This is a genomic window from Roseovarius aestuariivivens (genome assembly GCF_004761875.1).
Classification (GTDB): domain Bacteria; phylum Pseudomonadota; class Alphaproteobacteria; order Rhodobacterales; family Rhodobacteraceae; genus Roseovarius; species Roseovarius aestuariivivens.
The window spans coordinates 560149-670521 of sequence record NZ_SJEY01000001.1; the positions used below are offsets into that span (position 1 = coordinate 560149).

At 61.7% G+C, this 110373-nt stretch carries 110 protein-coding genes, 1 tRNA gene and 1 riboswitch (1 of these 112 only partly in view); of the genes, 68 read left to right on the forward strand and 43 right to left on the reverse strand.

Annotated elements, in window-relative coordinates; genetic code table 11:
• Window positions 1-411 carry the 5' portion of a DUF4174 domain-containing protein gene (locus tag EZV60_RS02715; protein ID WP_342588761.1) on the reverse strand. 168 nt of this gene lie to the left of the window's left edge, so the window shows 411 of its 579 coding nt (coding positions 1-411); its start codon is at window positions 409-411; the stop codon falls past the left edge of the window.
• 54 nt (window positions 412-465) lie between these two features.
• Between EZV60_RS02715 and EZV60_RS02720 the strand changes: the two genes are divergently transcribed.
• From EZV60_RS02720 to EZV60_RS02755, 8 genes are read left to right on the forward strand one after another with little or no spacing between them, the layout of a single operon-like run.
• A complete protein-coding gene (locus EZV60_RS02720) occupies window positions 466-1401 on the forward strand; it encodes a hypothetical protein (RefSeq protein WP_135501869.1) in 936 nt (311 codons plus the stop codon).
• Window positions 1373-3502, forward strand: a complete 2130-nt coding sequence (scpA, locus tag EZV60_RS02725) for a methylmalonyl-CoA mutase (protein WP_135501871.1) — start codon at window positions 1373-1375, stop codon at window positions 3500-3502. Before EZV60_RS02720 ends, scpA begins: the two co-directional genes overlap by 29 nt.
• Before the next feature lie 14 nt (window positions 3503-3516).
• Window positions 3517-4017 carry an MAPEG family protein gene (locus EZV60_RS02730; protein ID WP_135501873.1) on the forward strand — a complete coding sequence of 167 codons (501 nt, stop codon included), beginning with the start codon at window positions 3517-3519 and terminating at the stop codon, window positions 4015-4017.
• Window positions 4017-4637 carry a VOC family protein gene (locus EZV60_RS02735; RefSeq protein WP_135501875.1) on the forward strand — a complete coding sequence of 207 codons (621 nt, stop codon included), beginning with the start codon at window positions 4017-4019 and terminating at the stop codon, window positions 4635-4637. Before EZV60_RS02730 ends, EZV60_RS02735 begins: the two co-directional genes overlap by 1 nt.
• Entirely contained in the window at window positions 4634-5143 is a 510-nt protein-coding gene (locus EZV60_RS02740; protein WP_135501877.1) for a GNAT family N-acetyltransferase, read from the forward strand. Before EZV60_RS02735 ends, EZV60_RS02740 begins: the two co-directional genes overlap by 4 nt.
• A gap of 9 nt (window positions 5144-5152) precedes the next feature.
• Window positions 5153-5830 (forward strand): molecular chaperone DjiA, encoded by a 678-nt coding sequence (locus EZV60_RS02745; RefSeq protein ID WP_135501879.1) that lies wholly within the window; start codon window positions 5153-5155, stop codon window positions 5828-5830.
• A 3-nt stretch (window positions 5831-5833) separates the two neighbouring features.
• Window positions 5834-6865, forward strand: a complete 1032-nt coding sequence (locus tag EZV60_RS02750; protein WP_135501881.1) for an endonuclease/exonuclease/phosphatase family protein — start codon at window positions 5834-5836, stop codon at window positions 6863-6865.
• A gap of 37 nt (window positions 6866-6902) precedes the next feature.
• A complete protein-coding gene (locus EZV60_RS02755) occupies window positions 6903-7268 on the forward strand; it encodes a hypothetical protein (RefSeq protein ID WP_135501883.1) in 366 nt (121 codons plus the stop codon).
• Between the two features lie 6 nt (window positions 7269-7274).
• Here the strand turns inward: EZV60_RS02755 and EZV60_RS02760 are convergent, their stop codons facing one another.
• From EZV60_RS02760 to EZV60_RS02775, 4 genes are read right to left on the reverse strand one after another with little or no spacing between them, the layout of a single operon-like run.
• On the reverse strand, window positions 7275-8813 hold the full coding sequence (locus tag EZV60_RS02760; RefSeq protein WP_135501885.1) for a Ppx/GppA family phosphatase: 1539 nt from the start codon (window positions 8811-8813) through the stop codon (window positions 7275-7277).
• Window positions 8814-8868: 55 nt separating this feature from the next.
• The gene (locus EZV60_RS02765; protein WP_135501887.1) at window positions 8869-11043 is read right to left on the reverse strand and encodes an RNA degradosome polyphosphate kinase; all 2175 of its coding nucleotides are present in this window, start codon (window positions 11041-11043) and stop codon (window positions 8869-8871) included.
• Between the two features lie 58 nt (window positions 11044-11101).
• Window positions 11102-11767, reverse strand: coding sequence for an HdaA/DnaA family protein (locus tag EZV60_RS02770; protein ID WP_135501889.1), 666 nt, complete (start codon window positions 11765-11767; stop codon window positions 11102-11104).
• The gene (locus tag EZV60_RS02775) at window positions 11767-12840 is read right to left on the reverse strand and encodes an AI-2E family transporter (RefSeq protein WP_135501891.1); all 1074 of its coding nucleotides are present in this window, start codon (window positions 12838-12840) and stop codon (window positions 11767-11769) included. The genes EZV60_RS02770 and EZV60_RS02775 overlap by 1 nt, the downstream gene beginning before the upstream one ends.
• 130 nt (window positions 12841-12970) lie before the next feature.
• On the opposite strand from EZV60_RS02775, the gene proS reads away from it, so the two are divergent.
• The 6 genes from proS to EZV60_RS02805 all read left to right on the forward strand — a co-directional run bounded on the left by proS (window position 12971) and on the right by EZV60_RS02805 (window position 18709).
• On the forward strand, window positions 12971-14305 hold the full coding sequence (gene proS / locus EZV60_RS02780; RefSeq protein WP_135501893.1) for a proline--tRNA ligase: 1335 nt from the start codon (window positions 12971-12973) through the stop codon (window positions 14303-14305).
• Window positions 14306-14405: 100 nt separating this feature from the next.
• The gene (locus EZV60_RS02785) at window positions 14406-14912 is read left to right on the forward strand and encodes a DUF2937 family protein (RefSeq protein WP_135501895.1); all 507 of its coding nucleotides are present in this window, start codon (window positions 14406-14408) and stop codon (window positions 14910-14912) included.
• A gap of 88 nt (window positions 14913-15000) precedes the next feature.
• Entirely contained in the window at window positions 15001-16290 is a 1290-nt protein-coding gene (locus EZV60_RS02790) for a lipoprotein-releasing ABC transporter permease subunit (protein WP_135501897.1), read from the forward strand.
• Window positions 16283-16981 carry an ABC transporter ATP-binding protein gene (locus EZV60_RS02795; protein ID WP_135501899.1) on the forward strand — a complete coding sequence of 233 codons (699 nt, stop codon included), beginning with the start codon at window positions 16283-16285 and terminating at the stop codon, window positions 16979-16981. The genes EZV60_RS02790 and EZV60_RS02795 overlap by 8 nt, the downstream gene beginning before the upstream one ends.
• 28 nt (window positions 16982-17009) lie before the next feature.
• Window positions 17010-17990 carry an Ldh family oxidoreductase gene (locus EZV60_RS02800; RefSeq protein WP_135501901.1) on the forward strand — a complete coding sequence of 327 codons (981 nt, stop codon included), beginning with the start codon at window positions 17010-17012 and terminating at the stop codon, window positions 17988-17990.
• 74 nt (window positions 17991-18064) lie between these two features.
• Window positions 18065-18709, forward strand: coding sequence for a DUF3047 domain-containing protein (locus EZV60_RS02805; RefSeq protein ID WP_135501903.1), 645 nt, complete (start codon window positions 18065-18067; stop codon window positions 18707-18709).
• Between the two features lie 4 nt (window positions 18710-18713).
• On the opposite strand, the gene EZV60_RS02810 is transcribed toward EZV60_RS02805, so the two are convergent.
• Window positions 18714-19130: a DMT family transporter gene (locus tag EZV60_RS02810; RefSeq protein WP_245306193.1), complete on the reverse strand. Its 417-nt coding sequence runs from the start codon at window positions 19128-19130 to the stop codon at window positions 18714-18716.
• 154 nt (window positions 19131-19284) lie between these two features.
• Between EZV60_RS02810 and EZV60_RS02815 the strand changes: the two genes are divergently transcribed.
• The 7 genes from EZV60_RS02815 (at window position 19285) to EZV60_RS02845 (ending at window position 23227) form a co-directional block, all read left to right on the forward strand.
• Complete coding sequence (locus tag EZV60_RS02815; protein WP_135501907.1) at window positions 19285-19686, forward strand: c-type cytochrome; 402 nt, start codon at window positions 19285-19287, stop codon at window positions 19684-19686.
• A gap of 1 nt (window position 19687) precedes the next feature.
• Window positions 19688-20116, forward strand: a complete 429-nt coding sequence (locus EZV60_RS02820) for a c-type cytochrome (RefSeq protein WP_135501909.1) — start codon at window positions 19688-19690, stop codon at window positions 20114-20116.
• Between the two features lie 121 nt (window positions 20117-20237).
• Window positions 20238-20636 (forward strand): DUF4864 domain-containing protein, encoded by a 399-nt coding sequence (locus EZV60_RS02825; RefSeq protein ID WP_135501911.1) that lies wholly within the window; start codon window positions 20238-20240, stop codon window positions 20634-20636.
• A 118-nt stretch (window positions 20637-20754) separates the two neighbouring features.
• Window positions 20755-21162, forward strand: coding sequence for a universal stress protein (locus EZV60_RS02830; RefSeq protein WP_135501913.1), 408 nt, complete (start codon window positions 20755-20757; stop codon window positions 21160-21162).
• Window positions 21163-21255: 93 nt separating this feature from the next.
• Entirely contained in the window at window positions 21256-21495 is a 240-nt protein-coding gene (locus tag EZV60_RS02835; protein WP_135501915.1) for a TFIIB-type zinc ribbon-containing protein, read from the forward strand.
• A 198-nt stretch (window positions 21496-21693) separates the two neighbouring features.
• Window positions 21694-22458, forward strand: a complete 765-nt coding sequence (locus EZV60_RS02840) for a sulfotransferase-like domain-containing protein (RefSeq protein ID WP_135501917.1) — start codon at window positions 21694-21696, stop codon at window positions 22456-22458.
• An 85-nt stretch (window positions 22459-22543) separates the two neighbouring features.
• Entirely contained in the window at window positions 22544-23227 is a 684-nt protein-coding gene (locus tag EZV60_RS02845; protein WP_135501919.1) for a DUF6782 family putative metallopeptidase, read from the forward strand.
• A gap of 45 nt (window positions 23228-23272) precedes the next feature.
• On the opposite strand, the gene EZV60_RS02850 is transcribed toward EZV60_RS02845, so the two are convergent.
• Window positions 23273-23524: a hypothetical protein gene (locus tag EZV60_RS02850; RefSeq protein WP_135501921.1), complete on the reverse strand. Its 252-nt coding sequence runs from the start codon at window positions 23522-23524 to the stop codon at window positions 23273-23275.
• Window positions 23525-23816: 292 nt separating this feature from the next.
• On the opposite strand from EZV60_RS02850, the gene EZV60_RS02855 reads away from it, so the two are divergent.
• Window positions 23817-24134: an antibiotic biosynthesis monooxygenase family protein gene (locus EZV60_RS02855; protein ID WP_135501923.1), complete on the forward strand. Its 318-nt coding sequence runs from the start codon at window positions 23817-23819 to the stop codon at window positions 24132-24134.
• Between the two features lie 62 nt (window positions 24135-24196).
• Here the strand turns inward: EZV60_RS02855 and EZV60_RS02860 are convergent, their stop codons facing one another.
• Window positions 24197-25096 carry an abortive infection family protein gene (locus EZV60_RS02860; protein ID WP_210115048.1) on the reverse strand — a complete coding sequence of 300 codons (900 nt, stop codon included), beginning with the start codon at window positions 25094-25096 and terminating at the stop codon, window positions 24197-24199.
• Between the two features lie 8 nt (window positions 25097-25104).
• On the reverse strand, window positions 25105-27303 hold the full coding sequence (gene uvrB / locus EZV60_RS02865) for an excinuclease ABC subunit UvrB (RefSeq protein ID WP_135501926.1): 2199 nt from the start codon (window positions 27301-27303) through the stop codon (window positions 25105-25107).
• 211 nt (window positions 27304-27514) lie between these two features.
• Between uvrB and EZV60_RS02870 the strand changes: the two genes are divergently transcribed.
• The 9 genes from EZV60_RS02870 (at window position 27515) to queF (ending at window position 34098) form a co-directional block, all read left to right on the forward strand.
• On the forward strand, window positions 27515-27826 hold the full coding sequence (locus EZV60_RS02870; protein WP_135501928.1) for an ETC complex I subunit: 312 nt from the start codon (window positions 27515-27517) through the stop codon (window positions 27824-27826).
• Window positions 27827-27919: 93 nt separating this feature from the next.
• Window positions 27920-28843: a polyphosphate kinase 2 gene (gene ppk2, locus EZV60_RS02875; protein WP_135501930.1), complete on the forward strand. Its 924-nt coding sequence runs from the start codon at window positions 27920-27922 to the stop codon at window positions 28841-28843.
• Between the two features lie 50 nt (window positions 28844-28893).
• Window positions 28894-29526: a DUF1007 family protein gene (locus EZV60_RS02880; RefSeq protein ID WP_135501932.1), complete on the forward strand. Its 633-nt coding sequence runs from the start codon at window positions 28894-28896 to the stop codon at window positions 29524-29526.
• Complete coding sequence (locus tag EZV60_RS02885; protein ID WP_135501934.1) at window positions 29511-30386, forward strand: nickel/cobalt transporter; 876 nt, start codon at window positions 29511-29513, stop codon at window positions 30384-30386. Before EZV60_RS02880 ends, EZV60_RS02885 begins: the two co-directional genes overlap by 16 nt.
• Before the next feature lie 45 nt (window positions 30387-30431).
• A complete protein-coding gene (locus EZV60_RS02890) occupies window positions 30432-31778 on the forward strand; it encodes an MATE family efflux transporter (protein ID WP_135501936.1) in 1347 nt (448 codons plus the stop codon).
• A gap of 80 nt (window positions 31779-31858) precedes the next feature.
• Window positions 31859-32551 carry a 7-cyano-7-deazaguanine synthase QueC gene (gene queC / locus EZV60_RS02895; RefSeq protein ID WP_135501938.1) on the forward strand — a complete coding sequence of 231 codons (693 nt, stop codon included), beginning with the start codon at window positions 31859-31861 and terminating at the stop codon, window positions 32549-32551.
• A complete protein-coding gene (gene queD, locus EZV60_RS02900; protein ID WP_135501940.1) occupies window positions 32551-32907 on the forward strand; it encodes a 6-carboxytetrahydropterin synthase QueD in 357 nt (118 codons plus the stop codon). Before queC ends, queD begins: the two co-directional genes overlap by 1 nt.
• A complete protein-coding gene (gene queE, locus EZV60_RS02905; protein ID WP_210115049.1) occupies window positions 32904-33629 on the forward strand; it encodes a 7-carboxy-7-deazaguanine synthase QueE in 726 nt (241 codons plus the stop codon). The genes queD and queE overlap by 4 nt, the downstream gene beginning before the upstream one ends.
• Before the next feature lies 1 nt (window position 33630).
• Window positions 33631-34098 carry a preQ(1) synthase gene (gene queF, locus EZV60_RS02910; RefSeq protein WP_135501944.1) on the forward strand — a complete coding sequence of 156 codons (468 nt, stop codon included), beginning with the start codon at window positions 33631-33633 and terminating at the stop codon, window positions 34096-34098.
• A 134-nt stretch (window positions 34099-34232) separates the two neighbouring features.
• On the opposite strand, the gene EZV60_RS02915 is transcribed toward queF, so the two are convergent.
• From EZV60_RS02915 to EZV60_RS02945, 7 genes are all read right to left on the reverse strand, one after another.
• Window positions 34233-34508: a glucose-6-phosphate isomerase gene (locus EZV60_RS02915; RefSeq protein ID WP_135501945.1), complete on the reverse strand. Its 276-nt coding sequence runs from the start codon at window positions 34506-34508 to the stop codon at window positions 34233-34235.
• 214 nt (window positions 34509-34722) lie between these two features.
• On the reverse strand, window positions 34723-36672 hold the full coding sequence (gene acs / locus EZV60_RS02920) for an acetate--CoA ligase (RefSeq protein ID WP_135501947.1): 1950 nt from the start codon (window positions 36670-36672) through the stop codon (window positions 34723-34725).
• 93 nt (window positions 36673-36765) lie between these two features.
• The gene (locus EZV60_RS02925) at window positions 36766-37521 is read right to left on the reverse strand and encodes an ABC transporter ATP-binding protein (RefSeq protein WP_135501949.1); all 756 of its coding nucleotides are present in this window, start codon (window positions 37519-37521) and stop codon (window positions 36766-36768) included.
• Window positions 37522-37538: 17 nt separating this feature from the next.
• Window positions 37539-38294: an ABC transporter ATP-binding protein gene (locus tag EZV60_RS02930; RefSeq protein ID WP_135501951.1), complete on the reverse strand. Its 756-nt coding sequence runs from the start codon at window positions 38292-38294 to the stop codon at window positions 37539-37541.
• 12 nt (window positions 38295-38306) lie between these two features.
• Window positions 38307-39509 carry a branched-chain amino acid ABC transporter permease gene (locus EZV60_RS02935; RefSeq protein WP_135501953.1) on the reverse strand — a complete coding sequence of 401 codons (1203 nt, stop codon included), beginning with the start codon at window positions 39507-39509 and terminating at the stop codon, window positions 38307-38309.
• Window positions 39510-39512: 3 nt separating this feature from the next.
• Window positions 39513-40544 (reverse strand): branched-chain amino acid ABC transporter permease, encoded by a 1032-nt coding sequence (locus tag EZV60_RS02940; RefSeq protein ID WP_135501955.1) that lies wholly within the window; start codon window positions 40542-40544, stop codon window positions 39513-39515.
• A 99-nt stretch (window positions 40545-40643) separates the two neighbouring features.
• Entirely contained in the window at window positions 40644-41996 is a 1353-nt protein-coding gene (locus EZV60_RS02945) for a substrate-binding protein (RefSeq protein WP_135501957.1), read from the reverse strand.
• A gap of 233 nt (window positions 41997-42229) precedes the next feature.
• On the opposite strand from EZV60_RS02945, the gene EZV60_RS02950 reads away from it, so the two are divergent.
• From EZV60_RS02950 to EZV60_RS02980, 7 genes are all read left to right on the forward strand, one after another.
• On the forward strand, window positions 42230-43522 hold the full coding sequence (locus EZV60_RS02950; RefSeq protein ID WP_342588762.1) for a helix-turn-helix domain-containing protein: 1293 nt from the start codon (window positions 42230-42232) through the stop codon (window positions 43520-43522).
• Between the two features lie 81 nt (window positions 43523-43603).
• Window positions 43604-43972 (forward strand): response regulator transcription factor, encoded by a 369-nt coding sequence (locus EZV60_RS02955; protein WP_135501961.1) that lies wholly within the window; start codon window positions 43604-43606, stop codon window positions 43970-43972.
• Complete coding sequence (locus EZV60_RS02960) at window positions 43969-44268, forward strand: hypothetical protein (RefSeq protein WP_135501963.1); 300 nt, start codon at window positions 43969-43971, stop codon at window positions 44266-44268. The genes EZV60_RS02955 and EZV60_RS02960 overlap by 4 nt, the downstream gene beginning before the upstream one ends.
• Before the next feature lie 10 nt (window positions 44269-44278).
• On the forward strand, window positions 44279-46972 hold the full coding sequence (locus EZV60_RS02965) for a sensor histidine kinase (RefSeq protein ID WP_135501965.1): 2694 nt from the start codon (window positions 44279-44281) through the stop codon (window positions 46970-46972).
• Window positions 46973-47052: 80 nt separating this feature from the next.
• Window positions 47053-48216, forward strand: a complete 1164-nt coding sequence (locus EZV60_RS02970; RefSeq protein ID WP_135501967.1) for a FliM/FliN family flagellar motor switch protein — start codon at window positions 47053-47055, stop codon at window positions 48214-48216.
• 200 nt (window positions 48217-48416) lie between these two features.
• The gene (locus EZV60_RS02975; protein WP_135501968.1) at window positions 48417-48629 is read left to right on the forward strand and encodes a hypothetical protein; all 213 of its coding nucleotides are present in this window, start codon (window positions 48417-48419) and stop codon (window positions 48627-48629) included.
• Window positions 48630-48721: 92 nt separating this feature from the next.
• Complete coding sequence (locus EZV60_RS02980; RefSeq protein WP_135501970.1) at window positions 48722-50716, forward strand: enoyl-CoA hydratase/isomerase family protein; 1995 nt, start codon at window positions 48722-48724, stop codon at window positions 50714-50716.
• Between the two features lie 8 nt (window positions 50717-50724).
• Here EZV60_RS02980 and EZV60_RS02985 read toward each other — a convergent pair whose 3' ends face one another.
• A complete protein-coding gene (locus EZV60_RS02985) occupies window positions 50725-50940 on the reverse strand; it encodes a hypothetical protein (RefSeq protein WP_135501972.1) in 216 nt (71 codons plus the stop codon).
• Between the two features lie 130 nt (window positions 50941-51070).
• Here EZV60_RS02985 and EZV60_RS02990 point away from each other — a divergent pair, with 130 nt between their 5' ends.
• Window positions 51071-51340: a DUF2312 domain-containing protein gene (locus EZV60_RS02990; RefSeq protein WP_135501974.1), complete on the forward strand. Its 270-nt coding sequence runs from the start codon at window positions 51071-51073 to the stop codon at window positions 51338-51340.
• A gap of 5 nt (window positions 51341-51345) precedes the next feature.
• Here EZV60_RS02990 and EZV60_RS02995 read toward each other — a convergent pair whose 3' ends face one another.
• From EZV60_RS02995 to ectA, 5 genes are all read right to left on the reverse strand, one after another.
• Window positions 51346-52221, reverse strand: a complete 876-nt coding sequence (locus EZV60_RS02995) for a hypothetical protein (RefSeq protein ID WP_135501977.1) — start codon at window positions 52219-52221, stop codon at window positions 51346-51348.
• Between the two features lie 166 nt (window positions 52222-52387).
• Window positions 52388-53830 carry an aspartate kinase gene (locus EZV60_RS03000; RefSeq protein WP_135501979.1) on the reverse strand — a complete coding sequence of 481 codons (1443 nt, stop codon included), beginning with the start codon at window positions 53828-53830 and terminating at the stop codon, window positions 52388-52390.
• 30 nt (window positions 53831-53860) lie between these two features.
• A complete protein-coding gene (locus EZV60_RS03005; RefSeq protein WP_135501981.1) occupies window positions 53861-54250 on the reverse strand; it encodes an ectoine synthase in 390 nt (129 codons plus the stop codon).
• Window positions 54251-54253: 3 nt separating this feature from the next.
• Window positions 54254-55546 carry a diaminobutyrate--2-oxoglutarate transaminase gene (gene ectB / locus EZV60_RS03010; protein ID WP_135501984.1) on the reverse strand — a complete coding sequence of 431 codons (1293 nt, stop codon included), beginning with the start codon at window positions 55544-55546 and terminating at the stop codon, window positions 54254-54256.
• Window positions 55547-55590: 44 nt separating this feature from the next.
• The gene (gene ectA / locus EZV60_RS03015) at window positions 55591-56121 is read right to left on the reverse strand and encodes a diaminobutyrate acetyltransferase (protein WP_135501985.1); all 531 of its coding nucleotides are present in this window, start codon (window positions 56119-56121) and stop codon (window positions 55591-55593) included.
• Window positions 56122-56357: 236 nt separating this feature from the next.
• Here ectA and EZV60_RS03020 point away from each other — a divergent pair, with 236 nt between their 5' ends.
• The 3 genes from EZV60_RS03020 (at window position 56358) to EZV60_RS03030 (ending at window position 58395) form a co-directional block, all read left to right on the forward strand.
• Window positions 56358-56834: a MarR family winged helix-turn-helix transcriptional regulator gene (locus tag EZV60_RS03020; protein WP_135501988.1), complete on the forward strand. Its 477-nt coding sequence runs from the start codon at window positions 56358-56360 to the stop codon at window positions 56832-56834.
• Between the two features lie 57 nt (window positions 56835-56891).
• A tRNA-Thr gene (locus tag EZV60_RS03025) sits at window positions 56892-56967 on the forward strand.
• A 99-nt stretch (window positions 56968-57066) separates the two neighbouring features.
• Window positions 57067-58395, forward strand: a complete 1329-nt coding sequence (locus EZV60_RS03030; protein ID WP_135501990.1) for an NAD(P)/FAD-dependent oxidoreductase — start codon at window positions 57067-57069, stop codon at window positions 58393-58395.
• On the opposite strand, the gene EZV60_RS03035 is transcribed toward EZV60_RS03030, so the two are convergent.
• Entirely contained in the window at window positions 58375-59022 is a 648-nt protein-coding gene (locus EZV60_RS03035) for a dimethylsulfonioproprionate lyase family protein (protein WP_135501992.1), read from the reverse strand. The genes EZV60_RS03030 and EZV60_RS03035 overlap by 21 nt on opposite strands.
• A 153-nt stretch (window positions 59023-59175) precedes the next feature.
• On the opposite strand from EZV60_RS03035, the gene EZV60_RS03040 reads away from it, so the two are divergent.
• From EZV60_RS03040 to EZV60_RS03075, 8 genes are all read left to right on the forward strand, one after another.
• A complete protein-coding gene (locus EZV60_RS03040; protein WP_135501994.1) occupies window positions 59176-60618 on the forward strand; it encodes an aldehyde dehydrogenase family protein in 1443 nt (480 codons plus the stop codon).
• Window positions 60573-61838 carry a Coenzyme F420 hydrogenase/dehydrogenase, beta subunit C-terminal domain gene (locus EZV60_RS03045; protein ID WP_135501996.1) on the forward strand — a complete coding sequence of 422 codons (1266 nt, stop codon included), beginning with the start codon at window positions 60573-60575 and terminating at the stop codon, window positions 61836-61838. Before EZV60_RS03040 ends, EZV60_RS03045 begins: the two co-directional genes overlap by 46 nt.
• Window positions 61835-62680, forward strand: a complete 846-nt coding sequence (locus tag EZV60_RS03050; RefSeq protein ID WP_135501998.1) for an ADP-ribosylglycohydrolase family protein — start codon at window positions 61835-61837, stop codon at window positions 62678-62680. Before EZV60_RS03045 ends, EZV60_RS03050 begins: the two co-directional genes overlap by 4 nt.
• Before the next feature lie 25 nt (window positions 62681-62705).
• Window positions 62706-63092, forward strand: coding sequence for a carboxymuconolactone decarboxylase family protein (locus EZV60_RS03055; protein WP_135502000.1), 387 nt, complete (start codon window positions 62706-62708; stop codon window positions 63090-63092).
• Window positions 63093-63555: 463 nt separating this feature from the next.
• Entirely contained in the window at window positions 63556-64692 is a 1137-nt protein-coding gene (locus EZV60_RS03060; RefSeq protein ID WP_135502003.1) for a porin, read from the forward strand.
• 97 nt (window positions 64693-64789) lie between these two features.
• Window positions 64790-65623 (forward strand): sulfotransferase domain-containing protein, encoded by an 834-nt coding sequence (locus EZV60_RS03065; protein WP_135502005.1) that lies wholly within the window; start codon window positions 64790-64792, stop codon window positions 65621-65623.
• Window positions 65616-66482, forward strand: a complete 867-nt coding sequence (locus EZV60_RS03070; RefSeq protein ID WP_135502007.1) for a sulfotransferase domain-containing protein — start codon at window positions 65616-65618, stop codon at window positions 66480-66482. Before EZV60_RS03065 ends, EZV60_RS03070 begins: the two co-directional genes overlap by 8 nt.
• 76 nt (window positions 66483-66558) lie before the next feature.
• The gene (locus EZV60_RS03075; RefSeq protein ID WP_135502009.1) at window positions 66559-67014 is read left to right on the forward strand and encodes a hypothetical protein; all 456 of its coding nucleotides are present in this window, start codon (window positions 66559-66561) and stop codon (window positions 67012-67014) included.
• On the opposite strand, the gene EZV60_RS03080 is transcribed toward EZV60_RS03075, so the two are convergent.
• Window positions 67015-68334, reverse strand: coding sequence for an aspartate aminotransferase family protein (locus EZV60_RS03080; RefSeq protein ID WP_135502011.1), 1320 nt, complete (start codon window positions 68332-68334; stop codon window positions 67015-67017).
• A gap of 119 nt (window positions 68335-68453) precedes the next feature.
• Window positions 68454-69779, reverse strand: a complete 1326-nt coding sequence (gene gabT / locus EZV60_RS03085) for a 4-aminobutyrate--2-oxoglutarate transaminase (protein WP_425353552.1) — start codon at window positions 69777-69779, stop codon at window positions 68454-68456.
• Between the two features lie 321 nt (window positions 69780-70100).
• Here gabT and EZV60_RS03090 point away from each other — a divergent pair, with 321 nt between their 5' ends.
• The 8 genes from EZV60_RS03090 to EZV60_RS03125 all read left to right on the forward strand — a co-directional run bounded on the left by EZV60_RS03090 (window position 70101) and on the right by EZV60_RS03125 (window position 81443).
• Entirely contained in the window at window positions 70101-70670 is a 570-nt protein-coding gene (locus tag EZV60_RS03090) for a cupin domain-containing protein (protein WP_135502015.1), read from the forward strand.
• 150 nt (window positions 70671-70820) lie between these two features.
• Window positions 70821-71780 carry a TAXI family TRAP transporter solute-binding subunit gene (locus EZV60_RS03095; protein WP_135502017.1) on the forward strand — a complete coding sequence of 320 codons (960 nt, stop codon included), beginning with the start codon at window positions 70821-70823 and terminating at the stop codon, window positions 71778-71780.
• A gap of 136 nt (window positions 71781-71916) precedes the next feature.
• A complete protein-coding gene (locus EZV60_RS03100) occupies window positions 71917-74679 on the forward strand; it encodes a TRAP transporter permease (RefSeq protein WP_135502019.1) in 2763 nt (920 codons plus the stop codon).
• Window positions 74680-74693: 14 nt separating this feature from the next.
• Complete coding sequence (locus tag EZV60_RS03105; protein WP_135502021.1) at window positions 74694-75119, forward strand: universal stress protein; 426 nt, start codon at window positions 74694-74696, stop codon at window positions 75117-75119.
• 88 nt (window positions 75120-75207) lie between these two features.
• Window positions 75208-76176, forward strand: a complete 969-nt coding sequence (locus EZV60_RS03110) for a carbon-nitrogen hydrolase family protein (RefSeq protein ID WP_245306178.1) — start codon at window positions 75208-75210, stop codon at window positions 76174-76176.
• Between the two features lie 54 nt (window positions 76177-76230).
• Complete coding sequence (locus EZV60_RS03115) at window positions 76231-78981, forward strand: aminotransferase class I/II-fold pyridoxal phosphate-dependent enzyme (protein ID WP_245306179.1); 2751 nt, start codon at window positions 76231-76233, stop codon at window positions 78979-78981.
• Between the two features lie 14 nt (window positions 78982-78995).
• Window positions 78996-80447 carry a biotin carboxylase gene (locus EZV60_RS03120; RefSeq protein WP_135502023.1) on the forward strand — a complete coding sequence of 484 codons (1452 nt, stop codon included), beginning with the start codon at window positions 78996-78998 and terminating at the stop codon, window positions 80445-80447.
• A 6-nt stretch (window positions 80448-80453) separates the two neighbouring features.
• Window positions 80454-81443: a C45 family autoproteolytic acyltransferase/hydrolase gene (locus EZV60_RS03125; RefSeq protein ID WP_135502025.1), complete on the forward strand. Its 990-nt coding sequence runs from the start codon at window positions 80454-80456 to the stop codon at window positions 81441-81443.
• A 16-nt stretch (window positions 81444-81459) separates the two neighbouring features.
• On the opposite strand, the gene EZV60_RS03130 is transcribed toward EZV60_RS03125, so the two are convergent.
• Entirely contained in the window at window positions 81460-82263 is an 804-nt protein-coding gene (locus EZV60_RS03130) for a hypothetical protein (RefSeq protein ID WP_135502027.1), read from the reverse strand.
• Between the two features lie 226 nt (window positions 82264-82489).
• On the opposite strand from EZV60_RS03130, the gene dxr reads away from it, so the two are divergent.
• Window positions 82490-83662: a 1-deoxy-D-xylulose-5-phosphate reductoisomerase gene (gene dxr / locus EZV60_RS03135; RefSeq protein ID WP_135502029.1), complete on the forward strand. Its 1173-nt coding sequence runs from the start codon at window positions 82490-82492 to the stop codon at window positions 83660-83662.
• Between the two features lie 141 nt (window positions 83663-83803).
• Here the strand turns inward: dxr and EZV60_RS03140 are convergent, their stop codons facing one another.
• Window positions 83804-84946 (reverse strand): alpha-D-ribose 1-methylphosphonate 5-triphosphate diphosphatase, encoded by a 1143-nt coding sequence (locus tag EZV60_RS03140; RefSeq protein WP_135502031.1) that lies wholly within the window; start codon window positions 84944-84946, stop codon window positions 83804-83806.
• A gap of 50 nt (window positions 84947-84996) precedes the next feature.
• On the opposite strand from EZV60_RS03140, the gene EZV60_RS03145 reads away from it, so the two are divergent.
• Window positions 84997-85668 (forward strand): DUF1045 domain-containing protein, encoded by a 672-nt coding sequence (locus EZV60_RS03145; protein ID WP_135502032.1) that lies wholly within the window; start codon window positions 84997-84999, stop codon window positions 85666-85668.
• Here EZV60_RS03145 and fosX read toward each other — a convergent pair.
• The 12 genes from fosX to EZV60_RS03205 all read right to left on the reverse strand — a co-directional run bounded on the left by fosX (window position 85650) and on the right by EZV60_RS03205 (window position 94623).
• Window positions 85650-86075 (reverse strand): FosX/FosE/FosI family fosfomycin resistance hydrolase, encoded by a 426-nt coding sequence (gene fosX, locus EZV60_RS03150; RefSeq protein WP_135502035.1) that lies wholly within the window; start codon window positions 86073-86075, stop codon window positions 85650-85652. The genes EZV60_RS03145 and fosX overlap by 19 nt on opposite strands.
• 83 nt (window positions 86076-86158) lie before the next feature.
• Complete coding sequence (locus EZV60_RS03155) at window positions 86159-86899, reverse strand: ABC transporter permease (RefSeq protein ID WP_135502037.1); 741 nt, start codon at window positions 86897-86899, stop codon at window positions 86159-86161.
• Window positions 86896-87615 carry an ABC transporter ATP-binding protein gene (locus tag EZV60_RS03160; RefSeq protein ID WP_135502039.1) on the reverse strand — a complete coding sequence of 240 codons (720 nt, stop codon included), beginning with the start codon at window positions 87613-87615 and terminating at the stop codon, window positions 86896-86898. Before EZV60_RS03160 ends, EZV60_RS03155 begins: the two co-directional genes overlap by 4 nt.
• On the reverse strand, window positions 87612-88292 hold the full coding sequence (locus tag EZV60_RS03165; RefSeq protein WP_135502041.1) for a TenA family protein: 681 nt from the start codon (window positions 88290-88292) through the stop codon (window positions 87612-87614). Before EZV60_RS03165 ends, EZV60_RS03160 begins: the two co-directional genes overlap by 4 nt.
• Window positions 88289-89236, reverse strand: coding sequence for an ABC transporter substrate-binding protein (locus tag EZV60_RS03170; protein WP_135502043.1), 948 nt, complete (start codon window positions 89234-89236; stop codon window positions 88289-88291). The genes EZV60_RS03165 and EZV60_RS03170 overlap by 4 nt, the downstream gene beginning before the upstream one ends.
• Window positions 89233-90216 carry a HesA/MoeB/ThiF family protein gene (locus tag EZV60_RS03175; RefSeq protein WP_135502045.1) on the reverse strand — a complete coding sequence of 328 codons (984 nt, stop codon included), beginning with the start codon at window positions 90214-90216 and terminating at the stop codon, window positions 89233-89235. Before EZV60_RS03175 ends, EZV60_RS03170 begins: the two co-directional genes overlap by 4 nt.
• Window positions 90213-90809 (reverse strand): thiamine phosphate synthase, encoded by a 597-nt coding sequence (locus EZV60_RS03180; protein ID WP_135502047.1) that lies wholly within the window; start codon window positions 90807-90809, stop codon window positions 90213-90215. Before EZV60_RS03180 ends, EZV60_RS03175 begins: the two co-directional genes overlap by 4 nt.
• On the reverse strand, window positions 90806-91567 hold the full coding sequence (locus EZV60_RS03185) for a thiazole synthase (RefSeq protein ID WP_135502049.1): 762 nt from the start codon (window positions 91565-91567) through the stop codon (window positions 90806-90808). Before EZV60_RS03185 ends, EZV60_RS03180 begins: the two co-directional genes overlap by 4 nt.
• Window positions 91568-91570: 3 nt before the next feature.
• Complete coding sequence (thiS, locus tag EZV60_RS03190; protein WP_135502051.1) at window positions 91571-91768, reverse strand: sulfur carrier protein ThiS; 198 nt, start codon at window positions 91766-91768, stop codon at window positions 91571-91573.
• Window positions 91758-92738, reverse strand: a complete 981-nt coding sequence (locus EZV60_RS03195; protein ID WP_135502053.1) for an FAD-dependent oxidoreductase — start codon at window positions 92736-92738, stop codon at window positions 91758-91760. Before EZV60_RS03195 ends, thiS begins: the two co-directional genes overlap by 11 nt.
• Complete coding sequence (thiD, locus tag EZV60_RS03200; protein WP_135502055.1) at window positions 92731-93537, reverse strand: bifunctional hydroxymethylpyrimidine kinase/phosphomethylpyrimidine kinase; 807 nt, start codon at window positions 93535-93537, stop codon at window positions 92731-92733. Before thiD ends, EZV60_RS03195 begins: the two co-directional genes overlap by 8 nt.
• Window positions 93538-93595: 58 nt before the next feature.
• Window positions 93596-93699, reverse strand: a riboswitch (TPP riboswitch).
• A 30-nt stretch (window positions 93700-93729) separates the two neighbouring features.
• Window positions 93730-94623, reverse strand: coding sequence for an alpha/beta fold hydrolase (locus tag EZV60_RS03205; RefSeq protein ID WP_135502057.1), 894 nt, complete (start codon window positions 94621-94623; stop codon window positions 93730-93732).
• A 135-nt stretch (window positions 94624-94758) separates the two neighbouring features.
• Here EZV60_RS03205 and EZV60_RS03210 point away from each other — a divergent pair, with 135 nt between their 5' ends.
• Complete coding sequence (locus tag EZV60_RS03210) at window positions 94759-95763, forward strand: serine hydrolase domain-containing protein (RefSeq protein ID WP_425353550.1); 1005 nt, start codon at window positions 94759-94761, stop codon at window positions 95761-95763.
• Between the two features lie 36 nt (window positions 95764-95799).
• On the opposite strand, the gene EZV60_RS03215 is transcribed toward EZV60_RS03210, so the two are convergent.
• Together EZV60_RS03215 and EZV60_RS03220 are read right to left on the reverse strand one after the other, a co-directional pair.
• Entirely contained in the window at window positions 95800-98067 is a 2268-nt protein-coding gene (locus EZV60_RS03215; protein WP_245306180.1) for a TRAP transporter permease, read from the reverse strand.
• A 96-nt stretch (window positions 98068-98163) separates the two neighbouring features.
• Window positions 98164-99159, reverse strand: a complete 996-nt coding sequence (locus EZV60_RS03220) for a TAXI family TRAP transporter solute-binding subunit (RefSeq protein WP_135502059.1) — start codon at window positions 99157-99159, stop codon at window positions 98164-98166.
• A 242-nt stretch (window positions 99160-99401) separates the two neighbouring features.
• Here EZV60_RS03220 and EZV60_RS03225 point away from each other — a divergent pair, with 242 nt between their 5' ends.
• The 5 genes from EZV60_RS03225 to EZV60_RS03245 all read left to right on the forward strand — a co-directional run bounded on the left by EZV60_RS03225 (window position 99402) and on the right by EZV60_RS03245 (window position 103900).
• Window positions 99402-99707 carry a hypothetical protein gene (locus tag EZV60_RS03225; protein WP_135502061.1) on the forward strand — a complete coding sequence of 102 codons (306 nt, stop codon included), beginning with the start codon at window positions 99402-99404 and terminating at the stop codon, window positions 99705-99707.
• The gene (locus EZV60_RS03230) at window positions 99704-100165 is read left to right on the forward strand and encodes a c-type cytochrome (protein WP_135502063.1); all 462 of its coding nucleotides are present in this window, start codon (window positions 99704-99706) and stop codon (window positions 100163-100165) included. Before EZV60_RS03225 ends, EZV60_RS03230 begins: the two co-directional genes overlap by 4 nt.
• Before the next feature lie 152 nt (window positions 100166-100317).
• Window positions 100318-101829: an alginate export family protein gene (locus tag EZV60_RS03235; protein WP_245306181.1), complete on the forward strand. Its 1512-nt coding sequence runs from the start codon at window positions 100318-100320 to the stop codon at window positions 101827-101829.
• Complete coding sequence (locus EZV60_RS03240) at window positions 101810-103153, forward strand: serine hydrolase domain-containing protein (protein WP_135502065.1); 1344 nt, start codon at window positions 101810-101812, stop codon at window positions 103151-103153. The genes EZV60_RS03235 and EZV60_RS03240 overlap by 20 nt, the downstream gene beginning before the upstream one ends.
• 213 nt (window positions 103154-103366) lie before the next feature.
• Window positions 103367-103900 (forward strand): hypothetical protein, encoded by a 534-nt coding sequence (locus tag EZV60_RS03245; RefSeq protein ID WP_135502067.1) that lies wholly within the window; start codon window positions 103367-103369, stop codon window positions 103898-103900.
• A gap of 53 nt (window positions 103901-103953) precedes the next feature.
• On the opposite strand, the gene EZV60_RS19285 is transcribed toward EZV60_RS03245, so the two are convergent.
• On the reverse strand, window positions 103954-104808 hold the full coding sequence (locus tag EZV60_RS19285) for a VPLPA-CTERM sorting domain-containing protein (RefSeq protein WP_245306182.1): 855 nt from the start codon (window positions 104806-104808) through the stop codon (window positions 103954-103956).
• A 450-nt stretch (window positions 104809-105258) separates the two neighbouring features.
• On the opposite strand from EZV60_RS19285, the gene EZV60_RS03255 reads away from it, so the two are divergent.
• Entirely contained in the window at window positions 105259-107436 is a 2178-nt protein-coding gene (locus tag EZV60_RS03255) for an SLC26A/SulP transporter family protein (protein WP_167853447.1), read from the forward strand.
• Between the two features lie 208 nt (window positions 107437-107644).
• On the opposite strand, the gene EZV60_RS19540 is transcribed toward EZV60_RS03255, so the two are convergent.
• The gene (locus EZV60_RS19540; RefSeq protein ID WP_135502071.1) at window positions 107645-109054 is read right to left on the reverse strand and encodes a tail fiber protein; all 1410 of its coding nucleotides are present in this window, start codon (window positions 109052-109054) and stop codon (window positions 107645-107647) included.
• Between the two features lie 777 nt (window positions 109055-109831).
• Here EZV60_RS19540 and EZV60_RS03265 point away from each other — a divergent pair.
• A complete protein-coding gene (locus EZV60_RS03265; RefSeq protein ID WP_135502073.1) occupies window positions 109832-110362 on the forward strand; it encodes a putative pterin-binding protein in 531 nt (176 codons plus the stop codon).
• Window positions 110363-110373: the final 11 nt, after the last annotated feature.

A 110373-nucleotide genomic window follows, 5' to 3' on the forward strand; every position in this document is an offset into this window, starting at 1 on the left:
CGGGCCTGCCTTGTCTGGCGATGTGTCTGTCAGAACGACGACATCACGCTCGGCCAGGTCGTCCAGACGTTCTGCCAGGAAATCGATTTGTTGGACATATCGCGGATCTGCAGGGCTTTCAGCGAAGACGACAAGCGGTCTTTTTATCCACAAAAATTCACTCAAATCCGTTGCTTCACCAGGAATGATGATCTGCGGTTCGGAAAATCCGTCTTGCTCCGTACCGCTCTGCGCGCTGGCTGTGACTCCGGCAAGCATCAGAAAACAAATGAAAAACGCTCGTGTCATACGACCTCCTGTCGGGGCATATATAGGGCTGGTTTCGAGGATTTCGAAGCGTGTTCCGCCTTCGGGACACAAAATTTTTAACGTTAATGGCTCGGTGAGACACCGGCTGCCAAATTGGGACAAAGCAAAAGAGATATTCCGTCTGCACGGGCGGCTCGAGGAAAGGCAGCAGTTCCCATGGAAGTGATCTTGCACATCGGTGCGCATCGGATGGCCAGTACGACTTTCCAGCACTACATGAGCGAAAACCGCGCCGCGTTGCGCGCAGCCGGTATCGGCGTTCTGGGCCCGAAAGAGACGCGCGGGGGCCTCTTGACCGGGGTTCTTCCCGTGGACAGCCCGCGATCGCCCGAGGCGCAGTTACGTCGAGCGCGGGCGCGTGTCGCGATAAACCTGTCAAAGCTCGAGGGCAGCGGTGTGCGCCATCTCGTTATCAGCGATGAAAACGTGATCGGCGCGGCGCGCCGAAACCTGCGCCAAGGGTCGATCTACCCCGATATCGGTCAGCGGATGGCGCGCTTTGCCACTGTGTTTGAGGGCCGCGTAAGCCGGATTAGCCTATCGGTGCGAAGCCAGGACGCGTATCTTTCTTCCTGCTTTGCCTTCGCGGTGGCGCGGGGTCACCGTCTGCCCAAAACGTCAACGCTTGATAATCTGGTTGCCAATCCTCGCGGTTGGCGGGACGTAATCACCGACCTCGCTTGCGCCTTTCCAGACGTGGAGATCCAGGTGATGCCGCACGAGATTTTCGCGGGTCTGCCTGAGTGCCGCCTTCAGGCAATGACCGGCCAGACCTGCCTGCCAAAACGCTATGCAAGAGAATGGATGAACCGCGGTCCCAGCCTTGCACAGCTTCGCCACATCCTTCGAAATCGCGGAGGCGATCCGGACCGTCTGCCCGCCGGTGAAGGCCGCTGGCAGCCCTTTAGTCAAGCTCAGATGATGGTTCTGCGCGAGGCCTATGCCGACGATCTGTTCTGGCTTCGTGCAGGCGCGGACGGGCTTGCGACACTGATCGAGGAAACCGGGATGGCGCAGACGGGGAAAAACCCCGCGGCCCTCCAAACGCAAAGAGGACAAGACCATGGGATCGAAGACCGACGAATGGCGTAAGATCGCCGAAAGCGAATTGCGGGGGCGCCCGCTCGACGATCTTACCTGGAACACGCTGGAAGGCATTCCGGTCAAACCGCTTTACACCGATGAGGATCTCGAAGAGGTCAATCATCTCGGCTCCATCCCAGGGCAAGCACCGTTCACGCGTGGCGTTAAGGCGACCATGTATGCCGGCCGTCCCTGGACGATCCGGCAATATGCAGGCTTTTCGACTGCCGAAGAGTCCAACGCCTTCTACCGCCGCAACCTGGCCGCCGGACAGCAGGGGGTTTCCGTGGCCTTCGATCTGGCGACCCACCGGGGATACGACAGCGATCACCCGCGCGTCGTAGGCGATGTCGGCAAGGCGGGTGTGGCTATCGACAGTGTCGAGGACATGAAGATCCTCTTCGACGGTATCCCGCTTGATCAGGTCAGCGTCAGCATGACGATGAACGGTGCGGTAATCCCCGTGCTGGCGAGCTTCATCGTCGCGGGAGAAGAGCAGGGTGTCGACCGTGCGCAGCTGTCGGGCACGATCCAGAACGACATCCTCAAGGAATTCATGGTGCGCAACACATATATCTATCCGCCGCAGCCCTCGATGCGGATTGTGAGCGATATCATCGAATACACCGCCAACGAGATGCCGCGCTTCAACTCGATTTCGATTTCGGGCTACCACATGCAGGAGGCCGGCGCGAACCTTGTGCAGGAGTTGGCATATACGCTGGCGGACGGACGCGAATATGTGAAGGCCGCGATCGAGGCAGGCATGGACGTGGACCGCTTTGCCGGGCGGCTGTCTTTCTTCTTCGCAATCGGCATGAATTTCTTCATGGAGGCCGCCAAGTTGCGCGCGGCGCGTCTTCTGTGGCACCGCATCATGACGGAATTCGGTGCAAAGAACGATCGTTCAAAAATGCTGCGTACTCACTGTCAGACCAGCGGAGTCAGCTTGCAGGAACAAGACCCCTACAACAACGTCATCCGCACCGCCTACGAGGCAATGAGCGCGGTTCTGGGCGGCACGCAGTCCCTGCATACCAACGCACTGGACGAGGCGATGGCACTGCCCACCGATTTCAGCGCGCGCATCGCGCGCAACACGCAACTCATCCTGCAAGAGGAGACCGGTGTGACCAACGTGGTCGACCCGCTTGCGGGCTCCTATTACGTCGAGAAGCTGACTCACAACCTGGCCGAGAAGGCTTGGGAGCTTATGGAAGAGGTCGAGGAGATGGGCGGCATGACCAAGGCCGTGGCGAGCGGCATGCCCAAGCTTCGGATCGAGGAAAGCGCGGCCACACGGCAGGCGATGATCGATCGGGGCGACGAGGTGATCGTCGGCGTCAACAAGTACCGCCGCGACAAGGAAGACCCGATCGACCTTCTGGATATCGATAATTCCGCCGTAAGGGAAAGCCAGGTCGCGCGGCTGGAGAGGATCCGCGCCAGCCGCGACGAGACCGCCTGCCAGGCGACCTTGGACGAGCTTACCCGGCGCGCAAAAGAAGGAGGAAACCTGCTCGAAGCCGCGGTCGAAGCTGCACGCGCTCGGGCTTCTGTGGGAGAAATCAGCATGGCACTTGAAAAGGAATTTGGCCGCCACCGCGCCGAAGTGAAGACGCTGGCGGGGGTCTATGGCGCCGCCTACGAGGGCGACGAAGGTTTTGCCGCAATCCAAAAATCGGTCGAAGCTTTCGCCGAGGATGAGGGCCGCCGACCGCGGATGCTTGTCGTCAAGATGGGCCAGGATGGCCACGATCGTGGCGCCAAGGTGATCGCCACCGCTTTTGCCGATATAGGCTTTGACGTGGATGTGGGACCGCTTTTTCAAACACCGGACGAGGCCGCGCAGGACGCCATCGACAATGATGTTCATGTGGTGGGAATTTCCAGCCAGGCGGCGGGTCACAAGACGCTTGCACCACAGTTGATCGAAGCACTGAAGGCGAAGGATGCGGGCGATATCATTGTCATCTGCGGCGGTGTCATTCCGCAGCAGGACTACGACTTCCTCAAGAAGGCGGGGGTAAAGGCAATCTTCGGGCCGGGCACGAATATCCCTGAAGCTGCCCAGGATATTCTCCGCCTGATCCGTGAGGCGCGGGCGTAACGGAAGTGCGGGGCATGAGCACGCGCGGAAAGATCGGGATTGGCACAGCGCTGGGGCTAGTCTGGGCTATGGGCGTCTTGTCGGTCGGAGGTGCAGTCGTAACACTGCCGGTTTTTACCCTGATGCCCACGATAATGACTGCGTTCCTGGCGCCCGGATTGGTGATGCTGGCGATGGTGGGGCGGATTGCACAGCGGCGGTTCTTTGACGAGACGCTGATTGACGGTGGACCTGCCACCGGTGCTGCCGAAACTGACGGCAGAGTGCTGCAGAACACCGTCGAGCAACTTGTTCTGGCGCTCGCAATCTGGCCCGCAGCAGCGGTGCTCCTGGCCGGCAAAGGCCCGGGGCTCATTATGACGCTCGGGGTGGCCTTCGTGATCGCGCGCCTTGTTTTCTGGATCGGCTATCATCGGTCGCCACTGCTGCGTGCCTTTGGTTTTGCCGCAACGTTCTGCCCGACCGCACTTGTGGCGATCTGGGCGATCTGGAATGCAGCAACCGGATTTCAATAATGGCACTGCTCTTGCTCGATCATATCGCCGTAGCCGCCGATACTCTCGAAGAGGGACGCGCCCATGTCGAAGACGCGCTTGGCGTTACCTTGCAGGACGGTGGGCAGCATCCGCGCTTCGGCACGCATAATCTACTTCTGGGGTTGGACGATGGGATTTACCTTGAAGTGATCGCCAAGGACCCCTCCGGCCCTCCGCCTTCCGGCCCTCGCTGGTTCGATCTCGACCGGTTTTCCGGCGAGCCGCGACTGACCAATTGGATCTGTCGCGTCTCGGATCTCGACGCGGCGCTTGCACAGCTGCCCGAGGCCGGCCGGCCAGTGGACTTACAGCGGGGTGACCTTCGCTGGCGCATGGCGGTGCCAGAAGACGGAATCCTGCCTTTCGATAATCGCTTCCCGGCATTGATCTCTTGGACCGGCCCGGATCATCCGGCCAATCGCTTGAAGGCTTCCGGCTGCCGGTTACGCCGTCTTGTCGTCAGCCACCCCGACGCAGAGGTTCTTTCTGACCGGCTTCTACCGGCGATGGACGCACCGACCGTTGCCTTCGAGCCAGGCGAAACAGCCGGCCTGCGCGCGGAAATCGAAACGCCCGCTGGTCTGCGCGAGCTGAGATGACGGTCCGCGACGCGCGCCCTGCGGACGCCACCGACGTTGCCCGCATCGCAAACCACTACATCCGCAACACCTCCGTCACCTTCACCACATGTGAGAAAAGCAGGGACATCGCCCGGGACGAAATCGTGACCCGCCGGACCGAGGGAGGGGCTTTTCTGGTTGCAGAAACCGGCGGCCGGGTCACGGGCTTCGCGACCTATTTTCCGTTTCGCGCCGGCCCCGGCTACTCGTGGACGCGGGAGTTGACCATCCTGCTTGAACCTGGGGCAGAGGGTCGTGGCCTTGGCCGCGACCTGATCACGGCGCTTGCGGCGAAGGCCACTGCGGTAGGGGTTCATTCGCTGATTGCCGGGATCAGCGCCGAAAATCCCAGAGCCATCGATTTTCATGCCGCGATGGGTTTTTCCGAGGTTGGACGCATCCCAGAGGCAGGGCGCAAGTTCAATCGCTGGATCGACCTTGTGCTGATGCAGAAATTTCTGTCAGAGGTCTCGCCCACCAGTTAGGTTGACGCCATGTCGATCTGGACCCGCATTTCCGACGCGCTTTCGGCGCTCTCCAAGGGAGAGCCTCTGACCCGTGTTTTTGACGCATTGCGCACTCCGCCCGAGCGCAGCGTCGCGTTCACAATCGCCGTGATCGCGCTTGGCGCCAAGATGGCCAAGGCCGATGGGCTGGTCACGCGTGACGAGGTCACGGCCTTTCGCGAGGTCTTCCAGATCGCTCAGGGAGACGAGGCCGGAGCTGCACGCGTCTTCAACCTTGCGCGACAGGATGTGGCCGGCTTCGACGATTATGCGCGACGCATCAAAACGATGTTTCGAGGAGAACGCGGCACGCTTACCGACCTGATGGAGGGGCTCTTTCATATCGCGGTTGCGGATGGCGTCTATCATCCGAACGAGGACCAGTTTCTTTGGGAGGTGGCCGAGATCTTCGACATGCCCGAGCGTGAATTCCTGACGCTGCGCAGCCGGTTTGTGCCAGACGCGGATCCCGATCCCTATGCCGTGCTTGGTGTGTCACCGGAAATGAGTCTCGAGGAGATCCGCAAGGTCTGGAGGTCTCGTGTGCGCGAGATGCATCCCGACAAGATGATTGCCCGTGGCGTGCCGGCAGAAGCGATCAAACTTGCGGAAAAAAGGCTGACCGACATCAACGACGCGTGGGAGAAGATCAGCAAGAAAGGCTGAGAGATGCGTTTTGCGACCTATAATGTGGAATGGTTCAACGCGCTGTTCAACGACGCGGGCGCGGTACTTGATGATACCGAATTGTCCGGTCGGCACGGGATAACACGGACCGATCAGCTGGCGGCCCTCGGCATCGTTTTCACGGCGATGAATGCGGATTTGGTTCTCGTGGTTGAGGCTCCGGACACCAATCGCCGCCGTTCGACCGAAACTGCCCTAGAAGCGTTTGCGCGGCTGATGGGATTGCGCGCGCGAAAGGCGCTTTTGGGCTTTGCCAACGAGACGCAGCAGGAACTCGCGATCCTTTACGATCCCGATGTGCTGAGCTGCAAGCACGACCCGCAAGGCGAAGAGTCCGGGCGCAGGGGTGCGTCAGGCGCGCCGCGCTTCGACAGCGTATTCCGAATAGATCTGGATATCGATGCAACTGAAGACCTTGTCGAGTTTTCCAAGCCACCGCTGGAGGTGGCACTTGAAACGCGAGGAGGTACCGCGGTGCGACTGATCGGTGCACATCTTAAGTCGAAGGCGCCGCACGGTGCGCGCAATCGCGATCAGATGATGCGCATGGCCATCGCGAACCGACGCAAGCAACAGGCGCAGGCCGTATGGCTGCGTCGAAGGATCGAACAGCATCTCGACCGCGCCGAGCCTTTGATCCTGATGGGCGATCTGAATGATGGTCCGGGTCTGGACGAGTACGAAGACCTTTTCGGCCGTTCCTCGGTCGAGATCATCATGGGGACGGGACAGGGGGCGGAACGCGAACTTTATGATCCGCACGCGCGCCGTGCCCTGACCCGCCGCATCGGTGCGATGAACACCACCGCGCGGTTTTACATCAGTCAGGAGAAACGGTTTTTGCAGGCCTTGCTGGATTACGTGATGGTCTCGCCGGATTTGCGGGCAAAACAGCCGTCGTGGCGCATTTGGCATCCTTTCGATGATCCCGACTGCTGGCGGCACCCCGAACTGCGTGACGCGCTTGTCACCGCCTCTGATCATTTTCCGGTCACGATGGATATCGCCCTTTGACCTTATAAATTCGGGTGGCTTTGCCTATATTGAGATCATGAAACAATGCGTTTTGACCCTGGCCACATCGCTGTTATTGGCGGTTCCCGTTTCGGCGCAAGACACTGAAACGGAACCGGGCACGTCGCTGATGGAGCGTGGGGCGGAGCTTTTCTTCGAAGGGTTTCGACGGGAAATGGAACCGGCGCTTGACGACTTGCGGGCGCTTGCCGAAAACATGCAGCCTGCCCTGCGGCAATTCATTGATGAAATGGGACCGGCATTTGCCGATCTCCTGCAGAAAATCGACGACTTCAGCGCCTATCATCCTCCCGAGATGTTGCCAAACGGCGATATCATTATTCGCCGCAAGACACCCGAAGAGATGGACGTTGTGCCACCGGGCGAAGATATCGAAATCTGAGGTGGCTCAGGTCTTAATGACCGTTTCGGCTCCGAGCGAACTTGCCAGAGACTGAAACCGTTGTTCGGCGACTTCACCGAAAAGCGGTGTGGCTTCGGCGGAAAGTTTCAGCGTAAGTATCTTTTTGCGCGGCTGCCATTTCAACTGGCCCAGTTTCGCATCCTTTCGCAGCCAGAACATCGCCGCAAACCTCATGGCCTTGCCGAGCACCTCGGCTTCGTGGGCTTCTTTCTCGGTGATGAGTGCGCTTAGCGCGTCAAGGCGCGTGCCTTCCCGGCTGTTGGAGTAGCGATGCATGAGGGAAATGGCCAGAAACACCCGTTCGGAGTGCTTCAGACCGCCCAGATTTGCGCGTGTCGCATTGTCAAAACAATCCTCGGCCCGGTAATCGGGATGCGCCCGCCAACTCACATCGTGCAAAAGACACGCGGCTTTGATAATGCGCAATCGGTCTTTTGCAGCTGTGCGAAAGATTGGGTGGACGAATTCGAACACCATTCGCCCGTAGCCCGGTACGCGGGCATCCTTCGATTCTGCAAATCGGCAAGCCTCAATCAGGGGGTCGCGATCGCGGAGCATCTGCGGCATCTGCTCGTAAAGCAGCCCTTCACGTATCCCATAGCTTGAAACTGCGATGTCTCGTGGTTTGAACGTCTTCACCAGACGGCGGAGCACCTCGATCGCCTCTCCTACCAGCGCCATACGTGCCGAGGACACGCCCGACCGTTGACGCAGGTCTTCTGGATCTTCCTGTTCGATGAACTTGGCCGTATCGCGCACGGCTTGCGGCGTCATACGGTATTCGTGCAGCACGCGAAGCGGATAGCCGCGCCGCGTCATGTCTATTTTGGCAATCGCCCGCCAAGAGCCACCGACAAGGAACAGCCGGTTCTTCTGCTCGCCCAACTCTTCGTGCATGCGCTCAAGCGTACCACGGATGTGGGTTTTGCGGGCTTTCTTACCGCCCTTAATGTCCCGCAGCTTCAGCGGTCCAAGATCAGAGGTCAGCCGCTTTCCCACTTCGCCGCCATTGATCTCGGCCAATTCGAGTGATGAGCCGCCCATATCACATACAAGACCATAGGATCCCGGCCATCCCAAAAGCACGCCTTGTGCTGAAAGGCGCGCCTCTTCCTCTCCGTCGATCACCCACAGCTTTATACCGGTCTCGCGTTCGACCTCTTCCCGAAAGTCTGGGCCATCCTCCGCTTCGCGCACTGCGGCGGTGGCAACCGCTGACAACGGCCCAGTGCCCATCGTTTCGGCCAAGTGGCGAAAGCGCTTCATCGCTTCGAGCGCGCGCGCGCGGCCTTCGGGGTTTAAACGTCCGGTTTCGGACATCCCGGCGCCGAGACCGCACATAATTTTTTCGTTGTAGAAATAGGCCGGGCTACGGGCCGCGCCGTCGAACACGACAAGACGGACTGAGTTCGATCCGACATCCACAACGCCCACTCGGCTCAGTGCGCGGGCCGAAGGTTTGTCGAAAAGAGGCCGACCGAAAAGACCGCTGTCCACTTGATCTGCCTTGTTCTGGCCGTCCATGATCACCCCGGCGTGGCGTTACCGGCCCCGTGTATGCGCCATGCGCCGGTCGCGGTCAATCATCGGTGTGGGTCAGTTTCGGCACATCCGCAGCTCCGGCCGAACCACGGCCGGAAAGTGACGGGTTTTCCATGAAGAACCGGTGACAGCTGAAGGCAAATTCACCCTCCGACACCTCGATGCGACCGAAACTGCCATCGGGTGACATCACCCAGCTTTGAGCGACATCCGCCATGTTGGCCGCCATGATCTGGCTGACAATCTGTGCTTTGACCGTCGGGTTGGTAATCTCGACCAGCGATTCAACCCGGCGATTGAGATTGCGATCCATCCAGTCGGCTGAGCTGATATAGACGCGAGCCTTTTTCGAAGGCAAGCCCGACCCGTTGCCGAAGCACACGATGCGCGAATGCTCGAGAAAACGTCCTATGATCGATTTAACGCGAATATTTTCGCTAAGCCCGTTAATGCCGGGCCGCAGCCCGCAAATCCCCCGCACAACAAGACTGATCTGCACACCTGCCTGGCTTGCGGCGTAAAGGGCATCAATCACGTCGCCCTCGACCAGCGAATTCATCTTCGCCCAGATCATCGCCGGACGCCCCGCCTTGGCGTGCTCAATCTCGGCATGGATCATCTCAAGCAAACGCGGTTTAAGAGTGATCGGCGAGATTGCAAGATTTTCAAGCTTTTCGGGTTGCGCATAGCCGGACAGAAAATTGAAGACCTTCGTCGCATCGCGCCCGAGCGTTGCGTCGCAGGTGAAAAAACTGAGATCGGTGTAGATCTTGGCGGTGATGGGATGGTAATTTCCGGTGCCGTAGTGCGTGTAAGTCACGAGGTTGTCGCCCTCACGCCGGACCACGGTCGAGATTTTTGCGTGGGTCTTCAGATCCATGAATCCATAGACCACATGCGCGCCCGAACGCTCCAACCGCCGGGACTGCCGGATATTGGCCGCCTCGTCGAAGCGGGCCTTGAGTTCGACAAGCGCGGTCACCGACTTGCCCTCTTCGGCGGCTTCGCAGAGCGCGTCAACGATGGGGCTGTCCTTGGACGTGCGGTAGAGTGTCTGCTTTATTGCGACGACATTGGGATCACGAGCCGCTTGGCTAAGAAAGCGGATGACCATATCGAAGGTCTCATACGGGTGATGCAGTAGCATGTCCTTTTGCCGGATCGCAGCGAACATGTCGCCATCGTGATCCTGCACCCTTTCCGGCACGCGCGGGGTGAAGCTGGGCCACAAAAGGTCGGGTCGCTGGTCAAGCACCAGTTCCTTCAGATCGGCCAAACCTATCATGCCATCCACTTCAACCACCTCTTCGGGACGGACTTCAAGTTCGTCCATGATGGTCTGGCGCAGGGCCGCCGGCGCACCGGCGGACATCTTGAGACGCACGACCTCACCGCGCCTCCGGCGCTTCAGCGCGACCTCAAACTCGCGCACGAGATCTTCGGCTTCTTCCTCGACTTCCAGATCGCTGTCGCGGAGGACGCGGAAATTGCAGTGTGCTTTATAGGAATACCCGGGGAACAGATGATCCAGATGCAACAGCAGCAATTCTTCCAGCGGCAGCACGCGATGCTGCCCTTCCGGTGCGGGAAGCGGCACGAAGCGGTCGATCTGGTTTGGAATTGGCAAGAGCGCCTGCAAAGGGCGTTTGTCTTTCTTGCGCTCAAGTTGCAGCGCCAGAGAATAGCCGAGATTTGGAATGAAAGGAAAGGGATGGGCCGGATCGATCGCCAGCGGTGACAGAACCGGAAAGACTTTGTTCAGAAAGGCTTCGTTCAGATAAGTCTTATCTTCGGCAGAGAGCCCTTTGCGATCAAGGATTGCAATGTGCTCGTTTTCCATCAGCGCGCGCAACGTTTCAAGCGTGTCCTGCTGGTTTGTCAGCAGGCGGCGCGCCTCTTCGTCGATCAGAACAAGCTGTTCAGCAGGGGTGAGCCCGTCAATGCCGGGCGTAGTATTGCCCGATTGTGCCAGTTCCCGCAAACCGGCGACGCGCACGTTGTAGAATTCGTCGAGATTGGTGGCCGAGATGGACAGGAACCGCAGCCTTTCCAACAGCGGCACCCGCGGGTTCTTGGCCTCTTCCAGCACACGCCAGTTGAAGCCGAGCCAGCTCAGCTCTCGATTAAAGAACCGGCCTGGCCCGGCGATATCGAGTTCGGGTACGTCAATCGGCGCCGGCATCGGTGCCTTGAGGAAATCCGCGGTGTTCATATCTGCGTTGTCGCGCTGGTGCGTAAAGGAAAGATGACAGACTCTGCCGGTAAGGGGCCTAGTTGTCCAGCACTTCGGCCGCCATCGGCCGTGTGATCGCGCGGCTTTGTTCAAGTGATGCACGATCGAGTTTTTCAACCGCCGCGCGCGCTGCGTCAAAGGAACGCTCTATCCGGCGCACCAGATAGGATAGCACAGCCGGTGCCGGCGTGATCTGACGGTCGTCGAAGAGTTTCGCCAGAACGGCGGTCAGCAATGCGTCGTCCGGCGGTTCAAGCATCACGGTGGTTGTCGCCTGCATGCGGCTGGCCAGATCCGGCAGGACGAGAGACCAGTGCGTCGGAGCGGTCCGGGCGGTGAATAGGATCGGATTGCCTTCGGCGAGAGTGAGGTTGTGCAGATGAAAAAGCGCCCGCTCCGCATCGGCGTCGCCTGCGATGGATGTGCAATCCTCAACGGCGACCGGGGTCGCGGCAAGGGTTGAGATGTCGGCACTGGACAAGTCCGTCGCGGCCACGATGCGACCCTCGGCCATGTCCGCCCAGATATGCGACAGATGTGTCTTTCCTGACCCGGGCGGCCCGGCCAGAACGATCTTGCCGGAGGGCCAGTCGCGCCATGTGTCGATAAGCGCCACGGCGCGCTGATTGGCGGACGACACGAAGAAATCCTCGCGCCGCCGCGCGGTCCGGACCGGCAGCTCGAAACTTAGCTGTCGGGACATCACCCGTCTCCCTGATCCTCGCTCGAAAGCCCGCGATACAGTCGGCTGTCTAGATACCGGTCGATGGCGAAGCGGGCCAGAACCCCTATTGCCGCCGCAACGGGAACCGCGACCAGCATCCCGACAAAGCCGAAGAGCGCCCCAAAGACTGACAGGGCGAAGATCAGCCAGACTGGGTGCAGGCCCACCGAGCTTCCGACAAGTTTTGGGGTCAGGATATTGCCCTCCATAACTTGTCCAAGCACGAAAATGCCGGCGACAAGGCCGATTGATACCCAGTCACCCCAGAACTGAAACATCGCAAGTCCGATGGCCAAAGCCCCGCCCACCAGCGCGCCAACGTAAGGGATGAAGGTGATTAGCCCGGCAAAGGCCCCTACGACCAGACCGAATTGTAGGCCGACCAGCATCAGGGCAATCGCGTAGTAACTGCCAAGCACAAGACACACCGTTCCCATGCCGCGAATGAAACTTGCCAGTGTGTCGTCGATCCGGCGTGCCAACGTCCGGATCGTCGGCGCATGGTCACGCGGGAGCAGTTGGTCGATTTCGGCGATCATGCGATCCCAGTCGTAAAGAAGGTAAAAGGCCACAACAGGCACGATCACCAGCAGCACCACCACGTTGATCAGCGAGGCCGCAGAAGTCAGCACCGACTCCAGAAGTTGTCCACCCCGGTCGCGGATCGTCTCTCCAACCGAGATGAGCGACTTGCGCAATGTGGAATCCTCATCGATGAGCGATGGGAACCGTTCGGTCAGAAACGTCTGAAAGTCGTTGAAAAGCTTGGGTGCCGTATTCACAAGATTGACCGACTGTTCAATCAGGGTCGGGATCACCAAGAGGGCCATGATGACAAAGATCAGGAGGCCGACAAGCGTGATGACGGTCACGGCGATAGCCCGGGACAGACCCATCGCTTCGATCCGGTCGGCCACGGGATCAAGGAAATAGGCAATGGCTGCGCCAAGCACGAACGGCAGGATCTGATCGCCGAGAAACCATAAGACGACGATGAAGATCGCCGCCGCGATGCCCCAGTATTGCAGCTGTGTCTTTACCGGAAGTGCCATTTGACCTCACTCTTTGCGCTGCCCTAGTTTGCGCAGGCGCGCGGCGTTTGCAATGGCGCGGGTTTGGCTTGTCTCGTTCCGGCGAACACCATAAACGGGATCAACTCCGCGGCTCTGAAGAGGTTTTCGCATGCGCCTGTCCCGTTATTTCCTGCCCGTTCTGAAGGAAACGCCCAGCGAAGCACAGATCGCCAGCCATCGTCTGATGCTGCGGGCGGGCATGATCAAACAGTCCAGCGCAGGCATCTATTCCTGGTTGCCCTTGGGATTCAAGGTGTTGAGAAAGCTGGAAAACATCGTGCACGAAGAACAGGTGCGCGCGGGCCATATCCCGATGCTGATGCCTACGCTGCAATCCGCCGATCTCTGGCGCGAATCGGGGCGTTACGATGCCTACGGCCCTGAAATGCTGCGCATCCGTGACCGTCAGGATCGCGATCTGCTCTACGGCCCCACCAACGAAGAGTTGATCACCGACATCTTTCGTAGCCATGTCGGCAGCTATCGTGACCTGCCGCTGACGCTTTACCATATCCAGTGGAAATTCCGCGACGAGATCCGCCCACGTTTTGGCGTGATGCGGGGGCGCGAATTCCTGATGAAGGACGGCTATAACTTCGACCTGACGAAAGAGGACGCCCTGCACGCCTACAACCGTCACCTCGTGAGTTACCTGCGCACCTATGAACGCATGGGCCTGCAGGCAATTCCCATGCGCGCGGAAAGCGGACCCATCGGCGGCGACAACACGCATGAATTCCTTGTCTTGGCCGAGACCGGGGAGTCTGGTGTGTTTTATGACAGCGAAATCACGGATCTCCGCTTCGGCGATCGCGAGATCGACTACAACAGCGTTGAGCAATGCGCTGAAATACTGGAAGAATTCACATCCCGATATGCGCGCACCGACGACATGCACGACCAAGATGCGTTCGAGGCGCAGGTGCCCGAAGACCGCCGCCGCGAGGCGCGTGGTATCGAAGTGGGTCAGATCTTTTACTTCGGCACCAAATATTCCGAGCCCATGGGCGCCACCGTGCAGGGGCCCGATGGCAAAGCCGTGCCTGTCCATATGGGCAGCCATGGTATCGGTGTCAGCCGCCTCGTTGGCGCAATCATCGAAGCCAGCCATGACGAAAAGGGCATCATCTGGCCCGAGGGCGTGACCCCGTTCCATGCGGGAATCGTGAACCTCAAGCAGGGTGACAGTGAGGCCGATGGCGCCTGCGAGGCGATCTACGCATCGCTTCAAGCGCTTGGGCTTGAGCCGCTTTACGACGATCGTGACGAGCGCGCGGGCGGAAAATTCGCCACGATGGACCTGATCGGTCTGCCATGGCGCATCACCGTCGGGCCCAGAGGCCTCAAGAACGGGGTGGTCGAACTGACCAGCCGTCGCACTAGCCAGAGCGAAGAGCTTCCGCCCGAGCAGGCGGTGGAAAAGCTTGCGAAGATCTACCTATAGCAGGAAATCGCCGATCATATTTAAGGCGATTGCAGACAATTGTTTGGGATAAGTCCCGGATCAGCTATGCTGCTTGAAAAAGAAAACGAGGCAGGCAAGTATGATCCGTGTTCTGGCAGTGGTGGCCGGGCTTTTCGGAGCCGTCGGCCTTTCGCAATTTCCTGAGTATTCTCAACAATATATGCAGCGTCTTTCAGGTGCGGTAGAAGAACTTGACCGTATCGTGGCGCGGTTTGACGCGGACGCCGAAAGCGTCGGCCTGACCCGTAGTGCCGCTTTGGTAGATCTCGCGTCCGGAGGCCGAATGGGAGAGGCGCGCGCCTTGTCGATGCAGAGAGTTGTGGAACGCCATGCCCGTTTGCGTGAGGATCTTTTGGTGCTTGAAGGCACAACAACGGTCGGCAAGCTATTGAAGTATCGCCGTTTCAGCGATGACAAGATCGCGAAAAGAGCTCTGGATGATTTCAAGCCGGCCGTTCCGGTCACGACCGAGGGGTTCGGCTTTGGCGCTGCCGGATTTGGGCTGGGTTACAGCCTTGTCCTGTGCTTGGGCTTTGCAACTGCACGTTTGCTGCGTCGTCGTCCAAGCAAGGCTCAACCCGCGTGATTTCCATTTTCACCGCCACGTCCGGCTGATATTGACCTCGGGCGCAGCATGTTCGCGACCTGCGCCAGACAAGACATCGAGGTTTTTCGTGGCAACAACTCCGGCGCCTTTCGCCCCTTTCGAGTGGATGATTGCCTGGCGGTATCTTCGCGCCAAACGCGCCGAGGGTGGCGTCAGCGTCATGACCTGGATCAGCCTTATCGGCATTACGCTGGCCGTCTTTGCACTCATCGCGACGCTTGCTGTCCGCTCGGGCTTTCGGGCGGAATTCGTCGACACGATCCTTGGCGCCAACGCGCATGTAACCGTCTACAGCGCGGGCTCGGTCGACGCTGAAAGCGGCCGGATCAACCGCACAATCGAGAACTTCGACACGTGGGCCGAGCAACTGCGCAATGTCGATGGCGTCACGCGCGTTGCGCCGCTTGTCAAAGGTCAGGTGATGGCCAGTGCGCAGAACCGCAACGCGGGCGTGCAGGTCTTCGGTATGCGGGCGAAGGATCTGGCCGGATTGCCGCGCATCGCTGACCCTGAAACGGGTCTCGGGGATCTGGCACTATACGAGGACGGCGTTGCCATCGGCACGGGCGTCGCGCGAGAACTGGGCGTGTCAGTGGGCGACCGGATCAGGTTAATCTCGCCCAATGGCGTCAAAACCGCCTTCGGCACGTCCCCGCGCGTGAACGCCTATGAGGTCGTCTATGTCTTTTCCGCCGGGCGTTATGACATAGACCGCGTGCGAGTTTACCTGCCTTTTGCTGAGGCGCAGGCCTTCTTCAACAAGGAGGGTGTCGCCGACGAGCTGGAGGTCATGGTCGAAGACCCTGAGCGCGTGGACGACATGGCTGTCGAGTTGCTGCGTGCGGCGGGAGAACGCAGTCAGGTCTGGACCTGGCGTGATTCATCCGGCGGCTTTCTGCGCGCGCTCGAGGTCGAGGACAACGTCATGTTTGTGATTCTGTCGATCCTCGTTCTGATCGCGGCGATGAACATCACAAGCGGGCTGATCATGCTGGTCAAGAACAAGGGTCGGGATATCGGTATCCTGCGGACCATGGGTCTGACCGAAGCCTCGGTTCTGCGGGTCTTTTTCATCTGTGGCGCATTCACAGGTATTATCGGAACGGCATGTGGCGTGGTTCTGGGGTGTCTTTTCGCTCTCTATATCGATCCGATTTTCAGCTTCGTGAACTACGTCTCCGGCGGTGGTGTCTGGGACCCGTCGATCCGGGGTATTTACGCGCTGCCTGCGAAATTGCAGCTTTGGGACGTGTTATCGGCGGTGGCGCTGTCGCTTTCATTGAGCTTTATCGTCACGATCTTCCCAGCGCGCCGCGCCGCGCGCATGAACCCGGTCGAGGCGCTGCGCTATGAGTGAAACGATGTTGCGGCTGGCGGGCATTTCAAAGACCTACAACAAGGGCAAAAGCAGCGAAGTGCGCGTGCTTGACGGCGCCGACCTTATGCTAGACACCGGAGAACTCGTGGCGTTGGTCGCGCCGTCTGGCGCCGGAAAATCCACCCTTCTGCATATCGCGGGCCTTCTGGATACGCCCGATGCTGGCGCCGTCGAGATCGGCGGCGTCGACATGACCGGCCTTGGTGACAGACGGCGCACCGTCGTGCGGCGTCAGGAAGTCGGTTTCATCTACCAGTTCCACCATCTTCTGCCGGAGTTCACAGCGGAAGAAAATATCGTGCTGCCGCAGCTTGCCAACGGCATCGCCCGAGCAAAGGCGGAAGCGCGGGCGCGCGATCTGCTGGCCAGGGTTGGCGTCGACGGAAGGGCGGGGCACCGTCCCGGCGCGATGTCGGGCGGCGAACAACAGCGTGTGGCCTTTTGCCGGGCGTTGGCCAATGCACCTCGGCTACTTTTGGCCGATGAACCGACGGGCAACCTCGATCCGGCCACATCCGATCAGGTTTTCGACGCGCTTCTGGACCTTGTGCGCGGCACCGGTCTTGCTGCGCTCATTGCCACCCATAACCTCGATCTGGCGGCACGTATGGACCGGATCGTCAAACTGGACGGCGGGCACGTCGTTCGCGGAGAGCCCGGGGCGCGCTGAAGCACGCCCTACCAATCAAGGAAAGCCTATGGAAATCGCACTGGACGAGATCGAGACTGTGGCAAAGACCGCCCTGATGCGACATGGCGCGGCGGAGTGGGTCGCGATCGAGGTCGCCCGGGCGGTGCGCGAGGCCGAAGGATTGGGCAACCGGATTTGCGGGCTTTACTACCTGGAAAGCTATTGCCAGCAACTTCAGACCGGGCGGGTGCTCGGAGATGTGGAGCCGCAAGTTCGCCGGGAACGCGCCGGCGCCATCGTCGTTGACGCGCGTTTCGGTTTTGCACAGCCGGCCTTTGCCCGCGCTCTACCAGACGCGATCGAGGCGGCGCGCGAGACGGGCGTAGCGAGTCTGGCCGTCGCCCATGCCCATACCTGCACCAGTCTTGGGTTTTTCACCGCGCAGATTGCCCGCAACGGGCTGATCGCTCTCGGCATGACAAATGCCAGCCCCATTGTCGCCCCGCCGGGTGGCAAACACCGGGTGATTGGTACGAACCCGATATCCTTTGCCGTGCCGGACGGGCAGGGTGGACTCGCGATGCTGTTCGATCAGTCCACGACCACGGTGGCGCTTGGGCGGATCACCATGGCCAAGGCCGCCGGAAAGTCGATCCCCGAAGGCTGGGCGGTGGACGCCGAAGGTCAACCGACGACAGACCCCGAGACCGCGCTTAAGGGCTCGCTGGTCAGCATGGGTGGGCACAAGGGTTGGGGCTTTGGCTTGATGGCGGAACTTCTCGCCGCGGGCATGACAGGCAGCCGCGCAAGCATGGATATCGAACCGCTGAAGGCGCCCGAGGGCAAGCCGCACGATATCGGCGATTTTTATTTGCTGCTCGATCCAGACGTCTCGGGCGCATTCTTCGAGCGTTTGGCACAGCTGGAGACGGCCGTGTCCCGCGACGAAGGCGCGCGCATGCCGGGCTCGGCCCGTGTGCCTGCAGATCCTGTTGCGGTGGATCCCTCGGCCTGGGAACTTGCCCTGCGGTTGGCCGGGCAAGGCTGACCCGATCACATCAAGGTTAATTGCACAGTTGCCGTGGAAGGCTAGGTCGTTTTGGCAGACAAGAGGAGTTTGCTATGCGTCTTTTGCCCGCTACTATCTTGGCCTTGGTTCTTGGTGTCACATCGGCGTCGGCCAATCAGGTCAGCTTTGACGGAAGCTGGAAGAACCAGAAGTTCTCGCTTTTCTCAACCAACCGCTACGCCCAGCAGGGCGACACCTTGGGCGTTTCTTCGGATGGCACCGTCTCGTTGCTCTACAGTGCCGTGCCGCGATCGCTCTGGTCTTCGGGCACCGCGTCTTGGCGCTGGCAGGTCTCGCAAAGTGTGCCGGCCACCGATTTGACCCGCAAGGGCGGGGATGACAGAAATCTCGCGCTCTACTTCGTGTTCTTGCCAGAAGATCAGGCGCGCCAGCTACGCGGTTCTTCGGTCGCGAGGCTTCTCAATAATAAGGATGTTCGCGTCTTGGTTTATGTCTGGGGCGGGGGGCACGCGCGCGGTGCGATGTTGCCTAGTCCTTATCTTGGCGTGCGGGGCAAGACGGTGGTTCTGCGTCCCTCGGGCACCGGGCAGGCCGGCGAACGCGTGGAACTGTCGCGCGATTATGCCCGGGCATTTGGCGGCGAACCGACGGCCTTGGTCGGGCTGGCCATCTCTGGCGACAGCGATGACACCGACAGCTCCATCCGCGCTCAATTGGCCAATCTGCGCCTGAACTAACGCGTTATACCTTCTGTGTGAGAAAAACGCCCGCCGTCATCAGCGCAATGCCGGAAAGCCGAGTAAGAGACAGCTCTGCCGGGCGCGCGCCGAACAGGCCGAAATGATCGATCAGCGCGGCCGAGATCAGTTGCCCCAGCAGCACGAAGAAAACAGCGTTTCCCACCCCGAAATGAGGGGCGATAAAGGTGATTGACAATACATAGAAAGCGACCAGCGTACCGGCCAGAAGAAGATGCCGTGGTGTGCCGGATAGGCCCAGTCCCTGGCCAGGCGGGCGGTAGACCGCCAGTACCGCCAATGTGGTTGCCAAGGCCACCAGAAACAGGATTGCCGCGGCTGCGACTGGCGAACCCAGGCGGACCCCAAGCGCCGAATTGAGCGCGGCCAAAACAGGAATGCCGATCCCGGCCAGAAGCATCACGAGGGCGTACGTTGTCGAAGGCGGCATAGCATTATCTTTCCTTGATGTCGCAGGCGGACAGTGACACGCGCGCCGCGACTGATCCAGATCAATGTCTTTCTCGGACAGTCGAACGTAATCTAGCAGGGCGGGGGAGCAGAGGGAGCCGCGCATGAGGTCAGGGCCCGTGGTCGTTTTGTTGGCGCTTGCATTATCGGGCTGCAATGCGCCATCCGAGGTTTCTCGAGGCGCAGGAGCACGGCTTTACGCTGATGCCTGCGTCAGCTGCCACGGGCCCGGGGCCAGAGGAGACGGGCCTTTGGCGAAAGATCTGCCGATCCGGCCCGCGGACCTGACCCGGCTTGCCGCGGATAACGGAGGCATGTTTCCCTATGCGCGGGTCATGGAACAGATCCATGGCTACCCCGGTCAATTCCAAGTCATGCCGGAATTTGGAAGTTTGTTGGACGGGCCAGAGGTTGCATGGCGCGCTCCTGACGGCAGTAATCTGCGAACACCGCGCCCCTTGCTGGATGTGGCGCGCTATCTGGCCGCGATACAGGAAGGTTCTTGATATGAAATACCTCAAAGTTTTGGCGCTCGCGTTCACGGCAGGGCTCGTCGGCAATCTTGCGACAGCCGACAATATCCCCGAGCCGGGAGATTCCGAAGCAGGCAAGGCGCTTTATGCGCGCTACTGCGTGGCGTGCCATGGTGAACAGGCTGATGGAAATGGCGCGATGCGTCCCGTTCTGGTCATCGCGCCGGTCGATCTGCGCCGTTTGGCAGCAGATAACGGAGGCGACTTCCCGCTTAAACGCGTGGTTTGGCGCATCGACGGACGCGACCCTGTGCTGTCGCATGGCTCGATGATGCCGGTATACGGCGAGGTTTTCGCCGCCGGGCCGCCCGAAACCCTGCGTACAAGCGCGGGGCAGCCGCTAATGACGACAGAGCCGATGGCCGACCTTGTCGCTTTTCTGCGTGATATTCAGATCGAGTGATGCTCTGGGAACGTACCCCAAGATTTCTGAACGCGGCTGTGCGAAACACTCCGACCATTGTACCGTTTGATCCGGTCCACATTTGTCCTAGAATTTCTTCCACACAGCGGGGAATTTGACCATGAAAACCTGGATACTGACGATCGTCGCAGCTCTGATCCTGCTTTTGCCAGCCAGGGCCGATGAGGCGGCGCGACAGGTCATTTCGGACCAGATCGCCGCCTTTCTTGAAGATGATTTCGAAACCGCCTTCACCTATGCAAGTCCAAAGATAAAACAGATTTTCGGCGGTCCCGAGCGCTTTGGTGAGATGGTTCAGCACGGTTATCCGATGGTCTGGCGGCCTGCTGACGTGAAATTCCTGAATGCCGAACAGATCGGCGCCGGTCTACGTCAAGGTGTCTTGGTCCGTGACGCGGCTGGCGTTTTTTACGAACTGGATTATGAGATGATCGCGGGTCAGGATGGCTGGAAAATCGACGGTGTCCGGATCCGGCAACTGCCCGAAGGCAACGCATAACCAAATATCCTGAAGGAACCGAACGGAAACGCGCGGTCCATCTTGTGTGATCCAAATCAAGGCAGAACGCGCGGGCGCATCGCATCCTCTGGCTAAGACACCCCAGAGGAGGAAACCGATGTACAAAACTATCATGGTGCCCATTTCATTCGACAATGATCGTGATGCCGCCGGCGCGCTTGAAGTTGCGAAGCTGCTTGCGGGTGACGATGGCAAGATCCTGATAATCCACGTCATCGAACAGATCCCGGCCTACGTCATCTCCTATGTGCCGGCCGAATACATGGACGAAAGTCGCAAGGCGATCACGGCAGAGTTGAATGATATCGCAAGCAAGATTCCCAACGCCGAGGGCATTCTCGTCGACGGGCATTCCGGCAAAACCATTGTGGAATACGCGTCTTCGCACGAGGTGGATTGTATCGTCATCGCGAGCCACAGGCCGGGCATGCAGGATCTTTTCCTCGGCTCGACCGCGCAACAGGTGGTGCGTCACGCCCCCTGTGCAGTGCATGTCATTCGCTAGGTAAAAGCGCGTCGGTACAAACCGCGCAGCTTGTCCTGCGCGGTCTGCGTTACCACATGTCTGAAGTTGTTCTTGTCGAAAGGAGTTCAGAACATGAAATGCCCGGTGGATGGCGACACGCTTCAGATGACCGAACGCGCCGGCGTCGAGATCGATTATTGTCCGACCTGTCGCGGAGTTTGGCTCGACCGCGGTGAACTCGACAAGATCATTGAACGCTCGGCCCCGCAGGCCGAGACAGCACCGCAGGCGCGCGTCTATCCTGCTGGTGACAACGACGGTCGCCGCAAGAAAAAGCGCGGCGGATTTCTCGAAGACCTCTTCGACTTCTGACGCCTTGTATGGCTGATTTGATAAGTATCTCGCGCAGGTCCCCGGCTGAGATGAATGGTTGCGGTAGCTTCTCCCGCGTAATCAAGAACGCTTCGCTTACCTTCAGAGCCGGTTGCGCAGGCTTGGTCTAAAAATCAGCTGACGGGATGTAGTGCTTGGCAGGTCGACTGTGTAAAGTTGCCTGTAGGGAGGGCGCTTATGCACAAGATCCTTGCGCTTTGGGCGCATCCACGATCGATGTCCACAGCAACCGAGCGAGTGATGCGCGAACGCGGAGATTTGGCGTGTCTCCATGAGCCTTTCATGTACGACTATTACGTGGGGCATGGCCGCGACTTTCCCGGTTTTGAACCGGCCAAGGATCATCCGACGGACTACGCGGGTATCCGTGCCATGCTGCGGCAGGCCGCGGAAAAAGGGCCAGTCTTCTTCAAGGATATGGCGTTTTACGTGGTTCCGCGGATGCTGGACGATCCGGTGTTTATGGCCGAGATTACCCATACGTTTCTCGTACGCTCGCCCATGGCGTCGATCTTGAGCTACCACAAGCTCGATCCCGATTTCGGGTTGGAGGAAGTTGGCATCGAGGCGCAATGGAGGCTTTACGACGCGGCGCGGAATGCGGGCCTGTCGCCCGTTGTGATCGAGGCGGAAAGCGTGCGGGCGGACCCCAAGGGCACGATGCGCGCCTACTGGAACGCGGTCGGTCTGGATTATCGTGAGGCGGCCTTTGACTGGCAGGCCCCGCCGAAGGATTGGGAGCATGTCAGCGCCTGGCATGAAGAGGCCAGCACCTCTTCGGGCATTCGAACCGCGGATGCGGAAGAAATGCTGCGCAAGGAAATGGAGTTCGAAGCGCTTGTCGAGCGTGCACCGCATCTGCAGGCGTATCTTGATCATCACGCGCCGTTTTACGCAAAACTGTCCGAAGCGGCGCTTTGGCCGGGCGAAGAGGGGCGCTAGGCCAAGCATGTGGAAGATAATGCGACTGGCGGCTCTGATGCTTGTTTGTCCGGGTTTGGCAGTAGCCGAAGACATTTTGTGTCTGATGGCACCTTTCGAGGATCAATCCGTCCCGGCGGTCGCAAGTCTGGTTGTGCAGGCGCGGAAGGACGTCGCGGGCTTCCCCTCGCTCGAGTCGGCGCTCAACGACCCGGCGCTTGAAATCTGCCTTTCGGATAAGCTGATACTCGAACTGGGCTATATGCTAGTGTCACCGCGTCGCATCGTGATCAGCAGCCTGGCCGCGCCGGATCTGCGCAGGGCAATCGTCGTGCATGAGCTGCGTCATCTCGACCAAGTGCGAAGCGGCGCTTGCCCGCGTCCGGGTCTGTCCATGGAGGAAAACGCACGCGCCGTGATGGCGAACGAGGCGGACGCCAACGCCGTGTCCCTTCTAGTCGCCTGGGAAGGGCGCCAGGACGGCAAAGAGGCCCTGTGGGACGCGCTTAAAGCCTGGGACAGCACGAAAGATATCGTTGCCAGGTTCGAGGAGGCGATGACAGCAGGTGATGGCGCGGCGGGGGCCGCCGCTGCGGCCTTCGCGCAATGGTATGCCTCTGAAGCGCGTGTCGAACGCTACTATCTCAGCAGTTGCAGCGACTACCTAGACCGCGAAGACCAGGACCATCGCCTGCCCTCTTACGGAACGTTGAGCGACCGGTATTTCCGGCAACTTTGCATTCTGCCAGGCGGCGCGGCATATGACTGCAGCGATCCGTCGTCTCGCTAGCACCGCCCAACGGGCCGCTCTGGCGACCTGCCGGGCGGGCCACGTTCAGAATTTCGTCAGGGCCACGACCTTTTCGATCCCGTCTTCGCCTTCCGACACATAGTTAACCGTGACACGGTCACCGACGGTCAACGTCTCAGGAAAAAGCGCACCGTTGCGCAGGTCATAGACCGTCTTGTCGGTCAGGGTGACGGTCTGTTTGGTCAGATCAAGGGCGGCGATGGTGCCGGTCGTGAATTCACGGGCAAAGGAAGGGGTGGCTGCCACGAGCAGGGCGGCGGCGATCAGGGTGCGCATGTCTGTGCGATGTCCAAAAGAGAGGATGGCGCTCTAGGGGCGAAGCCGCCCTTGCCGCCGCCGGACGGAGCCTCGCGCCCGGATGGATCGTTGTATGCGCTTCTTGCGTGAGTCGCGCAAGATGGGCTTGTGAGCGGGCCTGCGATTTGCGGGAACTGTGATGCAAAAGATGCGAACACGCCGCACTGAAGCACGGCCTACGGTGGCGGCTGGCTTGGTGCCTTTGTGAATCGGGATAGAGTCACGTTTGGGCGTCGGTCTGTGTTAAGCTCAAGCGGAGGAGGAGACGCCCATGTTAAGGATCGAGGCCGGGGCCACGTGCCAGACCGTTATCACCACGTTCGAGTGTTCCCCAGGCACTTGCGCGGATCTGCTGGACGCGCTGGAGGCGGCCTATGCGGAGTTCATCTCGAAACAGAAAGGGTTCATCGCGGCGGGGCTGCATGTGAATGATGCGCAAACCCGGATCGCCAATTACTCGCAGTGGGAGCGTCGGGAGGATTTCCAGGCGATGCTGCGGTCAGACGAGATGCGGACGCGGAACCGGGAATTTGCGGCGCTGTGCTCGCGGTTCGAGCCGGTGATGTACGAGGTGGCGGGGGTGTTTTGAGTGTGGTGTTCGGCAGACACGGCACATGAACCGCAATGTACGTCGCAGTATAAGCCTAAGGACTATGCTTTGTTTGAATTCGGCAAACCTCGTTCCGGGTATTTTGCGGCCCAACTCTCAATAAGGAAGAGTGCTAAGGAGCTTGCGGCATTTACTGAAAGTCTTGCTATGCGAGCGTCCACGCGCTTGACCCCTCTTTCGCGACCATGAGCATCTCCAGCATGCGTCCGAAGCGCGCCTATACCGCTGACTGCATTACTGATACCTGATAGTATTTTTCTTACATCATCTGCGATGACGGGGTTCATTTCAGGTTTGTCCGGAGAAAGTCCGAGCGGATCGCGAACTGCCTTGTAAAGACTGGAAATTGCTAAATCCTTGGGAAGCGGAAGACTAAGCTCTACGAGGATGGATCTGCAAACGCTTTCAAGGAGTGATGATGCAGCTGTAATTGCGTCTTCGGGATCATCGTCAATGAAGGAACGTGCTCGTTCAATCTCATCCATCACTGTATCAAAACTGAACTGCTGGGCTACAATTGTGGCAGCGTTAATAACTTCATCTTCGCTGCGGGCTTCTATTGCAGATACGGTTTTCTCGAACTCCTCGTTTTCGAGCGCCATTGGCATCTCGTGAAGTTCAAGTTCCTCCACGTCAATGTATCCACCAGAGAACAATGCGTTTTTTCTTTCAAATACTTCATCATGGGCTCTATTGCGATATTTCCACAACGCGCGAAGTAATCTACATGCTCGACGAGGGGTCGCTGAAGACAGAAAGGTTCTTACACGGTTCGCTTTTGAGTTGCCATTTTCAGCATATTTATCGCTATAAATGTTGATGCTTAATTCGTCCTCGAAGAACTCGGACAGTGTTTGATTTGAAAAGTCTAGGACATTCCCACCAGACATATCGAACCAGCCATCAATCAGGCGCTTCTCAGAGTGTTTTATCTTAACCACTGCTCGCGCTACCTCCCCTGCCGCTTCACATTCCCCCCACGCTGCCCCGGTCTCCCGGCCGTGGATCGCCCCTTGCTCTTGGTGGCCTCGTCGGAGGCCTTCTCCACCGCCTGTTGACGCGCCAGCGGGTCGTCGTGGACGGCGAGGTCGACCGCTTCGAGCCGTTTGATTTCGTCGCGCAGGCGGGCGGCTTCTTCGAACTCCAGGTTCTCGGCTGCCCTGCGCATGTCCGTCCGAAGACCGTCCAAGTGCGCCTGCAGGTTCGCGCCGACCATCGGCTTGTCGACCTTGGCGGTCACGCGGGCCATATCCACATCGCCCTGATAAAGCCCGGCCAGAATATCCTCGACGTTCTTCTTGATCGTTGCCGGCGTGATGCCGTGTTCCTCGTTATAGGCGATCTGTTTCTCGCGGCGGCGGTTGGTCTCGCCAATCGCGCGCTCCATCGAGCCGGTCATGCGGTCGGCATACATGATGACGCGCCCCTCGGAGTTGCGCGCGGCGCGGCCGATGGTCTGGATCAGCGAGGTCTCGGAGCGCAGGAAGCCTTCCTTGTCGGCGTCGAGAATGGCCACCAGCCCGCATTCGGGGATATCGAGCCCCTCGCGCAGGAGGTTGATGCCCACCAGCACGTCGAAGGCGCCGAGGCGCAGATCACGCAGGATCTCGATCCGCTCGATCGTGTCGATGTCGGAGTGCATGTAGCGCACGCGGATGCCCTGTTCGTGCAGGTATTCGGTCAGGTCCTCGGCCATGCGCTTGGTCAGCGTGGTGGCGAGCGTGCGGAAGCCCTTGGCGGAGACTTTGCGGATCTCATCGAGAAGGTCGTCGACCTGCATCTCGACGGGGCGGATTTCGACCTGCGGGTCCAGAAGGCCGGTGGGGCGGATGACCTGCTCGGTGAAGACGCCGCCCGTCTGCTCCAGCTCCCACGCGGCGGGGGTGGCGGAGACGAAGATAGATTGCGGGCGCATCGCGTCCCATTCCTCGAACTTCAGAGGGCGGTTGTCCATGCAGGACGGCAGGCGGAAGCCGTGTTCGGCCAGCGTGAACTTTCGGCGGTAGTCGCCCTTGTACATGCCGCCGATCTGCGGAACGGAGACGTGGCTTTCGTCCGCGAAGACGATGGCGTGGTCGGGGATGAACTCGAAAAGCGTGGGGGGCGGCTCGCCCGGCGCGCGGCCCGTCAGGTAGCGCGAATAGTTCTCGATCCCGTTGCAGACGCCGGTGGCCTCCAGCATTTCGATGTCAAAATTGGTGCGCTGTTCGAGGCGCTGCGCTTCGAGCAATTTGCCCTCGCCCACAAGCTGGTCAAGCCGCGTACGCAGCTCCTTTTTGATGCTGATCACGGCCTGCTGCATCGTTGGCTTGGGCGTCACGTAGTGGGAATTGGCGTAGACGCGGATCTGATTGAAATCGTTTGTCTTTTGGCCGATGAGGGGGTCGAATTCGGTGATCGCCTCAAGCTCGTCGCCGAAGAAGGACAGTCGCCACGCGCGGTCTTCGAGGTGGGCCGGGAAGATCTCAAGGCTGTCGCCGCGCACACGGAAAGACCCGCGCTGAAACGCCTGATCGTTGCGGCGGTATTGCTGGGCGACGAGATCGGCCATAACCTGACGCTGGTTATATTCGTGGCCCACTTTCAAATCCTGAGTCATCGCGCCGTAGGTTTCGACCGAGCCGATACCGTAGATGCAGGAGACCGAGGCGACGATGATCACGTCGTCACGCTCCAAAAGCGCCCTTGTGGCCGAGTGGCGCATCCGGTCGATCTGTTCGTTGATCTGGGATTCTTTCTCGATATAGGTGTCCGAGCGGGGCACATAGGCCTCGGGCTGATAGTAGTCGTAGTAGGAGACAAAATACTCGACGGCGTTGTTGGGGAAGAACTGCTTGAACTCGCCGTAGAGCTGGGCCGCGAGTGTCTTGTTGGGCGCAAGGATGATCGCCGGACGCTGGGTTTCCTCGATCACCTTGGCCATCGTGTAAGTCTTGCCGGTGCCGGTTGCGCCCAGAAGCACCTGATCGCGATCTCCGTCGAGGATGCCGCCGCTCAGTTCCTTGATCGCGGTGGGCTGGTCTCCCGCCGGTGAAAACTCGGTCTGAAGCTCGAAGCGAATGCCGCCTTCGAGTTTTTCGCGGCTTTTCACATCCGGCGCGGGGGCGTGAAGGACGGCGTCCGATTTGTCCGAATGGGCATAGGGCATGACAAGATCCTCGAGGCTTGCGCAAGATGTGATGGTTCGGAGCGTGAGTTCAAGTCACGAGGCGCGAGCCCGGTCGGGATTTGCTGTGACCGGTGTGCAAAATGACCCGCCGGATACTTCAGCCGAAAACTGACGTTGTGGCGGTTTGCCCGCTTGAAGCAACGGCCGCCTTCTGGGATAAGAAACTCAGGAATTTTGAGGGAGATCGACCATGTCTGCGCGTATCTACCAACCTGCCCGTAGCACGACGCAGTCGGGCACATCTAAGTCGAACCACTGGGTTCTGGAACATGTCAACGAGTCCGGCCGAGACGTCGATCCGCTGATGGGCTGGACCAGTTCGGCAGACACGCAGGCGCAGGTGCGCATTCGTTTTCCCACGAAGGAAGCGGCGCTGGACTATGCCCAAGAGCACGGCATCGATGCAGTCGTGACCGACCCCCACAAGCGCAAACCCAATATCCGGCCTGGCGGCTATGGCGAGAATTTTGCCACCAATCGTCGTGGCGCCTGGACACACTGACGCGTTACGCCCCAATAAGTTGATACCGATCAAGGCCCTTTCCACAGGCCTTTGATATGATTGTTCCGTAGTTACAGACCGGAGCAATCGCCAATGACCAAGACCGCCGCCAAGTCAAAAGCCGAGACAAAAAAGGATATCGGCCCGAGGCCCGCCGCCTCGGATCAAGTGACGGCGTTCCGTCAGGCGTTCGAGGCAGGAGCCTATCCTTACGCGGAAAAGCTTGGCCGGGACGAGTATGAAACGCAAAAAGCGCGCATTCAGGCCGAGCTGCTCAAGGTACAGATTTGGGCGCAGGAGACAGGCGAGAAATTCGTACTCATCTTCGAGGGGCGAGACGCGGCCGGTAAGGGCGGCACGATCAAGCGCTTCACCGAACACCTCAATCCACGGCAGGCCCGCGTGGTGGCGCTCAATAAGCCAACCTGGGAAGAAAAAGGGCAGTGGTTCTTTCAGCGCTATATCGAGCATCTGCCGACCGTCGGGGAAATGGTTTTCTACGACCGTTCTTGGTATAACCGGGCGGGTGTCGAGCGGGTCATGGGTTTTTGCGAACCGTGGGAATATCTTGAATTCATGCGCCAAACACCCGAGCTGGAACGAATGCTGGTGCGCTCCGGGATCCGGCTTTACAAATACTGGTTCTCTGTCACGCAAGAGGAACAACGCCGCCGTTTCGAAGCGCGGGCCACGGATCCGCTCAAACAGTGGAAGCTCAGCCCAATCGACAAGCAAAGCCTTGGGCTTTGGGACGATTACACCGAAGCGAAAGAGGCGATGTTTTTCTACACCGACACGGCCGATGCGCCTTGGACGGTGATCAAGTCCAACGATAAGAAACGCGCGCGGCTCAATGCGATGCTGCATTTTCTGAGTACTCTGGATTATCCCAACAAGGATCCCGAGATCGCGGTGCCCCCTGACCCGCAAATCGTTTCCACTGCGCAACACGTGCTGCACGGCGCCGACCACATTCTCGGCAAGTCGTTGCATCCCGATACGCGCAAGGGCGCCTGAATGGGGATGCTCGGCTTGCCGGGCTGATCGCGCTGCCCTAAAACACCGCAATGTTCCGGTTAGCTCTTCTCGCCGTCCTCTGTTTTACCGCGCCATTGGCGCGGGCGCATCCGCATGTTTTCGTCGATGTCGGCTTGAGCTTCGAGACCAACGGTGCGGGCGATGTCACCGCCGTTGAGGTGACTTGGCGCTACGACGCGTTGTTCTCGCTTCTGGTTCTGTCAGATCGCGGACTCGACTCAGATGGTGACATGAACCTCGAAGAAGATGAGCGCGAGGTTCTTCTCGGCTTCGATCTGGTGGATTGGCCCGAAGGGTTCGATGGTGCCCTTTTTCTGACATCGGCAGACGGTCCCGTGGATCTGAACGGTCCAGAGGCAATTTCCGTGACGGTGGACTCCGGTCAGATCGTGACACGCCACCGCCGACCTTTAAGCCGTCCGTTTTCGCCAGATGGGCTCATCGTGCGGCCGTTTGATCCGTCCTATTACGCCGCTTTGTCTTTGTCGGGCAGAGTCGAACCGCCGGAAGGCTGCCTGACCAGACTTGAAGCGCCAAACAAGGAAGCCGCCGATGCTAAGGTCGCATCGCTCGGCGGGTTCGACGATGAAGGCGTTTTCGAGGAAACCTTGGTCGGGACGTATTATGCCGACACGCTTACGCTGACATGCGCTCAGTCCTGACACTTGCTGCGCTAGCCCTGATCGGGCTGGCGATCTGGCTGTGGGGCTTCGGAGGAGCCACCGACGTCGCAAGGTGGGCAGCTGAGCAACAGCGTGAGGTCCAGACAGCCCTGGCCGGTTCCCTTCGCGCGTTACGCGCGGGCGAACCCGGTGCGGTGAGCGGTCTTCTGGCGCTCTGCTTCGCGTATGGTTTCTTTCACGCCGCCGGACCGGGGCACGGCAAGATCCTGATCGGCGGCTATGGCGTGGGCGCACGTGTTCCGCTACTTCGATTGGCGGTTCTGGCTCTGGTTTCCAGTCTCGCGCAAGCAGCGACAGCGGTGGTGCTGGTCTACGGAGGTGTCTTTCTCTTCGAGCTTGGCCGAGAGGCAATGACCGGTCTGGCCGAAGATTGGCTGGCTCCGGCCAGTTACGGCGCCATCGCCGCTGTCGGGGTCTGGCTGATGTTGCGCGGCCTACGCCGGTGGCGCACCACTGAGCGAACAGATGAGGTATGTGCGTCCTGCGGCAACCGGCACGCCCCCAGCCTGGAAGACGCCGCACAGGTCCGCAGCCTGCGCGACGCGGTGGCGCTGATTGCGGCAGTGGCGATCCGGCCTTGCACCGGGGCGCTTTTCGTCTTGATTCTGACTTGGCGTTTGGGCCTTGACGCTGCCGGTATCGCGGGGGCCTTCGCCATGGGCCTTGGCACGGCGAGCGTGACCGTGGCAGTGGCTGTTGCTGCCGTTACCTTGCGCGAAGGCATGATGGCCAGGCTAACCGGTGGAGATGGCGCTTTAAGAGTTCTGACCGTTCTTGAAATCGCCGCCGGGGCGCTGGTTGCATTCGTGGCGGGCCAGCTCTTCTTGCGCGCGCTCTGATCAAGAAGCTTGTGTTGCCCGCGTCGCGCACCTAACGCTCGGGCCATGACCAGCGTCGCGACTTACAAAGACCATGCCATACGTGTCCTGCGCCTTGGTCTGCCCCTGATCGGCAGTCACATTGCGCAGTTGGCAATAACGCTCAGCGATGCAGTGATGTTGGGTTGGTACGGCGTGGATGCGTTGGCCGCCGAGGTTTTGGGCGGTACGTTCTTCTTTGTTCTGTTTCTCTTCGGCTCTGGGTTTGCGTGGGCCGTCATGCCCATGGTCGCGCGGGCCGAGGCGGCGGGTGAGGGCGCATCGGTGCGACGCGTCACTCGGATGGGCGCTTGGGCGTCCGCCGCTTTCGGGCTCGCAGCGATGCCGCTGCTCATCTGGTCCGCGCCGATCTTTCGTCTGCTGGGTCAGGATCCGTCATTATCCCAGCTTGCAGGCCAGTATGCGGCCCTTGTGTCAGGCGCACTGGTGCCAGCTTTGCTGGTGATGGTGCTCAAATCATATCTCGCGGCCTTGGAGCGGACGGCGGTTGTGCTTTGGGTGACCGTCTGCGCCGTTTTGCTGAACATTCTGGTCAACCATGCCCTGATCTTCGGAAATTGGGGGCTCCCCGAACTTGGGGTTCGGGGCGCGGCAATAGCGTCCGTGATCGTCAATCTCGCGTCTCTCGCCGCGCTCGCGGTTTATGCCGCCACGTCCACCGCGGAACATGCGCTTTTTTCGCGTCTTTGGCGACCCGACTGTGACGCTCTGCGCGATGTGGTCCGCCTCGGCTGGCCTATCGGCCTTACGAATTTGGCCGAGGTCGGTCTCTTTGCGGCCTCTACTGTCATGATGGGATGGATCGGGAAATTAGAACTGGCCGCGCACGGGATCGCGATACAGATCACTTCGCTCACGTTCATGGTGCATTTGGGCCTATCGAACGCGGCTACGATCCGCGCAGGCCAGGCGCACGGACGGGGCGACGGCACCGGCCTCCGCCGCGGCGCGATTGCCGTTCTGTGGGTTTCGGCGCTCTTTGCTGCGCTGACAGTGGGACTTTATCTCGGCATACCCGAAGCGATGATCGGGGCGTTTCTCGATCCTGTAGAGCCCGATCGCGCGGCTGTCATTTCGATTGGCACCGGCCTGCTTGCGGCGGCAGCGCTCTTTCAACTGGTTGATGCGGGGCAGGTGATGGCGCTTGGCCTGCTCCGAGGGCTGCAGGACACGCGCGCCCCCATGCTGATCGCGGCGCTGAGCTACTGGGCGGTGGGCGTGCCGGCCAGCTACCTTCTGGGCTTTCCGTTGGGATATGGCGGCATAGGTATCTGGCTTGGGCTCGCCGTGGGGCTGGCATTGGCTGCGGTGTTTCTTTTGGCGCGTTTCCGGTTGCTCGCAGTTCGCGCGTGAGACTTGCAATCGCGTGCGCGAAGGCGTAGGTCACCAGCCTGCGGTCGCAGCCTACCCGCATAAAAAAACAAGGGATAAACATGGATACGATAGTGATTTGCTCGGGCGGGCTCGATTCCGTGACGCTTGCGCACAAGGTCGCCGGAGAAGGGCGGCTCAAAGGGCTATTGTCCTTCGATTACGGCCAGCGGCACGTCAAGGAAGTCGAGTATGCCGCGCGCTGCGCCGAACGCCTGAAGGTTCCGCACAAGGTGGTGGATATTTCCGGTGTCGGCCGTGCGCTGTCCGGCTCGGCGCTCACCGATGACGTTGAGGTGCCGGACGGGCATTATGCCGAAGACACAATGAAGATCACTATCGTGCCCAACCGAAATGCGATCATGCTGACGATCGCTTTTGGCATGGCTGCCGCCGAGCGGGCCGGGGCAGTGGGTGCAGCCGTCCATGGCGGCGATCACTTTATCTATCCAGACTGCAGGCCGGGCTTCATCGAGGCCTTCCAGAAAATGCAGGACCAGGCGCTTGACGGTGTCGCGGAGGTCAAGCTCTACACACCCTTCGTGACCCGCTCAAAGGCCGATATCGTGACCGAGGGCGCCAAGTGGAACACGCCCTTTGGCGAGACGTGGTCGTGTTACAAGGGCGGTGGCGTGCATTGCGGGCGCTGCGGCACTTGCGTGGAACGACGCGAAGCCTTTCATCTGGCGAGGATCGCGGATCCTACCGACTATGCCGATCCGGACTTTTGGAAAAAAGCGGTGGAGGGGCATTGATGTACACGATCACCAAGGAATTTCACTTCTCCGCGTCCCACCAATTGAAAGGTCTGCCTGAGGATCACCAATGCGCCCGACTGCACGGGCACAATTACATCGTCGAGATCGAGATGCGGGCGAACACGCTGAACACCCATGGGTTCGTGCGTGACTATCTCGATCTGGCGCCGCTCAAGCGGTATATCGACGACACGCTCGATCATCGGCATCTGAACGAGGTGCTGGGCGATGACGGCGTCACGGCCGAACAGCTGGCGAAGCATTTTTTCGACTGGTGCAAGGTGCGCTGGCCCGAGGTAAGCGCCGCGCGGGTCAGCGAGACGCCAAAGACCTGGGCGGAGTACCGGGAGTGAGTGACGACCGCATCCGCGTGTCCGAGATTTTCGGACCGACGATCCAGGGGGAGGGGGCGCTTATTGGGCTGCCAACAGTTTTCGTACGCACGGGGGGCTGCGATTTCCGGTGCAGCTGGTGCGACAGCCTGCATGCCGTGGATCAGGCGTATCGGCAGGAATGGCGGCCTATGGCAGCGCGCGAGGTCATGGACGAGGTCGCAAGGTTGTCGGGCGGTGAACCGCTGATGGTGACGCTTTCGGGTGGCAATCCGGCGATCCAGCCATTGGGCCCGCTGATTGAGGCGGGCCGCGCCCAGGGCTATGGATTTGCGATGGAAACGCAGGGCTCGATCGTGAAACCGTGGTTCGCGTCACTCGACATGCTGGTGCTCAGTCCCAAACCTCCGTCAAGCGGGATAGAGACCGATTGGGACATGGTTGCGGCCTGTGTAAAGGCTGCGGAGACTGCCGATGTTGTGCTCAAGGTTGTGGTTTTTGACGAGGCCGATTTCGCTTATGCCAAAAAGGCGGCGGCGCGTTTTCCCGATCTGTCGGTCTATCTGCAGCCCGGCAATCACACACCGCCTCCGCCAGAAGATGACACCGCTGAGGTCGATCACGCCGGCATCGAGGCGCGCATGCGCTGGCTGGTCGCGCGGGTGACGGAGACGAAATGGTACGAAGCCAAGGTGCTGCCGCAACTGCATGTCAGCCTTTGGGGCAACAAGAGGGGGGTCTGACATGGCCGAGAACTCAATTTATTCCGGACTCAAACAGCTGGGCGGAACGACCGAAATGCCCGAAAGCCCGGAACTGGCAGAGCTGGAGCGTGTGGAAAATCCGCAGGCCGACGTCACCTACAATGTTCGCTTCACAGTGCCGGAGTTCACGTCGCTTTGCCCGATGACGGGCCAGCCCGATTTCGCGCACCTCGTGATCGATTATGTCCCGGCAAAGTGGCTTGTCGAAAGCAAATCGCTGAAACTCTATCTCGGCGCTTTCCGGAATCATGGCGCCTTCCACGAAGACTGCACGATTTCCATCGCGCGGCGCCTCGTGGAGTTTCTGGATCCTCAATGGTTGCGCATCGGGGGATATTGGTATCCGCGCGGCGGCATTCCGATCGATGTCTTCTGGCAGTCAGGCGAGGCCCCGTCAGGGGTTTGGATTCCCGACCAGGGCGTGCCGCCGTATCGCGGACGGGGCTGACCAGAGGCTTTGGAACCTTCGGCTGGGAGGATCTCCGCCTTTGTTGAGGGTATCCGACAACTCTAGATACAAGAACGGCCCGAACTTCATCATGATACCCGGGCCGTTTTCCGTCTTGAGTGGACACGCCGCGTTTAGCAAGCCGCGGTGTAGTAGCCGCCTCTTCCGTCCGAATAGGCGCATTCGCCGGTGCGCTGGTTACGAGCGATCAAAGCGCCGGTTGCGGCGCCTGCTGCGGCCGCGACCATTGTCCAGCCGGCATTCGCACCGAGGATCTTGGCACCTACGACGCCCGCCGTCGCGCCAATTGCACCGGCGGTGATCTGATCCTGCTGTTGCTGTGACATGTTCTGGCAGCCGGCGAGAACAAGGGCACTGGCGGCGAGGGCTGCGGTCAATCTGGTTTTCATGCGAAACTCCTGCTTGGGGTGTTCGAAATGTTATCTAAACGCCAACGCTTGCGGGCGCGCAACGGTTTCTTTTGTACACCCTTACGACGGCCAATGGCGCAACATATCGGGTGACCCAAATGGGAAAAAGGGCTGGCTTTCATGTGAAAGCCAGCCCGGCGATGTTTGGCCTATTGGCGTCGCGAAACACGCGCCAATACACAAGATCAACGAGTTACCCGCGGTTCATGCGGTTATCGATAAGGTCATCCACGACGCCAGGATCGGCCAGAGTCGAGGTGTCCCCAAGGCTGCCGTAATCGTTTTCCGCGATCTTGCGCAGGATGCGGCGCATGATCTTGCCGGACCTTGTCTTTGGAAGGCCCGGGGCCCATTGGATAAGGTCAGGCTTGGCAATCGGGCCAATCTCTTGGCGGACCCAATCTGACAACTCCTTGCGCAGCTCATCAGACGGCTCCTGCCCCGACATGAGGGTGACGTAGCAGTAAATGCCTTGCCCTTTGATGTCGTGGGGATAGCCAACAACCGCGGCTTCAGAGACTTTCGAATGCGCCACAAGAGCGCTCTCAACTTCCGCAGTGCCCATGCGGTGGCCCGAAACATTGATCACATCGTCGACGCGACCCGTGATCCAATAGTCCCCGTCCTCGTCCCGGCGACAACCGTCGCCGGTGAAGTAATAGCCTTTGTACTGCTGGAAGTAAGTGTTCATGAACCGCTCATGATCACCCCAGACAGTGCGCATTTGCCCCGGCCAGCTGTCGGCGATGCAAAGTACACCTTCGGCGGGATTGCTCTCGATGGTTTTGCCGGACTCCGGGTCCAGCACTTCGAATTTCAATCCGAAGAACGGCTTCATCGCAGCGCCGGGCTTGAGGTCATGCGCACCGGGCAGGGGCGTCATCAGGTGCCCGCCGGTTTCGGTCTGCCACCACGTGTCAACGATGGGGCAATTGGCCTTGCCGACCACGTTGTAATACCAATTCCATGCTTCGGGGTTGATCGGCTCACCCACAGTGCCGAGCACCTTGAGATCACTCAGATTGCACTTGCTGACGTATTCGTCGCCCTGACCCATCAAAGCGCGGATCGCGGTGGGAGCAGTGTAGAACTGGTTTACCTTGTGCTTTTCGCACACCTGCCAGAAACGCGACGCGTCCGGATAGGTCGGGACGCCTTCGAACATCAGCGTCGTAGCACCATTGGCGAGCGGGCCGTAGACGATGTAGCTGTGTCCAGTAACCCAGCCGACGTCGGCGGTGCACCAGTAGATATCGCCGTCGTGATAGTCGAACGTAATCTCGTGCGTCATAGCGGCATAAACCAGGTAGCCACCGGTGGAATGCACGACGCCTTTGGGCTGTCCCGTCGATCCCGACGTGTACAGAATGAAAAGCGGATCCTCGGCGTTCATTTCCTCAGGTTCGCACTCGTCGGAGGCTTTCTCCGCCTCTTCGTGCCACCAGAAGTCGAGATCGCTTCGCCATGCGACCTGGTCGCCGGTGCGTTTGACAACGAGGCACTTTACATCGCTGGTGTCGTGCAGAAGTGCCTGATTTACATTGTCTTTCAGTTTGGTCACGCGACCGCCGCGCGGTGCGGTGTCGGCGGTGATCACAAGCTTCGCATCGCAGCCGTTGACACGCGCGCCGAGCGCGTCGGGAGAAAAGCCGGCGAAGACGATGGAGTGGATCGCGCCGACCCTCGCACAGGCGAGCATGGCATACGCGGCCTCGGGGATCATCGGCAGGTAGATGACCACGCGATCACCCTTCCCAATACCCAAGTTCTTGAGAACATTGGCCATCCGGCAGACTTCGGCGTGCAGTTCCTTGTACGTGATATGCAGCGCTTCGTCGGTCGGCTCGTCGGGCTCCCAGATGATTGCCGTCTGATCTCCGCGCGTGTCCAGGTGGCGATCGATGCAGTTGGCCGCCACGTTCAGCGACCCGTCCTCGTACCACTTGATCGACACGTCGGGGTACATGTAGTTGACGTTTTTTACCGTCGAGAAAGGCTTGATCCAGTCAATCCGCTTGCCGTGCTCTGCCCAGAAGCTCTCGGGGTCTTCAATCGACGATTTGTACATTTTGTCGTACTTCTCAGCGTCGATATGAGCATTTTGTACAAAATCGGATGATGGCGGGTAGGTTGTATCAGTCATCTTATCCCCCTCCTTAAGTAGTATGTTCCAGTATCCCTACACGGGGATCGCAGGGCCGGCAAACATCTATGGAGTCCGACCCATGCATTGTCGTCAGATCGCGAGATATTCGGAGCGCAGCTCTTCGTTCTCGAGCACTTCTGCGGCGGTGCCGTCAAAGACGATGCCGCCTGTGTCGAGAATGATCGCGCGGTCGGCCAGTTCGAGTGCGCGAACCGCATTTTGCTCGACCAGAATGGTGGTGATGCCCTTTTCCTTGATGACGCGAAGCGTTTTTTCGATCTCATCCACGATCACAGGCGCAAGCCCTTCATAGGGCTCGTCCAAAAGCAGCACCTTGATGTCGCGTGCAAGCGCACGGGCAACGGCCAGCATTTGCTGTTCTCCTCCTGAAAGCGTAACGCCTTCCTGCCTGCGGCGTTCCTTCAGACGGGGAAAAAGATCGAAAAGCCTGTCGATTGACCAGCCCACGGGGGGTGCGATCTGGGCAAGCTGCAGATTTTCCTCGACCGTCAGGCCGGGAATGATGCAGCGGTCTTCGGGGACAAGGCCGATACCCGCAGCCGATGCCTCGTGGCTTTCCATCTTGTGAAGGGGCTGGTGGTCGAGCCAGATTTCGCCATGCAGCACCTGGGGTTTGTCCATCCGCGCGATGGACCGCAGCGTCGTGGTTTTACCCGCGCCGTTGCGCCCGAGAAGGGCGAGGATTTCGCCTTCGTGCACATCGAAGGAAATGTCCTGCACGATGTAGCTTTCGCCGTAGTAGGATTGCATCCCCCAGACCGAGAGGAAGGCCGGGGAAGTCTCGGCGCGGTTCACGCCCTTGGAGAAGTCGGGTTTGACGTTCATCTCATAGTTCTCCTGCGTTAAGCCGACTCGCCCAGATACGCTTCGCGTACCTTGGGGTGGCCCTTGATCTTGTCGGGGGTGTCCTCGACCAGGGGGGTACCCTGCGCCAGAACGGTGATCCGTTCGGCGAGGCTGAAGACGACGTGCATGTCGTGTTCGATGATGGCGATGGTGATGTCGCGCTCTTCCTTGATCTGCTTGAGCAGGTCGATGGTGTTGTTGGTATCGGCGCGCGCCATGCCGGCCGTGGGCTCGTCCAGAAGCAGCAAGCGCGGTTCCTGGGCTAGGCACATGCCGATTTCCAAACGCCGCTTGTCGCCGCGCGACATGGAGGCGGAGTGAAAGTTCCGCTTGTCGGCCATGTTCAGATCTTCGAGCATCTGCATCGCCTGATCCATCACATGCTTTTCCGCGAAGGTGTTTTCGAAAGCATGCAGCCGGAAGGCCCCGTCGCGTTTGGCGAAGATCGGGATCATCATGTTTTCCAATACGGTCAGATCACCGAAGATTTCGGGTGTCTGAAAAACGCGGGAAATCCCCATCTGATTGATCTGGTAGGGCTTGCGCCCCAACACCGACTGCCCGTCGAACATGACAGAGCCGGTATCGGGGATAAGCTTGCCGATCAGGCAGTTGAGAAGGGTCGACTTCCCCGCGCCATTGGGGCCAATGATGGCGTGGACGGTATTTTCCTCCACGCTGAGGTTGACGTCACCAAGGGCTTGCAGGCCGCCGAAGCGCTTGTTGACGTTCTTGACTTCAAGAATTGCCATGGTCGGGGCTCCTTATTCGGCCGGGGTGGATTGAGTGGATTTCTCGTCGCTGTCTTCCGAAGCCTTCTTGCCACGGAAGAGGCGCGCGATTTTTTGGCCACCCTGGACAAGACCGCCGGGCAGGAAGATCACCACCGCCATGAAGATCAGGCCCAGCGTCAGGTGCCAGCCCTTGCCCACGAAGGGGTAAACGATGGCGACGATGAAGTCCTCAAGCCCGTCCGGCAGGAAGGCGAACCATTCATGCAGGATGTCCTTGTTGATCTTCGACAGGATATTTTCCATGTACTTGATCACGCCCGACCCGAGCACCGGACCTATCAGGGTGCCCGCGCCGCCGAGGATGGTCATCAGCACCACCTCGCCCGAGGCGGTCCAGAACATGCGTTCGGGACCCACCTGCGTGTCCATCGCCACCAGAAGACCACCCGCAAGACCGGCATACATGCCCGAGATCACGAAGGCCGCCAGCGTGTAGGGACGCGCGTTGAGGCCGGTGTAGTACATCCGCGTCTGGTTCGATTTCACCGCGCGCAGCATGGTGCCAAAGGGCGACCGGAAGATCCGGATCGACAGGTAAAAGGCCAGCAGCATGATCAGCGCGGCGATGTAGTAGCCCGCGTTGAAGGTAAAGAGCCAGTCGCCCGCGTTCATCTCGTAGCTGGCGCGCATGTCCAAACCGAAGAGGCTTGCGCGGCCGATCTCGCCCTCGGGAATCGTCGAGAGGAGCGGGTTGTCGGTCGACTTGATCTGCAGACCGGTCTCACCACCGGTGAGCGGTGTCAGGACCGAATAGGCCAGCGCATAGGACATCTGCGCGAAGGCGAGCGTCAGGATCGAGAAATAGATGCCCGAGCGACGCAGCGAGACATAGCCCACGGCGAGCGCGAAGATGCCCGACACGATGATGCCCACGGCGATTGCCGGCAGCACGTTCAGCGAGAAAAGCTTCATCATCCACATCGCGCCGTAAGACCCGACGCCGAGGAAGGCGGCGTGCCCGAAGGAGAGGTAGCCCGTCAGGCCGAAGAGGATGTTGAAGCCGATCGCGAAGATCCCGAAGATCACGAAGCGCTGCATCAGGTCGGGGTAGCCCGCGTTGAACTGAGCCATGCCCGAGCCTTCGGGGAAGGGGTTCAGGATGAAGGGCGCCAGCATTGTGAGTGCCGCGACGATCAGAAGAAGTTTGAAGTCTTTGCTATCGAGACCGAGCATGGCTTAGTCCTCCATCACGCCCTTGCGGCCCATCAGGCCACGCGGACGCGTCAGTAGAATGATGATGGCCACCAGGTAGATGACGATCTGGTTGATGCCGGGCAGCACTTCGAGCACGGCGCCCATAGAGGCGAAGCTTTCCAGCGTTCCGAGGAGGAACCCGGCCAGCACGGCGCCCGGAAGGCTTCCCATGCCGCCGACGACGACCACGACGAAGCTCAGCACGAGAAAGTCCATGCCCATGTGATAGTTCGGCGAGTTGATCGGCGTGTACATAACCCCGGCCAGGCCCGCGACAGCAGCGGCCAGACCGAACATGAGCGTAAAGCGGCGGTCGATATTGATCCCCAAGAGCTTGACCGTCTCGCGGTCGGCCATGCCGGCGCGCACCACCATGCCGAAGGTGGTGAACTGCAGGAAGGCAAAGACACCGCCGATGATGATCGCCGCGAAGATAAAGTAGATGATCCGCCAGTAGGGATAGATGATCATGTTGGGATCGAAGCCCAGCATCGCGCCGAAATCGAAGGAGCCGGTAAATGCCTCTGGCGCGGGCGTCGGGATCGGGTTGGCGCCGTAAAAATACTTGATCACTTCCTGAAGGACGATGGCCAGGCCGAAGGTGACAAGGATCTGGTCCGCGTGGGGGCGCTTGTAGAAGTGCTTGATCAGCCCGCGTTCCATCACCACGCCGATCAGCATCATGACCGGAATGGCAAAGAGGATCGACAGCGGCACGGCCCAGTCGATAATCGCATCGCCGGTGGCTTGACCGAAGAAATCGTAGACATAAGGCACGTCAACCTTCAGCGGGTTGCCGAGAAAGTCGGTTTTCGATTCGTCGATGACGGTGTGCGACAGCGTCAGGATACGGCTGAGCGTGACGGCGCAGAACGCGCCGATCATGAAGAGCGCGCCATGCGCGAAGTTCACGACGCCGAGCGTGCCGAAAATCAGCGTCAGGCCGAGCGCGATGAGCGCATAGGCCGAGCCCTTGTCCAGGCCGTTCAGAATTTGAAGGATGATGGCTTCCATCGGTCTGCCCCCATGGTTTTTGGAAGGCGCCGCGCAGGCGCGGGCGCAGGGGTAGGGTGGGCAGATCTGCCCACCCTACTTGTCGCGATCAAGCGGCGATTAGGCGCCGTTGTTGCAGGTGCCGAGGCTGGCTTCCGCGCCACCCATCTGCGGGTGATCCGGCGCGTACATGACCTGATCCACGGGCGTGACTTCGACGATCTCGAGAAGGTCGAATTCCGAGGTCGGGTTCTCTTTGCCCTTCACCACGAGCACGTCTTTGAAGCACTGGTGGTCTTCGGCGCGATAAAGCGTCGGGCCGTTGCCCATGCCGTCGAACTCGAAGCCCTCGAGGGCCTCGGCCACGGCGCAGGGCGCGAAGGAGCCTGCCCGCTCGACAGCATCCGCATAAAGCAGCGCCTGCACGTAGCAGGTGTGCGCGGCCTGGCTCGGCGGGAAGCCGTACTTGGTGCCGAAGGATTTCACGAAGGCCTGGCTGCCTTCGTCCTGCAGCGACCAGTGCCAGTTGGTTGAGCCGAAGATGCCCTTCACGTTCTCGCCGGCACCCTTGGCCATCAGGCGCGAGTAGAGCGGCACGACGATCTCGAACTGCTTGCCGTTCACCATCTTTTCGCGCAGGCCGAACTGCACCGCGTTGGTGAGCGAGTTGACCATGTTGCCGCCGTAGTGGTTCAGGACCAGCACGTCGGCATCGGACTGCAGCACCGGGGTGATGTAGGCCGAGAAGTCGGTCTGGGTCAGCGGGGTCTTCACCGCGGCGACGGTTTCCCAGCCCATGGCCTCGGTCGAGGCGCGCACGGCTTCCTCGGTCGTGTAGCCCCAGTTGTAGTCGGCCGTCAGGTGATAGGCCTTACGGTCGGTGCCGTAGTTCGATGCCAGCACCGGCGCGAGGGCCGCGCCCGACATGTAGGAGTTGAAGAAGTGACGGAAACCGTTGGCCTTGCGGTCCTTGCCGGTCGTGTCGTTGGAGTGCGTCAGACCCGCCATGAAGATGATGCCGGCCTCCTGGCAGAGCGCCTGCACGGCCACCGCCACGCCCGAGGACGAGCCGCCGGTGATCATGATGGCGCCGTCTTTTTCGATCATCGACTTGGCCGATGCGCGTGCGGCGTCCGACTTGGTCTGCGTGTCGCCGGTGACGTACTCGACCTTCTTGCCGAGGATGCCGTTGCCTTGAAGCGCCTTCGAGGAGAAGGTGTTGAGCATGCCGCCGTCGCCGCCGCCATTGAGGTGCTCGACCGCGAGTTCGTAGGCGCGCAGTTCGTCCGCGCCCTCGTCCGCGTAGGGGCCCGACTGGGGCACGTTGAAGCCCAGCGTCACCGTGGAGCCGGTGGGTGCGTTGAGGTAGCCCTCGTGGGCTGCGGCCGAAAGATAGGTCGGCAGCGCGAGACCTGCACCTGTGGCGGCGCCGGTCTTCAGCAGGCCACGCCGAGTGAAGTTAGATTTGGACATGTATATCCTCCCTGGTGTCAAAAGCGGGGACGATATCCTCGATTGCCCCCGCATGGCACTTGTGTGCGCGCTCATTATCGCAGCAGGTCAGAAAAGGTCGCAACAAGGGCCTTGCGCGAAACAATTATTTTGTAAACTATTTGGACTGAGTGCATAAGAAGGTTGTAAATTTCTTTTACTCAGCGGGTAAAATCCGTGGGAATTGGGGGTAGGCACGTATGTCGCAGCGCAGCATGATCGGCACTCGAATTCGTCAAAGACGGGTGTCGAGCGGTTTGCGACAGGCGGAACTGGCAAAGCTAGCGGGTATTTCCGCGTCTTATCTCAACCTAATCGAGCACAACCGCCGACGAATCGGCGGCAAGACCCTGACGCAGATTGCACAAGTTCTGGAGGTCGAGCCGGCCAGCCTTCGAGAAGGTGCGGAGGTCACCTTGCTCACGGCGCTCCGCGAGGCGGCAGGCGCGCGGGCCGGCAGTTCGCAGAGACCCGCGCCGGAGCTTGATCGTATCGAGGAATTCGCCGGACGTTTCCCGGGATGGGCCGGCCTTCTGGCAGAGCTAGAGGCGCGGCGCGGCGCGTTGGAACGCACGGTCGAGGTGCTGACCGAGCGCCTGGCCCATGATCCGCAGCTTGCCGGCGCGTTGCACGAAGTTATTTCGACCGCGACCGCGATCCGGTCCACCGCGGCGATCCTCGCCGAAACCCGAGAGCTGGAGCCGGAATGGCAAATGCGCTTTCACCGCAATATCAACGAGGACGGCAAACGGCTGGCCGATGGCGCAGAGGCGCTGATGCGGTACCTCGAAGGCGGTCCGGACACCGGGTCGGATATCAAGTCGCCGCAGGACGAACTTCATGCCTTTCTCGACGCGCATGGGTTTCACTTTCCGCAGCTCGAAGGGTGGGGCGCGGGGACGCGCGTGGCGTCGCTTGTCGAGAATGCCAAGATGCTGGAGACGGCATCGGCCCGTGTTCTGGCGTCTGAGGTCCTGACGCAATACGTGGACGATGCGCGGGCGCTGCCGCTTGACCAGATGCAAAGGCTGATTGCCCGACACGGGGCTGCGCCCGATGACATTGCGGATGAAACGGCCCGACCGCTGGCGCAGGTTTTTCGCCGGCTCGCAATGTTGCCGGAGGATGTCGCCGGTGGGCCGCTCGGGCTAATCGTCGCCGATGCCGCAGGCGCGATCCTGTTGCGCAAACCCGTGCACGACTTTGCGGTGCCCCGTGGCGGCGCGGGATGTGCACTCTGGCCGCTTTACGAGGTTTTCGTACAGCCCGCACGGCCCGTTCGCGCTGTGCTCCGGCAGGGGGATTTGCGGCTGGAGGCATTGGCCGTGGCGGAACAGTTGCGGCCGGCAGGTTTCGACCGCATCGGGATTTTTCGCGCGCATATGCTGCTTCGACCGCAGACGGGTAGCGCGGAAAGCGCCCGGCAGGTCGGGGCGACCTGCCGGGTGTGTTCCATTCCGGGGTGCGCCGCGCGGCGTGAGCCGTCGATCCTGATGGACGGTCTGTGACCGCGGGATGCTTTTGACAGTTGCCTGAAGACCGGCAATAGTCATTCGGCGCTGGGTTTGATCGGAGGGGAGGCCGGTTGAATGGGGAAAACAGTGCTGCTTATCGAGGATGAGCAGAATATCATTGAGGCGGTCAGCTTTATCCTGTCGCGGGATGGATGGGACGTGAAGATCCATGCGAACGGTCATGACGCCATGGACGCGGTGCGGACACGACGGCCAGACGTGGTCATCCTGGACGTGATGCTGCCTGGTAAAAGCGGGTTCGACATCCTGTCGGAAATCCGGGCCGACATGGCGTTCAAGGATCTGCCGGTCATGATGCTGTCGGCCCGAGGTCAGACACGCGATCTTGACATGGCGCGCCGCGCGGGCGCCAACCGGTACATGACGAAGCCGTTTTCGAATGCCGAGGTTCTGGACGCGGTTCGCGCTCTGGTGCCGACATGACGGACAAGGCGCGGCCCGTTTTCGTTGCGCGCCGGACCTATCGACAGCGCAGGATGGCTGATGCCGCGCGCCTGCTTCCGGTGCTCGGTGCGGGGCTGTTCCTTGTGCCGCTGCTCTGGCGATCTGACGGGGCCAGTGTGGGCGAAGGCGATGCGGTGGCCGCTTCGGGGGCGGGCACGGTCGAGGTCATGCTGTATCTCTTTCTCGTCTGGATCTTTCTCGCGGCTGCGGCAGGGCTGATTTCCTACCGCCTGCCGGCACCCCAGGACGAGACGCGCCGGGACGGACAAGGGTAAGGGCCGCGCGATGGCCACGCTCAATATCATGGTTCTGGTGGCGCTGGCCTATGTCACGTTGCTGTTCGCCGTGGCGTTCGCAGCCGACCGGGCCGCAGCGCGGGGACGGGCGCGATGGCTGCGCTCGCCGCTGGTCTATACGCTGTCGCTGTCGATCTATTGTACCGCCTGGACCTATTACGGCGCGGTCGGTTTCGCGGCCCGTTCGGGGCTGGAATACGTCACCATTTATCTTGGCCCGACGCTGGTCGTGATCGGCTGGTGGTGGACCCTGCGCAAGATGGTGCGGGTGGGGCGCAGTCAGCGCATCACCTCCATCGCCGACCTGATTTCGTCACGCTTCGGCAAATCGAATGCGCTTGCCGTCTTCGTCACGCTCGTCGCGCTTTTGGGCACGACGCCCTATATCGCGCTGCAGCTACAGTCACTGACCTTGTCTGTCGTCGCTTTTGCGGAGGCCGACCCGACGCGGGAGGTGGCGGTCAACCGGCAGTCGACCGCTTTTTGGGTGGCGGCGGGCATGGCGCTTTTCGCGATCCTGTTCGGCACGCGCAACCTTGATGCCAATGAACGCCACCATGGGATCGTCATGGCGATCGCGCTTGAAGCTGTGGTGAAGCTGGTCGCGCTGCTGGCTGTGGGGATTTTCGTCGTGTGGGGGCTTTCGGGCGGGGTTTCCGAAACGCTGGCGCGCATCGACCGCTCGGCCATCGCAGAGTTCGAGGTGCCAGGCAGCCGCTGGGTGGGGCTGACGCTTCTTTCCGCGGCGGCGTTCCTGTGCCTGCCGCGGATGTTTCAGGTGATGGTCGTGGAGAATGAGGACGAACGTCACCTGCGCACCGCTGCCTGGGCCTTTCCGGCTTACATGATGCTCATGAGCCTCTTTGTCGTGCCGATCGCGGTCGTCGGGCTTGATCTCAGTCCGGAGGGCGCGAACCCCGATCTTTTCGTTCTCACCCTGCCGCTGATGGGCGGGCAGGAGGGGTTGGCCATCCTGTCCTTTCTTGGAGGTTTCAGTAGCGCGACCTCGATGGTGATCGTCGCGGCCATCGCGGTGTCGACCATGGTGTCGAACCACGTCGTGATGCCGGTCTGGCTTTGGCTGACGGGGGGCTCGGCGGTGATGTCGGGCGACGTGCGGCTTGTCGCGATGCGGGCGCGCCGCATTTCCATCGCGATCACGTTGTTCTTGGGATATCTCTATTTCCGCCTGTCCGGCGGTGGCGCGGCGCTTGCGTCGATCGGTCTGATCTCCTTCGTGGGGGTGGCGCAATTCCTGCCGCCGCTGATCGGCGGGCTCTTCTGGCGGGGCGCCAATCGCAAGGGCGCGCTTGCCGGGCTCAGCGTGGGTTTCGCGCTCTGGCTTTACTGCCTCTTCCTGCCAAGCTTTGGGCCCTCTTTCCTGATGCCGGTCAGCGTGCTGGAGCAGGGCGCGTTCGGCCTGAGCTGGCTTCGTCCACAAGCGCTCTTTGGACCGGCCGTGCTCGATCCGGTCATTCACGCGTTCCTATGGAGCATTTCTCTCAACACGCTGATCTTCATCGTGGTGTCGATTTTCAGTTTCCCGCAGCCGGTCGAACGGCTTCAGGGCGCGCAGTTCGTCAACGTGTTCGACCATTCCGGCACCACAGGAGGCTGGACTGGTGGATTGGCGCAATCCGAGGATCTGCTCATCATGACGCAGCGGATCATGGGCGCGCAGGAGGCACAGGCCCTTTTTGCCGCTGCCGCGCGCGAGCAGGGCATCGGCGGATATCTTCCCGAACCCACGCCCGATTTTCTTGTCACGCTCGAACGCGCGCTGGCCGGCTCGGTCGGCGCCGCGACGGCGCACGCGATGATAAGCCAGATCGTGGGCGGCGCCAGCGTGTCTGTGCAGGACCTCATGGCGGTGGCAGATGAAACAGCGCAGATCATGGAATATTCCAGCCAGCTGGAGGCCAAGACACAGGAACAGGAGCGGACCGCCCGCCAGCTGCGGCAGGTCAACGAAAAGCTGACGCAGATCTCCCTGCAGAAAGACGCGTTTCTCAGCCAGATCAGCCACGAACTTCGCACACCGATGACATCGATCCGGGCGTTTTCCGAGATTCTGCGCGATACCGGCGAACTGACCGCTGAGGAAGAAAGCAAATACGCGTCGATCATCCACGACGAGGCGATCCGATTGACCCGTCTGCTCGACGATCTTCTGGACCTCAGCGTGCTGGAAAATGCGCAGATTGTGCTTAATCCGGAGCATGGCCAGCTGGGCGGCTTGATCGATCGGGCCTTGATGGGGGCGGGCCTGTCGGAGGCGTCGATCCGCGTCCGGCGGCGTCCCGAGGACGAGGCGATCTCTCTTTACACGGATCTTGACCGGCTGGCGCAGGTGTTCATCAACGTGATGTCGAATGCCCGCAAATACTGTGACGCCCCGAACCCCGAATTGCGGATCCGCGTTCTGCGAGAGGCCGATCATGTGGCCGTGGATTTCATCGATAACGGTTCCGGTATCCCGGCGGGTGAGCAGGGCACGATTTTCGAGAAGTTCGCCCGCGTCAGCGAAACCCGGGCCGGTGGCGCGGGGCTTGGGCTGGCTATCTGCCGCGAAATTATGGCCCGTCTGGGAGGTTCGATCACTTACGTGCCGGGGCAGGAGGGCGCGGCCTTTCGGGTTCTGGCGCCGATGGCGCTGCCGGGGCAGGCCACTGCGGCGCAATAGGTCGGCAGTAATATTCTTTTAACCTTCCTGCGGTTACATGACCGCGGTTCCCTCGGATTCAGAAACAGCGGTGGAGATGCATGAGCAGCGCGGACGGGCAATCGATCATCCATCGCAAGGCGAAAGTGGCACGCGACGGGTTCGAGGCGCGTGAGATGTCCGCGCCCAAAGCGCTGCGCCTCGCCCTTGCCAGGGCGGGCGAGGCGCTTTACGGGCTGGCCTTGCGCGTCCGCACGGTCGAGCAGGAAACGCTGACGCTTGACGCCATCGAGGAAGCGGTCGGAGACGACGGGCTGCTGATCCTGCTTGACGGCGCCGAGGGGGAACGCGGCGCGATCAAGCTCGATCTGCAATTCGTCTCTGGTCTTATCGAAATGCAACTGATGGGACGCTTGCGCCGGACCGAGGCCGCCCCCCGTACCTTTACCCCCACCGATGCCGCCATTGCAGAACCCTTGATGAATGCGCTTCTTGATGGGGCTGAGGAAGACCTCGCAGAAGAAAACCTGCCGCCGCTGTCGCCGGGGCTGCGGTTTGGCGACCGGGTCGAGGACGGTCGCATGCTCGCGCTTGCCTTGACGGGATCTGATTTTGATATTTTCCGAATGACGGTGGACATGGACAAGGGCGCCAAGACCGGTGTTCTGACTCTCATTCTGCCTGAGAGACCCGCGGCCAGCGATCTGGCCGACGGCGTCGACGGACAAAACCTGCAGGCAAAACTTGAGGAAAACGCGCTCAACGCGCCGGTCATGCTTGATGCGGTGCTTGGCAAGGTGCGGTTGCCGCTCAACAAGATCTGCGCCTGGCGTCCCGGTACGCTTTTGCCGCTGGCGCCTGATGCGTTGCACGATGCGCGGCTCAATGGCGCGGAGGGGCATCGCGTGGCCAAGGTCAAGCTGGGCCAGCTTAACGGGTTTCGGGCGGTGCGGCTGATGATCGAGGATGACGCCCGCACTGAGACGGGCGAGAATGTGGAGCCGACCGGTAAGGCCCCTCAGGCGCGGGGCTTGCTCGTTGACGGAACCGATCCCGGCACAGGTGAGGACACCGCCGGGAAATCCGATGGCTGGGCTCAGGTCGCCGGAGAGGCCGCAAGGCAGGAGGATCCTGGCAAGGATGCTGCTGAAACCGAGACCGATCTGGCCCCAAATCACGATCACATGCGGAAACTTATCGATCAGGACGGCGGTTCGACGGCGCCGCCTGAACCGCAAACAGCAACCGAGGAACCGACATGGTGACTCGGCGCCGGTCCGAAACCGGGCTTCGTGACCTGTCAAAAGGTCATCCAGCGCGCAAAAAACAGGCAGGGCGCCGCAAAGGTGCGTATCCGGTCAAACAACTCTTTGGCCTGCGCGGTACGCTATGGTAGACATGTAGGGCTTTGAGATCGGGACAGGCCCCAGAGAGGGCCAAGGCCGGCAAGGGAGGAAGAAGCGTCATGACGAACACCTTTTTGCAGGAGATCAAGCGACTTCAGCATCAGATCCTGGATCTTGGTGAGGCGGAGCGGTATCGCTTGCAGCCACGCCTTGCCGGGCTTTTGGGTCAGATGCGGGACGCAGGCGAACCAATTCCCGCAAAGCTGCGCCGTCTGAATGACGAGCTTCTCGACGAAGCCATAGAGGCACAGTTCGACAACATGCCCGTCTGAAATCGGTCCGCCCGGCCGGGAAAGCTTGCGCCGGGTCCCTGAATCGCGGTCTAATCCCGCGAAGTCAAAGGGTTGAGGCGGGGCGAGGCGGCGTGTCCGAGGTCAAGTATCACATCGAAGAAGGCGTGGCGGTTCTGACCATGGAACGCGGCCGCGCAAATGCACTGGCACCGTCGCTCAGAGCCGATCTGGCCGCGGCGCTCGAGCGTGCCGCCGGCGACGATCAGGTTGCGGCTGTCGTCCTGCAGGGTGCCGGAGGGGTCTTCAGTTCGGGCGTCGATATCGCGGAATACGATGCGCCGCTGGCGTCGCCCTGGATCGACGTGCTGGCCCGTCGGATCGAAACCTTTCCGAAACCCGTGGTCGCCGCGCTGCACGGCGCAGCCCTTGGCGCCGGTCTCGAACTGGCACTTGCCGCGCATGGCCGCGTTGTGCGGAACTCCACGCGGCTGGCCCAGCCCGAAGTGACGCTTTCGCTTGTCCCCGGTGGGGGCGCGACCCAGCGTCTGCCGCGCCTTCTGGGGGCGCAGGCCGCGCTGGAACTGATGCTGGCAGGCCGCGCCGTAGCGCCCGATGATCCAAGGTTGCGCCAGATCTTCGACGAAGTCACCACTGATGAGCCGCTTGCGCCCGCGCTTGCGCTGGCGCGGCGACTGGCGCGCGCGGGGACGTGGACCCGCACCTGTGATATCGAGCGCGGATTTTCCGACCCGGAAGGCTATCAAAAGGCGATTTCCGCGGTCGGGGCGCAGGTCAGAGCCAAGACCAGCGCCGAGGCCGACGTTCTGCGATGTGTCGAGGCGGCGCAGCTTTTGCCGTTTGAACAGGGCCTTGCCTTTGAACGGACGGTTTTCGAAGAGCGGATCGCGTCGCCTGCCGCACGGGCCATCCGGCACGTCTATACCGCCGAACGGCGGGCCCAGATGCATCCCGGCCTGCAGGATGCGCGGCCCCGTGAGATCCGCCAGGTGGCGCTTATCGGGGACGATCCGCAGGTGGCTCAATTGGCCATTCACTGCTTGGATCAGGGGCAACACGTGACCATCACGGGACCGAATGCGGATGCCCTGGCCGCCCGCACCGCAGCCATCTACGAGGCGGCCGTTTCACGCGGCCGTCTTGCGGATGCGGCGCGCGAGGCGGCCCTGGCGCGGCTCGCAATCGTTCCGACCGATCAAGCGATACCCGTGGCCGATCTTGTTCTGGAGGCAAAGGGCAGCGTTCCGGGCAGCGCGCGCCCGAAGCCGGACGCCGTCTGGTGTGTTCTTGATGATGTGGGCCAGGCTGAATTGCGGGCCGCCGATCTTGGTACGCCTGTCGTGACCTTGCGCGTCTACCGTCCCGCACACAGTTCCAGGCTTGCGGAATTCGCCGCGCTCGACACCACGCCAGTGGATGTTTTGGCCAGTGTCGTGGCCTATTTCGGCAGGGCGGGGCGATCGGTTCTGCGCAGCGCCGTCAGGCCCGGTCTTCTGGGGCATCGTGCCATGGCGCCGGGTTTGTGCGCGGCGCTTTCCCTTGTCCGTGCAGGCGCCGATCCGTCGGCGGTGGATCTGGCGGCGCGAGATCTTGGTTTTGCCGACGGGCCATTTCGCATGATCGAGATTGACGGACCCGCGGAGGTCGAGGCACGACTGGAGCGGATCTGTGGCAGCGGGGCGCAGGCCGAACTTGATCTGCTCAGGGCCCTTCGCGACCGCGAAGACGGGGAAACGGGCGCCACGGAAGGCAAAGACAGCGATCCGGCCCTGGCGCATTGGTTGCAGGCATGGCGTTCCCGGCAGGGTGATCTGCCGTCGCTGCCGCAGGGTGTGTCCCTGCGCGACGCAATGCACGCGGCGCTGGTGAATGGTGCTGCGCGGATGATCGAAGGCCGGGAGGTGATGCGCGCGTCGGATATCGACCTTTGCTTCGTGCAGGGTTACGGGTTTGCGCGGGACAAGGGCGGCCCGTTGTTGCAGGCCGATATTCTTGGATTGCTCCCGCTCGTGCGAAAAATGAAGACCCTGCAGGAGATTTCCGAAAACATCTGGAAACCGGCCCCGCTGGTCGAAGAGATGGTCAAATACGGAAAACGTTTCTTCTAGGGCCTGCCTTAGGCAAGAGTGATGCCCAAAACCACGAGCATCAGACCGATCACCGACAGGAACAAGGCGCCCGTGTTCATTGGCACGACGCGGCGCAATTCCGCGCGCATCGCCTCTTCATCCAAGCCAGATTTGCGGGCGCGCGCCACGCGCAGGATACACCAGATCAAAAGAGCCAGCCCCGCTACCGTGACTGCGGCCCCGATCCAGACAAGGTTTTCCATGGCTGCGCCCTTCCTGTTGCAGGCAAGGACCTAGACCAGACAGGGGCGACCTTCAAGCCGTGCCGAAAACGGGGCTTGTCTGGGGGAGGGTGCAGAGGTAGTCAAAAACTCCGAGCAGAGGAGACGACCCATGGACGACCAAGTCACAGGCCCCGGACCCGACAGCAGCTATCGCGTGACCGCCGACGAGCTACGCCAGTTCATCGAGCGGTTCGAGCGACTGGAGTCGGAGAAGAAAGACATCGCCGAGCAGCAAAAAGAGGTGATGGCCGAAGCCAAGGCGCGGGGCTATGACACCAAGGTCATGCGCAAGGTCATTGCGCTGCGCAAGCGCGACAAGGACGACATTGCGGAGGAAGAAGCGGTTCTGGAAATGTACAAGGAAGCGCTTGGAATGTAAGCGAGCTAGGGCGCGATCATGTTCACGCCCGGAACGCGCTGCACCTCGAACAGATCCTCGTCATAGGCCTCGGTCATCTGGTCGACCAGCTCTTCGGTCCAGCCCGGCAGATCGAGTTCTTCCTCTATTTCCTCGTCGAGAATGAATTTATCGAGAAAGGCCGCGATCACGCGGCGTTTCTGGACCTCAGTCATGCCGGGATGGCTTTCGAGATAGGCCTCGAACCGCTTCATCCCGGCAGGGGTCATGATCTCGCGCAGGAGTGTGAACTCGCCTTCGAAAGACGCGGTCGGATCCAGCCCCGCAAGTTCGCGCACGACCTGCGCCCAGATCAGCGGCGTATCTTCGTTGCACCAAACTGTGATCGGCATGTCCGGAAAGGCATGGCGGATGCGGGCAATAGTTGGAGACCAGCGGAAATCGAGAGGTGGCACGCCGTTGAGATAATCGTCCATGCGCTTGTGCGGCGTTTTGTCAAAGAGAGCAGGCAAGAGGCTGGCAGGGTTCCGAAGGCCGAGAAACAGCTCGATATTGTCCCTCGGGAATAGTTGCTGTGCTGCGGTCAGCCGACGCTCTGCCGCGGGATAGATCTGACCTTGGCCGACGGCCATTTTCGGCGTGCCGAAGAAGCCTTGGTTCGACAGGACCAGCCGATCTGAACTTGGGTCATGTCCCACGGCGGCCAGAAACACGTCCCGAGCCTCCGAGGTTATGCCGCTTTCTAGCGCCTCGTGCAGTATGTCGCGCAGGAGCTTGCGGTAGGCCTGGGGATTGGGCACGTCGGTGCCGATACTGGCAAGAAGATCGGTATTCCTGACCAGGCAATTGACCAGCCTGTCCTCATCTGTGAGGTGCGCGCCTGCGTGGATAACGACCTGCATTCCAGTCCTCGATCGGAGTGTTCTGGCCGAATATAGACGCTTTTCCGGGACGTTAAACCGCTTTCGGGGAAGTGGGTCAGAGCCCGTGTCCTGTGCCGGTTGCGCGCTTGGGGCGCAAACGAAAAATGGCCCCGGTTAACGGGGCCATTTCATCAGTTCGTTCAGATCAGGCGACGAGCTTGGGCTCTGCCTCGGATTTTGGAGTGACGAGTGCCTCGTGTAGCGCCTTGATCGACGAGTCGAGGTCGTCGCGGTGGACCGCGAATTGCACATCGACAGACCGCGACCCCTGCAGCAGGCCCAGCACATCAATCCCGTGCTCGTCCAAGGCCGAAAGCCCTTTGAGCGTGACCTTGAGCCCGGCCAGTTCACGTCCAATGACTGCGGAGATGCCCATCGGGCGCACACTGACGCGCGACCCTGGGTACAACTGGGTCAGATCGCTTTCGGCCGAACGCACGGCTTTGAGCGGGGCATCGACATAATGGGTGATCGTGTTTGCGTTGGTCGACTTGGACACGATCCGGAGGTTATGCCGTTTCAGCACATCGAGAATGGCGCTGTCATACCCTTTGACGCCCACCATGTCCTGCTCGAAAAGCTCGAGCGCGTGTACTTGCACACCAGTGACCATCTCGACGCGGGCGTACTCTGCGGGCCGGTCGTCGATGAGCGTGCCCGGATCTTGGGGCTCAAACGCGTTCGTCACGCGCAGCGGAATGTTCGCCTGACGCAGCATTTTCGCAGCCGAGGGGTGGATCGCCTCCATGCCCATGTTCGACAGTTGGTCCGCGACGTCGTAGTTCGTGTGACCCAGCTTCACCACGGCGTCTTCGCCGACAAGGTTCGGATCGGCCGAGGACAGGTGAAATTCCTTGTGAATAATCGCCTCGCCCGCGCCGGTTAGAGATGCGATTTTCGAGAATGTGACCTCGGAATAGCCGCGGTCAAACTCTTTCATGAGGCCTTCCACGCATTGCGCATAGCCAGTCACGATCGGCAATTCGCTTTTCAGATCGATATCGCGCAAGCCGTCGACGATCCGGTCCTCCAGCGAATATTCGCCCTCATCACGCCAACCGGACAAATCGACAAAGCGCGCGGCAACACCGTGACGATTGAGAAGCTGCGCCGTAACGAAAGCAGAATGCGCTTCGCCGAGACCGGACAGCAATTCGCGGATGATGTTCATGTGCTGGCCGAGCCGGAAATGCCCGTAAGAGCACAGGCGGTGCAAGTCGATAAGACAGTTCCGAGCGCCGTCTATGCGGTCACGAACAAAATCGTCCGCAGCCTGCAGATCCGCCTTGTGCTTGAGAATGTCCGAATGCGCTTTTTGCATCGCCTGGCCGACCCGGCTTAGCGCGCTCATCCAACCATGATCGTTATCGTCGGCGTTGACAAAAAGGCCGTAAACGCCAGGCTCACCCGTTTTCTTGTCTTCAAGAAGCAGGTTCGTGATACCGCCATAGGCGGACACGACAAAGATGCGGTTATAAAGAGCGTCGCCGGACAGGTCCCCGATAAAGAGACTGTCGAGCAGCTCTGCCGTGCGGCTCATGGATGTGCCGCCGATTTTTTCGACCGTATGTGATTTGGTTTGGGTCACGATGGATCCTGTCCGTTTCGTTCGGGTCAGTTATGCTGTTTCCGCCGGGGCGTAAGAGCCGTCTTCGCGATGCACTTCGTTGCCGGTAATCGGCGGGTTGAAGCAGCACGCCAGCACTAACTCTTCCTCGCAAACGAGGCGATGCTTGTCGTGCTTGTCGAGCCCGTACATCACGCCCGGCTTGATCTCGTGCGTTTCGTTCGTGGCAAGATCGGTGATCGTGCCCTTACCCGAGATGCAGTAGACGCTCTCGAAGTGGTGCTTGTAGTGGAACACGTGTTCCGAACCGGCCTTTATCGTCGTGATGTGGAACGAAAAGCCCATGCCATCATCGGCGAGGAGCATGCGAACGGAATTCCACTCCGCGTCCGACACGGATTTGTCGGTGTTTTTGAGCTCGTTGAAGTCGCGAATTAGCATGATTTACTCCGCTGCCAGTTTGGCTGTTGCGATTTGTTCTGCGACGGCATCGGCGAGGATATCGAGGCCTTTTTCAAGAACCGTGTCCGGCGTTGTAAGTGGCGCGAGGATCTTGACCACCTCGTCATGTGCGCCAGACGTTTCGATGATCACGCCCTTTTTAAAGCAGGCAGCGCAGATTGCACCTGCAAGGTCGCCCGAGCCAACATCGATGCCGCGCATCATGCCACGGCCCTTAAGCTTGGCGTTCGGCACGTGTTCGGCGATCTCAGCAAGACGCTCTTTCAGGCGCTTGCCTTTCCGAATGACATCCTTGGAAAACGAGTCGTCTTTCCAGAACTTTTCCAACGCGACGCGAGCGGTCACGAAAGCGTGGGTGTTGCCGCGGAACGTGCCGTTGTGCTCGGCCGGTTTCCAGATATCCAGCTCTGGCTTCACGAGCAGGGCGGCAAATGGCAGGCCCATGCCCGAAAAAGATTTCGCCAGTGTGATCATATCGGGCTGAAACCCCATTCCTTCGGTGGAAAAGAACGTTCCGGTGCGGCCGCAGCCCGCCTGAATGTCATCGACGATCAGCAGGGCACCATGCTTTTTCGCGAGATCGGCAATACCCTTGAGCCACTCGGGCGATGCGGCGTTGAGGCCACCTTCGCCTTGGACAGGCTCCACAATGAAGGCCGCCGGGGCGTCGATTCCCGAAGACGGATTGTCCAGCATCAGCTCAATTTGCTTCAGCGTATCGACATCATCGCCGAACGCGCCCTCGAACGGCATGCGCGAAGTGCCGCAGATAGGCCCGCCACCTGCGCCGGCACGTTTGCCGGCGTTACCCGTGCAGGACAGGGCGCCAAGCGTCATTCCGTGAAAACCGTTCGTGAAGGCGATGATGTTCCGGCGACCGGTCACTTTCCGGGCAAGCTTCATCGCGGCCTCGACCGCATTGGTGCCTGTCGGCCCGACCATCATGACCTTGTGATCCATGTCGCGCGGCTTGAGAATGATATCCTCGAAAGCCTCCAGAAAGCGCGCCTTGGTGTCGGTGTACATGTCCAGGCCATGCGTGACGCCGTCGGACTGAATGTGCTCTATCAGAGCCGCCTGCATGTCGGGGTCGTTGTGCCCGTAGTTCAGCGACGAACAGCCCGCCAAAAAGTCGATATATTCACGACCCTGATCGTCGGTCATGATCGATCCCTTGGCTTTGACGAAGCTGGTCGGAAAGCTGTTGCAGTAGCTCCGTACCTGGCTTTCGCGTCGCGAGAAAATTTCGAATTTGTGTTCCTTGTCAGTCGACATTTTGAGGTCCAGTTGTTGGGAGAATTGGTGTCTCGAAGCGCGTGTTACGCCGCGGCGCTCAGCGCTTCTTCAAGACTGATTGTCACCAAGTGTTCGGTCGGCGCCTCGCCATTAAAGTGCTCGTCGCGCTTGAAATAGGCCTTACTTGTCAGGTCTGCGTCTTTCTTGTCAGCAAAGCGCTCAAAGAGGCTCCACGATGCGCTATTCGACGCGGTGATCGTTGTCTGCATCTTCGTGATATTCTTGCACTCGGGGCGAGAGACGATTTCGTTCAGCATACGCGAACCAAGGCCCTGACCACGCGCCTTTTCGGACACAGCGACTTGCCAGACAAAGATCGTGTCTTCGGCGTCCGGCAGAATGTATGCCGAAATCCAGCCCACGATATCCTTACGGCTCTCCGCCACAACGCAGGTGTCACGGAAGTGATCGCACTGGATCAAATTGCAGTAGACGGAATTCTCGTCGAGCGGCTTGCACTGTTCGATCAGCGCATTGACGTCGGCGCCATCCTGTGGCGTCGGTTTCCGAAAGGTGATGCGCGCATCGCGCTCTTTAGCGAGGTCTTTGGCCATGGTTGGTTCCAATCTGATCGTATTGTTGCACATCGGACAGACAAACTATCCTTAGCCGCAAAAAGTTTCAACAGACTAAGTAATTTTTTTCGGAAATAATAATAACTTCCTGTTTTACAATGAAAAAAAATCTTTATTACAACTTAACGTCATGCGGTGACTTGAAAGAATTGCTTTTATCATTAAAGTATGTTGGCCGTACACTACACGGGTTTTATGCAAGAGGTCAGCAGAAGATGGACCGAACCAGAGAAAGTCTTGTCGCGCTGCGCCGCATTTTGCGCGCGACAGAGATGTCGGGGCAGGAACTTGCGCGTTCCTCGGGGCTTACGTCGGTTCAGGCCCGTGTGCTCAACATCATCTCGGAAGATGGCAACCACGTTCCCAAGGAAATTGCTTTGCGACTGAATGTGTCGCAGGCAACGGTCACGGCCCTGCTGCAAAAGCTTGAAGCGAAAGGGCTAATCGCTCGGTGTCAAAGTGAGCAGGACCGCCGACAGTACAACCTTTGGCTGACCGAGGCGGGGCGCGCCGCGCTGAAACAGACGCCCGACGCCCTTCAGCAGGTTTACGTCACCCGGTTCGAGCAACTGCCCAAGTGGGAACAGTCGATGATCGTGGCGGCGTTGGAGCGCGTGGCGTATCTTATGGATGCGGAAAAGATTCACGCCGCGCCGGTGCTGGAACACGGCGATCTGGCAAGGGGCGCGTAGGCGCGGTTTTTCATTCTTGCCTCATGCCGCAAGTTTTGGCATAGCGCGGCACAGGATGCCCCTATAGCTCAGCTGGTAGAGCAACTGATTTGTAATCAGTAGGTCCGCGGTTCGAGTCCGTGTGGGGGCACCACTTTTCTCAACTCAGTCTTCTGTCGATCATCTTCGCTTGCATTTCGCGACACCTGTCGTAGCACTTTTCAAGGCAAGCGGTTCGGGTGATCAAAAACGGATGTGGACAGGCGGAAACACGATCGGAACGCCCTACTGGTGGGAGGAGGCCGCGCCGGAGACGACGTCGGACCCTCTGCCGGATCGGTGTGACGTGCTGGTCATTGGCGCGGGCTACACGGGGCTTTCTGCGGCGATCGCGGCCCATGACGCCGGCGCGCGGGTTGCGGTGGTCGAAGCCGGGATTCCTGGCGAAGGCGCCTCGAGCCGAAATGGTGGCATGTTCGGCGCACATCCCCGCCTTGGTTGGGACAAGCTGGCCCAACATTTCGGCGCCAGGACAGCCGATGCGCTTTTTGCTGAGGCGGCACCAGCGCTCAACTGGGCGAAAGATTTCATCAAGGCGGAAGGGATCGAGTGCGATTTCCAGACCACGGGCCGGATCCAACTTGCCTGGGCACAGTCGCATTTCGACGCGCAGAGGCGGCTGGCCAATGCGGTGCAGAGTAAAAGCACGGTCAATGCCAGTCTTGTCGAAAAATCCGGCCTTCGGCAGGAAATCGAGACCGACCGCTATGCCGGTGGCCTGCTCTTTCCCGATCATGGCGCCCTGCACCCGGCCAAATATCACCGGGGTATGATGCAGGCGGCGCGACGGCGGGATATTCCGGTGGTCAGTCATGCCCGTGTTCAAGCCTTGGCGCGCGATAAAGGCCGGTTCGACATACGCACCGCCAAGGGCACGGTTCGGGCCGACAAGGTGGTTCTGGCTACGAATGGATACACGACACGGCCGTTCCGTTGGCACGCACGCCGGGTTTTTCCTTTGCCGTCATACCTGATCGCGACCGAAACCTTGCCGTCCAACACGCTCGGTCACCTCGCGCCGGGGCGCCGCATGATGGTAGAGACGCGGGCGCGTCACAGTTATTTCAGGCTGTCCCCCGACGGCACCCGAATTCTGTTCGGCGGCCGCGCGTCGATGCGCGATCTGCCGCTCGACAAGGCCGCGAGGCGTCTGCGCGCCACGATGGTCGAAATCTGGCCTTCCTTGCGTGATGCGCGCCTCAGTCACGCGTGGATGGGATACACGGGGTATTCCTTCGCGCATATGCCTCACGTCGGAGAGCAGGACGGCCTTTGCTTTGCCATGGGCTTTTCCGGCTCAGGCACGGTCATGGCGCCCTATCTGGGAGCGAAGGCGGCATATCTCGCGGTCGGAGACGCGCGCGCGAAGACGGCCTATGCCGACACTCATCTGCCACGCCACATGCTGCATCTCTTCGACCGGCCGCATTTTCTCAAGCCGGCGGATATCTGGTACCGCTTCTGGGTCGACCGCATGGAAAACTGGCAGGCGCGTCGGGGGTCAGGCGGACAAACGCGGTGACGCGTCAAGTCCCGCGCCGCGCCAGAACACCAGCGCAAGCAGCGGCTGGTCCGATGTGGTCATGGCATGGGGCTGTTCGGGGGCATGCACCCTTGTGTCACCCGGGCCAAGCAGGCGAGGCGGCGCGCCGTCGGCATCAAAGAGGGCCGTGCCCGAGACGATCGTATAAAGCTCGGCCGGCGGGTGCTGATGCCGTGGGTAATAAAGGCCCGGTCCCCAATACCCTACCGTTATGCGGGCCTGATCGGACCGGAAATGGCCCTCCGGTCCGGCGAGTTCGAACCAGCCAAAGGTGTCCAGAAATTTCTGACCGACTTCCTCGGCTGTGTAGGAGTGTCGCCACTCGACATAAGGCGCGATCGCTTGCAGCGCGGCAAGCAGTGGCGCAGCCGCTTTCTTGACGAGACCGGGATCGGCGCACATGAGATCCGCGGCGGGCAGGGGATGCGCATCCCGTGGCTGCCAGCGCAGATCCTGCGGCCAGGGGCAAAAGGCGCGTGCGGCGGGCAGGGTGCTGTGCCATTTGCGTGCCTGTTCGAGCGCGGCATGGAAAATGGGCCGTGTATCGACGTCAGCGATCGTATCCGGAGCCGCTGTCGGCATGTCAAAGAAAGAGTGGATCGGCATGGCATCTGACCGCGGCTGGAACTCTGCCACGAAGCTTGACAGCGGACGCGCGGCCGGTCTTGTCCAAAAACGGCGTGCCGCTGCCGTGTTCGGCGGTTGCACACGGGCGGGGAATCGCCATTCCTTGCTGCATGCAGAGGTAAGGACCGGGATATGCAAAGCTATTGGCGGAATTTTATCGACGGTGAATGGGGCGACGGAGGCGCAGGGCGCGCCGAAATCGTCAACCCCGGCACGGGCGAGCGTCTGGCCGAGCAGGCCATGGCAGATGCAGCCGACGTGGACCGCGCGGTGCGCGCCGCCTTGCGGGTTCATGAAAGCGGCGCTTTGATCGATATGCGCCCGGTCGAGCGGGGCCGCATGGTTCAGTCCATGGGGCGTTTCTTGACGGAGCATGAAGAAGACATCGCGCATGTCTTGTGCCTGGAGCAGGGAAAACCCTTGTGGGAGGCACGCCGCGAAATCGCAGGTGCGGCGCGGTATTTCGAATACTACGGGAATCAGGCCGAAACCCTCGAAGGCCGCTCGATCCCGCTTGGCGCCGGCTATGTCGATTTCACGCAGTCAGAACCCTACGGCGTTTCCGCACAGATCATACCATGGAATTTTCCGGTCGAGATTGCAGCACGGTCGCTTGCGGCGGGTCTGGCCACGGGCAATGCCTGTGTCGTCAAGACGTCGGAACTGACGCCGCTTTCGAGTGCCTGGCTGGCTGAGGCGGCGGTCGCTGCGGGGTTTCCGGCAGGTGCGGTCAATATCTTTTGCGGCTGGGGCCACGAGGCAGGCGCTGCGCTTGCAGGGCATGGGGAAGCGCGCCAGATCGTCTTCACGGGTTCTGTCGCCACCGGAATCAAAGTGGCCGAAGCCGCCGCCCGGCATATCGCGCCCTGTGTTCTTGAATTGGGCGGCAAATCGGCTGCCATCGTGCATGAGGATGCGGATCTCGACGCATTCGAGCGGGATATCCGCTGGGGCATCTATTTCAACGCAGGCCAGATCTGTTCGGCGATGAGCCGCGTGATCGTTCACGAGGCGCGCCATGAAGAACTGGTCGAACGCGCGGCGCAGGTGGCGCGCTCGCTGTCGGTTGGCCCGGGGATCGACCGCGACACACCGGGGTTGACGATGGGCGCCATGGCCAGCGACACACAGCGCGACCGGGCGGCTGGCATGGTGTCTGATGCCGAGAGACAGGGGGCGCGGCTGGTGACCGGCGGGCGCAAAATGAATATTCCCGGCGCGTTTCTTGAGCCGACCGTGCTTAGCCAGGTGACACCGGACATGAGCATTGCGCAGGAAGAGGTCTTTGGCCCGGTTCTGTCAGTGATGTCGTTCCGGGACGAGGCCGAGGCCGTCCGGATCGCCAATGGGACCGAGTACGGGCTGGTTGCCGGTGTCTTCACGCGTGATCTGAACCGGGCCAGCCGGGCCGCGCAAAAGCTGCGCGCGGGGCAGGTTTTCGTCAACGAGTGGTTTGCAGGCGGCGTCGAGACGCCGTTTGGCGGTTACGGCAAATCGGGTTACGGGCGCGAAAAGGGACGCGAAGCGCTTTGGAACTACGTCCAGACGAAGAACATCGCGATGGCGGTACGCTGAGCATGGCGTTGCCGAGACAGCCGGACAGCCTTCGCGACGTGGTCGAGAATGGGCTTTGTATCGGCTGCGGCCTGTGCGAGGCGATGGCGCCCGAACGATGGTGCATGACCATGACACCCGAAGGCCGGTTGCGACCGGCCCCACTGGCGCCGGAAGACGCGACCGACGATGCCCCGATCCTTGCGGCCTGTCCCGGTGCCGTGGCCAAGGCCACGCCACGTGGTACGCAAAACGATGAGCTTTGGGGCAGTTACACCCGCATGAGCGTGGCTTGGTCGGCTGACCCCGATGTGCGCTTTCGTGCTGCGACCGGTGGCGTGTTGACCGCCCTCGGCATGCATCTTCTTCGCTTGGGCAAGGCGCGCTTTATTCTGCATTGCGCCGCGGACGAAAGCGCACCGCTGCGCACGCGCTGGGTTATCAGCGAAACGCCCGAGGATGTCGCCGCACGCTGCGGCTCGCGCTATGGCCCGTCGGACACGCTGGCCGGTCTCGAGGCCGCGCTTGTGCGGGACGAACCGTTTGCCGTGATCGCCAAACCCTGTGACGCGGGCGCTTTGCGCAGCCGGGCCGAGGCGGATCCGCGTCTGGCCCGGCGTCTTGTGGCGGTGTTGGTGATGGTCTGCGGCGGCGCCTCGGATCTTGGCAAATCCTGGGAAGTGCTGCGCGCCGTCGACGTGGCGGAGCGCGATGTCACGCTTTTCCGATACCGCGGCCACGGCAATCCCGGCCCCACCCGGATCGAAACACGAGACGGGCGCGCATTCGAGAAAACCTACAACGAGATGTGGGAGGACGAGAGCGGCTGGCGTATCCAGACCCGATGCAAGCTTTGTCCTGATGCCATCGGCGAGGCGGCGGATATCGCAGCTGCCGATATCTGGCCGGGTGCCGTGCCGGATGGAGAAGACGACGGCTTTAACGGTGTGATCCTTCGCACGCCGGAGGGCGACGCGCTTTGGCATTCGGCGCTCGAGGCGGGTGAACTCAGCGAAGGTGACACGATGCACCCGCGCGATTTCGACCGCGTTCAGCCACACCAGGTGTCCAAGAAACGGGCGCTGGCTGCGCGGCTTCGGGGCCTGGTGGCGGCGGGCAAGCCGGTCTTCGCACATGAAGGCCTGCGCCTGGACGCGCTAGATGGTCATGACCCGGACGAAGAAGCGGGAGCGTTGAGGCGCGCGCGGACAGGCCGCTTCGACGAAGACATGCCGACATGATGTCCAAACCGTTCTCGGAAGATCAGGCGCGTGGCATGCTTGTTGGCTTGGCGGTCGGGGATGCCTTGGGCGCAGGCCTTGCGGGACAGGTGCGCACGGATACTCCGCTCGTCGCCACCATGACTGGCGGCGGTCCGCACGGGCTCCGCCCCGGTCAGTGGACGGATGAGACGACACAGGCGATGTGTCTTGCGCAGATGCTGCGCTCGGCCAACGGATGGGATGCCGAAGACGCGATGAAGCGCCTGATCAATTGGCGAGATTACGGCTATCTTTCGCCCATTCGCAGGTGTTTCGACATGGACGACACGGTGGCCGATGCGCTGCGACGCTTCGAGCGGACCAAGAACCCCTATGCCGGTTCGCCAGATGAGACGAAGACGGGTAGTGCCGGAATAACGCGTCTGGCGCCGGTCGTGCTGGCCTACGGCGCCGTGACCGACTCGGCCATGGCCGTGGCGCAATTGCAAAGCCGCCTGACCCACGCCAGCCCTGTCTGTCAACGGGCCGCTGCGAGCATCGCGCGCCTTCTGGTTACGGGCGACAGTGCCTTGATGCCGCGACCGGACACGCCGCCCGATGCGGTGACCGACAACGTGATGTCTGTTCTACAGGCGGCTTTCTGGGCCTTCGGGCAAGGCGACACTTTCGAAAATGTGCTTGCCGCCGCGGTCACACTGGGTGGGGATGCAGACCGGGCAGGGGCGCTGACCGGCCAGATCGCCGGCCGGCTTTTCGGTTACGACGCCATTCCGACGTCATGGCGCAATTGTCTTTACGATCACGACAAGATCCTCACGGCAGCTGACGACCTCTTCGCCATGCGACCGATCGATATCTGACCGCCACCGCGAAAGGACGACCAAGATGGCAACATTCGATGAAGACCTCTTCCTCAAGGGGCTTGAGCAACGCAAGGCGACCCTCGGCGCAGAATATGTCGAAAAGAACCTCGCTGCGGCGGATGATTTCACCCGACCGTTCCAGGAGGCGATGACCGCATGGTGCTGGGGCTTTGGCTGGGGCGACGACGTGATCCCTGCGAAAACGCGGTCAATGATGAACCTCGCCATGCTTGGCGCGCTCGGCAAGATGCACGAATTCGAGATCCATTGCCGGGGGGCGCTCAACAACGGCGTCACCAAGGATGAGATTCGGGCCATCGTGCATGTTGTCGCGATCTATTGCGGCGTGCCGCAGGGACTGGAGTGCTTCCGCTCGGCGCGCCGGGTTCTTGAGGAACGCGGTCTTTGATTTGCCTGCCCGGGTAGGGGATTCGCACCCCGAGCGGCCCGGACCGCGGAGCGCGCGCAAAATGGAAAGCCCTTGGGTCGCCGTTTCGGTCGAAATCCGGTCTTAGACGCGCCGGATCGGCAAGAGTGTTGCGGCAGCACAACACTGGGCCTTTGTGATTCCCTGCAGTCTCAGGATTTCGGAGCGCGTATGGCGCTCAAGAGCCCTTGGAAACGCGAGGGCGATGGCGGGGAAATGCTGTGAAAATCCATATAAAAAAGGGCTTTTGCCAAAGATGGCCCGGTTTGCGCTCTGCCGTCGTCGCAAGTGTGTGTGAAATACGTCACATCGCTCGCGTGAACAGGATAGCCGGGGGCAGTTACGTTGACACTTAGGGGGTATTTGGCGCATTCCATCCCCAAGCCGTGACCCGCTACTGGGGGCGGCGGTACACGAAACTTTCCTGCTTTAAGGAGGGACTACCTTGAAAAAGCAACTTCTCTGCACCAGCGCAATCGCCCTCGGCGTCGCCGCTGCTGCTCCTGCCTCCGCCCAGGACTGGAACCTGGATTGGGGCGGCTTCTTTAACCAGCACATCGCGTTCACCGACGTGTCCGGCTCTGCCTTCAACGTGGGTGGCCCGCTGAATGGCGTCGATTTCGACGGCATCCAGATGTACTCGAACACCGAAATCATCTTCACCCCGTCGATCACGCTGGACAACGGCCTGACCTTCGGCGTGAACATCCAGATGGAGGGTCTGAACTCCGGTGGTGGTGCTGACGGTATCGACGAGTCGTACATGTCGATCTCGGGTGACCAGTTTGGTCGTCTGGACATCGGCTACGAGAACTCGGCCGGTTACAAGATGATGGTTGGCGCACCTGCTGTTGCCTCTAACGCCATCAACTCGCCGTCCGCTTCGGCCTTCATTCCGTTCCACCCGGGCGCTGCTCTTGGCTTCCGTCAGGCTGCCATCTCGTCCTTCACGGAAGTCGCCGGCAACAACGACACCGCACGTCTGACCTACTACACGCCGAGCTTCAACGGCTTCACGGCTGGTATTTCGTACGCGCCGACCGCCGGTGGTAACACCGCGAACGTCGCTCCGGTCAACCGTAACGCTGGTATCGTTGACGTCATCGACCTCGGCGTGAACTACAGCCAGTCCTTCGGCACCACCGACATCAGCCTCGCGGCTCGTTGGGGTACTGCAGACAACAACGCTGTCGGCGTTTCCGATCCGGAAACCTGGGGTGTTGGCTTCCAGGTCGGCTTCAGCGGCTTCACCGTTGGTGGCTCCTGGGCTGAGAACGACAACGGTGCACCCACCGGCGTCGGCGATCAGGAAGGCTACAGCCTCGGTGTTGCATACGACGCACCTGGCCCCTGGACCTTTGGTCTTGAAGGCTACGTCGGTGAAGTCGAGCAGGGCGCAATCGACGGCGAGTACGAGTACTACCAGCTCGCCGGCAGCCGCGACCTTGGACCGGGCGTCTCCTGGGACGTCTACCTCGTTTACGGTGAAACCAAAGCTGGTTCGGCCGCTCCGGCCTTCCTGGTGCCTGGTTCCACCATCGACGGCACGGCCATCGGTACCGCGATCAACCTGAGCTTCTAATAGCCTAGGCTGACTGTTATAGAGCGGCGAGGGAGTTTTCCCTCGCCGTTTTCTTTTTGTGTGGGCAATCTTTCATTCGCGATCTGGAAAGGTGAGCATGAAAAACAGCATTGTCTGGCTGGCGTCCTATCCGAAATCCGGCAATACATGGCTGCGGATCTTCCTGGCGAATTACCTCGCGAATTCTCCGAAACCCTTGGGCATTAACCAGGTGCAGCTTTTCGGCTTCGGGGACTCCAAGCCGCAGAGGTATCAGCAAGTTGCCGGAGGGCGGGTGGACACCAGCAATCCGCATGCGACGCTGCAATTGCGCGCACGCGTGCTACAGGCGATCGTCGCGAACAACGCGGATGTGAATTTCGTAAAAACCCACAATATCCGGGGCGACGCCATGCAGGTGGAACTGATCCCGGCCAAATTCACCAGATCGGCCATCTACGTGATACGCAATCCTCTGGATTTGGTGCTGTCCTATGCGCGCCACTACGGTCTGACACCGGAAAAAACAGTCGAAGCCATCGGGCGGAGCGATAATGCGAATGCGCCAGATGCATCGACGACATGGCAGTTTCTGGGCACTTGGAGCGAACACGTTAAAAGCTGGACCCACGGTACCCGGTTTCCAGTGCTGCCACTGCGCTATGAGGACATGCTGGATACTCCGCACGAAAGCTTTTCTGAAGCGCTTGAATTCCTAGGGATCACGCCCGACCCGGACAGGCTTGATCGCGCGATCCGGTTTTCCAGCTTCGATGAATTGAGCAAGCAAGAGGAGAAGTCCGGCTTTACCGAAAGGTCGCCACACAGCGAACGGTTTTTCGCCAGCGGGAAAAGCGGTGGTTGGAAGAAGGATCTTTCCCGCGACTTGATCGACAAGGTGCGCCGCGACCATAAGCGCATGATGAAAAAATACGGCTATTACAATGTCTGACCTGCGCCGCATCATCTGGCTGGCCTCGTATCCGAAATCGGGAAACACGTGGCTGCGAAGCCTGCTGGCGCATTACTTCATGCCGCACGGGCAGGCCCCGGATATCAACAATCTGCGCCAGTTTACCACCGCGGATATCCGTCAGGATTTCTTTGATCGCGCGGCAGGTAAACCGTTTCATGGCAAGAGCATAGAAGAATGGCTTCATGTAAGACCTGAAGCGGTGCGCCTGATTGCCGGATCGAAGCCCGGCACTCATTTCGTGAAAACGCATTGCCGACCCGTCATGGTCGGGGACACGCATCTTATCCCGCCCGAGGTGACGGCCGGTGCGATCTACATGATCCGAAATCCCTTCGATGTGGCTCCGAGTTTTGCCCGCCACGTGTCTACCGATCTGGACGACGCGATTACGCGCATGGCCGATCCGGAAACCATCATGGGAACCGAGACAGGTATCCTCGATGCTTTGGGACGTTGGGATGATCACGTCACCGCCTGGACCGAGGCACCGGGCCTGCCGCGGTATGTTTTGCGCTACGAAGACCTGCTGGATAAACCCGCAAGGACGGTGCAGAGCCTGTTGCAGTTTCTCAAGGTCAAGCCAAATCGCCCGAAGCTGGCCAAGGCGATCAAGGCGACCAGTTTCGAGGCGTTGAAGAAGCAGGAAGAAAAACTTGGCTTCGTCGAACGCCCGAAGGGTTCCCAGAGCTTCTTCACCAAGGGCAAGGCCGGCGCGTGGCGCGAAGACCTTACACCCGCACAGGTCGGACGTATCCGCGAAGAATTTGCCGATGTCATTGCAAAGTGGTATCCGGAGATGCTGGAAGAGACCGCAGAGTTCGCCAAAGCGGGCTAATCGAAACCTCACCTGTCTGGAGAGTTGAGAAATGCAGAAAGTCAGCGCAATCGCAATAGCTTGTGCGGCGATCCTCATGTCGTGCGCGCCCGCGGGACAGCCTGCAACGGCGCGGCTTGGGGATGATCCCATGCTCTCCGGTGGTCGGTATACGTCTGGCGGCGGGCTGAGTGTCGCCGTTTCCGTCAGAGAGGCGCAAGGCCGGACCTTGGTGTGCGGTGTCTGGGCGGAGAGCGAGCAGCAATCGATCCTGACCAAAAACGTCGCAAGCCGTGTGATCGCCACGGGCTCGATCTATCTCGGCAACGAGCGTGTCGCGCAGGATCTGCTTTTCATGCGCAAAGTCGCGCCGCAACCGGCCTATGGCGGGATGGAAAGCGGTTGCATTCTATCCGTGCGCGCCTGGGGGCCGGGCGATGCGCAAAAGCCGGTCAGCGTGCAAATTCCACGCCAGATCGTGGCGAACGAAGCCGAAGGCAACGATGCAGGTCCAATCGTTTATTTCATCCAGTCAGGACCGGCCGCACAATAATCAAATGGCGGCTGAGATCGCGGTATCGAGCTTGTCGACGAGTTCGTCGAGTTGTGAGTCTTCGATGATAAAGGGCGGGGCGAGCAGGACGTGGTCGCCGTGCTTGCCGTCGATCGTACCAGACATCGGGTAACAGATCAGCCCGGCCTCGAACGCCGCTTTTTTGATCTTGCCCGCAACGCCCTTTGCCGGGTCGAAAGGGGATTTGCTCTCGCGGTTCTCGACCAATTCGATCCCCCGAAAAAGCCCGCGCCCGCGCAGGTCCCCAACATGCGGGTGCTGCCCGAACCGCGATTCAAGGCGATCGGCCAGGGCCGCGCCTTTCATCTGCACCCGCTCCACCAGACCGCGGTCGATGATTGCGCTGACCACCGCGTGTCCACATGCGGCCGCGGTGGGATGGCCGATATAGGTGTGACCGTGTTGGAAAAAACCCGATCCGCCTTCGATCGCGGCGTAGATTTTACCGGTGCACAGCATCGCTCCGATGGGCTGGTATCCGGCCCCAAGCCCCTTGGCGATACAGGCGATGTCCGGGCTTACGCCGTCCTGCTCGCAGGCAAAAAGACTGCCTGTGCGTCCCATCCCGCACATGACCTCGTCCAATATCAATAGAACGCCGTATTTATCGCAGATTTCGCGGATGCGTTTGAAATAACCCGGGGCAGGGGGCAGCGCGCCTGCCGTCGCGCCAACGACCGGCTCGGCCATGAAGGCCATAACCGTTTCGGGCCCAAGGCGCTGGATCTCATCCTCAAGCGCCTGCGCCGCGCGCAGGCCGTAGTCTTCGGCGCTTTCGCCGTCATGCTTCAGGCGATATTCGTAGCACGGATCGATATGGCTCACATCCAGCAGTAAGGGGCCGAATTGCGCGCGCCGCCATTCGTTGCCACCGGCGCTCAACGCGCCGATTGTGTTTCCGTGATAGCTTTGCTTCCGGGCAATAAGCTTGGAGCGGTTCGGCTCGCCTGTTTCGACCCGGTACTGGCGCGCGAGCTTGATTGCAGCCTCGGTCGCCTCTGATCCGCCGGAGACCAGATAGACCCGGTCAAGCCCGCTGGGCGCGTGTTCGATCAGCAGATCGGCCAGTTTTTCTGCCGGCTCGGAGGTGAAAAAGCCGGTATGAGCAAAGGCCACCTGGTCGAGCTGCGCCTTGATCGCCGCGACCACCTCGGCGTCGTTGTGCCCAAGACAGGACACCGCCGCGCCACCCGATGCATCGAGATACTTCTTACCGCTTTTGTCGAACAGGTAACAGCCTTCGCCGCCGACGGCGGTGGGGGGGCTTTGGCGAGTATGGCGCGGGAATATGTGGGACATGGGATGGGCCTTCGTCGTGAGGTGGCAAGTCGGACTTGCCCACCCTACCACAGGCGAAGCGACCGCCAAGAAAAACGGGGCGCGGAAATATCCCGCGCCCCGTAGTAAGCAAAGTCAGATTATTCTGCGGCCATCTGATGTTCTGCGGCAATGGCGTCGGCCAACGCCGCTTCGAAGATGGCCATGCCTTCGTCGATGATCGCATCCGATGCGGTCAGCGGCACCATGATGCGCAGCGCGTTGCCGTGCATGCCGCAAGGCAGCAGGATCAAGCCGCGCTTGAGTGCGTGAGTGACAACCGACTTGGTCAGCGCCGCGTCGGGTGCGGCCGTATCGAAATCGGTGACGAATTCGACGGCCAGCATCGCGCCAAGACCGCGAATGTCCCACATCCGGTAGGGGGCAACACGTGCGCCAATCTCGGCGAAGCGGGCGCGCATCGTCTCGCCGATCGCCGTCGACCGCGCGAGCAGGCCTTCTTCCTCGATCGCCTCGATCGCGGCAAGAGCCGCCTCACACGCCACCGGGTTGCCGCCATAGGTGCCGCCCAGACCGCCGGGAATCATCGCGTCCATCACTTCGGCGCGGCCCACGACACCGGCAATCGGATAGCCGCCGGCCATGGATTTCGCCACGGTCATCAGGTCCGGTGCGACCCCGGAATGCTCGACGGCAAACCAGGTGCCGGTACGGCCAAACCCTGCCTGGATCTCATCGGAAATGAGGAGGATGCCGTGCTTGTCACAGATCGCGCGCAGCGCCTGGAACAGTTCGGCGGGAACAGGCATGTAGCCGCCTTCGCCCAGAACGGGCTCGACGATGATTGCCGCCACGCGGTCCGGCTGTGCGTCGGTCAGGAAAAGCCGCTCAAGCGCGCGGATCGAATCGTCGACCGTGATATGGTCGCGGGTCGACGGGAAGGGTAGGCGGTAGATGTCGGTCGGGAAGGGGCCGACGTCTTTCTTGTAGGGGCTGATCTTGCCGGTCATGCCGAGCGTCATGATCGTGCGACCGTGATAGCCGCCATCAAAGGCGATGATGCCGGGGCGGCCGGTGGCGACGCGGGCGATCTTGACGGCGTTCTCAACGGCTTCGGCACCGGTCGTGACCAACAGCGTCTTCTTGGCGAAGTCGCCGGGCGCGAGTGCGTTCAGCTTTTCGGCCAGGGCGACATAGGGTTCATAAGGCACGACCTGAAAAGAGGTGTGAGTGTAGCGGTCTTCCTGCGCCTTGGCGGCCTCGACCACCTTGGGGTGACGATGGCCAGTGTTCAGAACGGCGATGCCGCCGGCGAAGTCGACGTAACGATTGCCCTCGACATCCCATAGCTCGGCGTTTTCGGCGTGATCGGCATAGATCGGCGCGGCAGAGGCGACACCGCGTGCCACGGCAGCCTCGCGACGGGCATGAAGCTCGGCGTTGGTCTTGCCGGTCGCATCAAGCATCTGCGTCACGGCAGCTTGCGTGTCCGGCGTGGTCTGTGCGGGTGCGTCGGCCTTTGCGGCTTTCGTCGCCGGGGCCTTGCGGGCGCGGGTCTTGGTGGTTTTCTTCGACGTTGCCATGGGGCATCCCTTTCGGTCAGAATGATCAGAATACTTATTCCATGATCATTTTACTTGTCAAATGCTTTCGGTTTGCAGGGCGAATTCTTGCTGGTGCGACCAATGAAATATCAGATAAATGCAAATTTTGCCACAAAACAGGCTCTTGACCCCCTCGAAGCTTTCCCGTCAAGTATATTTGACATCAGTGATTGCGGAGATCGAATGGATATCGGTGGACGATTGCGGGCGGTGCGCGAGACGCGCGGGCTGACACAGCGCGATCTGGCGGCGAGGGCGGGTATGACCAATGCGGCGATTTCCCTGATCGAGCAAAACAAGTCGAGCCCGTCGGTCGCGTCTCTCAAGCGTTTGCTGGATGCGATCCCGATGACGATGTCGGAATTCTTCACCGAGGTGGAGGCAAACGGTACGGCCAAGTATTTCTATACAGCCGATGAATTCGTGGAGCTGTCGCCCCAGGATGCGGGATTCGGCGAGGCTGCTGCGCGGGTATCTCTGCGCCAGCTCGGCGACGCGCAACGCCATTCTCTTCAAGTGCTGCATGAGACCTATCCGCCAGGTTCGGACACCGGTCCCGATCTGCTTACCCACGAGGCGGAGGAGGCCGGCGTCGTGATCGCCGGCATCATCGAGATCACGGTGGATGACCAGGTGCGCGTGCTGAATCCCGGCGACGGATACATGTTCGACAGTCGCCTGCCGCACAGGTTTCGTAATATCGGCAACACAGTTTGCGTGATCGTAAGTGCTTGTACGCCGCCGAGTTTTTAGAAAGTTGACGCAAGGTCATGTCGCATCCAACCCATCAATGGTCGGTTCCACGCCACAAGCCTGCTTGCACACCGCAAGAAAGGTGATAGCCTTCACGCAATAGCGGCAAAAAGACCGCTTAACCCAAGACGACAAACCAAGGGAGACAACATGAAAATCCTTACTAAAGCGGCACTTGCCGCGACTGTTGCTATTTCTGCTACCGCTGTCGCGGCGCAGGAACGCTTCATCACGATCGGCACGGGCGGCCAGACGGGCGTCTATTATGTTGTTGGTCAGTCGATCTGCCGTTTGGTCAATCGCGGCTCGGCCGAGCACAACCTGAAGTGCACGGCGCCTTCCACAGGCGGGTCGATCGCCAACATCAACGCGATCAAGGCCGGCGATATGGATATGGGCGTCGCTCAGTCTGACTGGCAGTACCACGCCTATAACGGATCGTCGCAGTTCGAAGGTGATGCATTCCCTGATCTTCGCGCGGTTTTCTCGGTTCACGGTGAACCCTTCAACGTGATCGCCCGGAGCGACAGCGGCATCGAGTCCTTCACCGATCTCAAGGGCAAGCGCGTCAACGTGGGCAACCCCGGCTCGGGTCAGCGCGCGACCATGGATGTGGTTATGGACGCCATGGGCTGGAGCGTGAGTGACTTCGCCCTGACGTCAGAGCTGAAGTCGGCTGAACAGTCCGCAGCACTTGGCGACAATAACGTCGACGCCATCATCTTTACCGTTGGCCACCCGGCCGGTTCGATCCAAGAGGCGACGACCACGGTGGATGCCAAGCTGATTCCGGTTGAAACTCCGGAGATCGAGAAGCTGGTTTCGGAAAATCCTTACTACGCTTGGGCGACCGTTCCGGGCGGCATGTACAAGGGTAACCCGGAGGATGTGAAGACCTTCGGCGTGAAGGCAACCTTCGTGACCTCGGCCAGCGTGCCCGAGGACGTCATCTACGAAGTGGTCAAGGCGGTGTTCGAGAACTTTGACCGCTTCAAAGGCCTGCACCCGGCCTTCGAGAACCTGACCGAGGAAGACATGATCTCCACCGGTCTTTCGGCACCGCTGCATCCGGGCGCCGAGAAGTACTACAAAGAGCGCGGCTGGATGTAATCCAAGCGCGTTAGAAGTACTTTTGCGGGGGGCCGTGGGCCCCTCGCTTTCGCGGAGGCGGTGTTCGTCCCGCGTAAAAGGCTGAAGAACCGCACATATCTTATCGCGGCGGCCAATCCGGATAGGGGGACATGCCATGAGCAACGACGACAAGCAGTTCGAATCGGCTGCGGTCGAACAGGAAGCCTCGGGTAAAGGCGGCCTGTCGCAGGAGGAACTGGACGAACTTGTCGCCTCCACCGACACGGGCGGACGAAGCCCGACCGGTCCGATTGGCACCTTCCTTCTGCTGGTCGCCTTGTCGTGGTCGCTGTTCCAGCTCTGGGTGGCCTCACCCTTGCCCTTCATGGTGGGCTTTGGCGTATTCAATCAGGCCGACACCCGTGCATTCCATTTGGCTTTTGCCCTTTTCCTGGCCTTTCTGGCCTATCCCGCACAACGCAGCCCCTTTCAGTTAGGGCTTGCCATTGCCGTTCCCGCTCTGTTGACCGCCTTTTTCATGATCGGGGCAAAAGACGGCACCCCTGTCTGGTGGATTCCACTTGTCGGTATCGGTGTGATCGGTGCCGTTCTTCTGGGGTCGCCGAAGGACCGTATTCCGGCCTGGGAATGGGCCCTGGCAATTCTCGGCGCAGGCGCTGCCCTCTACATCTATTTCTATAGCGACTCCATCGCGCAGCGTGTCGGCGCGCCTATTATGCAAGACTTCGTCGTGGCCGTGGTGGGCATCCTGCTTCTGCTCGAAGCCACGAGAAGATCGCTCGGACCGGCGCTTATGATCGTGGCGACGGTCTTTCTGGCCTACACGTTTCTTGGCCCGTACATGCCAAGCATCATTGCCCACAAGGGCAACTCCTTGTCCGAGGTGGTGAACCACCAGTGGATCACCACGGAAGGCGTGTTCGGCATCGCCTTGGGCGTGTCGGCCTCGTTCGTCTTTCTCTTCGTGCTGTTCGGGTCGCTCCTCGACCGGGCCGGTGCGGGCAATTACTTCATTCAGGTGGCGTTTTCGCTGATGGGCCACATGCGAGGCGGCCCGGCAAAAGCCGCCGTCGTAAGCTCGGCGATGACGGGTCTCATCTCGGGCTCGTCTATCGCCAACGTGGTGACCACGGGCACCTTTACCATTCCGCTGATGAAGAAGGTGGGCTTCAGTTCAGAAAAGGCTGGCGCGGTCGAAGTGGCCAGCTCTGTCAATGGCCAGATCATGCCACCGGTCATGGGGGCCGCGGCCTTTCTCATGGTCGAGTATGTGGGCATTCCCTATTTCGACGTGGTCAAGCACGCCTTCGTCCCAGCTCTGATCAGCTATATCGCCCTTGTTTATATCGTCCATCTGGAGGCGATGAAGGCGAACATGCAGGGTCTGCCCCGCGCGGTCGAGCCGAAGCCTTGGGTCGCCTGGCTGATCTCGACCTCCTTCATCATCGCTATGATCTGCGCGCTCAGCTTTGCGGTCTACTATCTAATGGGTTGGATCCGTCCGGCGTTTCCCGACACTGCCGGCTATATCGTCTTCGGCATGCTGATCGTGGCCTATATCTTCTTGCTTTATATTGCGTCCAAGCAGCCGCCGCTAAAGCAGGAGGATCCGAATGCACCGGTCACGAAGTTGCCTGAACCCGGTCCGACGGTGAAATCCGGATTGCACTACATTCTGCCCGTTGTCGTTCTTGTCTGGGCGCTTATGGTCGATCGGCTTAGCCCTGGTCTCTCGGCGTTCTGGGCCGCAAGCTTCATGATCTTCATCCTGATCACGCAGCGTCCGCTGATGGCCATCATGCGCAATGCCGGCAACATCGGCGCGGAGATCCGCAATGGCTTCATCGACCTGCTTGAAGGTCTGGTAGCCGGCGCGCGCAACATGATTGGTATCGGTATCGCAACCGCAACTGCCGGCATCATCGTCGGCGCGGTCAGCCAGACCGGGGTCGGTTCGGCGCTGGCCGATGTGGTCGAGGTGCTCTCGGGCGGCAATATCATGGCCATTCTCGTGCTGACGGCGATCTTGTCGCTCATTCTCGGGATGGGCCTGCCGACGACCGCCAACTATATCGTGGTTTCGGCTCTTCTGGCGCCGGTCATCGTAACACTGGGACAGCAGAACGGTCTCATCGTTCCGCTTATCGCGGTGCACCTCTTCGTCTTCTACTTCGGCATCATGGCGGACGTGACGCCACCTGTCGGTCTGGCGAGCTTTGCCGCTGCCGCGGTGTCGGGAGGCGATCCGATCCGGACGGGTGTGGTGGCGTTCTTCTACAGCCTGCGCACGGCGGCTCTGCCCTTCCTGTTCATCTTCAACACGGATCTTCTGCTGATCGATGTGGGGTGGTTACAGGGCATCTTTGTCTTCGTCACGGCGACATTGGCGATGCTGCTTTTCGCGGCGGCGACACAGGGCTTCTTCCTGACGCGCAACCGCATTTATGAAACGATTGCGCTCTTGTTGATCGCCTTCACGTTCTTCCGTCCCGGCTTCTGGATGGACATGGTGGCGCCCCCCTATGATCCGGTGCCGCCAGCCGAGATCGAACAGGCCATGGAACGGGCCGATCCCGGTCAGGATCTACGCCTTACCATCAGCGGTCTGAACGCCATCGGCGAGCCCATCACCTTCACGGCGCTTCTGCCTGTGCTGGAAGGCGAAACAGGGGCCGATCGTTTGGCGGCCGCGGGGGTGGAGTATCTCAACAATGACGGCAAGATCGTGATCGACAACGTGACCTTCGACAGCCCGGCGCAAAAGGCCGGTCTGGACTGGGATCAGACGATCACCGAGTTGAAAGTGCCGATCGAACAGCCATCGAAATACTTCATGTATCTTCCGGCGCTGCTCGTTCTGGCCCTGGTGGTGTTCCTGCAACGCGGCCGTGCCCGGCGTCAGCCGGCGGAAGCCTGAGACGGAGGTTGAAGATGTTCGACAAGGTTCTGTTGCCAATCGATGTGACCCACCCGGAATCCTGGGAAAAGGCCTTGCCCATGGCGGTCGACATGTGCCGGGAAGGTGGTACGCTTCACATACTGGGTATCGTGCACGATATCGGCGCGGCGATCGTTTCATCCTACCTCCCCGACGATTTCGAGGAAAAGTCGCTGATCAAGATGAAGGAGGAGCTTGACGCATTCGTCGCGGAAAAGGTGCCGTCCGGAACATCTGCAGAGGCACATGTGGCCCATGGCCACGTGCCCGAACACATCCTGTCGGAGGCCGATCGTCTCGATGCAGATCTGATCGTGATCGCGTCTCATCCGCCCAATGATCTGCGATCCTTCCTGATCGGATCCAACGCGGACCGGATCGTGCGGCATGCCACGCGCCCGGTGCTGGTGGTCAGATAATGCCGACCGGGAAATGGCCCCTTGCGAAGCGTCGAGGAATATGGCGGAAGTCCACGCGTGAAATATCTCTAGCTAAGAGTCGCCTCCCATGACCCCATTTGCCATTGCTGGCGTGCAAATGCACGTCTCTGCCCTTCATTCCAACGTCGAGGCGATGCGCCATCGGATCGAAATCCTGATGGCCCGCTTTCCCTGGACGCAAATGGTGCTGTTTTCCGAACTCGCCCCTTTCGGCCCGCTCGACCAATATGCCCAGCCGTTTCCGAACGACACGATTCAGCAATTCCAGGAGGACGCCAAGCGCTTTGGCATCTGGCTTATTCCTGGGTCGATGTTCGAGAAGACCGAGGATGGCCGCATCCTCAACACGTCGGTGGTGATCAACCCCGAAGGCGAGATCGTCTCGAAATACTCCAAGATGTTCCCGTTCCGGCCTTACGAGGCGGGTATTTCGGCAGGTACCGAATTCTGCATTTTCGACGTGCCGGATGTCGGCCGGTTCGGCCTGTCGATCTGCTATGACATCTGGTTCCCGGAAACCACGCGGCAGCTGACCAGCCAGGGCGTTGAGGTTCTTTTGCACCCGGTTCTGACCGGGACAACGGACCGCGAGGCAGAACTGTCCATCGCGCGTGCGACCGCCGCACAGTTCCAGTGTTACGTGTTCGACGTGAACGGTCTGGCCTCGGGCGGCGTCGGTCGGTCCTGCGTGGTTGATCCGTCGGCGACCGTGCTGCACCAGTCAGCCGGGCAAGAGGACATGTTCCCGATCGAGATCGATCTCGATCAGGTTCGCCGTCAACGTGAGACCGGGCTCAAGGGCCTGGGCCAAGTGCTCAAGTCGTTCCGTGACCGGGACGCGGAGTTCAGCGTTTATGACCGCAACAGCGGCGCGGATGCCTATCTCAAAACACTTGGACCGCTCGAAACACCCAAGCAGGGCACTTATCGGGGGCTGCGCGCCGCCGACCCACGCAGCGCGCTTGGGCAAGATGAAACGACACCGGAACACAATCAGGGCTTTTCCGTTCTTCATGGAAAGGCCGGTTCCGGCTAATCCCGCGGCGTCCCTTCGGGGGCGGTCCCGGGCAACGATAATGGGAGGAACGGAATGAACAAACATTCCCCTGACAGAAAAATGGCGTCGATCCGGGATTATTATAGCGCGACCCAACTCAGGGCCGACCGCTGGAGCGCCTTGCGCGAGGCAGCAGAGGGCATGTTGCTGCACGGTCACGAAACCCGCAAACGCAAGAAACTCATGGAAACAGCGGATGAGCTGTTCGAAGCGCTTGCCCCGATCGAGACCTACTGGGCGTTTCCGGGCGGCGCGGCTTTCGACCACCTGCGTCGGTTATTCCAAAATGGAAATGTCGAGGACTTGTCGATTTCCGTACGCCGGATCGCCCGTGCGCTTGCGTCGGGCGCCTATCGCCGCCGGAAGATCCCGCTCGGTTCGGACGAGATCGACAATGAGGATTACGAGGATGAGGCCGCCCTGGCGCCAGAGGCGCGCGCCCTCGGGCGGCCCTACTTCGAGGTTCTGATCGTCGATGACGTGAACGAGCATCAGGAACGCTTCCTGCGTCAAAGCCTGCAGCGCATGCGCCGGACAGAAGATAGTTTCATCTACGAGCCGGTGATCGTGCCCTCACTTGAGGATGCGCTCATCGCAATCCTGTTCAACCACAATGTTCAGGCCGTGGTGGTGCGCCCGGGCCTCACGCTCAAGTCGCGAAACGAACTGCCGCTGATCACCCAATACTTGGCTCATCTGGGCGACAACGCCGATGTGGAATCGATCGAGCCGCATGACTACGGCCCCGAGACCTGCCGCCTGATTGCCAAGATCCGCCCCGAGCTTGACGCCTATCTTGTGACCGACCGCTCGGCAGAGGATATCGCAGGCCGTGATCTGGGAAGGTGCCGGCGCGTCTTTTACAACCAGGAAGATTTCCTCGAACTGCACCTCAACATCCTGCGCGGTGTGCAGAGGCGCTATAAGACGCCATTCTTCTCGGCTCTGGTGGAATATTCCAAGCAGCCCACGGGTGTCTTCCATGCCATGCCGATCAGCCGGGGCAAGTCGATCAGCCGATCGCACTGGATCCAGGATATGGGCGCGTTCTACGGGCCAAACATCTTCCTGGCTGAAACCTCGGCCACTTCAGGTGGTCTCGACAGCCTGCTGGAGCCGCGCGGCCCCATCAAGGAAGCGCAGGACATGGCGGCGCGGGCGTTCGGGTCAAAGCACACGTTCTTTGCCACCAACGGCACCTCGACCTGCAACAAGATCGTCGTGCAATCCGTTGTTAAACCGGGCGATATCGTGCTGGTCGATCGCGACTGCCATAAATCTCACCATTACGGCATGGTTCTGGCCGGGGCGCAGGTCTGTTACATGGACAGCTACCCGTTGCATGAATACTCCATGTATGGCGCCGTGCCGCTCAAAGAGATCAAGCATACGCTTCTGAAACTCAAGGCAGCGGGTAAACTCGACAAGGTGCGCATGGTGCTTCTGACCAACTGCACTTTTGACGGGCTGGTCTACAATGTCCGGCGCGTGATGGAAGAATGCCTCGCCATCAAGAAGGACCTGATCTTTCTCTGGGACGAAGCGTGGTTTGCGTTTGCCGCCTTTGGCCCGACCTATCGCCAGCGCACCGCGATGAGCGTGGCCAACACGTTGCGCGAGACGCTACGCACGCCCGAGGCGATCGAGGCTTGGGAAACCCAGCAGGCCGAATTAAAGGACGCGGACGAAGAAACGCTGCTCAACACTCAGCTTGTTCCCCCGCCCGATGCGCGGGTGCGCGTTTATTCCACGCAATCCACGCACAAGACGCTGACGTCTCTGCGGCAGGGCTCGATGATCCATGTCAACGACCAGGACTTTAAAGGAGAGGTTGAGCAGGCCTTTCACGAAGCCTACATGACGCATACCTCAACTTCGCCGAACTACCAGATCATCGCGTCGCTCGACGTGGGTCGCCGTCAGGTGGAACTGGAAGGGTTCGAGTTCGTTCAACGGCAGGTCGAAAGCGCGATGTCCATTCGCCGCGCAGTCGCCTCGCACCCTCTCCTGCAGAAGTACTTCAAGGTTCTGACTGCGGGCGACATGATCCCCGAGGAGTACCGCGAAAGTGGGATAGAAGCCTATTACGACCCCAAACATGGCTGGGTCGATACCTGGAAAATCTGGAACTCCGACGAGTTCGTGCTCGATCCCACCCGCATTACGCTCGCCGTAGGCGGCACCGGTTGGGACGGGGACACGTTCAAGACCAAGATCCTGATGGACAAATACGGGATCCAGATCAACAAAACCTCGCGTAACACCGTGCTCTTCATGACCAATATCGGCACGACGCGGTCATCGGTGGCGTATCTCATCGAGGTTCTGGTCGAGATCGCGAACGAGCTGGACGACCTGTTGGACGACGCCTCGAAGATGGAACGGCGCTCGTTCGAAAACCGGGTGAAGGGGCTGGTGGAACACCTTCCGCCTCTGCCCGATTTCAGCCGGTTCCACGATGCCTTCCGCACCGATAACAAAACCGCGGAGGGAGACATCCGGTCGGCGTTCTTCCTCGCCTACGATGAAGACAACTGCGATTACATCAACCTCGATCAGGCTCTCGTCAAGCGGCTAGAGGACGGAGAGGAGCTGGTGTCGACCAGCTTTATCATTCCTTACCCGCCAGGCTTTCCGATCCTCGTGCCCGGACAGGTCATCAGCCACGAGATCATCTCATTCATGCTGGCGCTCGATGTAAGCGAAATTCACGGATACCGGCCCGATCTGGGCCTGAGCGTTTTCACCAAGGACGCGCTCGCGTCGGTCAAGAAAAAGTCGTAGAAAGGGACAGTTACATGCCTAAGAAGACACTGAGCAATATCTCGGAGATACGCCGGTATTTCCACACGAACCCTGACCCGATCTATTTCGTCTCGGCCACGAATTTCAATCTTTTGGGTCTCGACGAGTGGGTGAAGAATTTCAAGTACATCTGCTACATGGATTGCTTTGACGGGCGTCATCCGAATGTGCTGTGCCCTTCGGAGATGCCGCATGACGAGTTCCAGTCGATCGAGGACATCAACAACTACCTTCTGCAGCACAAGGAAGTTGTCGATTACGTCAAAGCGCGTGGCGGAAAACCCAAGTTCGTGTTCCTGATGTTCGACGAAAAGACCGAAAAGCTGGTCAAGGAACTGGGAGGCGAGGTCTGGTTCCCGAAGGCCAAACTGCGCACCGCGATGGACAACAAGATCGAGACCGTGCGCGTGGGCAATAAGGCCGGCGTGCCGTCGGTGCCCAACGCGCTGTCGGAGGTGAAGGATTACGAGCACCTCAAGAAGATCTGCAAGGAAAACGACTTGGGCGACGATCTGGTGCTGCAGTCGGCCTTTGGCGACAGCGGTCATACCACCTTCTTCATCAATTCCGAGGCCGATTTCCGCAAGCACGAGCACGAGATCGTCGGCGAGGGCGAGATCAAGGTGATGAAGCGGATCAATTGCCGTGGCTCGGCGATCGAAGCCTGCGCCACCAGCCAAGGTACGATCGTCGGTCCGTTGATGACCGAGCTTGTGGGCTTCAAGGAACTAACCCCCTATCGCGGGGGATGGTGCGGGAATGAAATCTTTTCGACCGCATTTTCGCCCAAGCAACGCAACAAAGCGCGAGAGCTGACGTTCAAATTTGGTGAGCAGCTTCGCAAGGAAGGCTATCGCGGCTATTTCGAACTCGACTTCCTGATCGACAAGAAAAGCGACGATATCTGGCTGGGCGAGTTGAATCCCCGTATCACCGGCGCAAGCTCGATGACCAACCACGCGGCCTTTGCACATGCCGACGCGCCGCTCTTCCTTTTCCACCTGCTGGAATTCTCGAAAAAGCAATTCAAGCTGGATGTCGAAGAACTCAACGCTCGCTGGTCTGATCCCGATATGATCGACAGCTGGTCGCAGATGGTGATCAAGCACACGCAGGACAGTGTCGACATCATCACGCATGCGCCCCAGACAGGTATCTACAAAATGACGCCGGATGGGCATGTGATCTTTGACCGCTTCGATTATCACCGCCGCGCGGTGGAGACCGAGGACGAGGCCTTCTTCCTGCGCATTTCAAATGTCGGCGATTACCGCTACGAAGGGGCCGATCTTGGCATTCTGGTGACGCGTGGGCGCTCGATGACCAAGAGTTTCCAGCTGACGGCGAAATCGAAGCGTTGGATCGACGGGATCAAGCAGGCTTTCTCGGCACGGCCGCTGCCCTCGGCAACCTCCTTGCAGGATCCGGCGTTTAAGATCATGTAGGGTCTTATGACCCTCGTCTATCGTGCGATCACAGAAGATACGCCTGGCCCGAAATGGGCCAGGCTCTTTGCCGGGTATCGCAAGGCCTACATGTCCTGGTGGAAGCGCGAGGGCCTGACCGGGCGGCCCACCTATCTCGAATGCCGCCGCGCCTTGCGCAAGCATATGCCGGAACTCGTTCCGCTTTACGAAGAGCTCTGCGACCTGGCCGGCGGCGGCGACAGCGAGGCAAGGTTCCTTAGCTTCTATTGCCCGCCCAAGTACCTTTCTGGCTGCAGTCAAGCGATCTGGCCGGGCACCGAGCCGCTTTTGGTGCGTAACTATGACTACAATCCAAAGGCGGTCGACGCGATCCTGCTCAAGACGCGGTGGCAGGGGCGTGGTGTGATCGGCACATCGGACGGTCTGTTCGGGCTGGTCGACGGTATGAACGACGCAGGCCTGGTGGCATCGCTGACCTTTGGAGGACGCCGCGCAGTGGGCGAAGGGTTCGGCGTACCGCTCATCCTGCGCTATGTTCTGCAAACCTGTACGACCGTCGATGAGGCGCGCGAGGTGCTAACTCGCGTGCCCTGCCACATGAGCTATAATGTTACGGTGCTGGATGCCGCGCGCAATTTCTTCACTGTGTATCTGGCCCCCGACCGGCCGGCGGTCGTGACCCACGCCGCCGTCGCCACGAACCACCAGGACCGTGTGGAATGGAAAAGCCACGCGCGCCTGACCGCCACGGTCGAGCGTGAACGCTACTTGCTGCAGCGGCTCACCTTGCACCCGGAAACGCAGGAAAAGTTCATTCGCTCCTTTCTGCAGCCGCCGCTGTATTCGCTGGCTTTCGATCAAGGCTTCGGGACGCTGTTCACCGCCGCCTATCGGCCGAAATCAGGTGTTGTCGAAATGCTTTGGCCCAACAGCCGCTGGGTGAAATCTTTTGAGAATTTTGAAGAGGATCAGGTGACCATCGCGTTCCCGCGGCCGGCTTTCGGCACGCCCTGATCTGGGGGCGCGACCACTAAAGCCGGTTTGTCTGCCCAGATTTTCGATACTCGCGGATCAGCGCGCGCTTGGCCTTGGCCAATTCGTCATCGGTCAGGTTGGAGCGATTGAGTTTCAGCAACTCTTGGGCGCCCGCTTGCGGTTGCACATTGTGTGGTCGAACCGGAGCCAGGTTGTCGTGTTCGACGCCAAGAAGATCGAGCGCCACGCCCATGGGGCCCAGCGGGTGCGCGGCGCAGTCTTCGATCCGGGTCGACGTGACGGCGGCAAGACCGGCCAGCGCGTCCCGCGTCAGCGCAACGAAGCTGTCAAGCCGGGATGCGCGATCGAGCTTGGTGGCGTGCGTGGCAAAATCCTCGCGCAGGCGAACCTGGCGAAGGTTCTGATAATAGGCACTTTTCTTCCAGCCTTCGGGGTCGCGCGTAGTGAACCAGACTGTCACCGGCACAGTGTCGCCGATCCGGTTGCGCAGCACGCCGACCGCGGCTTGTAACAGCGGCGCGGCGGCATCGTATCCGCTTACCTTTTTGCGGCCCGGCAACTGGCCCAGTAGCGCCTCGGAGCTGAGCAGAAGGGGGCGTTCATTGGCGAGATCCACGCGGGTCAATGCATCGGCGAAAGCATTCGTGAACGCGGTGAGTACATCTTCGCGGGTATGCACGGAATACTTTCGCGCCAGCCGCGTCGCCTCGATTACGTCATCGGTGAGCATGACCGATAGCCGATCCTTCAACTGCGCGCTCTGCGATTGCAGATTGCGTTGCAGCGTGCTGGTCCCGGTCTTGTGAAATCCGGGATGGATCAGAACGTGGCGTGGCATCCAGTCCTTCGCACTCTTGTACCGAAACCCATGCCGGGCGGGTTCCGACGTCACTTTTCGTTGTTAGCCAGAGAAATGGGGCGCGCTCAAGACCATTCTGGTGCCAAGGCGGGGCGGACCAAGGAGAAAAACCCGCAGTGTCATGTGACAAGGCTCCGCTTCTAAGAAGACGCGGGCTTTTGAGCGTGCTAAAGCGCGGAGACTGAAAAGCGAGACGACCTTTGCAATGAAGACAGTAACGATACTCGGCGCGACCGGTTCGATCGGACAGAACACCATCGACCTGATTGCGCGGCGGCCCGAGACCTTTCGCGTTGTGGCGCTGACCGGGGGGCGCAATATCGCGCAACTGGCGGAGGATGCGATCCGGCTTCGGGCGGAGATCGCGGTGACCGGGTTCGAGGCGGGGCTGGAGGAGCTGCGGGATCGGCTGTCAGGCTCTGGCGTCGAGGCGGCGGCGGGGCAGGCGGCGCTGAACGAGGCGGCGGCACGGCCGGTGGATTGGGTGATGTCCGCCATCGTTGGGTTCGCCGGGCTGGAGCCCGGGCTGAGTGCGCTGCGGCCCGGTACCACGCTGGCGCTGGCCAACAAGGAAAGCCTGGTCTGTGCGGGCGCGCTTTTGATGGGAGAGGCGCAGGCCCAGGGGGCCACGATTCTGCCGGTAGATTCGGAACATTCCGCGGTTTTTCAAGCACTTGTGGGTGAGGACATGGAGGCGGTGGAACGGATCGTGATCACCGCGTCCGGGGGGGCATTCCGCGACTGGCCCGAGGACAGGCTGGCCGGCGCGACGCTGGCCGAGGCGTCCTCGCACCCCAATTGGGACATGGGTCAGCGCATCACGATCGACTCTGCAAGCCTCTTTAACAAGGCGATGGAACTTATTGAAACAAGGGAATTTTTCCGCGTCTCACCGGAGCAGATCGAGGTGGTGATCCACCCCGAGTCGCTGATCCATGCGCTGGTGGGCTTTCGCGACGGAGCGCTGATGGCGCATGTGGGGCCGCCCGATATGCGCCATGCGATCGGCTATGCGCTCAACTGGCCGGAAAGAAACGACCTGCCGGTCGAGCGCTTAGACCTTGTAAAGATTGGACAAATGACCTTTCGTAATGCCGACCAGGCACGTCATCCGGCGCTGCGTCTGGCGCGCGAGGTCATGGAGGCGGGCGGTCTTTCGGGGGCGGTGTTCAACGCGGCGAAGGAAAGCGCGCTGGACGGGTTCATCGCGGGCCGGATCGGGTTTCTCGACATGGCGCAGGTGGTGGAAGAGGTGCTGAACCGGCTTTCCGGAGACGCGACGGGGCCGGGCGCGATGACGCTGGACGCGGTGCGCGAGATCGACGCGCGGGCCCGGACGCAGGCGGATGCGGTCATGACAGGTTTCGCCGCGCGCTAGGACCGCGCGGGCGTTTTTGTACAAATCGTACAAGGTGCAAGAGGGCCTTTGTGCATTTTGTACAAACTTCGGCGGGCGGTTTTCGGCGTTCCGCACCAGCTGCGCCGGCCGTCACGGGCGTCGCGCGCCCATGTAAGGATTTCACGCAACACGCGCGCCCCGGCACCAGACGCCGCGCACATGCGGCGCGTCGCCAAGCCGGCCCACGCGCACCAGATCGGCGCGCAGACCGGGCGCGAGTTGGCCCCGATCGGCGAGCCCGGTGACGCGCGCGGGCGTCGCCGTGACCGTGGCGATGGCGCGGGGCAGATCGTTCCAGACATCCGCGAGATGGAAGGCCGATAGGAGCAGCGCCGAAGGCACGTAATCGGACGAGATGATGTCGAGCAGGCCCGCACGTGCGAGATCAGCCGCAGAGACATTGCCCGAATGCGACCCGCCGCGCACGAGATTGGGCGCTCCCATCATCACCGCGATGCCCCGCGCGTGGCAGGCGCGGGCGGCGGCCTCGGTCGTGGGAAATTCGGCGAAGCCGACGCCATAGGCCTGCGAATGCGCGACTTGCGCTTCGGTGGTGTCGTCATGACTGGCCAGCACCGCGCCCAGCCGGGCGGCCTCGGCCACTGCGCCGGCCTCGTGCCGGGCCCCGTTGGCGGCCTGAAGCGCCTTCATCTCGGCCACATGGTCCGCGAATTCGGCCTTAGTCATATTGCGTTTTCTGGACACGTAGGTGCGCAGTTTTTCGAGATCGCGGAACTGCCGCTGGCCAGGCGTGTGATCCATCAGGCTGAGGATACCCACCCGGTCGGCGGGGACGAATTCGGCCAGTTCATCCAGCAGCGTTTCCGAGCAGGTTTCGGCGCGCAGATGCAGGAAATGGCTGATCTTGAGGGCGCCGCGCGCGCGCAGATCGAGGATTTCGCTGGCCAGCCGGCGCGCATAGGGCTTGTAGCGCGAATGATGCCCCGAGATGGAGCCGACGCGCAGCGCATCGAAAACGGTGGTGATCCCGGTCGAGGCCAGTTCGCCGTCATGCGCCAGAAGCGCCGGCAGGTGGGGCCAGTCGACCGCCGGGCGCGGCTCGATATGGCGTTCGAGATTGTCGGTGTGCAATTCGACAAGGCCCGGGATCAGATAATCGCCGGCGCAGTCGATCGCCCCCGCCGGCACCGCGCCGTCCGGTTCGATCCGGGCGATGATCCCGTCCGCCACGTGGAGCGTGCCGGTCACGATCCGGTCGGGCAGGACCAGCCGGGCATTGGCAAGACAGAGCGCATTTGACATGGAGGTGTCACCGTTTTCGAGCGGGGTCCCGGGGTCAGAGAGGTCCAGTCATGTCATATTCGCGATATGCGGTCTACTACCTGCCGCGCAACGGCGCGCTGGCGGCGTTCGGCGCGCGCTGGCTGGGCTGGGACGCGGCGGCGGGACGCGCCGTCGGGCAGCCGGACTTGCCGGGACTTGCGGCGCTGACCGATGCGCCGCGCAGATACGGGTTCCACGCGACGCTGAAGCCGCCCTTCCGCCTGTCCGAAGGACAGGACGCGGCGGCGTTGCAGGAGGCGGTTCGCGCGCTGGCGGCGCGCAGCGCGCCGGGGCAAGCGGCGGGGCTGGCCCTGACGCGGATGGGGCGGTTCTTTGCGCTGACGCCGACGGGCGACGCCACGGAGATCGCGCGTGTCGCGGCGGCCTGTGTGCGGGATCTGGACGGGTTCCGTGCCGCGCCGTCCGAGGCCGAGTTGGCGCGGCGGCGCAAGGCGGGGCTGTCGCCACGGCAGGAGGCACTTTTGCGCGACTGGGGTTATCCTTATGTGCTGGACGCGTTCCGCTTTCACATGACCTTGACGGGCCGGGTGCCGCGCGCGGCACTGGAGGACACCGAGGCGATGATCGCGGCGCATCTGCCCGCTTTGCCTGCGCCCTTTGTCCTCGATGCGCTGGCGGTGATGGGCGAACGGGCGGATGGCCGGTTCGAGATGATCGCGCGTTACGATCTGGGCGGCTGAGGCGCCGGGGCGGCGTAGCGCGCAAGGCGATCGTCGAGCGTGCCGGTGTGCAATTCGATCAGGTGATTGTCGGGCGTGTGGAAATAGGCCGAGCGGCCTTCGCCCTCGACCCTCGGGCGGGGCGGGCGCAGATCGAGACCGAGCGCCTTGATCTCGGCGATCCGGGCGTCGAGCTCTGCCTCGTCCACTTTGAAGGCCACGTGGTTGTAGCTGCGCGCGGGCAGCGGATCGCCCAGCATGGTCGCGATCCAGACATCGCCCACCAGAAAGAACCGTTCTTCGGACAGCGAGAACTGCGCCGGGCCGCTGTTGTAGATGCAGCGTGCGCCGAGCACGCGTTCGAGGATGGTCTGCATCCGGTCGAGATCGGTGACGATGAAGGTGATATGCGACAGGCCCGTGCTCATGCAGGGCTGTCCGGTTGTAGGGGCATGGCGCGTCTCCTTTCGGGCAGTGTGGCATGGGCCGGACGGCGGGGCCAGTGGGGGGATCAGGAAAGGCTACGGTCCTCGCGGCGCGCGAGCGCGTCGACGGCGAGCCATAGCGCGAGGCTGAAGATCGCGAGGACGATCAGCGACGCGAACATGAGCGGGGTCTGCCCGCGCCCGTTGGCCAGCAGCATCAGGTGGCCCAGCCCCTTGGACGCACCGACCCATTCGCCGATGATGATCGCAAGCGGCGCATAGGTGACGGCGAGGCGCAGGCCGGAAAAGAAGGCCGGTTTGGCGTTGGGCAGGCGCAGGTAGATCAGGCTGCGCCAGCGGGAGGCGCCGGATTGGCGCGCGAGATCCTCGAGCGGTTGCGGCAGGCGCATCAGCCCGTCGAAGAGCGCCGAGGCGATGGGGAAATAGGTGACGAGCGCCACCATGACGATCTTCGACAGCGCCCCGAAGCCGAGCCACAGGGTGAGCACGGGCGCGAGGGCGAAGACCGGGACGGCCTGGGCGAAGACCAGCACGGGCCGCAGCGCACGGCGGGCCCGGTCGGAGAGCGCCAGAAGAAGCGCGGTCTCGATGCCGAGGACAAGGCCGAGGGCGAGGCCCTGGGCGAGGTTGAGAGCGGAAAAGGCGGTGTTTTCCGCCAGTATCGCGCGGTTGGACCAGAGGGCTTCGGCCACGTCCAGCGGCCCCGGCAGGATGAAGCGCGGGATCTCGGCCAGCGTCACGAGCGCCTGCCAGAGGGCGAGCACGGTCAGAAGGGTCAGGACGGTGCGGAAGAGGCGGTTTGTCATGCCGGGATGCTTGCCTCTGACGCGCTGGCGAGACGCTGAAGCAGCGCGGCCTGTGCGGTGAGCGTTTCGGGGTTTGTGGCGTCGCGGGGCGGGATCTCGGGCGGCAGGGCGACGGGAGTCGCGCCCCTTTCGTGCAGGACATAGGCGCGCTCGGCGAGGCGGACCGCCTCGGCGGGATCGTGGGTGATGAGGATCACGGTGCGGCCCTTGAGGAGCTTTGCCGCGAGGTCCTGCATGCGCTGGCGGGTGAGGACGTCGAGCGCCGAGAAGGGTTCGTCCAGCACGATGATCGCGCGGTCGTCATAGAGGACGCGGGCCAGCGCGACGCGCTGCCGTTGGCCGGCGGAAAGGGCGGCCGGTCGGGTGTTTTCGCGCCCGGCGAGGCCGACGCGGGAGAGAAGCTCGCGCGCGCGGGCGGGGTCGGGGGGCTTGCCCGCCAGCCGTGCCCCGATGGTGACGTTATCCAGCGCCGTGGCCCAGGGTAGAAGCTGACCGTCCTGCGACATGAGGCCGATGGTCATCGGATCGGGCGGGATGAACCCGTCGAGCCGCGCGGGCGTGGGCAGGCCCGCGATAAGCCGCGCCAGCGACGTCTTACCAAGGCCAGAAGCGCCCAAGAGGGCAGTCCAGCCCTGCGTGGGGATCGTGACGTCGAGGCCCGAGATGAGCGCGCGCGCGCCGAGGCGCAGGTCGCCTTGGAACGTGATCTGGCTCACGCGCGTGCCCCGAGCGCCATGTCCCAGAAGCCGACCTCGAGCCGCGTGGCGGTGTGGAAGGTGTGGGCAAGGGATGTAGCGCGGGGAAGCTGCGCCCAGTCGGGGCCGAGGCGGCGGGCGAGGGCGGCGTCAATGAGGCGGCCCACGTCAAAGCAGAGGCCTTGGTAGTCGGCGCCGCCATAGGTGTCGCACCACGCCTTGTAGGGGCCGGTGTTGCCCGCAAGCCGCGCGCCGATTTCGCCATAGCCCAGAACGCACGGCGCCAGCGCCGCCATCAGGTCAAGGAAATCGCCCGAGTACCCCGCCTCCAGCACAAAGCGGGTGTATGCGAGGTTGCCCGGCGCCTCTGGCGTGGCTTCCAAAGTGGCGCGGTCGATGCCGTGGCCGGCGCAGATTTCCACGTGCAGGGGCATTTCCTCGTGCACGAGAGCGTGGACGGTGGCGGACGCGGCCTGCATTTCTTCAAGGCTGTCGGCCTTGGCGGCGGCAAGGGCCCAGGCGCGGGAGAAGTGGATCAGGAAAACATAGTCCTGCTTGAGGTAATAGAGGAAACGATCCTCGGGCAGGGTGCCGTCCTTGAGCCGCTCGACGAAAGCGTGCTGCGTGTAGGCGGGCCAGTCGTTGCCCGCGGCCTGCCGCCAGAGCGCGAAGGCCTGTCCGTAGTCTGGGGCGGTCATTGGGTGGCTCCGGTGACGTCGATGGCGAGCGTTTCGGCGTCGACGGTGTCCTCGATGGCGCCGGCGTTCTTGAGAAACGTCTCGAACCGGGCGTAGCGGCCCAGATCGAGCGCGCCGGGGCGCACGGCGAAGCGCGGCCAGGTATCGTCCCAGGCGCGGTCGTTGAGTTCGTTGTCGAGTTCGGCATCCGAGCCTGCGAAGATCTCCCACGCGGCCTCGGGGTCATTGAGGATGTCGGCGGCGGCGCGCTCGGTGGCGTGCAGGAAGCGGGCGATGACGGCGGCGTCGAGCGTGTCGGCGTGGGCCACGTAAATGAGTTCGTCATAGCTCGGCACGCCTTCGGCCTCGGGGAAGAAGCAGCGGCCCTCGTGGCCCTCGATGGCCATTTGGTTCAGTTCGAAATTGCGGAAGGCGCCGATGACGCCATCGACTTGCCCTGCCATGAGAGCAGGCGAGATGGACCAGCCGATGTTGATCTTTTCGACCGTCGCAGGGTCCACGTCATTGTCGCGCAGCATGGCGTCGAGCAGCATTTCCTGCACGCCCGCGACGGCGAAGCCGACCTTTTTGCCGGTGAAGTCGGACATGGACTGCACCGGGCCATCGGCGCGCACGACGAGGCAGGTCAGCGGCGTCTCGATCAGGGTGCCGACACGGACGAGCGGCAGATCCTCGCGGTGCGCGAGGTGCAGTTCGGGCTGGTAGGAGACGGCGAGATCGACCTGGCCTGCGGCCACCATGCGCGGGGGCGCGTTGGGATCGGAGGGGGTGATGAGCTCGACTTCGAGGTTCTCGTCTGCGAAATAGCCCTTTTCCTGCGCCACGATCAGCGGGCCGTGGTCGGGGTTCACGAACCAGTCGAGCATGACGGTGAGCTTGTCTTGGGCCATCACAGGCGTGGCGAGCAGGGCGAGGGCCGTGAGGGCCGGGAAAAGACGGGTCATTCTTGGTCCTTTGTCTTGGGGGCGTCGGGAATGGCGATAAGGCCGATGGGGCCGGGCCAGCGTTGGTGCAGCGCCTCGGCGGCGTTCTGGGCGCGAAGCCCTGTGCGGCAGGCGAGGATCACGCGGGGGGTATTGGTGTCCGGCGTGAGGTCGGAGAGGTTTTCCGGCGGGATATGGAGAGCTTGCGCGTGGAACGGCGCGGGGGCCTCGGCGCGCAGATCGACGATGAGATCATTCGAGGTGAGGTCCGAGTTGGCGATGAAGGGCGGGGCGAAGGCTGGCTCTGGTGCGCCGTCGAAGCGGAAGGCGGCGCTGCGCCATGAGCTTGCGTCGAAGCGGAGGAATTGGCCCAAGGGAGAGGGCGAGAGGCCGAGAAGGGTCGAGATCGCCATCTGCGCCTGAAGCGCGCCGATCATGCCCACCACCGGCCCCATGACCCCCGCCGTGGCGCAGGTGGCGGCGGAACGCGGCAAATCGGGGAAGACCGCGCGGAGCGATGGCGCGCCGCCGCAGAAGCCGCCCGCGTATCCCGTGAGCCCCAGGGCGGAGGCGGAGATGAGGGGTCGGTTTTGCTCCATGCAAGCGTCGGACAGGGTGAAGCTGGCCGCGAAGGTGTCGGCGCAGTCGAGGACGAGGTCGGATTGCGCGACGAGTTGCGCGGCGTTCCCGGGGTCGAGCCATGAAGGCACCGCGTGCAGGGTCAAATCCGGGTTGAGGGCGCGCATGGCCTCAGTGGCCGCCTCGGCCTTGGGGCGGCCAAGATCGGACATGCGGTAGAGCGGCTGGCGGTGCAGGTTCGTCTCCTCCACCCGGTCGCCGTCGACGAGCGTGATCGCCCCCACGCCCGCGCCGGTGAGATATTGCAGCACGGGCACGCCGAGCCCGCCCGCGCCGACGACCAGCACATGGGCCGCGCGGAGGCGTTGCTGACCGGCCTCGCCCATCTCAGGCAGGATCGTCTGGCGGGCGTAGCGGGTCATGCGCAGACCTTCAGCCAGTCCCGCATCCGCGCGTCGGGATCTTCGTTGAGCGTGATGTCGGTGACCGCCGCGATTAGGTCCGCGCCCGCGTCGAAGGCCCCCGGGGCGCGTTCTGCGCTCATGCCGCCGATGGCGCAGAGGGGAATGTCGCCGATCTTGGCCTTCCACGTCTTGAGCTTGTCGAGGCCCTGGGGCGCCCAGGGCATTTCCTTGAGGATCGTGGGGTAGACCGGGCCGAGGGCCACGTAATCGGGCGAAAACGAGAGCGCGCGGTCAAGCTCGGCGTCGTCATGAGTGGAAATGCCAAGCTTCAGCCCCGCGCGGCGGATGGCGGGAACATCGGCGGTGTCGAGGTCTTCCTGCCCCAGATGCACCCATTCCGCGCCAAGGTCGATGGCGTGTTGCCAGTGATCGTTGACCACCAGAAGCGCGGCGTTCTGGCGGGAGATGTCGAGGGCGCTGGCGATCTCGCGGCGCAGCGCGTCGTCCTCCATGTCCTTGAGTCGCAGCTGGGTAAGGCGCACGCCGAGGCCGGTGGCGCGCGCGACCCATGCCGCGCTGTCGAAGACGGGATAGAAGCGGGGCAGGGTCATAGCCAGGCCTTTCCGATCACCGGCGTCGAGGGCTGGGCCATGTCGCGCACGGGCATGGGGCCGGAGCGGGCGGCAAGCGCGCCTGCCTCGGCGGCGAGGCCGAAGGCCCGGGCCATGGCGGCGGGATCCTGCGCCTCGGCCACGGCGGTGTTCAAGAGGATCGCGTCATAGCCCATTTCCATGGCTTGCGCGGCGTGGCTGGGCAGGCCGAGGCCGGCATCGACCACCAGCGGGATGTCGGGGAAGGCGGCGCGTAAGGCTTTGAGCCCGAAAGGGTTGTTGAGCCCCTGGCCCGAGCCGATGGGCGCCCCCCAGGGCATGAGCACGCGGCAGCCCGCGTCGACCAGTCGCGCGGCCAGCACGGAGTCTTCGGTGGTGTAGGGAAAGACCTTGAAGCCGTCGTCGCAAAGGGCTTTCGCGGCCTCCACGAGACCGAAGGGATCGGGCTGCAACGTGTCGTCGTTGCCGATGACCTCGAGCTTGATCCAGTCGGTCTCAAAGTATTCGCGCGCCATCTGGGCGGTGGTGATCGCCTCGCGCGCGGTGTGGCAACCCGCCGTGTTGGGCAGGACATGGATGCCAAGGGCGCGGACCATCTCGCGGAAGGCCTCGCCGCCGCCGCCCTCGCGGCGCAGGGACACGGTGGCGACCGACGCGCGGCTTTCGCGAAACGCCTCCTCCATCACCTTGGGCGAGGGGTAGCGCGCGGTGCCGAGCATCATGGGCGTGTCGAGCGTGGTGCCGTAAAAGTCGCGCATCGATCAGCCCCCCTGCATGGCGGTGAGGACTTCGAGCTGATCACCATCGCTGAGCTGGGTGGTGGCGCGGGTGGCGGCAGGCACGAAGGCACCGTTGAGCGCGGTGGCGACGCGCATCTCGCCCCAGCCGAGCAGGTCGAGCGCCTCGGCCACGGTGCTGGCGGCGATGTCGTGTTTTTCGCCGTTCACGTCAATCTTCATCGAAGAGGTCTCCTTTTTCGCCGGTGGCAAGGAAAGCGGCGGCCTGTTTGGCCAGCGCGGGGGCCATGAGGTAGCCGTGCCGGAAAAGGCCGTTGAGATGCAGGGTCTGGCCGCGCTGCACCACGCGCGGCACGTTGTCGGGAAAGGCGGGTCGCAGATCGGCGCCCATTTCCACGATCTCGGCCTCGGCAAAGCGCGGGTCTAGCGCGTAGGCGGTCGACATGAGTTCAAGGGCGGCGCGGGCGGTGATGGGGGCTTTGTGACCGCTTTCGATTTGCGTCGCACCCAGCATGAAGAGGCCGCCCGCACGCGGGACGACGTAGAGCGGATGGCGCGTGTGCAGGAGGCGGATGGGGCGGGTGAGGGTAATCTCGTTGGAGCGCAGCACGACCATCTCGCCCCGGACCGGGCGCAGGGAAGGGAGGGCTTTGTGGGCGGTGAAGCCGCGACAGTCGAGAAGGGGGCCGGGGATGTCGGCGGGGTCGAGCTCGGTTTGCTCGATCTCGACGCCTTGGGCTGCGAGGCTGGCCGTCAGATCGGCCAGGGCCTGACGCGGGTCGAGATGGGCTTCGGCCGCGAAGAAGAGCGCGGCGTCGTGGGTGCCGGCGAGGTCGGGTTCCAGCGATTTGAGGTTGGCGCGGTCGAGCGTCTCATGGCCAGACGTGCGGCGTGCGAAGGCCGTGAGGTCGGCGCGGTCGCGGGCGGGGGCGAGAACGAGCGAGCCGCGATGCGTGACCTGCGTGACCTCTGCCCAGGCGGCTGCGGCGTCTCTTCCGTGTCGGATGACAGGCTCTTCGGCGACAGCGCCTTCGCAGTCGGGCGCGAGCATGCCGCCGGCCCACCACGAGCATCCGTGCGGCCCGGGCGCGCCAGCTCGGTCGACAAGGCGCGGGATCATGCCCTGCGCAAGGCAGGCGCGCGCGGCCCAGAGGCCCGCGACGCCCGCGCCGAGAATGGTAACATCAGCCATCGGCGGGCCAGAGCGCGTGGAAGTGATGCACCGGGCCGTGCCCGTGACCGACGTGCAGCGTATCGGCGGCCTTGATGGCGGCGTGGAGATAGGCATGCGCCTTGGCCACCGCGTCGGGCAGGGCGAGACCACGCGCAAGGCCGGCGGCGATCGCAGAAGAGAGCGTACAGCCTGTGCCGTGCGTATTTCCGGTGTCGATCCGGGGCGCGGAGAAGCTGGCGGTACCATCCGCCGTCACCAGAAGATCGGTACAGACCGGGCCGTCGGCATGGCCGCCCTTCATCAGCACCGCCTGCGCACCCGATGCGCGCAGGGCGCGGCCCTGATCGGCCATCTCCTCCGCGGTGCGGGCGGTCTCGGCGTTCAGAAGGCGCGCGGCCTCGGGCAGGTTGGGGGTGAGCAGCGTGGCGCGGGGCAGGAGGTGCTCGGAGAGCGCCGCGACAGCGTCGGCGGCCAGAAGCGGGTCGCCGGATTTGGCGACCATGACCGGATCGAGCACCAGAGGGCCGGCCCAGTCCGCGAGGGCGTTTGCGACGGCTTCGATCGTCGCCACGTCGCCCAGCATGCCGATCTTGATGGCATTGATCTCGATATCCGAGAGCACCGCGTCGATCTGGGCGCGGATCATGTCAGGGGCGATGGCCGCAACGCCGGTCACGGCGCGGGTGTTCTGCGCGGTGATCGCGGTCAGCACGCTGGCGCCGTAGACGCCGAGCGCGGAGAAGGTCTTGAGATCGGCCTGAATGCCCGCGCCGCCGCCGCTGTCGGATCCGGCAATTGTCAAAGCCTTGGCCACCATGTCACGCCTCCGCGTTGTCGGGCGGGTCGGGTATCCGGCGGGAAACGGGGTAGCGGCGAGAGCCGTGCTTTCCGTTCCCTACGCCGGTGCGACCCGGATCAGGTTCGATGGGTTGGCGTGGCGCCTCTCAGCCCCTTTGACGGGGCACCCCAACGGAAGTTGCGCCATGGCTAACAGGCTGCCGGGGCGGGGTCAATCCGGGGTGTGGCCGATCTTTTCGTGAAGGAAGACGAGGATGAGGTCCGCGATCCGCCCGGCGCTGTCGGGGTCGAGATGGACGTGGTGATCGCCATCGATCTCGCGCGTCTGGTAGTCGGGTATCAGCTGGGCCGCGCGGGCGATGGCCGTGTCGGCCCAGGGTGCCTCGGCCCGGATGCCGTCCGTGGCCCAGATGTTGAGAACCGGCATGGTGAGCGCCTTGAGAAGCGCCTCGATCTGGGACTGGCTGAACTTGACTGCGGAGCTTGCGAAAAGACGGCGGTCGGCGCGCAGCCTGAAGCCGTCCGCGTCTTCGCGGAGCGCGCGGCGGGCGAGCGCGCGGGCGGTGGCGGCGCTGTTGCGCCGTCCGGTGCGGCGGGTCACGTAGTCTTCCGGCGACGTGTAGCGGCGCGGGGATTTGCCCGCCTGTTTGCGCGTGTCCTCGATAAAGCCGCGCAGGGTATCGACCACCGCCTCGGGGGGTGTGGGCACCGGGACGAGGCTGTCGAGGGCGACGAGCGCGCGAACCCGGTGCGGCTGGGCGGCGGCGAACAGCGTGCCGATATTGGCGCCGCGCGAATGGCCCAGAAGCACGCAGCTGTCCCAGCCCAGTGCGTCGAGGATGCCCGCGATCTGGGGCAGGTCGTCCCAGAGATTGTAGCTGGCGTCGGGCGAGCGATGGGCGCTGCGGCCCTGGCCCGACAGATCGAGCGCCACGGTGCGGCAGCCGGTCAGATGCGGCGCGAGGGCGGCGAAGCTGCCCGCGTGGTCGAGCCAGCCATGGAGCGCCAGCACCGGCAGGCCGTCCACTGGCCCCCAGGCCAGGCCGGCATAGCGCAGGCCGTCGATGGTGACGTGGATCTCTTGCGGCTGGGGCGTGTCGGTCATGTGCAGGCTCCGGTGCGGTCGGGCGTGCTATAGCCGGGCCGGGGCCCGGCGTCGATCACGAAGCCGTTGGGCGGGGGTCGTATTTCGCAGGGCAGGGTCTAGATTTGCCAGCATGTTCGATGCGGAGAAAACGCGATGACCGAGGCCCACCGTTTCACCAGACGACAGGCGGGGCTTTGCCTTGGCGGGGCCGCCTTGGCCGCGCCGGGGATGGTGCGCGCGATGGATGCGGTGCTGGACGAGATCCGCGCCTTCCTGTCCGAGACCGACCAATTGCATTCGATCCAGATCCGGCGCGGCGACGAGGTGATCCTGGCCGAGGCCCCGAGGGGGCCGGGGCTGAACCGGCTGGCCAATATCAAGTCCTGTTCCAAGAGCCTTGTCGCCTTGATGCTGGGCGTCGCAATCGACCGCGGCGAGATCGCGGGCGTGGCGGCACGGCTGGGCGATGTGGCGCCCGGGCTGATCCCGGCGGACGCCACCGAGGGTGTGGGCGGGGTCACGATGGAGGATCTCGTGACGCTGCGCGCCGGGCTGGAGCGGACCTCGGGCGGCAATTACGGGGCGTGGATCGCCTCGGCCAACTGGATCGCCGACGCGCTGCGCCGCCCGATGGTGGCCGAGCCGGGGGGACGGATGCTTTATTCCACGGGCAGTACGCATGTGCTGGGCGCGGCGCTGACCGAGGCCACGGGTGAGACGCTGCTGGGGCAGATGCGTGCGCGGCTCGGGCAGCCGATGGGCATCGAGATCCCGCCCTGGACGCGCGATCCGCAGGGCTATTACCTTGGCGGCAACCAGATGGCGCTGCGCCCGCGGGACATGCTGAAACTGGCGGTGCTGCTGCGCGATGAAGGCGCCTATGACGGACGGCAGGTGATCCCGCGCGACTGGATGCGCGCATCGCTCGAAGCGCGGGCGCGTTCGCCTTTTTCCGGGATGTCCTACGGGTATGGCTGGTTTCTGACTCGGTCGGGCTATGCGCTGGCGCGGGGGTATGGCGGGCAGGTGATCGCGGCGCATCGCGCGCGCGGCCTCGCGGTGGCGATCACGTCGGATCCCACGCGCCCGGCCCGCTCTGCGGGATATTTCGGGCAGATTATGCGCCTGCTCGACGGGCCGGTGCGCGACCTCGGCTAAAGTCCGGGGTCACGCACGCATCCGCGCGGCGCTGTGTCAGTCCATGCCGCGCACGTCGATCGGCGCGTCGGGCGAGGGCGCCACGATCCGCTGTATGAGGAAGACCGCCACCGCCGCGCCGATGCCGATGAGGTCGGTCACGATCCCGCCTTCGATCATGAAGAGCGCCGCCACGATGAGACCGGCGCGCAGGAACCATGCGGTGCGCCCGCCCAGGAACCAGCCCTGAACGCCGGCGCTGAGCATGAAGACGCCGAAGATGGCCGTCGCGCCCGCGCGCAGCACCTCGAACACGCCGCCATCCATCAAGAGCGCGCTGTTGTAGAAGAACATGAAGGGCACGATGAAGGCCGCGATGCCGATCTTGAAGGAGGCAACCGAGGTCGACATCGGATTCGCCCCCGAGATTCCCGCCGCAGCATAGGACGCAAGTGCCACAGGTGGCGTGATGGCGGAGACCACGGCGAAATAGAAGACGAAGAAATGCGCCGTCAGTTGCGGGATGCCGATCTCGATCAGGCCGGGCGCGACCACCGAAGCGGCCACCGCGTAGGCCGCCGTGGTGGGCATGCCCATGCCCAGAAGTATCGCGATACACATGGCGAAAAGCAGCGCCAGAAGCTGGCTGAGGCCGGCGAGGTTCAGGAGCAGCGCCGAGAAGCGTGCGCCGACGCCGGTGAGGCTGATGACGCCGACGATGATGCCCGCCGCCGCGCAGACCGCGATGATCTGGATCGACATGAGCCCCGCGAGTTCCAGCGCCTTGAGAATGGCGCGCGGTCCCATGCGCACCGGCGTGAGCCAGCTGACCACGGCGGCGGAGACGGTGGCGAGCGTGCCCGCGCGGATCACCGAATAGCCCATGAAGAGCGCCGCGATCAGGATGACGATCGGCACGAAGAGATAGACGCGCTTGACCATCTCCTTGAGCTTGGGAAGCTCGTCCTCGCGCATCCCGCGCATGCCCAGTTTCGCGGCCTCGAAATCGACCATGAAATAGATCGAGACGAAGTAGAGCACCGCCGGGATGATCGCGGCGAAGGCGATCTCGGTATAGGGGATGCCGGTGATCTCGGCCATGATGAAGGCGCCCGCGCCCATGATCGGCGGCATGATTTGCCCGCCGGTCGACGCGGCGGCCTCGATCGCGCCGGCGGTCTGGCTTTTGTAGCCGACCTTTTTCATCAGCGGGATGGTGAGCGAGCCGGTCGCCACAACGTTGCCGGCGCTCGTGCCGTTGATCATGCCCATGAGACCCGAGGCGAAGATCGCCACCTTGGCCGGGCCGCCGCGCGCGCGCCCGGCGGCGGCGAAAGCGAAGTTGACGAAGTAATCGCCCACCTTCGAGGCCTGCAGGAAGGCCGCGAAGATGATGAAGAGGATGATATAGGTCGAGCTTACCGCCGTGGTCGGGCCAAGGATGCCCGCGTCAGAATAGACATGGCCGAAGAAGCGCTGCCACGTATAGGCGCTTTGCACCGCCAGCACACCGGGCAGAAGATGCGCGGTGAAGGTATAGACGAGGAAAACCGCGGCGATGATCACCAGCGCGAGGCCCGCCACCCGGCGGGTCAGTTCCAGGATGAGCGCGGTGCCCGCCGTGGCGGCGAAGGCCACGCCGATCGGCACGAAGGAGGTGCCGACGGAGTTGCGCGCGGCGGTGGAATAGATCGGAATGAGGTAGAGCGCCACAAGAACGCCGCAGAGCGCCATCACCACGTCGGAGGAGGCCATGGCGCCGGGGCCGCGCCGCTCGAACCAGCTTAGAACGATGGCGCCAAAGGTGGCGATCAGCAGCGGCGTGCCAAACCACCAAAGTTCCTGCGCGTAGATTTCGGTGCCCGGGAAAGCGGGCCATGTGACGAGTCCGCCCATCTCGGGCAACTCGCCGCCATTGAGGCGCAGCATGAATTGCAGCACCGTCCAGAAGGCCACGGCGACCGGCACGAGGAGCACGTAGCCCGCCAGCGTCAGGCCGCGGGTTTCGCGCACGTCCGTGTCACTGTCGACGCGGTGCGCGGAGAACATCAGGAAGCCGAGCACGAGCGCGCCGGCGATGTGCACGATGCGAAAATTCCAGGTTTCCAGAGGGAATTGCGGCAGGAACGGCAGTTCGATGCCGGTGTATTCGGACAGGGAGACGCCGTTGAGCGCGGCCATGTGGAAGCCCGCGTAGAGAATGGCGAAGACGGCGGCGAACTGGGCCATCAGGCCGGAAAACTGCCGCCGGTTTGGTTCTACCGGTTCCTGGTCCACGCCGTCTGCGAGGACGGCTTCCGTGATCTCAGTTTTCTCGTCTGACACGTCGTATCTCCCCCGGGATGCCGGCGCGTCGGCGCCGATGTAGCTGCGCCGCGCCCCGTCAAGGGCGCGGCGCGAGTCGTGTACATGTATAGACGATTACATCGCCGAGTGGATCATGTCGTCGGGAATATCGGCTCCGGCGTTTTCCTTGAACCACTCTGCGGCACCGGGGTGCCACATCATGACTTTGTTCTTGTCCCAGTTCTCGGGCAGGGTGGACCGGGCGGCGCGGTGGATGTTCACCATGCGCTCGTTATCCGACATCACCACGTCCACGACCGCCTTGACGAAGCTGGCGGGCAGTTCGCAATTGGCGATGGCGAAGTTCCACATCGACACCGAGCGCGCGGGCGCTTCGAGCGTGGTGTAGGTGTCTGCCGCGATCTCGAACTCGGCCACTGGGAACGCGTCGAGGATCTTGGCCTGCTCTTCTTCGGTGAACTCGATGATGTTCACGTCGGTCTGCACCTCAAGCTGGCTGACCGCCGGAACCGGCACGCCGGCTGCGAAGGCGATCACGTCAAGAAGGCCGTCCTGCAACTGGCCGCCGAGGTCGCCCCAGCCGCCGTTGCGGCGCTCGAAGTCGACGCCGAGCGTTTCCATCATGCGCGGGAAATACGTGTCCGAGGTCGACCCCGCCGGGCCGAAGCCGATGCGTGCGCCCGCCGGAATTTCCGCGATCGAGGTGATGCCGGACGAGGACAGCGCCGTGACGCTGAACGGGGTCTGGTACATCGGGAACATAGCGCAGGCATTGGTCATCTGCAGGCCGGGCGCGATCGGGTTGGTGCCCTCGAGCGATTCTGCCGCCGGGCCCATCGTGGTCATGCCGAACTGAGCTTCGCCGGTATGCACCAGCGCCATGTTCTGCATCGGGCCGCCGGTGACTTCGCCGCCGCCGGTCAGGCCCAGCTCTTCGGCGACAAGGTTGGCCCAGCCGGAGCCGTAGGCGAAGTAGGTGCCGCCCTGCGAGGCGGTGCCCACGGTGAAGCTTTCGGGCCAGCCGGTGCGATCCTCGTGCCCCCCGGCGAAGGCCGCGCCTGCGGTGAGGGTCGCGCCGAGTGCCACGGCTTTCAGAAGTGTCTTGGTCATGGTCTCTCCCTTATGTTTTCGACCGTCGCGGCTACGGCCCGCCCCCGGGAAAGTAAACCCTGCAGCAAACCGAACAGGACCCGTGAAACCACGGATCCCGCCGCGCGTAATCGAAAGTGTACTCGTTTGGAAATAAGGCAACAAATAATCCGCAGGTGCAAGCAGGAAGCAGGAACCGGTGTCGCGGCGGGAGTGCACGCGGCATATCGAATCTGCTATCATGGCAGTGGGAGGACCCTGTCATGAACCACGAATTGACCCGAAAGCGCCGGCTGCTTCTGGTGACCTACAAGCGTTATCTGGAGGCCGACCTGGGCTGGAGCCGCGCCAGCAGCGCCGCGCGCGCCTGGTTTCCCGACGAAAGCCGGCCCTATCGCGGCACGATGGGCAGCCCGCGGTCGCCGCTGCGGCGGATCTATGAGAAACGGCAGCGCGCGCTGCTGCAACTGGCCGCGGCGCGGGCGAAATTCCGCGAGGCCAAGGCGCAGATGGAGGCCCGGCGCACCATGATCCTGTGCCTGCCTGCCCCGCGCGACGGCAGCGCATGAGCGTTGCCGCGCCCTGGACCCGGCGCGCAGGCAGGCTGGGCCTTCTTCCGCTCGCCTTTGCGGTGTCGGGGTGTCTTGCAACGCCCGAGCCGGACGTGTCGCGCGCGGCCGGAGCCGCGCTTTTCGCGGAGCATTGCGCGGCCTGTCATGGCGCGGATGGCCATGGCGGCGGACCGGTCGCGGCGGGGTTGGCCACCGCCCCGGCGGACCTGACGAAGATCGCCCAGCGGCGAGGGGGCGTCTGGCCGATGCTGGAGGTCATGTCGATCCTCGACGGCTATGCCATGGCGCGCAGGCCGCGCGCGGACATGCCCGTGATCGATGCGCTGACCGAGGGGCCGACGGTGGCGTTCGACAGCGGAAACGGCGTGGAACGCCCCACGCCCGCTCGCCTTGTCGCGCTGGCGGAGTATCTTGAAAGCCTGCAATCGCCGAGGCCCGTACGCTACGTGCCCTGAGACCGCGCCGGGCGGTTTGACCTGCCCGGGATACGGTAGCGGATCAAAAAAACCTTGATGAATCAGATCGTTCCGGTGTCTTGTGACAGCGGTTCCGCATGTTCCGAGTGCTTCGCCGTTTCAGGACCACCCGCGGACATGGCGCGCGCGCCATGATCGCGACCGATTTTGAGGGGCAGGACGTGCGTGAGATCGTCGTCGAAATGGCACAGGATATCGGACAGGCAGGCGTGGTCCCGGCACGCCCGTTTGCGCCCGCACTTGCCCTGAGCGTTGCAATGGCGTTTCCGGTGAGTGCGACCGCGCAGGACCGCGATCCGATGCTCTTTCACGACTCCCATGGTCTGAAGGTCCGCGGGCATCTTCAGGTCGGCTTGAACGCGGTGAGCGAAGATAATCTCTTTTGGGATCTGGCCGCCACGACCGCGCCCGCGAGCAGGTTCGACCCCGACACGGACTGGCTGGAAGGCTACATAAAGCCCGGTCTCAGCTTCGAGTGGCAGACTGGGCAGGGCGCGGTGGTTTACGGAAAGCTTTCTGCCGTGGCGTCCTATACCTGGGGCAGGGACGCGTTCGACACGGGCGATAACGGGGCGATGACGCTTGAAGAGGCGTATTTCGCCGTACGAGGTGATCTGGGCGACGGCCTCTCATACGACCTGTCGCTTGGGCCGCGCGAACTGACGCTGGGCACCGGCATGCTGATCGCCAACGGGGCCACCAGCGGGTTCGAGCGCGGCGCGCTGAAATTCGGGCCGCGCAAGGCGTGGGAGGTGGCCGCGATCGGGCGGATATCCTCGCAGAGCGTCACGGGGACGGCCTTTTACCTCGATCCGAACGAGTTGCCATCCACGGACGGACAGAATGCACTCGCAGGTGTCGATCTGCGGTATGACGACCCTCGCGGCGGCTATCTGGGCGCGACCTATGTCGATGTCGTCAACTCCAATTCGCCCTATCCGCAGGCGGCGCGGGGCGGGATCGGCCCGCCCACCGTGACGCCCGGGGCGCGGCAGGACACCAGGACGCTGGGCCTTTACGCGAAAACGCCCCCGTTCGCGGGGGCGCTGGAGAACTGGGTCTTCACCGGTGATGTCGCCTATCAGTGGAACGACCGGATCGACCTGGAGGCATGGGCCGGGCGCGTGACCGCCGGGTATACCTTCGCCCGACTGCCGTGGTCGCCGAACCTGACCATGGGGTACCAGACATTTTCCGGGGACGATCCGAACACGACCACGCTGGAGAGGTTCGATCCGCTTTACTATCAGGGCAGCCCGAGCGCCTGGGCGACGGGGTCGAAGTCGGCCTCGACCTTCATCAATTCCAACGTGAACGCGCTGACGCTGGCGCTGCGCGTGCAGCCCACGCGGCAGGACACCTGGACGCTGCGCTATGCGCATATCCGGGCGAATGAATTGAACAGCCCCGTACAATTCGGCCAGGCGACCCGTGTCGATGTGAACGGGAATGTCGTGGCCGGTGTGACCACGGCCCATCTCGCCGACGATCTGTTCGTCGAATACAGCCGCATCATCAATCGCAATACGTTCCTGACCGCCGGTCTGTCGGTGTCCTTTCCCGGACAGGCGATCGACACGGTCATCGGCCGGAGCGCAGACCCTTGGACAGGAGGATTCATCAATGTCGTCGTCAACTTCTAGCCTTGTCGCGCTGGCCGCCGGCGTTGCTTTGACCCTGGGCCTGCCGACCGGCGCGCAGGCACAATCCACGCCCTTGTCGGCGCAGGAGTCCGACTCGCGCGTGATGGGCTGGATGCAGGGGTTTCCGCCGCCCGAAGACAAGATGATCACCCAGCCCGACAGCGTCTATTTCAGCTTTCCAAGGCTGCGCTGGTCGGTCTGTCACCTGCGGGAATTCCTGCCGACCGAGGAGATCAGCCGCGGCCTTGGCGCGCCGGTGCCCTTGAGCTATCCGTCACCGTCCGACTTTGCCGACCTGCGCGCCGAGATCGACGCGGTCACCTTCACGCCGCAGAAGAGCGACGCGGAGATGACTTGGAAAGAGTCGCTCTATGCCAACTACACCGACGGCATGCTGATCCTGCACAAGGGTGAGGTCGTCTATGAGCGGTATTTCGGCTGTCTTGAGGAAGACGGCAAGCACGCGATCATGTCGATGACCAAGTCCGTCACCGGCCTTCTGGCCGAGATCCTGGTGGTTGAGGGCGCGCTGGACGACACGGCGCTTGTGCGCGACATCATTCCCGAGATCGGCGATAGCGCCTTTGCGACGGCGACCGTCCGGCAGGTCATGGATATGACCACGGGTGTCAAATACTCTGAGGATTATTCGGACCCGAACGCCGATATCTGGCTTTATTCGCGCGCCGCCAGCCCGCTGCCAAAGCCCGAAGGCTACGACGGCCCGGATGGCTACTGGGAATACCTGCAACAGGTCGCTCCAGACGGCAATCACGGCGATGAGTTCCACTACAAGACCATCAATTCCGACATGCTGGGCTGGATCATCAGCCGGGTCACGGGCAAGGCGGTGACCGAGCTGGCCTCGGAGCGGCTCTGGCGCCGGATGGGGGCCGAGCAGGACGCCTATCAGACGGTCGACGGCAAGGGAGTGCCGTTCGCGGGTGGCGGGATTACCGCAGGCCTGCGCGATCTTGGGCGGCTGGGGCAGGCGATGCTGAACGAGGGCGTGCTGAACGGCCAGCGCCTGTTCCCGGCGGAGGTCGTGGCGAAGATCCGCGCGGGCGGGGACCGTGACAAGTTCGGCGACGGCTTTCCGACCTTCGGCGCCGGCAGCTATACCAGCCAGTGGTGGGTTCTGCACAACGATCACGGGGCCTATGCGGCGCGCGGCGTGCACGGGCAGACGATCTATGTCGATCCGACGGCCCAGATGGTGCTGGTGCGGCTGGCCTCTTTCCCGCGCGCGCAGAACGGGTTCATCGACCCCACGTCGTTGCCCGCCTATCAGGCTGTCGCGGACTTTCTGATGACGCGGGAATGACATGAGGCGCGCGTGACCGGCGCGCCCGCCGAGGTCTGAAAATAGACGTCAACGCGCGGGCGCGCGCGCTTTGCGGCGGCGTCGTCTTGCCCGCATCGCGGGAAACGCGCGCTGTCGAAACTCGTTGTCAGAAAGGCCGGAACGCGGCACCATGGCGGCCAAGCATTATATCCGACGTCATTTCGCCCGTGTCTTCATTCAGGAGGTTTTGCGATGAGAGTGTCCGAGCCCATTGAAGTATTATCCTACAGTTTAAGTGCCACCACCCCGATCAGTCTAGGCGAGACTGGCCCTGCGACGTTCGACGTGACGCTGCACATAGACGGCAATCTTGACGACGACCTGTCTGGCCTGACGCTTCGGTTCGAGGACGTGTCGAGCCCGGGACAGGTGTTTTCGCTTTTCGGCATGCCATGGTACGGCGACACGCCCGCCCAATCCGCCGCAGAGCCGGCCAAGGACAATGCGGCGATCTGGGCCCTCTCGAAGGTCATCGAAATCTCGAAAATGGTCGAGGGCGAGTTCGTGTTCACCCCAAACGAGGATGGAACTACGACCGCCGAAGGCTGCTATTTCTGCGATGACAATGCGGACGGTGTCATAGACAGGACCGGCGCCGAGGCGATCCAGAAGTGCAGCTTTTTCACGACGTCGCTGGAGCCGTCGGACAACACGCCGGCATCCGGGGACGGGTTGGTTGATGAGCTGATCTTCGTTTTTGAAGGCGGGGCGGATCTGATCGCCTGAAGAGGCGGGAAGCGGCCGATACCGGGCCGCATCCCGTGGGGTCCGGAGAGGATCTATGCGGTCTTGGTCTGACGCCGGCGGAGCAAGGCCAGCCCGCCCAGCCCGGCGATCAGCATCCAACCTGCCGCGGGCAGGGGGATCGTGCTTGGCGGCACGACATTCACGTTGATGCCGGTGCTGGCGATGCTGTTGCCCTGATAGAACGCTTCCAGCTCGATCCGGTAGGACCCGGGCGTCCGGGCGTCGAAGAATTCGAGCGGGGTTCCGGCATTATTGAAGAACTCGTAGTTCCAAGAGTTCTGCGCCAGCGAACTGACGCTCAGCAGGTTGGCGTATTCGGCCGCGTCGGCGGCGACGGTGCCCGCCCCGGCCGCGGTTGTCGTATCGCCAAGAGCATGATCGGCGAAGGGCAGATTGATCGGATCGAATTCAAGGAAATTCGTCCCCGCGGTCGGATCGCCGTCGAGCCGCAGCATGTAGGTGAGGGCATTGAGCGAGGTCAAATCCTTGGCGGGCAGCCCCAAGAACTGGGAGTCGCTGCCGATGCTCCACTCGAAATTCCAAATGGCGGTGCCGGTGCTGCCCGGCGCAAAGCCAAAGCCGGACGGCGGCAGGCCTGCGTCGAAGGTATAGGTGTCGACCCCGTCGTAATTGAACGTGTTCTGCGGCTGATTGTTCTGGTCGAAGCGCAGTTTGGCGCGCACGCCGAGTTCGGCCACCGGAAGGTTGCTTCCCAACACGGCCGGATCTCCGTAGGTGCCGGTGTCGACGGTGAAGTCGCCATTGGCATTGCCGGATCCGAAGATCACATTGTTAGAGACAGACGCGGCCACTGCCGGCTGGGCAATCGTAACGACAAGGCTCAGAGCGCAGGCGGCTTTGAGCGCCTTGGTTTTACAAAGTTTCATGAGTTTAACTATCTCCCCTGGATATGAACCTAGGACCATAGCGGGCGATGCTTGGAATTCAACCGAAGCTGCCGGGCGTGGTCTGCGGTCGCCGCGCCGGGTCTGTGGAGCCTGTCAGATACTCTCTAACCGGCAACGTCTTTTTCGCGTCTCCCGCTTTAGCTGCAAGATCGCCCAGCTTGGGTCAACGTCTTAGAAAATTTATGAAAAAATCCTTGTGAAGGCGCTGTCGCCCAGCTTAACGTAAAAGGAGTGTTGTAGTTTATTGCGCTGTTGCCATCACATGTTTTCATAAATTTCCCCTGACGTTTTTTTCGGGGAGCTTTCCATAGTGTCTTTTTAAGACGACAGGCTTGGCGCGCATTTTCATTTTTCCAAACGGTCGCCTGTGCGGGCGGTGACACCTCTTCGGTGAACAATATAATGATGTTTGAGGCGCCTCTGCCCAAGATGACTAAATCCACGCCGATTTTTGCGTTCCGTGCGTTTCAATTTGTTATCGGAAGCGTCGTGATCGGCACGATGGCGGTCACGCTGACCTTGTCCTTTGCGGCGCTGGTCTACACCGGGCCGCTTGCGATGTATCTGGGCACGGGTGCGAGTCTGATCCTGTTCGCGGCCGCGCTCATGTCGGTCATCGGGGCGCTTACCTATTCGGTCCGCGGATCGATTGCCAATCCGCAGGACGCAACCGCCGTGGTTCTCGGGTCGGCGGCCATCGGTATCGCTTCGTCGAAATCCATCACGCCCGACGCGCTTTTCCCGACGATCCTGGCCTTGCTTGCGGTGGCGTGTCTCATGGTCGGAGCAAGCGCCTTTCTGGCCGGCGTGCTGCGCCTAGGGGCCTTGGTGCGCTATGCGCCCTATCCCGTGATCGCCGGGTTTCTCGCCGCAACCGGCTACCTTCTGGTGATCGGCGGTCTGAGCATCGCCACGCGGGAAAGCGTCACGGCGTTCAACCTTGCCGAAGTGCTTAAAAGCGTTCCGCTGTCGCGTTGGTTGCCATGGGTGGCGGCGGGTCTCGCGCTGGCGCTGATAACCAAGTGGTTTCCGGGTGATTTCACGCTGCCTGTTGTTCTCGTCCTTGCCGCTTTGACGTTCTATTCGGCCCTTGCGCTGAACGGTATCTCGATCGAGACCGCGCTGGCGCGCGACATGCTTCTGGGGCCGTTTGACGAAACGGACACTGGCCGCGTTTTCGATGCCACATTCCTTGCGAAGATCGAGTGGGCCGAGATCCTAGCGGCGGCGCCGACGCTTGGCGCCGTCACCGGGCTTGCCCTGCTTGGTTCGCTTTTGAACACCACAGGTTTCGCGGTCGTCGTTCGGGAAACCACGGATACCGAGCGCGACATGCGCGCCACCGGGCTTGTGAACCTTGTGGCGGCGCCGCTGGGTGGTCTGCCCGGATACACTATTTTGGGCGAATCCATCCTTGCCCGGCGGATGGGCCTTGGCGGACATGTCCCCGGCCTTGTGGCGGCTTTTGCCTGCGCGGGGGCGGCCTATGCCGGAACGGCCTATCTTGCCTATGCCCCGGCGGGTCTCATGGCCATGATCGTGTGCTACCTTGGCTTTGACCTGTTGGGCAGCTGGCTTTTGACCAGCCGGAAGCGGATGTCGTCCTACGAGTACGTCATCGTGCTCATGATCGTGTTTGTAACGGCCACGTTCGGCTTTCTCGAGGCGATCGCGCTGGGCACGCTATCGGCGGCTTTGATCTTTGTGGTCACCTACGCCAGAACGGATGTTGTGCGCCTGCGCTCCAGCCTCGCGCAACGCCATTCCTGGGTCGAGCGATCCGAGGAGGAGCTGGCGCATCTCAAGGCGGTCGGACATGCCTATATCGTTCTGGACCTGTCGGGGTTTCTGTTCTTCGGCACGGTGGACAAAGTGGCCAGCCTGGTGCGGGCCGAGATAAAGTCGGAATCCGAAATTCGCTATCTTATCCTCGACTTCCGGCGCGTGACGGGTTTGGACGCGGCGGCGTCGGCGTCCCTGATCGAAATGGTGAGGCTGTGCCGGTCCGCCGGCGTGGAAATCACCTTTTGTTCGATTTCGACCGATCTGGAGCGCCAGATCCGCGAGGTCGTGCCCCGCCATGAGCAGCCGCGCATCAACGGATCGCTCAACGCGGAACTGGAACGCGTGGAAGACAGGTTGTTGACGGAAGCGTTCGGTTCGGAACGGGCCTACAGGCCCCGCATTCTGGAGCTTGTGCACGGTCTGGAGGAGGAATACGCCGACAGACCGGACGTCATCCACCGTGTCGCCCTGTCCGAAGGGCAGGAATTTCCGGTCAGTGCGAATGGATCCGACAGCATTTTCGTCGTCTGCAGCGGCAAGCTGCGCTCAGAGGTTCCAGCAAAGGACGGTCGCCTGAAAACCGTCGCAAAACTCAGGGCCGGGGCCCTGATTGGCGAGCTTGGCTATTACACGGGTGTGCGGCATTCGGCCTTGGTGGTCGCCGAAACCGTCAGCAACCTTGTGCATATTGACCTGCGGCAGTTGGGCAAATCCCGCTCGGATCACCTGATGGAGTTCCACAAGGCCTGCGGAGAATGCCTTGCGAGGCGGTTGATCCGGCTGACCGATCAATTGAGCGATCATGGGCTTGGCCCGCGGTGAGAGCGGATGCGGAAGGCCGCGGCGTGCGCTTGGGGCAGGGGGAATTGGTCGGCAAGCGCGGGTTGTGATGCAAGCGGCCCGGCACGTATCCCGGCCCACGCATTGGCCGGAGGGCGTTTCGATCGCCGGGGCAATGCGGTCGGTGGCGTTGAAACGAAAAGGGGCGAGCCCGAAGCCCGCCCTGTGATCGGGAAGGTTGATGGCCCGGTTACGCGCCTCGCCGCCGCAGCGTACCCAGCCCGCCTATCGCGACCAGAAGCATCCACACAGAGGCCGGGAGCGGGATCGCGCCGCCGACCTGACGTTCGACGGTATGATTGTGCGAGGGCAGGTTCGCCGTGGTCAGAACAAACGACTCGGCGCCGAATCTCATGCCGATTTCGTTGCTCAGCCCGCCGACCGGCGTGCGCCCGCGCAGATCGGGCAGGGCGAAGGTCGTGCGCCCGTCGCCGCCGTACATTGTTCCTAGGAGAGCGAAGAGCGACTGGTTCTGGTTGATCTGCAAAATCTGACCATGCGCAAACGCCCAGCCTCGGGGTGCGAAATTCCCCGCAAAGAGCGCGACCTCGCCCAAGAACGGCGTGCCGAAGGAGCCGGTTCCGCCCGGCCCGCGGGATGGGAACAGGCCCTCCAGTGCGATCAACCAGTTGAGCGACAGCTCTTGTTGGAGGTTGTTTTCCGGCTGAAAGCCTCCGGCCGTGCCGGTCGTGCCGCCGGCGGGATCGGAATGGGTGTGCGCCGGCATTTCGGCCAGCGTCAGTGTTTCGCTGTTGACGCCACGCGTCGATCCAAGTTGGCGCGTCTGAAGGCCGCTTCCGCTACCTGTCCCTGTCACGATCCGGTCTCTCATGTCGGGTTCAGCGAAGGTCGTTCGCCCGTCCCCGCCATAGGTTGTGCCCAGCAAGGAAAACAGCGAGGAGTTCTGCGATATCTGCACCAGATCGCCGGTTGCGGACCTGTAGCCTAGCTTGTCGAATCCGGTCACGCCGTCGCCGTCGGCCGCTGAGTCGATCGTAACGAAAGCCACTGTATCCTCGGGCGCACCGCTGCCGGAGCCTGAACTGTTCGGGAAGATACCTAATTCGACCAGTTCGAAATCGAGCGCCAAGCCGGGCATCATGTTCTGGTAGGCTTGGCCGCCGCCCGTCTCGGAACTGGTGCCCGTGCTCGTCGTGTGACTATGCGCCGGCAGGTTGTTTTGGCTGAGCGTCACATTCTGTGATCCGACCTGCTGGCCGAGGGTGAAGCTGCCGCCCGTCCCGACAACCGTTCGCCCGATCAGATTGGGCAGGCCGAACGTGGTCCGTCCGTCCCCGCCATAGGTCGTGCCGATCCTGGCGAAAAGCGCGTTGTTCTGCGCGATGGACATGAGTTGCCCCGCGGCCCGTTCAAATCCCCTTGGCACGAAATTGCTGGCGAACCAGCGGATCATGCCCAGGTCGTCGAAAGGGCCCGACGTCTGGATCAAAGGGGTGAGTTTCAGCGCGGGCTGATCGGTCGAAAATCCTTGGCCGCCGCCGGTATGGCCAAGGTCGATCGTATCGGCCTCGCTTGGTGGTCCAATGGAAAGGAACGCGGCAAGTGCTGCGCCCACAAACTTTCTGTTAAAATTCTTCATAATAAATCCCCCCGGAGCCGCATGAATTGCCGGCCTTCCATGAGGGTTGAGTTTATCATGAAATTCAGGAAATCGGTTATATATTCAGCAAATTGAACGGTTTGGAGTTGTGCGCCATCCAGTCGATGCACGCCGGTCGAGTGCGTCTTGCACGTTTTGCGACGGTCTTGGCGTCCGGCATGCGACCTGAGCGTGTTTCCGGATGCTTTCACGCGGTCTGACCTGCGTTTTTCGATCAGATCGGTTCGTTTTGGCCGTTTGATAAGCCGTGCCAGAGCCAGCGCGTCTTGGGCCGTTGCGTGCCTTGAAAGCCAACGATGTAGCGCGCGACGCGAGGCCCGGCGCGGTCGGGCGTTGACGGACGGGGCGCGTCGAAACGAAAAGGACGAGCACAACACCCGCCTCGTGATCGATAATCGAAGGACCGATCTGGCGTCTGCCACCTTGTTCCGCCGTCACATCCAGGCCAGACCGCCGAGACCGCTCAGCAGCAGCGGGAGATGGGCGAGGAGGGGGGGACGTTCGTAGCTGTCTGCTGTCGCTGCGCCACGGATCCATCAAGACGCCGCATGCAAAGCCGGTCAGGTGCCGTCGTGCCGTGATCCACGGTCAACCGGGCGAAAATTGTCGAGAATGACGCGTGTTTTCTGTAAGGCGAGATCAAAGAGGCATTGGAAGTTCGGCCACGACACGCAGGGAGTTGAACTTGATCGCACCTTCTGGCGCAGGTACCCTCTTTGACCAAAAGCAATCGAGGACACCCAGATGCTACGCGTTATGACCTTCTTTGCGGTGCTTAATGTCGCCGTCGCAACGGCGCCGTCTGTTCGTGCAGAGTCGCCTCCGATCGTAACGCTCTCCGGTGCTATCACTGAGATCAATCGCGGCCCCTCGCACGAGGACGATCCGACGATGCTGGGTGCGCATGACATCGCTTTCGACGGCGGCTTTGCCGTGACCCGGACCGAACTGGGCGAGCTGCCACAGCAATCAGTTGAAATCGCAATACCTGGCGGGGAGGGCACGGCCACTTTCACGGGCCCGCGCCTCGCTGATGTTCTGGACATGGCGGGATCAACGGGAAGCAAAGCCCTCATAACGGCGCTCGATGGATATGGTGTTGAAATCGATCGTTCGTTCATTGACACGCACACGCCGCTTCTGGCCATAGCGGCTGAAGGTGCGTCCATGGCCATAGGCGATCTTGGCCCATCGATGATCGTCTTTCCGCCGACCGAGGACGCGGAACTGCAAGAGACTTTCAATTCTTACCAGGTCTGGGCTGTGTTCCACATCGGCGTGAATTGAAACCGGATCCA

What these genes read in the sequence shown, in the direction of transcription:
- EZV60_RS02765 (WP_135501887.1), bottom strand. Translation starts at nt 11,043, where the DNA reads ATGAACACCGCGGATTTCCTCAAGGCACCGATGCCGGCGCCGATTGAC.
- EZV60_RS03140 (WP_135502031.1), bottom strand. Translation starts at nt 84,946, where the DNA reads ATGTCAAATGCGCTCTGTCTTGCCAATGCCCGGCTGGTCCTGCCCGAC.
- EZV60_RS03020 (WP_135501988.1), top strand. Translation starts at nt 56,358, where the DNA reads ATGGACCGAACCAGAGAAAGTCTTGTCGCGCTGCGCCGCATTTTGCGC.
- EZV60_RS03065 (WP_135502005.1), top strand. Translation starts at nt 64,790, where the DNA reads ATGAAAAACAGCATTGTCTGGCTGGCGTCCTATCCGAAATCCGGCAAT.
- EZV60_RS03105 (WP_135502021.1), top strand. Translation starts at nt 74,694, where the DNA reads ATGTTCGACAAGGTTCTGTTGCCAATCGATGTGACCCACCCGGAATCC.
- EZV60_RS03050 (WP_135501998.1), top strand. Translation starts at nt 61,835, where the DNA reads ATGATGTCCAAACCGTTCTCGGAAGATCAGGCGCGTGGCATGCTTGTT.
- EZV60_RS02850 (WP_135501921.1), bottom strand. Translation starts at nt 23,524, where the DNA reads ATGCGCACCCTGATCGCCGCCGCCCTGCTCGTGGCAGCCACCCCTTCC.
- EZV60_RS03030 (WP_135501990.1), top strand. Translation starts at nt 57,067, where the DNA reads ATGTGGACAGGCGGAAACACGATCGGAACGCCCTACTGGTGGGAGGAG.
- EZV60_RS03205 (WP_135502057.1), bottom strand. Translation starts at nt 94,623, where the DNA reads ATGACCGACACGCCCCAGCCGCAAGAGATCCACGTCACCATCGACGGC.
- EZV60_RS03265 (WP_135502073.1), top strand. Translation starts at nt 109,832, where the DNA reads ATGACCTTCTTTGCGGTGCTTAATGTCGCCGTCGCAACGGCGCCGTCT.
- uvrB (WP_135501926.1), bottom strand. Translation starts at nt 27,303, where the DNA reads ATGCCCTATGCCCATTCGGACAAATCGGACGCCGTCCTTCACGCCCCC.
- EZV60_RS02795 (WP_135501899.1), top strand. Translation starts at nt 16,283, where the DNA reads ATGAGTGAAACGATGTTGCGGCTGGCGGGCATTTCAAAGACCTACAAC.
- EZV60_RS02805 (WP_135501903.1), top strand. Translation starts at nt 18,065, where the DNA reads ATGCGTCTTTTGCCCGCTACTATCTTGGCCTTGGTTCTTGGTGTCACA.
- ectA (WP_135501985.1), bottom strand. Translation starts at nt 56,121, where the DNA reads ATGGCCAAAGACCTCGCTAAAGAGCGCGATGCGCGCATCACCTTTCGG.
- EZV60_RS02775 (WP_135501891.1), bottom strand. Translation starts at nt 12,840, where the DNA reads ATGGCACTTCCGGTAAAGACACAGCTGCAATACTGGGGCATCGCGGCG.
- EZV60_RS02735 (WP_135501875.1), top strand. Translation starts at nt 4,017, where the DNA reads ATGGCACTGCTCTTGCTCGATCATATCGCCGTAGCCGCCGATACTCTC.
- EZV60_RS02930 (WP_135501951.1), bottom strand. Translation starts at nt 38,294, where the DNA reads ATGGCAATTCTTGAAGTCAAGAACGTCAACAAGCGCTTCGGCGGCCTG.
- EZV60_RS03125 (WP_135502025.1), top strand. Translation starts at nt 80,454, where the DNA reads ATGACCCTCGTCTATCGTGCGATCACAGAAGATACGCCTGGCCCGAAA.
- EZV60_RS03235 (WP_245306181.1), top strand. Translation starts at nt 100,318, where the DNA reads ATGATCGCGACCGATTTTGAGGGGCAGGACGTGCGTGAGATCGTCGTC.
- EZV60_RS03155 (WP_135502037.1), bottom strand. Translation starts at nt 86,899, where the DNA reads ATGACAAACCGCCTCTTCCGCACCGTCCTGACCCTTCTGACCGTGCTC.
- scpA (WP_135501871.1), top strand. Translation starts at nt 1,373, where the DNA reads ATGGGATCGAAGACCGACGAATGGCGTAAGATCGCCGAAAGCGAATTG.
- ppk2 (WP_135501930.1), top strand. Translation starts at nt 27,920, where the DNA reads ATGACCAAGACCGCCGCCAAGTCAAAAGCCGAGACAAAAAAGGATATC.
- EZV60_RS02990 (WP_135501974.1), top strand. Translation starts at nt 51,071, where the DNA reads ATGGACGACCAAGTCACAGGCCCCGGACCCGACAGCAGCTATCGCGTG.
- EZV60_RS19540 (WP_135502071.1), bottom strand. Translation starts at nt 109,054, where the DNA reads ATGAAGAATTTTAACAGAAAGTTTGTGGGCGCAGCACTTGCCGCGTTC.
- EZV60_RS02785 (WP_135501895.1), top strand. Translation starts at nt 14,406, where the DNA reads ATGATCCGTGTTCTGGCAGTGGTGGCCGGGCTTTTCGGAGCCGTCGGC.
- EZV60_RS03245 (WP_135502067.1), top strand. Translation starts at nt 103,367, where the DNA reads ATGAGAGTGTCCGAGCCCATTGAAGTATTATCCTACAGTTTAAGTGCC.
- thiS (WP_135502051.1), bottom strand. Translation starts at nt 91,768, where the DNA reads ATGAAGATTGACGTGAACGGCGAAAAACACGACATCGCCGCCAGCACC.
- EZV60_RS02870 (WP_135501928.1), top strand. Translation starts at nt 27,515, where the DNA reads ATGTCTGCGCGTATCTACCAACCTGCCCGTAGCACGACGCAGTCGGGC.
- EZV60_RS03005 (WP_135501981.1), bottom strand. Translation starts at nt 54,250, where the DNA reads ATGCTAATTCGCGACTTCAACGAGCTCAAAAACACCGACAAATCCGTG.
- acs (WP_135501947.1), bottom strand. Translation starts at nt 36,672, where the DNA reads ATGACTGATACAACCTACCCGCCATCATCCGATTTTGTACAAAATGCT.
- EZV60_RS02800 (WP_135501901.1), top strand. Translation starts at nt 17,010, where the DNA reads ATGGAAATCGCACTGGACGAGATCGAGACTGTGGCAAAGACCGCCCTG.
- EZV60_RS02985 (WP_135501972.1), bottom strand. Translation starts at nt 50,940, where the DNA reads ATGGAAAACCTTGTCTGGATCGGGGCCGCAGTCACGGTAGCGGGGCTG.
- EZV60_RS03180 (WP_135502047.1), bottom strand. Translation starts at nt 90,809, where the DNA reads ATGACCCTGCCCCGCTTCTATCCCGTCTTCGACAGCGCGGCATGGGTC.
- EZV60_RS03035 (WP_135501992.1), bottom strand. Translation starts at nt 59,022, where the DNA reads ATGCCGATCCACTCTTTCTTTGACATGCCGACAGCGGCTCCGGATACG.
- EZV60_RS02825 (WP_135501911.1), top strand. Translation starts at nt 20,238, where the DNA reads ATGAAAACCTGGATACTGACGATCGTCGCAGCTCTGATCCTGCTTTTG.
- EZV60_RS03225 (WP_135502061.1), top strand. Translation starts at nt 99,402, where the DNA reads ATGAACCACGAATTGACCCGAAAGCGCCGGCTGCTTCTGGTGACCTAC.
- EZV60_RS02950 (WP_342588762.1), top strand. Translation starts at nt 42,230, where the DNA reads ATGATCGGCACTCGAATTCGTCAAAGACGGGTGTCGAGCGGTTTGCGA.
- EZV60_RS02755 (WP_135501883.1), top strand. Translation starts at nt 6,903, where the DNA reads ATGAAACAATGCGTTTTGACCCTGGCCACATCGCTGTTATTGGCGGTT.
- EZV60_RS03220 (WP_135502059.1), bottom strand. Translation starts at nt 99,159, where the DNA reads ATGACCAAGACACTTCTGAAAGCCGTGGCACTCGGCGCGACCCTCACC.
- EZV60_RS02885 (WP_135501934.1), top strand. Translation starts at nt 29,511, where the DNA reads ATGCGCTCAGTCCTGACACTTGCTGCGCTAGCCCTGATCGGGCTGGCG.
- EZV60_RS02880 (WP_135501932.1), top strand. Translation starts at nt 28,894, where the DNA reads ATGTTCCGGTTAGCTCTTCTCGCCGTCCTCTGTTTTACCGCGCCATTG.
- EZV60_RS03185 (WP_135502049.1), bottom strand. Translation starts at nt 91,567, where the DNA reads ATGCGCGACTTTTACGGCACCACGCTCGACACGCCCATGATGCTCGGC.
- EZV60_RS02820 (WP_135501909.1), top strand. Translation starts at nt 19,688, where the DNA reads ATGAAATACCTCAAAGTTTTGGCGCTCGCGTTCACGGCAGGGCTCGTC.
- EZV60_RS03095 (WP_135502017.1), top strand. Translation starts at nt 70,821, where the DNA reads ATGAAAATCCTTACTAAAGCGGCACTTGCCGCGACTGTTGCTATTTCT.
- EZV60_RS02845 (WP_135501919.1), top strand. Translation starts at nt 22,544, where the DNA reads ATGGCACCTTTCGAGGATCAATCCGTCCCGGCGGTCGCAAGTCTGGTT.
- EZV60_RS02915 (WP_135501945.1), bottom strand. Translation starts at nt 34,508, where the DNA reads ATGAAAACCAGATTGACCGCAGCCCTCGCCGCCAGTGCCCTTGTTCTC.
- EZV60_RS03115 (WP_245306179.1), top strand. Translation starts at nt 76,231, where the DNA reads ATGAACAAACATTCCCCTGACAGAAAAATGGCGTCGATCCGGGATTAT.
- EZV60_RS02750 (WP_135501881.1), top strand. Translation starts at nt 5,834, where the DNA reads ATGCGTTTTGCGACCTATAATGTGGAATGGTTCAACGCGCTGTTCAAC.
- EZV60_RS02995 (WP_135501977.1), bottom strand. Translation starts at nt 52,221, where the DNA reads ATGCAGGTCGTTATCCACGCAGGCGCGCACCTCACAGATGAGGACAGG.
- EZV60_RS03070 (WP_135502007.1), top strand. Translation starts at nt 65,616, where the DNA reads ATGTCTGACCTGCGCCGCATCATCTGGCTGGCCTCGTATCCGAAATCG.
- EZV60_RS02835 (WP_135501915.1), top strand. Translation starts at nt 21,256, where the DNA reads ATGAAATGCCCGGTGGATGGCGACACGCTTCAGATGACCGAACGCGCC.
- EZV60_RS03210 (WP_425353550.1), top strand. Translation starts at nt 94,759, where the DNA reads ATGACCGAGGCCCACCGTTTCACCAGACGACAGGCGGGGCTTTGCCTT.
- EZV60_RS02960 (WP_135501963.1), top strand. Translation starts at nt 43,969, where the DNA reads ATGACGGACAAGGCGCGGCCCGTTTTCGTTGCGCGCCGGACCTATCGA.
- EZV60_RS02935 (WP_135501953.1), bottom strand. Translation starts at nt 39,509, where the DNA reads ATGCTCGGTCTCGATAGCAAAGACTTCAAACTTCTTCTGATCGTCGCG.
- fosX (WP_135502035.1), bottom strand. Translation starts at nt 86,075, where the DNA reads ATGAGCACGGGCCTGTCGCATATCACCTTCATCGTCACCGATCTCGAC.
- EZV60_RS03100 (WP_135502019.1), top strand. Translation starts at nt 71,917, where the DNA reads ATGAGCAACGACGACAAGCAGTTCGAATCGGCTGCGGTCGAACAGGAA.
- EZV60_RS02730 (WP_135501873.1), top strand. Translation starts at nt 3,517, where the DNA reads ATGAGCACGCGCGGAAAGATCGGGATTGGCACAGCGCTGGGGCTAGTC.
- EZV60_RS02830 (WP_135501913.1), top strand. Translation starts at nt 20,755, where the DNA reads ATGTACAAAACTATCATGGTGCCCATTTCATTCGACAATGATCGTGAT.
- EZV60_RS03110 (WP_245306178.1), top strand. Translation starts at nt 75,208, where the DNA reads ATGACCCCATTTGCCATTGCTGGCGTGCAAATGCACGTCTCTGCCCTT.
- EZV60_RS03075 (WP_135502009.1), top strand. Translation starts at nt 66,559, where the DNA reads ATGTCGTGCGCGCCCGCGGGACAGCCTGCAACGGCGCGGCTTGGGGAT.
- gabT (WP_425353552.1), bottom strand. Translation starts at nt 69,779, where the DNA reads ATGCTTGATGCGACCGGCAAGACCAACGCCGAGCTTCATGCCCGTCGC.
- EZV60_RS03080 (WP_135502011.1), bottom strand. Translation starts at nt 68,334, where the DNA reads ATGTCCCACATATTCCCGCGCCATACTCGCCAAAGCCCCCCCACCGCC.
- EZV60_RS03230 (WP_135502063.1), top strand. Translation starts at nt 99,704, where the DNA reads ATGAGCGTTGCCGCGCCCTGGACCCGGCGCGCAGGCAGGCTGGGCCTT.
- EZV60_RS03240 (WP_135502065.1), top strand. Translation starts at nt 101,810, where the DNA reads ATGTCGTCGTCAACTTCTAGCCTTGTCGCGCTGGCCGCCGGCGTTGCT.
- EZV60_RS02890 (WP_135501936.1), top strand. Translation starts at nt 30,432, where the DNA reads ATGACCAGCGTCGCGACTTACAAAGACCATGCCATACGTGTCCTGCGC.
- EZV60_RS02840 (WP_135501917.1), top strand. Translation starts at nt 21,694, where the DNA reads ATGCACAAGATCCTTGCGCTTTGGGCGCATCCACGATCGATGTCCACA.
- ectB (WP_135501984.1), bottom strand. Translation starts at nt 55,546, where the DNA reads ATGTCGACTGACAAGGAACACAAATTCGAAATTTTCTCGCGACGCGAA.
- EZV60_RS03130 (WP_135502027.1), bottom strand. Translation starts at nt 82,263, where the DNA reads ATGCCACGCCACGTTCTGATCCATCCCGGATTTCACAAGACCGGGACC.
- EZV60_RS02770 (WP_135501889.1), bottom strand. Translation starts at nt 11,767, where the DNA reads ATGTCCCGACAGCTAAGTTTCGAGCTGCCGGTCCGGACCGCGCGGCGG.
- EZV60_RS03175 (WP_135502045.1), bottom strand. Translation starts at nt 90,216, where the DNA reads ATGACCCGCTACGCCCGCCAGACGATCCTGCCTGAGATGGGCGAGGCC.
- EZV60_RS03055 (WP_135502000.1), top strand. Translation starts at nt 62,706, where the DNA reads ATGGCAACATTCGATGAAGACCTCTTCCTCAAGGGGCTTGAGCAACGC.
- EZV60_RS02970 (WP_135501967.1), top strand. Translation starts at nt 47,053, where the DNA reads ATGAGCAGCGCGGACGGGCAATCGATCATCCATCGCAAGGCGAAAGTG.
- EZV60_RS02810 (WP_245306193.1), bottom strand. Translation starts at nt 19,130, where the DNA reads ATGCTTCTGGCCGGGATCGGCATTCCTGTTTTGGCCGCGCTCAATTCG.
- EZV60_RS03170 (WP_135502043.1), bottom strand. Translation starts at nt 89,236, where the DNA reads ATGACCCGTCTTTTCCCGGCCCTCACGGCCCTCGCCCTGCTCGCCACG.
- EZV60_RS03120 (WP_135502023.1), top strand. Translation starts at nt 78,996, where the DNA reads ATGCCTAAGAAGACACTGAGCAATATCTCGGAGATACGCCGGTATTTC.
- dxr (WP_135502029.1), top strand. Translation starts at nt 82,490, where the DNA reads ATGAAGACAGTAACGATACTCGGCGCGACCGGTTCGATCGGACAGAAC.
- queF (WP_135501944.1), top strand. Translation starts at nt 33,631, where the DNA reads ATGGCCGAGAACTCAATTTATTCCGGACTCAAACAGCTGGGCGGAACG.
- EZV60_RS02855 (WP_135501923.1), top strand. Translation starts at nt 23,817, where the DNA reads ATGTTAAGGATCGAGGCCGGGGCCACGTGCCAGACCGTTATCACCACG.
- EZV60_RS03165 (WP_135502041.1), bottom strand. Translation starts at nt 88,292, where the DNA reads ATGACCGCCCCAGACTACGGACAGGCCTTCGCGCTCTGGCGGCAGGCC.
- EZV60_RS02740 (WP_135501877.1), top strand. Translation starts at nt 4,634, where the DNA reads ATGACGGTCCGCGACGCGCGCCCTGCGGACGCCACCGACGTTGCCCGC.
- EZV60_RS02720 (WP_135501869.1), top strand. Translation starts at nt 466, where the DNA reads ATGGAAGTGATCTTGCACATCGGTGCGCATCGGATGGCCAGTACGACT.
- EZV60_RS02965 (WP_135501965.1), top strand. Translation starts at nt 44,279, where the DNA reads ATGGCCACGCTCAATATCATGGTTCTGGTGGCGCTGGCCTATGTCACG.
- proS (WP_135501893.1), top strand. Translation starts at nt 12,971, where the DNA reads ATGCGCCTGTCCCGTTATTTCCTGCCCGTTCTGAAGGAAACGCCCAGC.
- queD (WP_135501940.1), top strand. Translation starts at nt 32,551, where the DNA reads ATGTACACGATCACCAAGGAATTTCACTTCTCCGCGTCCCACCAATTG.
- EZV60_RS03090 (WP_135502015.1), top strand. Translation starts at nt 70,101, where the DNA reads ATGGATATCGGTGGACGATTGCGGGCGGTGCGCGAGACGCGCGGGCTG.
- EZV60_RS02745 (WP_135501879.1), top strand. Translation starts at nt 5,153, where the DNA reads ATGTCGATCTGGACCCGCATTTCCGACGCGCTTTCGGCGCTCTCCAAG.
- EZV60_RS02975 (WP_135501968.1), top strand. Translation starts at nt 48,417, where the DNA reads ATGACGAACACCTTTTTGCAGGAGATCAAGCGACTTCAGCATCAGATC.
- EZV60_RS02815 (WP_135501907.1), top strand. Translation starts at nt 19,285, where the DNA reads ATGAGGTCAGGGCCCGTGGTCGTTTTGTTGGCGCTTGCATTATCGGGC.
- EZV60_RS02940 (WP_135501955.1), bottom strand. Translation starts at nt 40,544, where the DNA reads ATGGAAGCCATCATCCTTCAAATTCTGAACGGCCTGGACAAGGGCTCG.
- EZV60_RS03145 (WP_135502032.1), top strand. Translation starts at nt 84,997, where the DNA reads ATGTCATATTCGCGATATGCGGTCTACTACCTGCCGCGCAACGGCGCG.
- EZV60_RS03195 (WP_135502053.1), bottom strand. Translation starts at nt 92,738, where the DNA reads ATGGCTGATGTTACCATTCTCGGCGCGGGCGTCGCGGGCCTCTGGGCC.
- EZV60_RS03255 (WP_167853447.1), top strand. Translation starts at nt 105,259, where the DNA reads ATGACTAAATCCACGCCGATTTTTGCGTTCCGTGCGTTTCAATTTGTT.
- EZV60_RS02955 (WP_135501961.1), top strand. Translation starts at nt 43,604, where the DNA reads ATGGGGAAAACAGTGCTGCTTATCGAGGATGAGCAGAATATCATTGAG.
- thiD (WP_135502055.1), bottom strand. Translation starts at nt 93,537, where the DNA reads ATGGTGGCCAAGGCTTTGACAATTGCCGGATCCGACAGCGGCGGCGGC.
- EZV60_RS03040 (WP_135501994.1), top strand. Translation starts at nt 59,176, where the DNA reads ATGCAAAGCTATTGGCGGAATTTTATCGACGGTGAATGGGGCGACGGA.
- EZV60_RS19285 (WP_245306182.1), bottom strand. Translation starts at nt 104,808, where the DNA reads ATGAAACTTTGTAAAACCAAGGCGCTCAAAGCCGCCTGCGCTCTGAGC.
- EZV60_RS02925 (WP_135501949.1), bottom strand. Translation starts at nt 37,521, where the DNA reads ATGAACGTCAAACCCGACTTCTCCAAGGGCGTGAACCGCGCCGAGACT.
- EZV60_RS02760 (WP_135501885.1), bottom strand. Translation starts at nt 8,813, where the DNA reads ATGGACGGCCAGAACAAGGCAGATCAAGTGGACAGCGGTCTTTTCGGT.
- queC (WP_135501938.1), top strand. Translation starts at nt 31,859, where the DNA reads ATGGATACGATAGTGATTTGCTCGGGCGGGCTCGATTCCGTGACGCTT.
- EZV60_RS02945 (WP_135501957.1), bottom strand. Translation starts at nt 41,996, where the DNA reads ATGTCCAAATCTAACTTCACTCGGCGTGGCCTGCTGAAGACCGGCGCC.